Here is a 91,081-nt window from a genome sequence, read left to right on the forward strand (position 1 = left end):
TGGAAGCACTTTCCAAAAAGGGGCGAAAATCGGGGTGAAGTGTCGAACCCCGGGGAGCATGGCCATCGGCACATCCATGACGAACACCACCAGCACGAACACGACTTCGCCTGGAACAGTGACGATCCACATGAACATCGGCACCGCCACGAGGCGCTGGTCCACAAGCACCCGCACTTTCCGGACATCCACCATCGGCATTCACATTGATTGACCAGAACACCAATTTGGCGTCTCCAATATGTCATGCGAGGTGGCGGCTTCACTCGGTTACTTGCCGTTCGGACCACGAAGTGCCCGATGGCTGGATTGGGTCGGGTCCGGCTATAGCGTGAAGTGACAAGCAGTCATTGGCCGCCACAAGCAGGCGAGCGGCAGGTGACCGTCAGATTGCCGCCCGACGCCGACGTCAGGCCCAACGTCGGCATTGGCCGACAAGCCGTCTGCTGCCTTGCACCCGCATCACCGGACGGTCGAAACAGTCCTACCCGATCTCCGCCAGAAACCGCACCCGCGCGCTTTCCAGCGTCAGTCGTCCCGCATCGTCCGCAACCCGCAGCGCCGTGCGGTGATAGGCCTCGAAGGCGGCTTTCACCTTGGCCGCGTCGAGCGCTCCGGAGGTTTCGTCGGGCACCAAGGTTGGGGGGGCTTCGCCAGGGGTCGGCTGCAGGCTGGCGTGCTTGGGGATGAAATCCACGCCGCCGGATTCGGCAGCGGCGGTCATGGGGCCGACCTTGGTGTAGTTGCGGCCTTTCCACTGGAAGCGGGTGCCGTTCGGGAGTTGGTCGATCTTCATTGGTTGCCGCGGCAGTGTCGTCGGGGCCGACAGTCTATTTGAAGACTTCGGCGGGCGGCGCGCTCAGGTGCGTTGTGACAGCTTGATGGGGACGCGCAGGTGGTGGCTGAGGTCGCCGGTGAAGTCGAGCTGACGGTAGTCGCGTTCCACGAAGCACCATGGCCCGTCGATGCGCGCGAAGCGGTCGTGGTAGCGGCCACTGGCGATGATCTGCAGCGGGAAGTCGGCGGCGGATTGCAGCACGGTGAAGCAGGAGCTGACCTTTGCAGTGCCGGCGGTTTCGTCGATATCGAGGATGGGGTTGGTGACGAGGTGGCGGGTGCGAGGCGTGCCGCAGGGGTGGATGATCAGGATGCGGCGCCACAGGGCGAGCAGGCCGTCGGCGTCGAGCGGGCCGGCGGCACCGGTCTCGATGCGAGCATGGCGGAAGAGGGTGGCGGCGTCTTCCAGGCGGCCTTCGTCGATGGCCTCGGCGTAGCGGTAGAGGAGGTTGCAGATCGCGGTGGCGGCGGTGCTCATCGTGCGCTCCGTTGCTGCGCTTCGCGTGCGCGGCGGGCGAATGAAAAAAAGCCGGGCGGCGGTTTGCATACCGCACGCCCGGCCGAGGGAGGATCTGTGGAGTCGGTCAGGCCGACAGGCCGGCGAGCATGCCCGACTTGACGGCGCCTTCGATGTAGCCGATCTGCGCGCCGTCGCCCACCGAGCTGACCGGCACGCCAGCCGCTTCGAGCGCGCGCGCGAGGCTGTCGTCCGGGCGGGCGCCAACGGCGAGCACGACCGAATCGGCCGCCAGCGTGTGCTGGACGCCCTCGGCGTCGGCATAGCGCACCGCCTTCTTGTCGATCGACTCGATCTTCACCTTGGTGTGCAGCACCACGCCGTGCTCGCGCAGCGTATCGAGCACGCGCCAGCGGCGCACGATCGACAGCTCGCGGCCCAGGCTGGGGCCTTCTTCCAGCACCACGACCTCGCGGCCGCGATCGACCAGGAACTCGGCGAGCTCGATGCCGACCAGGCCGCCGCCGATGATCGCGACCTTCTTGCCGAGCGGCATCCACACCCGCGACAGGTTCTGGATGGCGTCGGTGCTGTCGGTGACGCCGACCAGGCTGCCGGCCTTCATCAGCGTGCGCTGGGTGAAGGACAGCTTGCGCTTGGCGATCTCCTCGGCGCGGTCGTCGGTCATCAGCCGGCGCAGCTCGTCGCCCGACCACACGTGGTCCATGTCGGCCCCCGGGATCGGCGGCGCATTGCGCTCGGCGCCGGTGGCGACGATCACCGCGGTGGCGCCGAGCTGGCGGACGAGCTCGGGGGTGGCGACGGTGTTGAGGCGCACGTCGATGTCGAGCTTCTTCATCTGCGTCGTCAGGTAATCGAGCAGGCCGCCGTTTTCGGCATAGGCCAGCGCGGCGAAGAACAGCGTGCCGCCCAGCCGGCTGCTGCGCTCGACCAGGGTGACCTTGTGGCCGCGCAGCGCAGCGGCACGCGCGGCCTCCATGCCGGCGGGGCCGCCGCCGACGACGAGCACGTGGCCGGGTTTCTCGGCCGGCACGAGGCGGATCTCGGCCTCGTGGCCGGTCATCGGGTTCACCGCGCACTTGACGCGCTGGTTGATGAAGATCTGGCTGACACAGGCGTAGCAGTAGATGCAGGGCCGGATGTCCTCGGGGCGGTTCTCGATGAGTTTCTTCGGCAGTTCCGGGTCGGCGAGCATCTTGCGCGCCATGGCGACGAAGTCGCACTGGCCGGCGGCGATGGCGTTGTCCGCGACCTCGGGCTCGAGGCGGCCGACGGCGATCACCGGGATCTTCACCGCCTCCTTGATCTCGGCCGCCCACAGCAGGAAGCCGGCCTTCTGCTGTACCAGCGGCGCCTCGGTGAAGGCCACGCCGGTGCTGGTGTTGGCGTAGGCCGAGACGCTGACCGCGTCGCAACCGGCGTCGGCGGCCATGCGCGCGAAGACCTTCGCGTCTTCCAGCGTGATGCCGCCCTCGGTGCGCAGTTCATAGGCGTCCAGGCGCAGCCACACCGGGTAGTCGGCACCGACGCGCGCGCGCACGGCGGCGATCACCTCGCGCATGAAGCGGCCACGGTTCTCGATCGAGCCGCCGTACTCGTCGTCGCGTCTGTTGTAGTAGCCCGACAGGAAGCCGGCAATGATGTAGTTGTGCGCGGCGTGCAGTTCGACGCCGTCGAAGCCGGCGCGCTGGGCGCGCTCGGCCGCGGCGGCGAACCATTCGATCATCTGCGCGATGTCGGCCTGCTCCATGACACGGATCTTCACGCCGGCCTTCTCGCGGCCCTTCGACGAGCTGATGAAGGCGCCGAGCTCCTCCTGCGTGAGCGCGGCGAACATGTCGGTCTTCACCGCCGGCGGCATCGACGGCACCCACAGCTCGCGGCCCTCGGCGAGGTCGCGCACCGAGTTCTTGCCGGCGTGCTGCAGCTGCGCGGCGATCTTGGCGCCGTGCTTGTGGACGCGGTCGACGATGCCCTTCAGGCCGGGGATGAACTTGTCGTCCGAGAGGCCCACCTGGTAGGGCTCGGCGGTGCCGTGCGGATAGGCGATGGCGACCACGCCCATGGTCAGCAGGCCGGCGCCGCCCGCGGCGCGCGCTTCGTAATAGGCCTGGATGCGTTCGCCGCAGGTGCCGTCGGCTTCGGCGAAGTTCGACCCCATCGGCGCCATCACGATGCGGTTGCGCACTTCCATCTTGCCGATGCGGCCAGGCTGCAGCAGGTTTTCGAAGGATCCCATGGCGTGGCTCACCCCTTGGTCAGAAAGTCGATGCAGCTGCGGTTGAAGAGGTCGCTGTGCTCGACCTGCACCCAATGCCCGCAGCGGTTGAGCAGGATCATGCGCGCGTTGGGCGCGTTCTCGATCACCTTCAGCGCGCCGGTATGGGGGTTGAACTTGTCGTCGGTGCCCCAGAAGCCGAAGATCGGCGCCTTGATCTCGTGCAGGCGGGTGGTCATGTTCGGGACCATCATGGTCGAGAACAGGTTGGCCGGCTGCGAGGGGGCGATCGCGGAGCGCTCGTTGATGATGGTGTCGTCGAGCATCGAGGGATCGAACACCTGCAGGCTCATCACATGGCGCATCTCGACCGGTCCCATCGGGCCCTTGGCGAAGGTCTCGACCATGCGCACGATGCCTTCCATCCTGAAGTAGGTCTCGCGCTCCTCGACGCCGCCCGGCGCCATCAGGATCAGCCGCTCCACCGTGTCCGGGTGGGCGAGCGCCTGGCCGAGCGCGATCGCGCCGCCGAGCGAGTTGCCGAGCAGGGTGCACTTCGTGACGCCGATCTTCTGCAGCAGGCCGTTCAGGCAGGCGACGAAGAAGTCGAGGTTGTACTGCACGTCGGCGGGCTTGTCCGAGCGCCCGAAGCCGGGCAGGTCGAGCACGATGTTGCGGAAACCGGCCGCGGCGAAGGCCGGGTAGTTGCCCTTGAAGTTGCTGTAGCCGCTGGCGCCCGGGCCGCTGCCGTGCAGCCACACAACCACCGGCCCGTGGCCGACGTCGAGATAGTGCAGGCGCAGCCCGTTGTCGAGTTCGGCGAACTGGTCGAGGGGGATGGGCAGGTCGGGTGAGGTCATGCGGTAGTCTCCAGTGACGTGGGCTGTTTATTGCCGGGGCGCTCAGGCGCTCGCCGGGGTCGCGTTTGCGGGCGCGGCAGCGCCGAGCAGTTGGCGGCGGTAGCGCGGCAGCGCGAAAATCAGGCAGAGCGCGGTCAGCGCATAGAGGACGACCGTGCTGGCGAGCGCATAGCGCAGGGCTTCCTGGCCGAGGCTGACGGCGAAGAAGTCGCTCAGGCCGCCGACGATGATCGGGCCGAGGCCGACGCCGAACAGCGTCATGCCCATCACGAAGATGGCGTTCGCCTGAGCCTGGCGGTTGGGCGGAAAGAGGTGGCTGATGGCACCGAAGCAGGGCACTGTCCACCAGGTGGCGGCGAAGCTGAAGGCCAGATAGAACAGGTAGGCCTGCGGAACGGCCATGCTGCCGAGGTGGAAGGCGGTGCCACTGGGCCACAGGTAGAAGGCGAACCCGAGCGGCACGCTGAGCAGGCAGGCGATGACCGGTACGCCGAGCTGCCAGCCCGGGTCGCGCGCCACCAGGCGGTCGGTGACGCTGCCGCAAAGCAGCGTGCCCACCGTCGCCGCGATGCCGCCGCCGAGGCCGACGAGCAGGCCGGCGTGCTGCATCGACAGACCATGCGAGCGGATCAGGAAGCTCGGGTTCCAGGTGCCGATCGCGTAACCCATGATCGCGGCCAGGGTGCCGGCGACGACGATCAGCAGGAAGCCAGGCATGGCGAACAGGCTCCCCAGCGTGCGCTTCCAGTTCTCCTGCGCGGCGTCGGCCGCCTCGCGCGTGGTGAGCGCCGCCGGGCGCGGGGCGCGGACGGTGAGCAGGAACGACAGGCCGAGCAGCACGCCCGGCGCACCGATGGCGATGAAGGCCGTGCGCCAGCCATAGGTCTGCGCGATCCAGCCGCCCAGCCCGAGACCCAGGATTGCGCCCAGGCTCGGCCCCATCAGGAACACCGACAGCGCGCGCGAGCGCTGCTTGGCGGGATAGAGGTCGGATACCATCGCCACCGAAGGCGCCGTGCCGCCGGCCTCGCCCACGGCGACCCCGATGCGGAACAGCAGCAGCATCGCAAAGCTCGTCGCCACCCCGCACAGCATGGTCATCGCGCTCCACGCGATGCAGGCGAGGGCGATCACCGGCTTGCGCCCGATGCGATCGGCGAGGCGACCGAAGGGCAGGCCGAAAACGGTGTAGAAGATCGCGAACGCGACCCCCGACAACAAGCCGATCTGGGTGTCCGAGATGCCGAATTCGAGCTTGATCGGTTCGATCAGGATCGAGATCACCAGGCGGTCGATGTAATTGAAGACGTAGATGATCGCCAGCATCGCCAGGGCGTAGTGGGAGTGCCAGGTGACGCGTTGCTCAATACCGGGGCTTGCGTTCACAGCCTGCCTCCATGCGGGGGTCGATGAATGGCGGACGCGGATCCGCCGACGTTGTGCCGCTATCGTCCGGCGCGCCCGCGGCGGCGGCATCGTCCATTCAGACGAAAGGCCCACCGCCGTCCGCCTCTTCCCGCCTGTGCAATGTCGTCCTCATTAGTCTTAGTGGACGATGTCCGCCTGTTCCATCCCGACAAAACTGCGCTCCATCGACTCGAGCGACGACTGCAACCGTGGTCGCCGACGCCCAAACGAGACAAGGAAGGAGACGACGGATGAGCTTTGCAGACAAGGTGGTGTTCGTGACCGGTGCCGGTCAGGGCATGGGGCGCGCGATTGTGCGCCACTTCGGTGCGGCCGGTGCGCGCGTGGTGGCGGCCGATATCAACGCCGACGCGGCGTCTGCCGCGGTGGCCGAGCTGGGCGCAAAGGGCCTGGCGCTGGCCTGCAACGTGGCCGATCCGGCCTCGGTGAAATCGGCTTTCGAGGCCGTCGCCGAGCGTTTCGGCCGGCTCGACGTGCTCATCAACAGCGCCGGCATCGGCTCGGTCGATGCCTTCCTCGATACCCCCGACGACAACTGGCTGCGCGTCATCGGCGTGAACCTCACCGGCACCTTCCTGTGCTGCCGCGAGGGCGCACGCCTGATGCAGAAGAGCGGCGCCAAGGGCGCCATCATCAACGTCTCCAGCACCGCCGCGATGTCGGGCGAGGGCCCCAGCCACTACTGCGCCTCCAAGGCCGGCGTGATGGGTCTCACGCGCAGCATCGCGCGCGAGCTCGCCGCCAGCGGCATCCGCGTGAACACCATCGTCCCGGGGCCGACCAACACCCCGATGATGGCCGGCATCCCCGACGAGTGGATGCAGTCGATGATCAAGGCCATCCCGCTCGGCCGCATGTGCGAGCCCGAGGAGATCGCGCGCGTCGCCGGCTTCCTCGCCAGCGACGACGCCAGCTTCATCACCGGGCAGAACATCGCCGTCAACGGCGGCATGGCCTTCATCTGAGCGGCGCCGGCATGACGACCTCCGCACCGCAGGCCGACCTGCTCGCCCGCATCGACCGTCTCGAGTCGACCGAGGCCATCCGCCAGCTGGTGGCCCGGTATGCGCTGTCGCTCGACATGCGCGACCTCGACGCCCATGTGAACCTGTTCGCGCCCGACATCCGCGTCGGCCGCGAGAAGGTGGGCCGCGCCCATCTCAAGGCCTGGGTCGACGACACCCTGCGCAACCAGTTCTCCGGCACCTCGCACCACCTGGGCCAGCACGTCATCGAGTTCACCGACCCCGACCATGCCGTCGGCGTCGTGTACTCGAAGAACGAGCACGAGACCGGCCCGGAATGGGTGATCATGCAGATGTTGTATTGGGACGATTACGAGAGAATCGACGGGCAGTGGTATTTCCGCCGCCGCCTGCCGTGCTACTGGTATGCGACCGACCTGAACAAGCCGCCGATCGGCGATCGCAAGATGCGCTGGCCGGGGCGTGAACCCTACGAGGGCAGCTTCCACGACCTGTTCCCGTCGTGGCGCGCGTTCTGGGCCGAACGTCCCGCCAAGGACCAGCTGCCCGAAGTGGCGGAACCCGCCGCGCTGGACCGCTTCCTCGCCACGCTGCGCCGTGGCGCTCCCGATCCCCGCATCCGCGTGCGCTGACGCGCGCGGTCGCTCTCCGAACAGCAACGCTCGAACACAACATGGAGAAGGGCGCATGTCCGATTCTGCCGTCGTTATGAATCCGCCCGCGGCCCGCAGCAAGGTGGTCCCGCGCGAAGAAACCCAGGCCAAGCTCGACGCGCGCTCGCGCGCGGCCAATCTGATCAAGCCGGCCGACCGCTACACCGTGGCCGACCGCCTCGAGGAGCAGGCCGCGCGCTTCGGCGAGCGCGACTTCCTGATCTACGGCGGGCGCCGCTTCAGCTATGCCGAGGTGGACGCACGCGCCAACCAGGTCGCCCATGCCCTGCATGCGCGCGGCCTGCGCTGCGGCGACGTGTGCGCGCTGGCGATGGAGAACCGGCCCGAGTTCTTCTTCTACTGGTTCGGTCTCGCCAAGCTGGGCGTGGTGGTCGCGGTCATCAACACCCAGGTCAGCGGCCGTCCGCTCGCTCACGCGCTGGAGTCGACGCACGCCCGCGCCGTCGTGCTCGGCGAGGAGTGCCTCGAGAACTTCGCGCTCACGCCCGAGCGTCCCGCGCAGCCCCTGTACCTCGTCGCCGACCCCGAGAAGCCCGCCACCGCCGAGCATCGCGCGCTGGCGAGTGCCGATCTGAGCGCCGAGGTCGAGGCCGCCGCGCGCAGCCCCTTCCCGCGCGAAGGCCGTGCCGAGGTGCGCGCCGAGGAGTCGATGCTGCTGATCTTCACCTCGGGCACCACCGGCCTGCCCAAGGCGGCGCGCTACAGCCACATGCGCTGGATGTCCTCGGGCGACGTCATGCAGGTGACCCTCGAGGTGACGCCCGATGACGTCTTCTACTGCTGCCTGCCGCTGTACCACGGCGCGGCGGCGACCTCGGTGACCTCCACCGCGCTGAAGTCGGGCAGCAGCATCGTGGTGCGGCGCAAGTTCAGCACGCGCGAGTTCTGGACCGACGTGCGCGCCAACGGCATCACCATCTTCCAGTACATCGGCGAGATCTGCCGCTACCTGCTCAACGCGCCCGCCCAGGCCAACGACCGCGACCACAGCCTGCGCGCCATGCTCGGCGCCGGCCTCACCGCGGAGACCTGGACGCGCTGGCTCGATCGCTTCGGCCCGATCCAGATCTTCGAGGGCTGGGGTTCGACCGAGGCCAACACGGCGGTGATCAACGTCGACAACCACGTCGGCTCCTGCGGTCGCATCCCCGACTGGAACAAGACCAACTTCCGCCTGGTGCGCTACGACGTCGAGACCGAATCGCATCCGCGCGACGAGAACGGGCACTACATCCTGTGCCAGCCGGGCGAGGTCGGCGAAGGCATCGCCTTCATCGTCAATCATCCCGAGATCGGCGGCGGGCGCTTCGAGGGCTACACCTCCGAAGAAGCCACCGAGAAGAAGATCGTGCGCAACGTCTTCACCGAAGGCGATGCGTACTGGAGTTCAGGCGACCTACTGCGCTACGACGAGGACGGCTACTTCTACTTCGTCGACCGCATCGGCGACACCTTCCGCTGGAAGAGCGAGAACGTCTCCACCGCCGAGGTCGCCGATGCCTTGTCGGACTGCGCCGGCGTGGAGCTGATCAACATCTACGGGGTGAAGGTGCCCGGCCACGAGGGGCGTGCGGGCATGGCGGCCATCGTGATGCAGCCTGGCCACGCCTTCGATCCGAAGGCCTTCTACGCGCTCACCGAGGCCCGCCTGCCGCGCTATGCGGCGCCGCAGTTCGTGCGCGTATCGAGCGCCGCCGACCTCACCACCACCTACAAGCTGCGCAAGGTGGACCTGCAGCGGCAGGGCTACGACGACAAGGCCTTCGACGACCCGCTGTACGTGCGCGACGAGGCGGGCGCCACCTACGTGCCGTACTCGGCCGAGGCGCTCGCACGTGCGGGCCTGCCCCCGTTCGCCTGAGGCGGGGCGGCAAACGATCGATCGGCGCTCTTCGGAGCGCCGTTTTTTTTGATTTAGTCCATTCGGACGATGTCGCGCTTGCGCGCCTTCGACAATCTACACACCGTGCAGGAGGAGACACCTGGGCGGCAGTCGCAGCGAAGCGGCGTCGCATCACGTTCCTGCAGGCGGCGTGCAGCGCGCACGCAAAACTGTAGCGCACGAAGGAGAAGCACATGATTACCAAGGCCCTGTTGTGCGGGTGCGTGTTTGGATGCCTCGCGGCCTTTGCGGCAATGCTCGATCGTGGCCATGCCCGGGTGCTCGACTCCCTGGTCCAGATCCCGGCCTGCGGCGCCAGCGAGACCGAGTGCCACACCACGGGTTCGCCCGCGAACGCCTCGACCGGCCGCTTCTTTGCGATGCTGGCGACGCACTGAAACATGCTCCGCGACCGCCGCTGCGGTCGCAACGAACGACGTGGCCCTGCCTTCGGAATCCGGAGGCAGGGCCATGTTGCATGGGGGCGCCCGATCCTGCGCCGGCAGCTGCGCACCATGACCTAGGGTCTCCCCCGCTTCGCCTAGTCGATTTGAACGATTGCCGGCCGCAGCGCCTGTGGCATCGTTGAGCGCACTACAGAGCGGGCGGTGCCCGCATCAGCGAGGTGAGGGAGCATGGGTCTCAAAGGAAACGCAGCAATTGTCGGCGCCGCGCAGTACCGGCCGGAGAAGTACGCGATCGCGCCACGGATGTTCCATCTCGAGCAGGTGGCCGACCTGGCCGGCCTTGCCCTGGCGGACGCCGGGCTCAAGGCCAGCGACATCGACGGCCTGGTGATCCACGGCCCGCAGTTCCACGAAGCGCAGGTCTTCGTGCCGGCGATGGCGGCGGAGTATCTCGGCCTGTCGCTCAACTTCGCCGAAGTCGTCGACCTGGGCGGCTGCTCGTCGGTGGCGGCGGTGTGGCGCGCGGCGATGGCGGTCGAGATGGGCCTGTGCCAGGCCGTGCTGTGCGTGATTCCCGCGCGCATGGCGCCCTTCGGGCCGGACGAGGACCCGAGCTGGATGGCGCGGGCGATGCGCTTCGGTGGCCACAGCACCGCCTTCGGCGCCCCCGAGGCCGAGTTCGACCTGCCCTACGGTCACATGGGCCAGAACACCGGCTACGCGATGATCGCCCAGCGTTACGCGGCCAAGTACGGCTACGACCCGGTGGCGATGGCCAAGATCGCGGTCGACCAGCGCACCAACGCGCTCGCCAACCCGGACGCCAGCTTCTTCGGCAAGCTGCTCTCCATCGAGGACGTGCTCGCCAGCAAGATGGTCGCCGAGCCGCTGCGCGTGCTCGAGATCGTGATGCCGGTCGCTGGCGGTGCCGCCGTGATCGTGGCCTCCAAGGAAGTGGCGGCGCGGGCGAAGAACCGCGGCGCCTGCATCACCGGCTTCGGCGAGCACCTGTACTTCAAGTCGCCGACCTACGCGACCGAGATGACCGACACCCCGATCGGCCCTGCGGCCGAGCGCGCCTTCGCGATGGCGGGCATCCAGCGCAGCGACATCCACGCCGCGCAGCTCTACGACTGCTACACCATCACCGTGCTGCTGACGCTGGAAGATGCCGGCTTCGCGCCCAAGGGCGAGGGTATGCGCTGGGTGCGCGAGCACGACCTGACCTACAAGGGCAACTTCCCGATGAACACCCACGGCGGGCAGCTGAGCTTCGGCCAGAGCGGCACCGCGGGCGGCATGTCGCAGGTCATCGAGGCCTTCCACCAGATTTCCGGCCGCGCCGGCGAGCGCCAGCTCAAGCGCTGCGACACCGTGTTCGTCTCGGGCACCGGTGGCGTGATGAGCGAGCAGGGCGCACTGATTCTCCAGGGAGCATGACGAGCATGTCGACCAACAAACCCCTGCCGACGGCCACCGAGATCTCGGCACCGTTCTGGAACGGCCTCAAGGCAGGCCGCCTCACGATCCCGCAATGCAAGTCCTGCGGTCACTGGGTCTTCTTCCCCCGCCGCCATTGCGACAAGTGCTGGTCGCAGGACCTGGCGTGGAAGGAGGTCAAGGGTACGGGCACGCTCTACACCTATACGCTGACCCGCGTCCCGACACTGCCCGACTTCGCCGACGAGATGCCGCAGAAGATGGCGGTGGTCGAGCTCGACGAAGGCGTGCGCATCAATACCACGCTGATCGGCGTGGATGAATCCGAGGTCAAGGTCGGCATGCGGGTCAAGCCTGTGTTCGACACGGTGAAATCCGATGGCACCGCGCTGCTGCGCTTCACCGCGGCGGACAAGGATCTCCCGTCCCGCATCGACAGCACGCCGACCGCGCTCGCCGCGGCCGCCGAGGCCCAGGCCAGCGCCGAGCCGGAGGCCGCGAAGCGCCAGGTGCGTTTCGACGACGAAGCGGCTATGAAGGCGCTGGTCAGCGAGACCTACTCGGCCTGGAGCAACCAGGTCGTGGTCGATCAGGCGCTGATCGACGAGTTCGCCAGGCTGTCGGGCGACGACTACTGGATCCACACCGATCCCGAGCGCGCGCGCAAGCAGAGCCCCTTCGGCGGCACCATCGCCCACGGCGCGCTGGTGCAGGTGCTGCAGTCGCGCCTGCGCATCCCGCTCGACTTCGAGGTGGTCGGCTTCAACAACATGGTCAATTACGGCTCGAACCGCCTGCGCTTCCCGGCGCCGGTGCCGGCAGGATCGCGCATCCACGCGCGCTCGCGGGTCAAGTCGGTGGAGAAGCTGCCCAAGGGCATGCAGATGACGATGGAGATCGTGACCCATATCGTCGGCAGCGAGCGGCCGTCCGTCATCAACGATCTCGTGATCCTTTACATGTGAGGCGCCGCCGTCCCGCGGTGCTCGATGTGCAGTTGTTCCTGTAGTGCGCAGTCGTAGTACCTGCAGTTTCGTTGCATGGTTGTCCTCCTCTCTTCCAGGCCGCCTCCCCGCAAGGGTTGGTGGCCGTTTTTTTGCTGCCTCGGCAGGAGAGGGCTAATTGGAGCCTTGGTTGTCCTCATCCGATCGGCGCTGGCCTTGCGCCTGTTGCCAAGCCGTGAATTCCGAGCGCCGCAGCCGGTAGCGGGCAATGTTGCCCTCATGCAGCTGGCGCAGGGCCGCCGTGAGCATTGCACGGAATGCCGCCAGGTCGGCTTCGATCGCGTGCGTACGTGCCTCCCTGGCGATGACGGTCTGGCTGGGGGGGCGCAAGCCCTTGACCACGGATTGCACTGCCTGGATCAGGGCTTCCCGGTACTTGATCTTGAGCGGATCGGGCTCGACCATCGTCTGCGTGATGGCCAGATACCGCTGGCAGGACCGCTCGTAGGCCCAGACGAATACATCGCGCAGCAGGTCAATCCGGTTCAGTTCATATACGCCCAGAGTCCCTTCGACGTAGGCGCGTTCCGGTACATCGATGAAGGAAAGCGGACAAAGGTTGTGCTTGAAGAGCGGGATGTTGGCGCCAACGCGCGAGACGCGTTTGTTCACGTCTTCAAACGGCTGCAGGTAGGGTAGCTGCACCATCAGGAAGAAGGCCTGCTCGAACGGGTCGGGAATGGCAGTCGCCTTGTCCAGAAGAAGTGAAAAGCAGTCTTCGATGAGTTGCGGCAGCGCCAGCGGGTGAAACACCGTTCCCGAGATGTCCACCGGCCGACGGCGCAGGCGGCCGCTGGCTTCTTCATCGGGCATCAGGTCTTGCGACAGGACCGCGTGCAGGTTCTTGAAGGTGAAGGCGTCAAGGCCCACCTCTTCCGCGCCCTCGATCAGCATCTCGATCGCCGCCTTGTGGTTCAGGATCATCTGCGTTTCGATGGCGTCCTTACCCTTGGCGACCTGACCAAACTCGATCAGATTCTGGGTGTCGAGCCGGCTATAGGTGTTGCCCTCCAGTCTCGATGAGGCCCAGGACAGATCGACCAGCAGGCGGCTCAGGATGTCCCGTGCATAGGTACCTGCGGGTCGCTCGCTGTCGGACGTGCGCCCCATCTCGTGCAACTGGTGGCGCAGCGTTTCAGGCAGGTAGAAGGTTTCGCCGGGGACGTAAGCCTCCAGAAAGTCACGCTGATAACCGACCGGGCGGCGATGCATCAGGGGTCGCCTCATCTGGTCGCGGATGGCGGCACCTTCCGGGGATAAGGGCACATACAGCGCCGTTTCGGTCGGTGCCGTGGTAGTCGGTGTCGCCGGACCAATGGCTTGCACCGCGCGATCGGAGGCCGGCTTGTAGACCAGGGCGACGCTTTCGCCCTCGGTGGTCAGGCGCCGCTCGACGACGAGCCTCTGCAGGCGGCGTTGCAATGTACGACGGTTGGGCTTGGTGCCTTGGCGCCGAGTCATTTCGAGTTCAATGTCGGCAATGCCGATTCCGACCGGATGTGCTCCGACGACGGATGCGATCAGCTCGAGTTCTTGTTGCAGCGTGGTGCGTGGCATCGCGAAAAGCTCCTCGGGGGATTCTGTCGCGCTTTGTCGCGCCTGAGCGACAAAGCGCGACAAGAGTGTGTCGCGCAAGTGGTCGCGCTTCAAGTTGAATCTTTCGCCTGCCGGCTCACCTGCAGCGAGCACGCTTGACACCTCGTGCGGAGGCTTGGGCAGGTCACCTTCGGGCAGGCGTTTTCGTAGTCTCAACGGACGATGATGGCGCCGCCGCCTCTTCGCACAATGCCCTCACGTATCCGACCAATCTCTTGGGGGCAGCAATGATCGACATCCGCGGTTTGGCCTACTTCGTCGCGCAGATCGACGACCTCGCCGAATGGAAGCATTACGCCGAGGAGGTGCTCGGCATGATGACCTCGACCGCGCCTGGCGGCGGTCTGTACATCAAGATGGACGAGCGCCCCTTCCGCATCCTGGTGGTGCAGGGCGCCGAGCGCCGCTATGTGGCGTCGGGCTGGGAGCTGGCGGGTGACGACGCCTTCAAGGCCGCGCTCGCCGAACTCGACGCCAAGGGCGTGGGCTACGAGCTCGCCGATGCCGCCACCGTCGCCCAGCGCGGCATGCAGGCGGTCGCGGTGGTGACCGACCCCTCGGGCAACCGCCACGAGCTGTGCTGGGGCCACCTGTCGGACTGCCAGCCCTTCGTGTCGCCGCAGGGCGTGCCGCGCTTCCTCACCGGCGACATGGGCCTGGGCCACACCGTGATGCCGGCCCCCAACTTCGACGCCACCGCGGCCTTCTTCCGCGACGTGCTCGGTTTCGGCCTGTCGGACATCTTCAATTTCCGTCCCGATCCCTCGGCGCCGCCGGTGCGCATCCACTTCCTGCACTGCAACAACGCCCGCCACCACAGCCTGGCGATCGCCGAGTACCCGGTGCCGAGCGGTTGCGTGCATGTGATGGTCGAGGTCGACTCGATGACCGAGGTCGGCCGCGCCCACGACCGCCGCATCGCGCACAAGGTGCCGCTGTCGGCCACCCTGGGCCAGCACCTCAACGACCGCATGATCTCCTTCTACATGAAGACCCCCTCGGGCTTCGACCTCGAGTACGGCTACGGTGGGCTGCAGTGCGACTGGGAGCGCCACAACGCCTTCGAATTCACCCGCGTCAGCATCTGGGGCCACGACTTCGGCGTGGGTCAGCAGGAACAGGCCGCCTGAGCGCGGCCGGCAACAGGAAAGAATCCATGAACAAACTGATGACGACGGCCGATGTCGTCGCCCAATTGCGCGATGGCATGACCATCGGTTTCGGTGGCTGGGGCCCGCGGCGCAAGCCGATGGCGATCGTGCGCGAGATCCTGCGCTCGGACGTGAAGGACCTCACCGTGGTGTCCTACGGCGGCCCGGACGTGGGCATGCTGTGCGCCGCCGGCAAGGTCAGGAAGCTGATCTTCGGCTTCGCCACGCTGGATGCCATTCCGCTCGAGCCCTGGTACCGCAAGGTGCGCGAGGCGGGCAAGCTCGAACTGCTCGAGCTCGACGAAGGCATGTGGCAGTGGGGCCTGCGTGCCGCCGGCATGCGTGTGCCCTTCCTGCCCACGCGCTGCGGTCTGGCCACCGATGTCACCAAGCTCAACCCCGAGCTCAAGACCATCCAGTCGCCGTATGACGACGGCGAGGTGCTGCTGGCGATGCCGGCCCTGAAGCTCGACGTCGCGCTGGTGCACGTCAATGTCGCCGACCAGCTCGGCAACACCCTGATCCAGGGCGGTGACCCGTATTTCGACCACCTCGTCGCACGTGCGGCAGACGCCTGCTACGTGTCGGCCGAGCGTGTCGAGGAGCGCCTGGCGCTCACCCCCGACCAGGCCCGCCTCAACACCTTCGAGCGCTACCTGGTGAAGGGCGTGGTACATGCGCCCTGCGGCGCCCACCCGACCACCTGCGCGCCCGAGTACGGCTGGGACATGAGCCACTTCAAGCGCTACGTCGCCAGCGCGGCGGAAGAGGGCGGCTGGCAGGCCTACATGGACGAGTTCGTCACCCCGGGCGAGGCCGCCTACCAGGACAAGAACGGCGGCATCGAGCGCATGGGCAAGCTGCCCCTGCCGGTGTTTTGAGGAGCGCGAGCGGCATGAGCAACAACACTGAATTCACCCTGGCCGAACTGATGATCGTCGCGGCCTCGGAAGCCTGGCGCGGCGACGGCGAGGTGCTGGCCTCGGGCATCGGCGTGATCCCGCGCCTGGGCGCCAGCCTGGCCAAGCTCACCTACGCCCCCGAGCTGCTGATGACCGACAGCGAATGCTTCCTGGTCGAGGAGCCGATTCCGCTCGGCCCGCGCGGCGACTATGTGCCGAAGTACTCCGGCTACATGTCCTTCGAACGCGTGTTCGAGTGCGTGTGGGGCGGCCGCCGTCACGCCATGATCGGCCCGACCCAGATCGACCGCTTCGGCCAGACCAACCTGTCGGTGGTGGGCGACTACAGGAAGCCCAAGGCCGCCATCCTCGGCGTGCGCGGCCTGCCGGGCAACAGCATCAACCACATCAACTCCTTCTTCGTGCCCAACCACAGCAAGCGCGTGTTCGTCGAAGGCGAGGTGGACATGGTGTCGGGCGTCGGCTTCAACCCGGCGCGCTGGGAACCCGGCATGAAGCAGGACTTCATGGACATCCGCCGCATCGTCACCGATCTCTGCGTGCTCGACTTCGAAGGTCCGGAGCACGCCATCCGCGTGCGCTCGCTGCACCCGGGCGTCAGCTTCGACGAGGTGCAGGAGAAGACCGGCTTCCCGCTGCTGAAGGCGCCTGAGCTGGGCGAAACCCCGCATCCGACCGCGGCGCAGCTGGAGACCATCCGCCGCCTCGATCCGCACGACCTGCGTGGCGCACAGATCAAGGGCAACCCGCCCGGCATCCGCACTGCAGCCTGAGGCCGCAAAGGAAGAAGCAGAGATGAGCGCCCCCGACCAGAACTTCGTCACCCGCCCCGACAACGCGGTGTACGAGACCGACAGCCCGGTGCACTACGCCGTGGCCGACGGCATCGCCACGGTGACGATGAGCCGTACCGAGTTCAACAACGCGCAGAACTCGCAGATGACCTATGCGCTGGACGCCGCCTTCCGCCGTGCGGTGGATGACGACGCGGTCAAGGTCATCGTGCTGCGCGGCGATGGCAAGCACTTTTCCGCCGGCCACGACATCGGTACGCCGGGGCGCGACATCAACAAGCCCTTCGACCGCGTGCACCTGTGGTGGGACCACACCAACAAACCCGGCGGCGAGTACCTCTACGTGCGCGAGCAGGAGGTCTACCTGAACATGTGCCGGCGCTGGCGCGACCTGCCCAAGCCGACCATCGCCATGGTGCAGGGCGCCTGCGTCGCCGGCGGGCTGATGCTGGCCTGGGTGTGCGACCTGATCGTCGCCAGCGACGACGCCTTCTTCCAGGACCCGGTCGTGCGCATGGGCATCCCCGGCGTGGAGTACTTCGCCCACCCCTACGAGCTCAACCCGCGCATCGCCAAGGAATTCCTCATGACCGGCGACCGCATGGGGGCCGAGCGCGCGTACCAGATGGGCATGGTCAACCGGGTGGTGGCGCGCGAACAGCTCGAGGCCGAGACCTACGCGCTCGCCGCGCGCATCGCCAAGCAGCCGCGCATGGGCCTGGCGCTGACCAAGCAGGCGATCAACCACGTCGAGGACCTGCAGGGCAAGCGCACCGCGATGGATGCGGTGTTCGCCTGGCATCACTTCGCCCACACCCACAACGAACTGCTGTCGGGCGACAAGCTCGGCGGCTATGACGCGAAAGCCATGGCCAGCGCCAACAAGCAGGCCGCCGGCGAGCGCAAGGCATGAGTCACTCCGCCATGAATCCCGATTTCTCCGCGCTGCTGCGCACGCCGCTCACCGAGCGCCTCGGTTGCCGCTACCCCATCATCCAGACCGCAATGGGCTGGGTGGCGGATGCGAACCTGGTGATCGCCACCACCAAGGCCGGCGGCTTCGGCTTCCTGGCCGGCGCCACCATCGACGCCGACAAGATCGAGGGCGAGATCCAGAAGGTCATCGCCGCCACCGGTGGCAGCAACTTCGGCCTCAACTTCCACATGTTCCAGGAGAACGCCGCGCAGTGCGTCGACCTGGCGATCCAGTACAAGCTGCGCGCGGTGAGCTACGGCCGCGGGCCGGACAAGAAGACCATCGCCCGCTTCAAGGAAGCCGGCGTGCTGTGCATCCCCACCGTGGGTGCGCTGAAGCACGCGGTGAAGGCGGTCGAGCTCGGCGCCGACATGATCACCATCCAGGGCGGCGAGGGCGGCGGCCACACCGGCGGCGTGCCCACCACCATCCTGCTGCCGCAGGTGCTGGCGGCGGTGAAGGTGCCGGTGATCGCCGCCGGTGGCTACTCCACCGGGCGCGGCCTGGCCGCGGCGCTGGCCGCTGGTGCGGCGGGCATCGCCATGGGCACGCGCTTCCTGATGACCACCGACTCGCCGACGCCGCCGGCCACGCTCGACCGTTACGTCAAGGTCGACGACCCGCAGAAGGTGCGGGTCACGCTCGCGGTCGATGGCATGCGCCACCGCATGATCGAGAACCCCTTCATCAACAAGCTCGAGGGCGCCAGCCCGATGGGCCGGCTGCTGATCGCGCTCAAGAGCGCCTGGCACTGGAAGCAGCAGACCGGCATGAGCCTCGGCCACATGCTCGGAGTGTTCCGCCAGGCGCTGAAGGAAGACCCGGGCGCCGTGTCGCAGACGGTGATGTCGGCCAACCAGCCGGTGCTGCTGCAGCGCTCGATGGTGGACGGCTTCCCCGACGAAGGCATCCTGCCCAGCGGCCAGGTGGCGGCGGCGATCGGCAAGCTCGAGAGCTGCGAGGACGTCATCCACGGCATCGCAGCCGAGGCCGAAACCTGCCTCGCCGCGCTGTACGCCCGCCTCGACGACGCGCGCGGCACCGAACCCTGCAAAGAGACCGCGGCCGTCGCCTGAGCGAGCAGCCCGAGCCCCACCGCAACCCCAGACCCGACAAGAGACCCAACGGAGCCCGATAACGTGAGCCAGGCCTTCCAGACAACGATCGACGGCGGCATTGCCGAACTCGTCATCAACAAACCGCCGGTCAATGCGCTCGACAGCAGCGAGTGGTACGCGCTGGCGCACCGCATCGACGAACTCGGCCACGACCCCGAGGTGCGCGTGATCGTGATCCGTGCCGAAGGGCGCGGTTTCTGCGCGGGCGTGGACATCAAGGAGCTCGACGCTCACCCCGAGCGCATCGTCGCGGTCAACGGCGGCAACTACGCCACCTTCAAGGCGGTGCACCGCAACCCGGTACCGGTCGTCGTCGCGGTGCACGGCTTCGTGCTCGGCGGTGGCATCGGCATCACCGGCGCGGCCGACATCGTGATCGCTTCCGACTGCGCCACCTTCGCGCTCCCCGAGGTCGATCGCGGCGCGATGGGTGGCGGCGCCCACCTGCAGCGCCTGTTCCCGGTGCAGAAGGTGCGCTACCTGTTCTTCACCGGCGAGAAGATCGGCGCGCGCGAGGCCGAGCGCTACGGCTTCATCGAGCGCATCGTGACCAAGGCCGAGCTGCGCGGCGCGGCGCTCGAGATTGCCCGCAAGATCGCCGAGAAGAGCCCGGCCATGATCCGCATCGCCAAGGAGGCGCTGAACGGCATCGAGGACGGCAACCTGGAAGACAAGTACCGCTGGGAGCAGGGCTTCACGCTGCAGGCCTACACCAGCCCCGACTCGGCGGAAACCCGCCGCGCCTTTATCGAGAAACGCGAAGCCAAGTTCTGAGGACACCATGGATCTCGCCTACACCCCCCGCCAGAAAGCCTTCCGCGAGGAAGTGCGCGCCTGGCTCGCGGCCAACCTGCCGCGCGAGCCCCTGGCCAGCTACGACACCCGCGAGGGCTTCGAGCAGCACCGCGAATGGGAGCGCAAGCTGTTCGATGCGCGCCTGTCGATGGTGATCTGGCCCGAAGCCCTCGGCGGACGTGGCTGCGACCTCATCGAATGGCTGATCTTCGAGGAGGAGTACTACGGCGCCGGTGCCCCGATGCGGGTGAACCAGAACGGCCAGCTGCTGCTCGGCCCGACGCTGATCGAATTCGGCACCGAGGAACAGAAGGCGCGCTTCCTGCCGCGCATGTCCTCGAGCGAGGACATGTGGGCGCAGGGCTGGTCCGAGCCCAACGCCGGTTCCGACATGGCGGCGATCACCAGCAAGGCCATCCTGTCGGCCGACGGCACGCACTACGTGGTCAATGGCCAGAAGACCTGGTCGACGCGGGCGAGCTTCGCCGACTGGCTGTTCGGCCTGTTCCGCAGCGACCCGGGCTCGAGCCGCCACCACGGCCTGTCCTACCTCGCGGTGCCGCTGGACGCGCCGGGCGTGACCATCCGCCCGATCCAGGCGCTCAACGGCAAGCAAGCCTTCGCCGAGATCTTCTTCGACGACGTCAAGGTGCCGGTCGACAACCGCATCGGTGACGAGGGCCAGGGCTGGCACGTGGCGATGGCCACGGCCGGCTTCGAGCGCGGCCTGCTGCTGCGCTCGCCGGCGCGCTTCCAGTACACCGCGCGCAGGCTGGTCGAGCTCTACAAGGCGAACCGCGAGGTCGCCGACCGCGACCCGAGCATCCGCGACGCGGTCATCGAGGCCTGGACCGGCACCGAGGCCTACGCGCTGTCGGCCTACCACACCGTCGGCCGCCTGGCGAAGGGCGCCCGCATCGGCGCCGAGGCCAGCACCAACAAGATCTACTGGTCCGAGCTCGACCTGAAGATGCACGAGACCGCGATGCGCATCCTCGGCCCGCTCGGCGAGCTCACCGGCGACGCGCCGGCCGCAGTCGACGCAGCGCGCTGGCTGGACGGCTTCCTGTTCGCCCAGGCCGGGCCGATCTACGCCGGCACCAACGAGATCCAGCGCAACATCATCGCCGAGCGCATGCTCGGCCTGCCGAAATAAGGAAGGGGCCGCCATGGACTTCACCTTCACCGACGACCAGCTCACCTTCCGCGAGGCGGTGAGCCGCTTCCTGATGACCGAGGCCGCCCCCGAGCGGCTGCGCGAGATCTGGGACACCGACACCGGGCGCTCGCCCGAGCTGCGCAAGAACATCGCCGAGCAGGGCCTGACCGCGCTGTCGGTGCCCGAGGACTGCGGCGGCCTGGGCATGGACGACGTCGCCTGGGCGCTGATGACGCAGGAGCTCGGCTACTACGCCCTGCCGGATTCGCTCGCCGATGCCGCCTACGTCGCCGCCGGCCTCGTCACCGCGCTGCCTGCCGGCACCGCGTCGCGCGAGGAATGGCTCGCCCGCATTGCCGAGGGCAGCATCCGCATCGCGGTCGGCCATCCGGTCAACCCGCTGGTGGCCGACGCCAACCCGGCCAACCTGCTGCTGCTCGCCGACGGCGACGCGGTGCATGCCGTGCCGCGCGAGCAGGTCGAGGTCGAGGCCAACCCCAGCATCGACCTGTCGCGCCGCCTGGCGCGCGTGCGCTGGACGCCGGCCGCCGCCACCCTGATCGCCGACGGCGAGAGCGGGCGCGCGCTGTGGGCGCAGACGCTCAACCGCGGCGTGCTGTCGGCCGCCGGCCAGCTGCTCGGCCTGGCGCAGCGCATGCTGGACCTGTCGGTCGACTACGTCGCCCAGCGCAAGCAGTTCGGCAAGCCGATCGGCAGCTTCCAGGCGGTCAAGCACCACCTCGCCGACGTCGCGACGAAGATCGAATTCGCCAAGCCGGTGCTGTACCGCGCCGCCTACGCGCTCGCGCACGGCGAGGCCGGTGCCGATGCGCGTGTCTCGCACGCCAAGCTCGCCTGCGGCGAAGCCGCCTGGCTGGCCGCGCGCCATGGCATCCAGGTGCACGGCGCGATGGGCTACACCTGGGAAGTCGATCTGCAGATGTTCATGAAGCGCGCCTGGGCGCTCGATGCGTCCTGGGGCGACCGCGGCTTCCACAAGGCGCGGGTCGCCGATGCGATCCTGGTCGAGGGCGCCGTCCTCGGTCCCGGCCACACTTTCGAGGAATGAAGATGCGGGAAGCTTCCAATCAAGCCTACATTGTCGATGCCCTGCGCAGCCCCACCGGCAAGCGCAAGGGCGGTCTGTCCCACGTGCATGCGATCGACCTCGGTGCGCATGTCCTCAAGGCGCTGGTCGAGCGCAACGCCATTCCCGCCGACGAGTACGACGACGTGATCTTCGGCTGCGTCGACACCATCGGCTCGCAGGCGGGCGACATCGCGCGCACCGCGTGGCTGGCCGCCGGCCTGCCGCTGAACGTGCCCGGCACCACGGTGGACCGTCAGTGCGGCTCCTCGCAGCAGGCGGTGCACTTCGCCGCCCAGGCGGTGATGAGCGGCACCCAGGACGTGGTGGCGGTCGGCGGCGTGCAGACCATGACGCAGATCCCGATCTCGTCGGCCATGCTCGCCGGGCAGCCGCTCGGCTTTCCCGACCCGTTCTCGGGCAGCAAGGGCTGGAAGGCGCGCTTCGGCGACCAGCCGGTGAACCAGTTCTATTCCGCGCAGCGCATCGCCGACCACTGGCAGTGCAGCCGCCGCGACATGGAGGTCTATGCGCTCGAGAGCCACCGCCGCGCGCTGGCAGCGATCGCCGAGGGTCGTTTCGAGCGCGAAATCGTCGGCCTGGAGGGCGTGACGAGGGACGAGACGCCGCGCGTGTCCACGCTCGAGAAGATGGCCGAGTTGGAACCGGTCGGCCCCGAGTACCCGTCGATCACCGCCGCGGTGTCGAGCCAGACCTGCGACGCCTCCGCTGCGCTGCTGGTGGTGTCCGAGGCCGCGCTCAAGCGCTACAACCTGACCCCGCGCGCGCGCATCCACCACCTGTCGGTGATGGGCGACGACCCGATCTGGCACCTCACCGCGCCGATCCCCGCCACCCGCGCCGCGCTCAAGAAGGCCGGCATGCGCATGAGCGACATCGACGTGGTCGAGATCAACGAGGCCTTCGCCTCGGTGGTCATGGCCTGGCAGAAGGAACTCGACTACGACCCCGCGCGCATGAACCCCAACGGCGGCGCCATCGCCCTGGGCCACCCGCTCGGCGCCACCGGCGCCCGCCTGATGACCGCGCTGCTGCACGAGCTCGAGCGCAGTGGCGGCCGTTATGGCCTGCAGACCATGTGCGAAGGTGGCGGCCAGGCCAACGTGACCATCATTGAACGCTTGTAAGAGAAGGGATCGACATGGGTATTTGTGAAGGACGCACCGTCATCATCACCGGCGCCGGCGGCGGCCTGGGCCGCGCCTATGCGCTGGCCTTCGCGGCCGAGGGCGCCAACGTGGTGGTCAACGACATCCGCAAGGAAGCCGCCGACGCCGTCGTGGCCGAGATCACCGCGGCAGGCGGCAAGGCGATCGCCAACGCCGACGACATCACCCGCATCGACACCGCGCAGCAGATCGTCGACGCCGCCGTGGCGGCCTTCGGCGAGGTGCACGTCGTCGTCAACAACGCCGGCATCCTGCGCGACCGCATGTTCATCAGCCTGTCCGAGGACGACTGGGACCAGGTCATGCGGGTGCACCTGAAGGGCCACTTCTGCCTCGCCAACATCCTCGGGAAGCGCTGGCGCGACCAGGCCAAGGCCGGCAACAGGATCGCCGCGCGCATCATCAACACCAGCTCCGGCGCCGGCCTGCAGGGCTCGGTCGGGCAGTCCAACTATGCAGCGGCCAAGGGCGGCATCGCCGCGCTCACCCTGGTGCAGGCTGCCGAGCTGGCGCGCTACGGCGTCACCGCCAACGCGCTCGCCCCGGCCGCGCGCACCTCGATGACCGAGAGCGCGATGCCCGACGTGGTCAAGGCGCCCGAGAGCGGCTTCGACGCCTGGGCGGCGGAGAACGTGGCCCCGCTGGTGGTGTGGCTGGGCAGCGGACAGTCCTCGCACGTCACCGGCCAGGTGTTCGAGAGCCAGGGCGGTCGCATCTCGGTGTGCGACGGCTGGCGCACCGGTCCGCAGAAGGACAAGGGCGCGCGGCTGACGGTGCAGGAAGCCGGGGCCATGGTCGATGAACTGATGAAGCAGGCCGTGCCTGCGCAGAAGGTATGGGGAACCTGACATGAGCGAGCAGGCGGTGGAGCAGGGGCGTCGTGATTTCCTGAAGGCGGGTGCAGCGCTCGGTGGCGCGGCGGCTGTGGGTCTGAGTGGGGCCAAAGCGGCTGGTGCTGCGGGTACGGCTGCGGCGGCCACGCCTGCGGCTCTGCCACTGCCCGAGTACGAGCAGTGGGACGCGACCGAGATCGCGCTGCGCATCCGCCGCGGCGACGTCAAGCCGAGCGAGGTGCTCGAGGCGGCGATCGCCCGCGCCGAGGCCTACGCGGCGATCAACGCGGTCACCGTGCCGCACTTCGATCTCGCTCGCGAGGCTGCTCGCGCGCTCGACGCGGCCGGGCAGGCTGAGCGCGCGGCGCGCCCGGCCTTGTCCGGCGTGCCGTTCGCGCTCAAGGACCTCGGCATCGCCCTCAAGGGCACGGTCACCACCAACGGCTGCGCCTTCTTCCAGGACGCCGTCGCCGACCACGATTCCACCCTGGTGCAGCGCTACCAGGCGGCGGGCCTCAACATCTTCGCCAAGCTCGCCTCGCCCGAGTTCGGCCAGACCGCCTCCACCGAATCGCGCCTGTTCGGCGCCACCCGCAACCCCTGGGATCTGGAGCGCAGCTCCGGCGGTTCCTCGGGCGGCGCCTCGGCGGCGGTGGCCGCGGGCGTGCTGCCGGCGGCGCATGCGAGCGACGGCGGCGGCTCGATCCGCATCCCGGCCTCGCACTGCGGCCTGTTCGGCCTCAAGCCCAGCCGCGGCCTCATCCCGATGGGCCCGAAGTCACTCGAAGGCTGGCTCGGCCTGTCCGCGCACAACGTGATCAGCCGCAGCGTGCGCGATACCGCGCTGCTGATGCAGCTCAGCCAGGGCGCCGAGCCCGGCGCGCGCACCCTGCCGCCCACCGCAGACCTGCTCGCGGCGCTCGAGCAGGCACCGCGCGGACTCAGGATCGGCCTGTTCCAGGCCAACCTGTTCGGCGCCGGCGTGCACGCGGAGTGCATCGAGGCGTCCAACAAGGCGGCCACGCTGTGCACCAGCCTCGGCCACCACGTCGAGCCGATCGACCTGTCGGCACTGCCCTTCCTCGAGATGGCGGGCAGCATGGGCGTCGTCACCGCCAGCGGCATGCTCTACACCGTACAGGCGCGCGAGAAGGCCATCGGCCGCGAGGCGCGCGAGGACGAGTTCGAGCCGATCGACTGGCAAAGCATGCAGAAGGCGAAGACCTACACCGCGCAGCAGGTCTTTGCCGCGCGCACGGTGTTCGATCGGGGTGGCCGCGTGTTCGATGAGCTGTTCTCGCGCTACGACCTGATCCTGTCGCCGACCACGGCCGCGCTGCCGCCCAAGCTCGGCGAGCTCTCGCTCGACCAGCCCTTCGAGAACTTCGCGCGCCGGGCGGTGCTGGCCTCGGCCTTCACCTCGATGTTCAACATGACCGGCCTGCCGGCGATGTCGGTGCCGCTGCACTGGAGCGCGGAAGGCCTGCCGATCGGCGTGCAGTTCGCCGCGCCCTATGGTGGCGAGGCGCGCCTGATCGCACTGGCCGCGCAGCTCGAGAAGGCCGCGCCGTGGGCAGACCGCCGGCCGCCGGCGCTGGCTTGATTGATCGCAGTCAGAGGTGGCGGCCGGTGTCCATGCGCTCATGCAGTACGCGCATCACAACGGTCACCCCCTGATCGATGCAGAAATAGACCCAGTGGTGTTCTACCCGCCAGCGCCGGTAGCCCTTGCGGATATGTTCGCAAGCCGGCGCGGAGAGGGGCTCCCGGGCAAACTGTTCGAAGGCTGCGTTGAGGAGATCGAGGTATCGCTCTGCCTGCGCAGCGCTCCATCGCCGCGCTGTGTAGCGCCAGATGTCTTCCAGATCTCGAACCGCGGCTGGCGAGAGTTGGAACTCAGCGATGCTCGGCGTTCATGCGTGCTTTGAAGGCCTCAAGATCAAAGGGCTGTGCGGGTCCGCTGTTCTCGCCCTCGATCAGAGCAGCACGGATCGCTTCGGTTTGCGCCGTGCCCGCCTGCTCGCGACGAATCAGGTCGCGGATGTACTCGCTGTCGTTGGTGTAATGCCCCGCCTCGATCTGCGCTTTGATCCAGCGATCCTGCTGGTCGGTCAAGGTGATGGTCTTGCGTACGACGGACATGATGATCTCCTGGAGAAAGCGACTTTAATCATACTATCGGTGCAGAGCTTGTCTATATTGATGTTGGGTTGCTTGTCACCACGGTGTACCCAAGTGGCGGACTCGACTATTCCGAGCTGGCGGCAGAGCAGGTTGGATATACTCGTTTTGTCGCGTATATCTTATTGAGGTGCAACCATGCATGTCGCCAAATGGGGCAATTCGCTCGCCGTCCGCCTGCCTGCGGCGGTGGTTCAGGCCCTGGATCTGAAGGAAGGGGAAGAGATCGAGCTGCATGTCGCTGGCGAGCGCTCTCTCGAGGTCGCGCGCAAGACGCCGCCACAGGAACTGGTGGCCCGCCTGCGCCGCCTTCGTGGCAGGCTTCCTGCGGACTTCCGCTTCGACCGCCTCGAGGCCAACGATGCCGACCGCGAGCGCTGAACCAACCCGCCGGGTATTTCTCGACACCAACGTTGTGCTCTACCTGCTGTCCGCCGACGAGCGCAAGGCGAACATGGCCGAAGCGCTGCTGGCACAGGGTGGCCTGGTCAGCGTGCAGGTACTGACCGAGGCCGCGTCGGTCTGCCTGCGCAAGCTCAACCTGCCCTGGCCCGAGGTCCGCGAACTGCTCGACGCAGTGAAAGCCTGCTGCGAGGTGCTCCCGCTCACGCTTCCCGTCCATGAACGCGCGCTGTATCTCGCGGAGCGGTATCGGCTATCGCTTTACGACGCGCTGATCTGCGCGGCGGCTCAGAGCGCCGGTGCCGAAGTGCTTTACACCGAGGACTTGCAGGACGGTCTGGTGCTCGATGGCCTGACCGTCCGCAATCCTTGCAATGGTTGATGCCCTGTTGCCTGATTCTTTGCGGAGACCTTCCTGGCTCTGCGCGGGCGGATCGCCTATTCGGCAGTCTGCTCATCGAAGCGGATGATGTGGGCCTGGCTGGGCCTCTCCGCGGATGACAAACCGAAGCAGCGGCGTTGAAGTGGAGCAATCAGTGCACTACACTCCGATGCATGCCGATCCTGCAACGCTTCAACGACGTACGTGTTCTGATGTACCTGAGCGACCATCCCCCGCCCCATGTGCACGTGAAGCTGCGTGACGGCAGGGAGTGCACCGTTGATATCGACGACGGCGTAATCAAGGGCCGGGTGTCCGAACGCGAAATACGTGAAGCGCTGGCCTGGATCGAAACGAACCGGGATTTCCTGTTCGACGAATGGCGGAGGAACAACCCGTGAGCGATTACTTTTTCCCGAAGCTGACAGCCGTTGTGGCGCTGGCACCCTACCGCCTGCGCACCACCTGGAGCACGGGTGAAGTGCTGGAGGTCGATGTGGGCGAAATCCTGCGCGAGGTCCCAGCGCTCGCACCCATCCTCGAACCCGAGGTGTTTGCGCGTGCGCATATCGCCGAGTGGGGCGGCGGCATCGAGTGGTTCGATACCGAGTTTGGCGAGGACAACGTCTATGCGTGGGCCAAGGAGCAGGCCGGTGAAGTCAGTCATGAAATGTTCGGCGACTGGATGCACCGTAACGATCTGTCGCTGACCACGGCGGCCGAGGCGCTCGGCATCAGCCGCCGCATGGTGAGCTACTACCGCACCGCGCACAAAGCCATTCCGCGTTCCATCTGGCTGGCCTGCCTCGGTTGGGAAGTCACTCGACCGACGACGAAGACACTGCCGCGTACCTTGCCGACGGTACGCGAGTACGCTGCCGCGCGTGCTTGAGCCTGAAGGCCTCATCGCCTGATCTGGACGCGAACGGTGGTCAGTCTTCGATATCTCGAACCGCTGCTGGAGAGCGTTCAAACTCAGTCGTGCTCCGCCTTCATGCGTGCTTTGAAGGCTGCCAGGTCAAAGGGCTGCTGCGGTCCGCTGTTCTCGCCCTCGCGCAGCGCAGCGCCGATCGGGGTCGTCACTTCGGCGATCAGGGCCTCAGCCAGATGCGCCTGCTTGGTCTGGGCTGCGGTGAGGCGGGCCTTGAGGCTGGCGGTCATTGCCTGCAGCTTTTCGACCTGGGCGACGATGCGGGATTGTTCGGCGAGCGGGGGAAGCGCAAAGCGATATGAGAAGAGCTTCTCTGACTCCAGTTTGCACGTCCCATGCGTTGATCGATCGACCAATGCCAGGATGTCGGACTTGAAACCCCGCATTGCCAAAGCGAGATAGCTGCTTAGCGATTCCGCATAGGGCGTGAGCGATTTCATGTCCTGATTGATGGTTACCTCCGTCTGCGTAACGCCAACAGGAAACGAGTGCGCAAGAATCATCCCGCGTACAACGACCAATATGCTGTTTGGTGGAACCAGCGGAAGGCGCGTTTCCTCTAGCGCAGCAGGCGACACGTGGTCAATCGCATCGGCGATCAGGGCAACCTTCATGTCCTTTGGACTCACCCACGGAATCGAACCGTCCCAGTAGCGACCTATGTTCTTGCTGGGTGTTGAACCCCCGCCGATCTGGCATAGCTCCGGAATCGTGACCCACACCCATCCCTCCGGCAGCTCATAGGGCTTTTCGTCGTCGCTGACCGGCAGCAATTGCTTGTCGCGCTTGATCCTCCCTTCCTTGATCAGTCGGTCCTTCTCGGCGCGGATCTTCTTGAGCAGCTCGCTGGCGGGCTCGTCGTTCGGGTCTTGCGGGACGAGTTTGCCGCGCACGGCGAGCTGGAGCAGGGTGGCGTCGAGGCGGTCGATGGATTCGGGCGTGGTGAAAAGGGTGTCGAAATGCGCGGCGAGGTGCTGCCAGTGGCGGCGGAATTCGTCGGCGTCGGCGGATTCGGCGAGTTGGTCGAGCGCGGCCTCGACCCAGTGCCCCTGCACCCGCGCGGCGTGGCCTTGCTCGGCTTCGAGCCGGTCGCACAGGGCCATGAGTTCCTCGACCTTGGCGACGATGCGGGATTGTTCGGCAAGTGGGGGGAGAGGCGCGAGCGTCTTCTCCATGCTGTCCTTCGTCATGTGCAACATGGAGACGCCATGCCCGCCAGCTTTCAGCTCTTGCGTTCTCTCATGCAAGAACGTGTAGAGATACTGCTTGTTCAGGTCTGCCGGACTGTGAAGGTTCAGCTTCCAGATGTGGTAGTGGTAAATCGCTTTCGGACCAGACCAGATGAAGGGGCCGAACGAGGCAGACCAGGCGAACAGCAGATCACCCTCCTCGCAATATTTGTCGTCTTCAAGTGTCAGGTCGGAGTAGTACCAATGGGATGACGTAAACAAATTCCCCACGCGGAGAACGGGGGTGCCAGCTTCGAGTAGTTCGTGCTGTTTGTAGGCTCGTCCATTCAGCACGGTAACGAGGTCGGCAAGGCGCACCCACTCCCAACCCACGGGGAGTTGGTAGGGTTTTTCATCCTCAAAAATGTCGGGTAGCGGCTTGTTCCGCTTGATCCTCCCTTCCTTGATCAGCCGATCTTTCTCCGCACGAATCCGCTTCAGCAGCTCGCCCGCCGGCTCGTCGTTTGGGTCCTGCGGCATCAGGCTGCCACGCACGGCGAGGCTCAGGATCAGTTCGCGCAGCCTGGCGACACCGCCCGCGCTGGTGGCGAGCAGGTCGAAGTTCTCCAGCAGCGCTGCGCTCATGCCTGCCCCTCGAGCGCGGCGGCGAGGATGGCCTTGAGTTCGTCGCGCGTGGTCTGGATCTGGGCCTGCAGCGCGGTGTACTGCGCAAGCAGTTCCTGCGGGTCGTGGCTGTCTTCCTCGGGGTGGTGCGGGTTCTTGATGTCGAGGTTGAAGTTGCGCGCGCGCAGCTCGTCGATGCTGACCTTCCAGGCGAACTCGGTCTCGACGCGGGCGGCGAAGCCATCTTCTTCCGTGCCCCACCAGGCTTTCTCGGCAGCGAATTCCTCGATGCGGATGGGCTTGGTCTTGGAGTAGCTCTTGTAGCCGGCGGGGTAGGGGTGCTCGTAGTACCAGACGTGCTCGGTGGGCCGGCCCTTGGTGAAGAACAGCAGGTTGGTCTTGATGCCGGTGTAGGGCGCGAACACGCCGTTGGGCAGGCGCACGATGGTGTGCAGGTTGCACTCGGTGAGCAGGCGCTCCTTGATGCGGGTCTTCACGCCTTCGCCGAACAAGGTACCGTCGGGCAGCACCACCGCCGCGCGGCCGCCGTCCTTGAGCAGGTGCATGATCAGCACCAGGAAGAGGTCGGCGGTTTCCTTGGTGCGGATGTCGGCGGGGAAGTTGGCCTCGATGCCGGGTTCCTCGGTGCCACCGAAGGGCGGGTTGGTGAGGATGACGTCGACGCGGTCGGCCGGGCGGTAGTCGCGCAGCGGGCGCGACAGGGTGTTGTCGTGGCGGATCTGGCTGGGCACTTCGATGCCGTGCAGTAGCATGTTGGTGACGCACAGCAGGTGCGGGAGCTGCTTCTTCTCGACGCCCGACACCGCGCGTTGCCAGGTGTGGCGATCCTCGACCGTGCGGATCTGGTCGCGCAGGTGCTCGAGCGTGCAGGCGAGGAAGCCGCCGGTGCCGCAGGCGGGGTCGAGCATGCGCTCGCCGAGTCGGGGATTGACCTGGTCGACCATGAACTGGGTGACCGCGCGCGGGGTGTAGAACTCGCCCGCGTTGCCAGCGCTCTGCAGGTCCTTGAGGATCTTTTCGTAGAGGTCGTTGAAGAGGTGGCGCTCGGCCTGGTCGTTGAAGTCGATCTCGTTGATCTTGTTGATGACCTGGCGCAGCAGCTGGCCGGACTTCATGTAGTTGTAGGCGTCCTCGAACACCGACTGCACGACGTAGCCGCGCGGGTTGCGCGCGGGGTCGGCGGCGAGGCCTTTCATGCCGGGGAAGAGTTCGGTGTTGATGAAATCCTGCAGATCGTCGCCGGTGATGCCTTCGGCGTCCGCCGCCCAGTTGCGCCAGCGCAGCGGCTCGGGGATGGGCGAGCGGTAGCGGTCGTGCATCAGCTCGAGCTCGGTCTCCTGGTCGTCGAAGATCTTGAGGAAGAGCAGCCAGCTGAGCTGCGACAGGCGTTGGGCGTCGCCGTCGACGCCGGCGTCTTGCCGCATGATGTCCTGGATGGATTTGATGAGGGTGGTGCTGATTGCCATGGTGCCTTTGGTTGCTTGAGGTGCTGCGGCGGGTCGTCCGCGTCCTTTGCCGGCGATTTTGCCGGTTTTCTTGCCGGCTACGTCACTTCCGGAAGCCTTGTCCGTACTGGGATGCCGGCACGATCTGACGTCTGAACTCCCGATTTCTTGCCGGTTGTTCTGCCGGTTAGTTTGCCGGCTGCTGGTACAGCCCGCGCTCTAGCTCGCGGATGGCGCCGAGGTAAGCGGGCTTGCCGCCGAAGGCCTTGATGATCTGGGAGACGGAGCCGAGCGCATCGAAGGGCTGGAGCTGCAGCACTTCCATGCTTTCCACCTCGGTGATGCCGGCGTCGGCGTACTTGTCGAGCAGCAGCTCCAGCACCTTGCGCGCGGTGCCTTCGTAGCGGGTGAAGTAATCGCGCTTGCGGACGTTGTCGGCGCGCTCGCGGCGGGTGAGTGGCTTGCGGCCGAAGGCGATGTGGCAGACGAGGTCGAAGGGGTCGAGCGCCTTGCCGGTCTCCTTGGCAAGCTCCTCGAAGAGGATGCCCTGGTTTTCCAGTTCGGCGATGACGGCAGCCTTGCGGTCGGCGTCGTTCCAGGTCTTGAGGAAATCGTCGAGCGAGGCGAAGCGCTTGCCGATCTGGATGCGGGTGTAGTCGCGCAGCGATTCGGTGATGAGGCGGCCGTCGGTGCCGTAGTACTGCACGCGCTCGTTCACCACATAGACCGGCACGTCCTTGATGACGTACTTGATGCGTTCGCCGCCAGTCGTGGGAGCTTCGGGAAGCTCGCCGGGCTGGCCCCGAGTCTCCTGGTCCGGTGGCGGCGGGTCCTCCGGCGGCACAACGGGCTCATCGCCACTCGGGTTGTAGATGACCGCCGGCTCGCCATCGAAGGCCGGGTCGGCAAACAGTTCGGTCGCGCGCTTGAAGTCGAGGATGGAGAACCAGAGCTTGCCGTACTCCTCGTCGATGCGGGTGCCGCGGCCGATGATCTGCTTGAACTCGGTCATCGAGTTGATGGTGCGATCGAGCACGACGAGCTTGCAGGTCTTGGCGTCGACGCCGGTGGTCATGAGCCGGCTGGTGGTGGCGATGACCGGGTACGGCTTTTCGGGGTCGATGAAGTTGTCGAGCTCGAGCTTGCCCTCGAGGTTGTCGCCGGTGATCTGCATCACGTACTTGGGGTTGCGGCTGGCGAGGTCGGCGTTGGCGTTGATCAGCGCCTGGCGCATGCGCGCGGCGTGGTCGATGTCCTCGCAGAACACGACGGTCTTGGCCATGCGGTCCGTGCCGCGGAGGAATTCGCTGATGCGCCGGGCGACGGCCTCGTCGCGCTGGGTGAGCACCAGCGTGCGGTTCATGTCGCCCTGGTTGTAGATGCGGTCCTCGACGAGCTGGCCCCTGGAATCGAGCTTGCCGGCCTGCGGTCGCCAGCCGAGGTCCTTGTCGAGATCGACGCGGATGACCTTGTAGGGGGCGAGAAAGCCGTCCTCGATGCCCTGCTTGAGCGAGTAGGTGTAGACCGGCTCGCCGAAGTAGCTGATGTTGGAGACCTCTTCGGTTTCCTTGGGCGTGGCGGTGAGCCCGAGATGCACGGCGCCGCTGAAGTAGTCGAGCACCGCGCGCCAGGCGGAGTCCTCGGCCGCGCTGCCGCGGTGGCATTCGTCGATGACGACGAGGTCGAAGAAATCCGGGCTGAACTGGCGGTAGATGTTCTTCTCTTCCTCGCTGCCGGTGACGGCCTGATAGAGCGAGAGGTAGATCTCGTAGGACTTGTCGATCGAGCGGTTCTCGATCTTGGTCATCGCGCCGCCGAAGGGCTTGAAGTCGTTGCTCTTGGTCTGGTCGACGAGGATGTTGCGGTCGGCGAGGAAGAGGATGCGGCTGTTGGGGTGCGACTTCCAGAACCGCCAGATGATCTGGAAGGCGGTGTACGTCTTGCCGGTGCCGGTCGCCATGACGAGCAGGACGCGGTCCTGCCCCTTGGCGATGGCCTCGATGGCGCGGTTGACCGCTGTCGTCTGGTAGTAGCGCGGCTGCTTGCCGGTGTTGTGGTAGTCCTGCGCGTAGACCGGGGCGATATCGGCGCCGATGCCTTTCCAGGCCAGATAGCGCTGCCACAGCACCTCGGGAGACGGGAAGTCGCTCAGCGCGATCTCGGTTTCGAGGGCGCCATCGGTGCGCGTCCTGTCGTGGAAGACGAAGCCGTCACCGTTGCTGGAGAAGGCGAAGGGCACGTCGAGCATCGTCGCGTAGTCCAGCGCCTGCTGGATGCCGTCGCGCATCGAGTGGTTGTTGTCCTTGGCTTCAACGACGGCGAGCGGCAGACCCGGCTTGTAGTAGAGGACGTAGTCCGCGCGCCGGATGCTGTTCTTGTCGCGCCTCCCGGTCTGCCCGCGCACAACGACGCGGCCGTCGGTGAGCCGGACTTCCTCGCGCACCTGCAGCTCGGTGTTCCACTGCGCCGCAGCGATCGCCGGGGTGATGTACTGGGTGCAGATGTCGCGTTCGGACAGCGTCTTCTTGGTCATGAGCCCGGAATGATCTGGCGTTGAGCTTGGCGGGGATGATGACAGCAACAAGCGCGCAGAGGCAAAGGTGACGGGGGCGTTGCAGGGATGGCGGGTGTAACCCGCCTTCGTTCGTCCGCTTACTGCGGGGACGCGGGGCTGTCGCCCTCGCGCGAGGCGGGTGCGCTCAGCTTGCGGAGCGTCAGCGCGCAGCGTTGTTCGATCAAGGCGACGATTCTTTCAACGACGCCGTTCCCGGCAAAACCATTCGCGCGGTCGGACTGGAGCGCACGCGCGGCGCGGGGCAGCGAGTTCGTCAGTTCCAGGATGCGCCGCCGCGCCTGTGCCTTGGCAAGACCGGCGCCCTCGGCGAACTGGTCCCAGTGCCGGGCCTCGACTTCGCTGAACTTGTACTTGCTGCCGATCTTCATCGCCATCTTGGGCGTCAAGGTCGGATAGACGGCGGTGGAGAGCGCGTCGTAGAGCGGGGCCAGGACCGGTGCCCTGCCGGAGTAGAGCAGGGAGAAGTTCTTGGCGTGCGCGTCGTGATTGCCGATGAGCGCGTTGAAGATGACGTAATCGAACAGGCGCAGCACCTGTGGCGCGCTCGGGCGCGTCGCACGGCGTACCAGATCGAAGCATTGCGCCAGATCCGGCCCGCCCTCGTTCTGGTACTTCATCTCGGGCACCACGCCGAGTGCCTGGCAGAAGTCTTCCTGGTGGAGGCGTCGCCGGCGCCCCTGTGGATCCAGCACACGGTCGTAGCGTTCGACCAGCAGGAAGGGGCGATGCAATACGGCATGGACGCTCGCCTTCGCCGGCTCGAGCTGCAGGGCCTCTGCCAGCGCCATGCAGAATCCTTCGTTGACCACGCTGTCCTCGACGGCGGGGATGGCCGGTTTGAGGATGTGCGAGCTCGGGCTACCGTTGAGGGGGAGGCCGAGGCGAGTGCCGTCGAAGACCACCGGCAGCTTGTCCTGGGCGCCCGCCAGCGAGAGCCGCAAGCCGTCCTTGCCCGCCAGCATCGGGCGACGAGGCAGCTCGTCCAGTACGGCGACGACTTCCTCCTCACTCAGCCATTGAACGTCGTCGGCCTGCGCGGGCGCCGGGAGACTCTGCCCGGGTGCCAGGAAGGTCACGGCGCCGGCACATTCGCCGCCGATGTGGTCGAGCAGGGCGAAGTCGTTCTGGCCCGAGACCTGGAACTGCCGCGCGATCAGGCGACGCATCTGTCCTTCCGGCAGCAGGCCGGCAAAGAAGGGGCGCGTCGCACGATCGTCGAACGGCTCGGCCCGCAGGGGCAGCGAGTGCGACAGGGCGACAGCGGTTGACCGCGACAGCCAGCCGGGGGCGTAGCAAAAGCCGAGGCGCCCATCGACCAGCGCGAGCGTGCCGACGTGGTCGGAGAACAGCCAGACCTCCAGCTCATGCGTCATGGCCGCTGCCCTCGGTGGCGTGATCGGCTTCTAATGCGGGCAAACCGTCCAATTGGAGCTCTCCCCCCAGCGCATCGATCACCCGCAGGACGTTCTCCAGCCTTACGGTCGGCTTGCCCGCTTCGAGGTCGACGATGAAGCGCACGCCCACGCCCGCGGCCAGCGCCAGCTGAGGCTGGGTCAGGCCGAGTTGCTTGCGGGCGGCACGCAGGGCGTCGCCGAGTTGCTGGGGGGAGCGGATGGATGTCATGGCTTTCCTCGGATTTCCCGTTCGGGAAATTATGGACTGGGCTTCTGCTTTGCGCCAGCGATATTTCCCGATCGGGAAACATAGGCTCAGAGAGCCGCATCAGGAGGGAGAGATTTACCGATCGGGAATCCGCCACTGCTGTGGCCCCGTCCGTTTTGACGATGCCGGGCTAGCCCGACCCCCCTATAAATGACGGCGTATCCACCCTTCGAGGTTCACGCCGTGAGAGAAGCGCCTTCCTATGTCCCCGGTCACCAGCTGCTCGCTGGCAAGTCCGTCCTGATCACCGCCGCCGCCGGAGCCGGCATCGGCTTTGCCGCCGCGCGCAAGTGCGCCGAAGAAGGCTGCCGCGCGCTGATGATCTCCGACATCCATCCGCGCCGCCTGGAAGAGGCGGTCGCCAAGCTCAAGGCCGACACCGGGCTGCAGCACGTCTGGGGCCAGCTGTGCAACGTCACCAATGAAGAAGGGGTGCAGGCCCTGGTCGCCGCGGCCGAGGACAAGCTCGGCGGCGTCGACGTGCTGATCAACAACGCCGGCCTGGGTGGCGAGAAGCGCGTCACCGAGATGACGGATGACGAGTGGAGCCGGGTGCTCGACATCACGCTCACCGGCACCTTCCGCATGACGCGCGCGATGCTCCCGCACATGGAAAAGCGCGGTCGCGGCGCGATTGTGAACAACGCCTCGGTGCTGGGCTGGCGCGCGCAGAAGGGCCAGGCCCACTACGCCGCCGCCAAGGCCGGCGTGATGGCGCTGACGCGCTGCTCGGCGGTCGAGGCGGCCGAGCACGGCGTGCGCATCAACGCGGTGTCGCCGTCGATCGCGCTGCACGAGTTCCTGAAGAAGGCCTCGAGCGAGGAGCTGCTCGCCCAACTCGCCAGCCGCGAGGCCTTCGGCCGTGCCGCCGAGGTGTGGGAAGTGGCCAACGTGATGGTCTTCCTCGCCAGCGACTACGCCTCGTACATGACGGGCGAAGTGCTCTCCGTCAGCTCGCAGCACGCTTGAGGGCGCGGCGATGACCATGGTTTTCTCCAGCGCCGAGCAGCTGGTCGCGGCCGAGGGCCAGGACCTGGGCACGACCGACTGGGTCGCGCTCGACCAGGACCGCATCAACCAGTTTGCGGATGCCACCGACGACCACCAGTGGATCCACGTCGACCCTGTGCGCGCCAAGGACGGCCCGTTCGGCGCCTGCATCGCGCACGGCTACCTGACGCTGGCGCTCGCCAGCCTGTTCCTGCCGCAGCTGATCCGCGCCGACAAGCTGAAGATGGGCGTGAACGTCGGCTGCGACCGCGTGCGCTTTCCGGCGCCGGTCAAGGCCGGCGCGCGCATCCGCGGCCGCGGCGAGATCCTCAAGGTCGAGCGCGTTAAGGACGCGGTGCAATCCACCGTGCGCGTGACCATCGAGATCGAGGGCAGCGAGCGCCCGGGCTGCGTGGTCGACACCATCAGCCGCTACACCTTCAACGATTGAATTCCCGAGAGAGAGCATCGCCATGACCGAAGCCGTCATCGTTTCCACCGCCCGTACCGCGCTCACCAAGTCCTTCCGCGGCTCCTTCAACGATACCGAGGCGCCGGTGCTGGGCGGCCATGTGGTGCGCGCCGTCGTCGAGCGTGCCGGCATCGAGCCCGCCGCGGTCGAGGACGTGATCATGGGCGCCGCCGTGCAGCAGGGCACCCAGGCCTACAACATCGGCCGCCTGTGCGCCTACACCGGCGGCCTGCCGGACACCGTGCCGGGCATGGCGCTCGACCGCATGTGCGCCTCGGGTCTGATGACGATTGGTGTCGCCGCCAAGAACATCCTGGCCGGCGAGATGAAGATCGCGGTGGCCGGCGGCGTCGAGTCGCTGTCGCTGACCCAGACTAAGCACAAGAACACCTACCGCGCGCAGTCCGAGGCGGTGAAGGCGATCGTGCCCGCGGCCTACATCCCGATGCTGGAGACGGCCGAGATCGTGTCGGCGCGCTACGGCATCTCGCGTGCGGCGCAAGACGAATTCTCGCTGCAGAGCCAGCAGCGCACTGCCGCCGCTCAGGCCGCCGGCCTGTTCGACGCCGAGATCGTGCCGCTGGCGGCGCGCAAGATCGTGTTCGACAAGGAAGGCAAGCCCGCCGGCTTTGAAGACGTGATCGCCACCCGCGACGAGTGCAACCGCGCCTCGACCACGCTGGCGGATCTCGCCAAGCTGAATCCGGTGGTCAAGGACGGCCAGTGGGTGAAGCAGGGCGAATTCGTCACCGCCGGCAACGCCTCGCAGCTGTCGGATGGCGCCTCGGCTGCGCTGCTGATGAGCCGCGACGAGGCCGAGCGCCGTGGCATCGCGCCGCTGGGCGTGTATCGCGGCATCGCGGTGGCCGGCTGCGCGCCGGAGGAGATGGGTATCGGCCCGGTGTTCGCCATCCCCAAGCTGCTCGAGCGCTTCAACCTCAAGGTCAGCGACATCGGCCTGTGGGAGATCAACGAGGCCTTCGCCTGCCAGGTGCTGTACAGCCGCGACAAGCTCGGCATCCCCAACGACCGCCTCAACGTCAACGGCGGCGCGATCGCCATCGGCCACCCCTTCGGCATGTCGGGCGCGCGTATGGTCGGCCACGCGCTGCTCGAGGGTCGTCGCCGGGGCGTGCGCTACGTGGTGGTGTCGATGTGCATCGGCGGCGGCATGGGCGCGGCGGGCCTGTTCGAGGTGCTGTGATGAACCTCTCCGACGAGCAACGTGCGCTGCAGGAGACGGCGGCCGACTTTCTCGCCGCCCATACCAATGCGCGCAAGGAAGCGGATGCCGACGCCGAGCTGTGGTCGCGCATCGTCGAACTCGGCTGGGCGGCGGTACAGGTGCCGGAAGAGCTCGACGGCCTCGGCCTGGGGCCGGTCGAGCTCGCGCTGCTGATGGAGGAGATGGGCTGGCGCCTGGCACGCACGCCCTTCCTGGCCAACGTGGTGCTGGCGCAGACCGCGCTGCTGCAGGCCGGCACGGCCGAGGCGCAGCAACGCGCGCTGGCCGCGCTGGCCTATGGCGAGCGCACCGCCACGCTGATCCTCGGTCCGGGCCTGGACGCCGCGTCGGCGTCGTTGACCGTCAAGGCGCGTCGCGACGGCGAGGGCTGGGTGCTGGCCGGCGAGGCCGCGCAGGTGCTCGACGACGGGCTGCTGACCCACGCCTACGTGGCGGCTCGCATCGAGGAGGCGCCGGGCGTGGCGCTGTTCGAGCTGGCGGTGGACGCCGCCGGCCTATCGCGCACGCCGCTGGAGGTGTGGGACCTGACCCGTCCGCAGGCGCGCTGGCGCTTCGATGAAGTCCGGCTGACGGCCGATGCGCGCGTCGATGACCCGACGCGGGTGCTGGCCGGCCTTGCGCGCACGCGCGTGCTGGCGGCGCTGCAGGTGGCGGCCGAGCAGGTCGGCGGTGCGGCGCAGTGCCTGCAGCTCGCGGTCGATTACACCAAGGAGCGCGTGCAGTTCGGCAAGGCGGTGGCGAGCTTCCAGGCGGTCAAGCACCGCGCGGCCGAGATGATGGTGCGCATGGAAACCGCGCGCTCCACCGTGCTCGGCGTGGCGGCCCGGGTTACGCAGGGCGCGCAGGGGAACGGACTCGACGACGCCGCGCTGGCCGCCGAGGTCGCCGCCGCGCGCGTGCAGGCCACCGAGGCCTATCGCTACTGCGCGCAGGAAGCCATCCAGCTCCACGGCGGAGTCGGCTTCACCTGGGAATACGATCCGCAGATGCACTTCAAGCGCGCGCAGTGGGCGAGCCAGTGGTTCGGCCCCACCCGCGACTGGCGCGAGGCGCTTGCCGCCCATCTGCTCGACGCCGCCTGACAGGACCGACAAGGACCGATGAGCATGAACGAACAGCAATTTCGCCAGGAGGTCGCCGACTGGATGGCGACCCACCTGGTTGGCCGCTTCGCCTGCCTGAAGCACCGCGGCGGCCCGGGCGACGAGGAAGCCTTCCCGGCGCTGCGCAAGGAATGGGAACAGGAACTGGCCGCCGGCGGCTGGGTCGGCCTGGGCTGGCCCAAGGCGCACGGCGGGCGCGACCTGCCGCTGGCGCTGCAGCTCGCCTTCCACGAGGAATACGTGCGCGCCGGTGGTCCGGGCCGCATCGGCCACATCGGCGAGACGCTGATGGCGCCGACGCTGATCGCGCTCGGCACCCCCGCACAGCAGGCGCGCTTCCTGCCGGGCATCCGTGAAGGGCGTGAGTACTGGGCGCAGGGCTACTCCGAGCCGGGCGCCGGCTCCGACCTCGCTGCCATCACCACCCGCTGCTGGCAGGACGAGGACGGCCGCTGGCGACTGCAGGGGCAGAAGGTGTGGACCTCGCTCGCGCACGAATCCGAATGGATCTTCGTGGTCGCGCGCAGCACGCCGGGCTCGGTGGGGCGCGAGGGGCTGTCCTTCCTGCTGGTGCCGCTCGACCAGCCGGGCATCGAGATCCACCCGATCCGCCAGATGACCGGCGAGGCCGAGTTCAACTCGGTGTTCTTCGACGGCGCGGTGACCGAGGCCGACTGCATCGTCGGCAAGCCGGGCGAGGGCTGGAAGGTGGCGATGGCGCTGCTCGGCTTCGAGCGCGGCGTGTCCACACTCGGCCAGCAGATGCACTTCATCCACGAGCTGCAGCTGGTGATCGACGTGGCGCGCGCCAACGGCGCCGCGCGCGACCCGGCGATCCGCCAGCGCATCGCCGACGCCTGGGTGGGCCTGCAGGGCCTGCGCTACAACGGCCTGCGCATGCTGGAAGAAGACACCGGCTCGACCAAGGTCCGGCCCGAGGCGCTGATCTACAAGTACGCGTGGTCGAACTGGCACCGCGAACTGGGCCAGCTGGCGATGGACGTGATCGGCGTGGCGGGCGATGTGCGCTCGGACGACGACGCGCTGCGCCGCCTGCAGCAGGTGTTCTTTTTCTCGCGCGCCGACACCATCTACGCCGGCACCAACGAGATCCAGCTCAACATCATCGCCGAGCGCGGGCTGGGCATGCCGCGCGGCTGAGCCGGCCGCGCCGGGCGGCGCTCGCGCTGCCCGGCCTTTCCATGGAGGTGAGGGGATGCCCATTCCCGAGATGTTTCGCGGGCGGCTCGCGCTGCCGCTGATCGGCTCGCCGATGTTCCTCGCCAGCGGCCAGGAGTTGGTGCTGGCGCAGTGCAGGGCGGGTGTCGCGGGCAGCTTCCCGACGCTCAACGCGCGCACGCCCGAGCTGCTCGATCAGTGGCTGACGCGCATCGCGGCCGAACTTGCGCAGTGGGACCTCGAGCATCCGGATCGTCCGGCGGCGCCCTTCGGTGCCAACCTGATCCTGCACAGATCCAACCGGCGGCGCGAGGCCGACCTCGAGTGCGTGGTCAGGCACCGCGTGCCCTTCGTGATCACCTCGGTGGGCCGCCCCGATGCGGTGGTCGAGCGCGTGCACGACTACGGCGGGCTGGTGTTCCACGACGTCATCAACGTCGAGCACGCGCGCAAGGCCGCGGCCAGCGGCGTCGACGGACTGATCCTGGTGTGCGCCGGGGCGGGCGGCCACGGCGGCACGCTGTCGCCCTTCGCCCTGGTGGCCGAGGTGCGCGCGTTCTGGGACGGCCCGCTGGTGCTCGCCGGCGCCTTGTCCAGCGGGCGCGCGCTGCGCGCGGCCGAGGTCATGGGTGCCGACCTGGGCTACATGGGTACGCGCTTCATCGCCACCCGCGAGGCTGCGGCCGACGCCGGCCACAAGGACATGATCGTGCGCGACGGCGCGGCAGACATCGTCTACACCCCGGTGTTCAGCGGCATCTGGGCCAACTACCTGAAGAACAGCGTGCGCGCGGCGGGGATCGACCCCGACGGGCTAGCGGGCAGCCAGGACGGCGGCAAGGACGACCTTTTTGCCAGTCTCGACAGCAAGCCCAAGGCCTGGAAGGAGGTGTGGTCGGCCGGACAGGGCATCGGCAGCATCCACGACGTGCCCTCGGTGGCGGAGCTGGTGGCGCGCATGAAGCGCGAATACACCGAGGCCGCCGCGCAACCGGCCGCATTTGCCGAATCCGCCGGGATATCGGCAGCAGCGTCGGCCGGAGCCTCGGCATGACCATGCAGTGGAAGATGATCTACCTCGCACGGCGTAATCCCGCGCTGGCGCCCGAGGAATTCCCCCTGGCCTGGCGCGAGCACTCGGCGCTTGGCCGCGAATGCCGCAACGTGCAGGACAAGGTCAAGGCGGTGCGCCAGTGCTCGCGCGTGCTCGACCGCCCTGGTGTGCCGAACGGCGCCAGCCTCGACTACGACGGCGTCAACCTGCTGTCGCTGCGCGACCGCCAGGCTGCCGACGACATCTGGAACGACGAGGAGACGCTGCGCATCATGCGGCCCGACGAGCCGCGGGTGTTCTCGACCTACGTGCGCGACTTCACCCTGGTCGCACGCGAGCAGGTGCTGGTCGACGGCGCCGAGACCGGCGTGTGTCTGGTGCTGTTTCTGCGCGCGCGGCCGGGACAGCGCTTGCAGGCGCGTGATCTCGCCGGCGCCCCCGCCGCGCCGTGGTCGGCTGCGACGCGCTTGGTCTGGAACGAGGTGGCGGGCGAGCGACCGCCTGGCTACGACTACGACGCGATCGTCGAGGCCTGGTATGAATCGGTCGATGCCGTGGCCGCAGCGTTTGCCGGCCCGCCGGTTTGGCACTGGCTGCCGCCGGCCTTGGCGGACGCCGTCGACACCGCCAGATCGGTGTGCATGCTGACGCGGATCACGCACCGGCGGCCCTGAGCGCAGGTCCGCCAAAGGGGCCGCGGACCGCGCGGCACGGGCATCATTGTTTCCCGCGCGGGTCCAGGTAGCGCAGGATGTGTGAGGCCACCGCTTCGGGCTGCTCCGGCAGCAGGGCGTGGCCGGCGTTGGCGATGACATGGCGGGTCGCCCGCGCGCCGAGCTGCGCCGCAAGCTTCTCCGAGTCCGCGGGCGCGGCGGCGGTGTCGTCGGCCGGCTGCAGGATCAGCATCGGAGCCGAGCCACCGTGGCTCCAGCTCGAATAGGCTTGCGCGGTGGTCGCGCGTGTCTGGTGCAGTGCCGCGAGCGGATACCAGCCGGTGACCCAGGACGCGGGCACCGTCTCGCCCGCGAAGAAGGCGAGCGCGATCGCCGCCTCCCGCGCCTCGCCATCGAAACCGAACACGGCCTTGCGGATCGCCGCGTTGATCTCGGGCGGTGGCGGCTTTCCGCCCCCCGCGGCCAGCAGGACGAGCTTGCGCACTCGTTCCGGGTGGTGGACGGCAAACACCCGGGCCACCCGGTTCCCGTACGCGTGGCCGATCACCGCGCGCGCAGTGGCGACGCCCTCGGCGTCGAGCACGGCGGCGACGTCGGCGGCGTAGTCGGCCAGGCTCACGTCCAGGATGCCGAACGCCGACCCCTCGATGCCCCGCGGCTGAACCGCCAGGCTGCGATAGCCGGCATCCGCCAGTGCCTGGGCCAGGCGGTTGAAGTCGGCGGCCGAGCGGGCGAAGCTGGGCAACAGCACCACCGCGTCCCCCTGCCCGAGGCGGTGATAGACCAGGTCGCCACCCGGGCCGGTGATCACGACCCGCTCGCCGGCGGCGGGTTCCGCCGAGCGGTCCTGCAGGATCGCCCCCAGGCCTGCAAGCAGCAGCATCAGGATGACGAGGGTGAAGATCGCGCTACGTTTCAGGAGAAGCTTGGTATTCATCATGCGGACGCCTGGGATTCCATTTTCGAGGGGAGGGATGGCGAGGGGACGGGCCTTGCGCAGGCTGCCCGCGCAGGCGTGCGAAGGCAGCGTGCGCGGCGTCGCTCATTGCCCTCCCATCCGCAGGGAACCTCCCTTCTGCCGCGGCGGGCATGCCTGGAAGCTGGCCATGTGGGCGCCGGCGGCGTCCGCGACCTGGCCGCCGAAACCGATGCCCATCTTCATGGCGAGATCGTTGCTCTTCTGTCCGCCATGCCGCTCGTAGGGATCCATGCGCAGGTTGAACACCAGCGAGCTCGGCGTGTGGCTGTCGAAGAAGCCCTCGCGGGTCTGGAAGTGGCTCTTCCACGCGCCGATGCGGATCGCCGTGTACTTGCTCTCGTCGTAGTAGTGGACCACGTTGCGCGCCGAGGGGGCGTCGCCCGTCCAGTGCGTCAGGTTGTCGACACCGTCGATGCAGACGCCGTCACGCTCCTTGAGCTTGGCCGCGACCTTGTCATGGCCGGCGGCGCTGGCCAGCGTGGTGAACATGTCCTCATGGGTCTGGATGCCGTTCGAGACCTTGCCGGCGGGGATCTTCGCCGGCCAGCGCACCAGCATCGGCACGCGCACGCCGCCTTCCCAGGTCGTGGCCTTTTCGCCGCGGAAGGGCGTTGCGCCGGCGTCGGGCCACCAGGCGACCATCGCGCCGTTGTCGGTGGTGTAGACCACGATCGTGTCGTCGGCGATCTTCAGCGTGTCGAGCAGGTCGAGCAGCTGGCCGACGTGGCCGTCATGCTCGATGAGCCCGCTGCCGTAGATGTCGAACTCGCTGGAGAGGTCGCTGGCGAGGTGACGCGACTCGGGCTTCAGGTGCGTGTAGATGTGCATCCGGGTCGTGTTCAGCCAGGCGAAGAAGGGCTCGCCCGCCTGCGTGGATTGGGTGATGAAGCGCTTGGTGCGCTCCAGGAACTCTTCGTCCACGGTTTCCATGCGCTCGGTGGTGAGCGGGCCGGTGTCGCGCACCTTCTGCTTGCCGACCTTGCCGAAACGGGGATCGACGGTCGCGTCGTCCTCCTTGCTCGCCACGCTGTCGATCACGCCGCGCGGCCGGTAGCGGGCATTGAAGCCGGGATCCTTGCCCCACATGCGCAGTTCCGGCTCTTCCTCGGCATTGAGGTGGTAGAGGTTGCCGTAGAACTCGTCGAAACCGTGCACCGTGGGCAGGTGCTCGTTGCGGTCGCCGAGGTGGTTCTTGCCGAACTGCCCGGTGCGATAGCCCAGCTCCTTGAGCAGCTCGGCCAGCGTCGGATCGCGCGCGTCGAGCCCGATCGGCGAGCCGGGGAGGCCGACCGTGGTCAGGCCGGTGCGGATCGGCAGCTGGCCGGTGATGAAGGCGGCGCGCCCGGCGGTCGAGCTCGGGTGGGCGTAATGATCGGTGAACAGGATGCCTTCGCGCCCGATGCGATCGATGTTGGGGGTGGGCACCATCATCCCGTGGCTATAGAGGCCGACGTTCGAGTAGCCGATGTCGTCGCCCATGATCACGAGGATGTTCGGCCGCTTGGGCGCCTGCGATTGTGCCTGCGCCTGCGCGGCGCCGAAGCCGGCGATGGCGGCGGCGAGGGCCAGGCGTTGCCAGCGGCGTTGGGGGTGTTTCATGAGGTCTCCTCTCTCGGGTTGGGGTCCTGGGGGCTTACCGACCAAGGCGGCGCCGGATGGCGGGAATGTCCCTGCGGACCTGTTGATAGAAGTGGGCGAGGCCTTCGCACAGGTAGTTGAGGCCGGTCTCGCCGTCGGGCGCACGCAGCAGCCGGTTCTTCGGGCATTCGCCCCAGCACAGCTGCAGGTGCAGGCAGCGCCGGCAGTGGCCGGGCAGGCTGTCATGCTTGGCGAGGCCGAAGCGGACCTGCTTGTCGGCGAAGGCGAGGTCGCCCTGGTGGACCTCGCGGATGTTGCCGAGACGGTATTCCGGGTAGACGAAGTGGTCGCAGGCATAGAGCTCGCCGTCGTGCTCCAGCGCCATGGCCTTGCCGCACACCGGCGCGCTGGTGCACATCTGAGCGGGCAGGCCGAGCGACTGCGCCACCGCGGTCTCGAACACGTTGATGTGCAGGCGGCCGAAGTCCTGCGCCAGCCATTCCGCCCACACGGCACACAGGAAGTCGCCATAGTCGCGGGCATCGACCGACCATTCGGTGACGATGGACAGCGGGTGATCGGGTCGCGTGCGCGGGGTGCCGAGCAGCGGCATGTCGGCCGGCCTGGCGAGGCCGGGCGCACGTAGCTTGAAGTCGCGCGTCTCGACGCAGGGCGTGAACTGGATGCGGAAGCTACCCGGGATCGCGCGCAGGTTGCGATAGACCTCGAGCGGTGCCCGTGCCACGTCGCGATTCACCACGCACAGCAGGGAGAAGGGCACCTCGGCCGCCGCCAGCCGGGCGGCGGCGGCGAGCACGCGCGCGTAGGTGGGTTCGCCGCCCTTGGTCGGGCGATAGCGGTCGTGCAGTTCGGGCGTGCCGTCCACGCTGAGGCCGACGACGAAGCCGTGCGCCTTCAGGAAGGCGACCCACTCGTCGTCGAGCAGCAGGCCGTTGGTCTGCAGGTCGTTCTCGATACGCTGGCCGGGCTTGCGATGGCGCGCCTGAAGTTCGACCACGCGGCGGAAGAAGTCCAGCCCCATCACCGTGGGCTCGCCGCCCTGCCAGGAGAACACCACCTCGTCCCCGGTCTGGGCCTCGATGTACTGGCGGATGTGGGCTTCCAGCAGCCCCTCGTCCATGCGCGCGTTGCGGCCGTGCTGCAGCAGGTCGGTCTTGTGCAGGTAGAAGCAGTACGGACAGTCGAGGTTGCACAGCGCGCCGGCCGGCTTGACCATCACGTGGTAGCGGTAGTGGCGCCCGGGTGGCAGGGGCGGCAGCGTGCAGCGCGGCGTGGCGGTCATGGGGTCGGCGTGGCTCACATCTCCCTCCATCCTTGTTAGAGTGCCCTTTTCGTCCGGCCCGCCGATGCGGGACGTGGCGGCACATGGGATGCAGTATAGGTAGGGGGAGCGGAGGTCGGAATTCGCATTCCCCGTCGCCGCTCCATATTGATAAATAGCTGTTTAAAAAAGGACTTTAGCCTCTTGCATGGCTGAGTCCGGAACCGTCTTCGTATTGCATATGGCACCTGGAAAGCCCGTCCACCCCGATCACTCACGCAAGGGGCGCGTCCCCGCACCGCGCAAGCTGCCTTCCCAGTCGCGCTCGCGCTCGCTCGTCTCGGCGCTGATCGAGGCCTGCATACGCGTGCTGGAGGAGGAGGGCAGCGAGGCGCTTACGGTCAACCGTCTGGCCGAGGTGTCGGGCGTCGCGGTCGGCTCCTTCTATCAGTACTTCCCGAATATCGAGGCCCTGCTCGGCCAGACCTTCGAGCATGTGCTGCGCGAGGAGGCCGCCGTGTCGGTGCCCGCGCTGCGCGCCTCGGTCGCCGGCCTGCCGCTCGAAGGGGCGCTGCGCGAGATCCTGCAGAACATGGTCAGAACCGAACTGCGCCTGCACCGGCTGCACGCCGAGTTCCACCTCAAGTACCACCCGGAGCTGCAGATGGGCATGCGTATCGGGCCTTATGCGAGCTCGCGCGAGTTCGTTGACGACGCCTGGCGGCCCTTCGTCACGCTCTACGCGCCCGAGCTCGAACCCGAACGCGCCGACATGGCGGCCTACATGCTGTGCATGGCGATGCGCTCGGTCATCCGGGCTGCATTGGAGGATGCGCCCGAGCGCGTCGGCCAGGCTGCCTTCCTCGATTGCCTGCTCGCCATGGCGCTCGGGATGCTCGACCCCCGCCTGCCCACCCGCGAACAACAGGACAGGGCTGGCGAAACGTGACAGACGGGCCTGCCGAGCGCCGCGTACGCTTTTTTCTTTCGCCTTTTCAATAGCTTGCTATCCATGTTCGGTTCCGCTTAATGCGAATCGGGATGGCGGGAGGGGCTCCCTATACTTGAGGCGTCCCGGCGACAGCGTGTGCGCCGGATGTAATAGGAGCTGCGTCCCGTGAGCAAGGTCTTGACCCGAATCGACGGCCATGTGCTGACCGTCACCATCAACCGGCCAGAGGCGATGAACGCGCTCGACCCGGAAACCCAGGCGCTGATGTCCGAGGCCTTCGATGCCTTCGCGGCCGATGACGAACTCTGGATCGCCGTCGTGCGTGGCGCGGGCGGGCGGGCGTTCTCGGCCGGCGGCGACATCCGTGCGATGCGCACCGCGCTCGAAGGCGGCGCCCCCTACACGATCCCCGCCACCGGCTACGGCGGCCTCACCAGCCGTTTCGACCTCGACAAGCCGGTCATCGCCGCGGTCGAGGGCATCGCCATGGGCGGTGGCTTCGAGGTGGCGATGGCTTGCGACCTGGTGCTCGCTACCCGCAGTTCGAGCTTCGCGCTGCCCGAGCCGCGCATCGGCGCCGTCGCCTACGCCGGCGGCATGCACCGCCTGCCGCGCCAGATCGGCATGAAGCGGGCGATGGAGCTGCTGCTGACGGCGCGCAGCATCGACGCTGCGCAGGCGGCAGAGTGGGGGCTGGTGAACGAGGTGGTGGACGACGGCACCCTGGACGCCGCCATCGCGCGCTGGTGCGAGCTGCTGTGCGCCAACGCGCCGCTGGCGCTGCGCGCGACCAAGGCCGCGGTGCGCGACGGCCTGGCGCTGCCGCTCGACGAGGCGATCCGCCGCCAGGATGCAGGCGGCTACCCGGCCATCGAGGCGATGCGGGGCAGCCGCGACGTGGTCGAGGGCATCATGGCCTTCAACCAGAAGCGCGCAGCGGTGTGGGAAGGGCGCTGAGGCGGCGGACCGCCCAGCGCGCCCCCTGCGGTGGCCCCTCAGGCCGATCCTTCGGCATCAACCCGGATGAACCTTTCCATGCAACAGACTGATACCGATCTCGCTGCGGCCTTCGCCGACATCGTCGCGCGTCGCGCCTCGACCCGTGCCTTTCTCGCCGAGCCGTTGCTGCGCGCCGACATCGAGCGCGCCCTCGCGCTCGCCTGCCGTGCGCCTTCGAACTGCAACACGCAGCCGTGGACGATCGCGGTGGCCTCCGGCGCCGCCCGCGATCGGCTGGCGGCCGCCATCTCCGCCGACATGATGCGCGGCCACATGGCGCCGGACCTGCCCTATGACGGCCGCTACGCCGGCATCTACCGCGAGCGCCAGGTCGCCGCCGCCGAGGCCCTCTACGGGGCGGCCGGCATCGCGCGCGAGGACAAGATGGGGCGGCAGGCGCAGTTCATGCGCAACTACGCCTTCTTCGGCGCGCCGCACGTCGCCTTCTTCTTCCTGCCCCCGGGCTTCGGCATCCGCGAGGCTGCCGACCTGGGCATGTGCGCGCAGACCTTCATGCTGGCGCTGACGAGCATGGGCCATGCGAGCTGCCCGCAGACCGCGCTCAGCTTCCACCCCGAGCGGGTACGCGCCGAGTTCGACATCGCGCCCGGCGCCCAGCTCCTGTTCGGCGTGTCCTTCGGCCGCCCCGACCCCGCCGCGCCGGTCAATGACGCGCGCGTCGGGCGCGACGTGACCGCCTGCACCCTGATCCGTGAGGATTGAGATGGACAGCTTCGACTACATCGTGGTGGGCGCGGGCAGCGCCGGCTGCGCAGTCGCCGCGCGCCTGTCGGAAGACCCCGGCTGCAGCGTGCTGCTGCTCGAGGCCGGCGGGCGCGACGACAAGCTGCTGATCGACATGCCCGCCGGCTGGGGCAAGACGCAGGATCCGGCCAGCCCCTTCAACTGGGCCTTCGAGACCGAGGCCGAGCCCGGTCTCGAGGGCCGCCGCGTGCCCTTGCCGCGCGGCAAGGTGCTGGGCGGCAGCTCGGCGATTAACGGCCTGATCTACATCCGCGGCCAGCACGAGGACTACGACGACTGGGTCGCCGCCGGGGCGCCCGGCTGGGGCTGGGCCGAACTGGCGCCGTACTTCCGCCGCATGGAGCGCAACCTGGGCATTGCCGATGAGCATCACGGCCAGGACGGCCCGATCGCGGTGTCCGACCTGGTCGACCCGACGCCGCTGGCCGAGGTCATGATCCGGGCCGCCGAGCAGGCGGGCGTTCCCCGCACCCGCGACTTCAACGGCGCGCGCCAGGAGGGCGTCGGCCCCTACCAGGCGACGATCGCCCGCGCGCGCCGCTGTTCGGCGGCGCATGGCTACCTGCGCCCGGCAGGCGCACGCCACAACCTGGCGGTGCACACCGGGGCGCTGGTCGCCGGCGTGGTGCTCGAGGGCGGGCGCGCGACCGGCGTGCGCTACCAGCTCGGCGGGCAGGAGCGGGTGGCCGCAGCGCGCGCCGAGGTGATCCTGTGCGCCGGCGCCATCGGCTCGCCGCAGATCCTGATGCTGTCTGGGATCGGGCCGGGCGCGGAGCTCGTACGCCATGGCATCCCGGTGCGCGTCGATGCGCCTGCGGTGGGCGCGGACCTGCAGGATCATCTGGTGGTGCCGCTGATGTGGCGGCTGCGCGACGGCCAGCCTTCGATGAACCCCCGCCTGGGCGGGGCGCGCGTGCTGCTCGAAGTGCTGAACTACCTCGTGCGCAAGCGCGGTGCGATGACCATGCCGGCGGCCGAGGTCGGCATCTTCCTGCGCAGCCGCGCCGATCTCGTGCGCCCCGACCTGCAGTTCCACGTGCTACCGCTCTCGGGCGACCTCGACGGCGAGCACAAGAAGCTGCATGCCTTCCCTGGCTATACGCTGGCGCCCAACGTCTGCCGGCCGACCTCGCGCGGTGTCGTGAGCCTGGCCTCGGCCGATCCCGCGGCGCGGCCCCGCCTGCGCATGAACTACCTGAGCACCGACCACGACGTCGAGCTCACGCTCGCCGGCATGGCGTGGGCGCGGCGCATCGCCGCCGCCCCGGCGCTGGCGCAGATCACCGCGGACGAGGTGTATCCCGGTACCGCCGCGACCACGCGCGAACAGCTGCTGGACTACGCCCGCCGTGCCGGCACCACCGGACATCATCCGGTGGGCACCTGCCGCATGGGCAATGACGCCGCCGCCGTGGTCGATACCACGCTGGCGGTGCGCGGCGTGACGGGGCTGCGCGTGGCCGACGCCTCGGTGATGCCGCGGCTGATCTCGGGTAACACCAACGCCACCGCGATCGTGATCGGCGAACGCGCGGCCGAGTTCGCGCGCGCCGCGCGGGGCTGAGGCCGGCGATCAGGATGAAGCGAGGAATGCGATGAAGATGAACAGCGATGAGATGGCGCGGCTGCAAAGCGCGGACGAGACGACGCTGCGCGCCTGCCTCGAGGCGATGAAGGCAGCGCACGCGCGTGACGGTCTGGCGGATGCGGCCCTGCGCACCGATCGCCTCACGCGGCTGATGGTTCTGCTGCGCGAGCGGGCGGACGAGTTCTGCGCCGCGCTCGACGCGGATTTTGGCGGGCGGCCGCGCGAGACCTCGCTGATGAGCGACGTGATGGCGACCTTCAACACGGTCAATTACGCACGCGGGCGGGTCCGACGCTGGATGAAGCCCGACCGGCGCGACGGCGTCGTCCCCTTCAACCTGTTCGGGGCCCGGGTCGAGGTGCAGCGCATGCCCAAGGGGGTGGTGGGCATCCTTGGGCCGTGGAACGTACCGCTGTTCACCACCCTGGCGCCGCTGGCCTTTGCGCTCGCTGCCGGCAACCGCGCGATGCTGAAGCCGTCGGAGTTCGTGCCGCGCACGTCGGCCTTGTTGCAGGCGGCGGTCGCGGACCGGTTCGCTGCGGACGAGGTCGCCGTGTTCACCGGTGATGCGGCGGTGGCGGGGGCCTTCAGTGCCTTGCCCTTCGATCACCTGGTGTTTACCGGCAGCACGACGACCGGCATCCGGGTGATGCGGGCAGCGGCGGAGAACCTGGTCCCCGTCACCCTGGAACTGGGTGGCAAGTCGCCGGTGATCGTCGGTCGAAGCGCGGATGTGGCGCTGGCCGCCGAGCGCATCGTGAGCGCAAAGGTCATGAACGGCGGCCAGGTCTGCGTCAGTCCGGACACGGTTCACGTCGCGGACGCGCTCGTCGAGCCCTTCATTGCGGCGTGCGAGGCGGTTCATCGGCGCCTGTTCCCCACGGTCGCCGGTGATGCCGCGCTGACCTCGATCATCGACGCGCGCCACTTCGCCCGCATCCACGGCTACCTGGACGAAGTTCGCTCGGCAGGCGGACGGATCGTCGACTGCGGTGGGGGCCTGGTCGCCAGCGGGCGCAAGCTGTCGCTCCATCTGGTCGTCGATGCGCCTGTCGGCAGCCGGATTGCGCGCGAGGAGATCTTCGGCCCCTTGCTCCAGGTCGAGCGCTACGCGGACATCGCCGCGGTCATCGAGCGCATCAACGCCGCTCCGCGTCCGCTCGCGCTGTATTACTTTGGCACCGACCGTGCGGAGGAGCGCCGGGTACTCGAGCACACCCTGTCCGGTGGCGTCGCGATCAATGACGTGATGCTGCAGGTCGCCGCGCACGATGCGCCCTTTGGTGGCGTGGGCGCCTCGGGCATGGGGGTGTATCACGGGCGCGAAGGATTCAACGAATTCTGTCATCCGCGCACGGTGTATCGCAGCGGCTGGTGGGATCCGCGCAAGGCCCTCGGCTTGCTGCCGCCCTATTCGAAGAAACTCTATGGGCGCTTGTTGGCGACGCTGAAGGTGTGACGCATCGCGGCCCCGTGCAGACGGGGCCGCGATGTTTCAGGCGATCGCGCGGAGCGCGAAGGGGAGGCCGGCCATGCCCGCCCAGCCTAGGCGCCCCCAGAACGCGAGCGTCGGGGACTGGTGGTTCCACAGACCGAGCGCCCCGAAGGCGCCCATGGCGCCGGCGCCCTCGATCCAGATGCCGGCGAGCCCAGCCAGGCCGAGCAGGCCCAGCATGCGGATGGCCGCGCCGGAGCGCGCGGGGAGGACCGGGCGCCGGAGGCCGGCGAGCCCGGCGAGGCCGATGAGACCGATCAGTCCGACCCAGGGTGCGAACGATGCAATGGCCATGTCTGGCGTCCTTTTCTGCAGTGGAGGGAAAAACGGCCTGTCGGGGAGACAGGCCGTGCGGGCGTCGTGGATGTCCGGCGCTCAGGCTGCAACCGGGGTCTCGGTGTAGGGCGGGATGCCCTTCGGCACGTAGTGGCCCTCACACTGCTCGAGGTACTCCTGCTTCTTCGCGCGCGGGTTGAAGAACTGCTTGTACCAGATGCGCGCCTTCATGAAGGGGCCATCGCTGGGGATGAAGAGCCCGTTCAGGCAGGGTGCCTTGTTGGTCCACACCTCGAAATCCTGCGCGAAGGCGAGGCGGCTGGATTCCTGGAACTGGCGGGCGGCGATCATGTCGGTGTGCGTCGCGACCGCGCTGTTGCTCGGCGACTTGACCAGCAGCGCATGCCAGACCTTGAGCGAGCCGTCCTCGACCGGGGTGTGAGTGATCATCAGCACCGCGTCGTAGAGGCCGGTCAGGTGGGAGATCAGCACGCCGGGGCCGTGGTAGATGGTGATGGTGTGCAGGATCGGGCTGACGCCGTTCGGGCCGACCAGGGTGCGGTGCGGGCCGCACTGGCGCTGGATGGCGTGGTGGGCCTTGAACTCGTTCTCGTAGCGCTGCACGGTCGAGCCGTGGATCGGGCTCAGGTGGCCGTAGTCGCAGATGTTGTCGATGACTTCCTGCGGGTGCTGCTGGAGCATGCCGAGGTGGTCGAACTTCCAGTGCACCCAGGCCGGATCGTCCCACTCCTTCAGGCTAGGGTGGTCCCACTCGGGCTCGCCGCCCTCGGGGTCGTGCCACACCCAGATTGCGCCCAGGCTCTCGACCACCGGCCACGACTTGACCTTCGCGGCGGCGGGAATCGGCCCCTCGTGATAGGGAATGTCGTTGCACTTGCCGTCGGTGCCGAAGCGCCAGCCATGGTAGGGACAGCGGATGCCGTCACCCTCGACGTTGGAGCCGCCGCCGTCGATGACGACGTAGGAGGTGTTGTTCGGTGCCGCCAGGTGCGTCTTCATGTGCGGGCAGTAGGCGTCGAGCAGCACGACCTTGCCGGTTTCACGGCCGCGGTAGAGCGCGAAGTCCTGGCCGAAGAAGCGCACCGACAAGGGCTTGTGGGTGTCGAGCTCGGAAGCCTCCGCGATCATGAACCAGCCGCGCGGGAAGGTGAACTCACCAAGGCGATAGTCTTTCGTTGTGGCCATGCGGGCCTCCTCTTCGTTGTGAACCAGTGTGCAATTCATCGGGCTGGCACCAGATCCCGGCCTGAAACCCCGACCCTGGCTGATTGTCAGGGCCGGTGCCGGGGCGCGCATCCCCTGTTTGGACGATGGTCGGCGTGCGCGGGGCAGGGCGGCGTGATGACGGGCTTATCGTCCTTTTGGACGTGTTCGCGCCCTGCGCTCCCGCCTAAGGTTAGGCTCGGACAACAATCACAAGGACGGAGACTCCATGGTCCACACCGCGCATTCCCCTGCAGAAGTGGCATGCGACGCCCCCGAGCGGATCGCATTTCCGTTCGATCCGCCGCAGCCCGACGGCGAGGTGGTCACGCTCGCCCCCGGTGTGCTGTGGGCGCGCATGCCGATGCCGATGCAGCTCGACCACATCAACGTCTATCTGCTTCGCGATCACGACGGCTGGTTCATCGTCGACACCGGCCTCAACCTGCCGACCTCGCGCACGCTGTGGGAGACGATCGTCGAGCGCCATTTCGACGGCCTGCCGTTGAAGGGCCTGATCTGCACGCACTTCCACTACGACCACGCCGGCCTGTCGGCGTGGCTGACCGAACGCTTCGATGCGCCGCTGTACATGACGCATGGCGAGTACTTCACCATGCGCACGCTCGCCGGCCCGCCGCCCGAGCCGCTGCCCGATTCCATGCTCACGTTCTACCTGCGCGCGGGCATGCCGCGCGAGCGCGTCGAGGAGATGTTCGCCAAGCTGCGCCGCGACCCCTTCATGCCGCCGCAGCCGCGCGCGTTTACCCGGCTGCGCGAAGGGCAGGTGCTGCACATCGGCGGTCGTGACTGGCGGGTGGTGATCGGCGAGGGCCATTCGCCCGAGCATGCCTGCCTGTATTGCGGTTCGGACCGCCTGCTGATCGCGGGCGACCAGCTGCTGCCGCGCATCACCTCCAACGTGCTGGTCTCCGACATCGAGCCCGAGGCCAACCCGCTCAAGCTCTGGCTCGACTCGCTCGACCGCCTGGCCCAGCTTGCCCCCGACACCCTGGTGCTGCCCTCGCACGAGCGCGTGTTCCGCGGCCTGCTGCCGCGGGTGGCGGAGCTGCATGCCCACCACGCCCTGCAGTTCGACATCGTGCGCGGCCACCTGCGCGAGACCGGCAGCGCGACCGCCTTCGAGACCAAGAGCAAACTATTTCCGCGCGTGCTCAGCGCCGTCGAAGACATGATGGCGCTGGGCGAAACGATCGCCCATCTGTCCTGCCTGCGCTACGCGGGCGAGGTCCGCCGCGTGCTGGACGACGACGGGCTTTACCGCTTCAGCCTTGCAAACTGATCTTCAGGAGTTATCGATGTCCCCGCTTTCCGAACTGGCCCACAAGGTTCGAGCCCAGCTGACCGCGCCTGGCGCGCCCTTCGAGACCGTGGAGGCCGAGGTCGACGGGCGCACCGTGCGCGTCTACCGCAACGCCTTCCCCAACCTGCCGGCGCTGATCTCGAGCGCACGCGCGCACGGCGCCAAGCCGTTCATCCGCTTCCAGGGCGAGACCTGGACCTTCGACCGTTTCTTCGCCGAGGCGGACGCGGTTGCCGCGCAGCTGCGCGCCTGGGGCGTGCAGCCCGGCGACCGGGTCGCGATCGCGATGCGCAACCGGCCCGAGTGGGCGGTGGTGTTCGCGGCCGCGGCGCTGATCGGCGCGGTGCCGGCGCCGCTCAACAGCTTCGGCCTCGGCGAGGAGCTGCGTGCGGCGCTCGACGACGTCGAGCCGCGCGTCTTCGCCTGCGACGCCGAGCGCCTGGCACGCATCGAGGGCGACACCCGCGTGCCCGGCTGCCGCATCCTGTGCGTGGGCGAAGCCGAGCTGCCTGCAGGCATCACCGACTATCGGGCGATGACCAGCCAGGCGGCCGAACCAACGGTCTCGCCCGCGCTCGCCCCGGATGACGCGGCGCTGATCCTGTTCACCTCGGGCGCGACCAGCCGGGCCAAGGGGGTGCTGTCGTCCCAGCGCGCGGTCTGCCAGGCCTTGTTCAACATCGACTTCATCGGCGCCCTGTCGGGCATGACCTCGCCCGAGGCGGTCGCGGCGCTGATGGCGAAGGGCCTGCCGCCGACCACGCTCACCGCGGTTCCGCTGTTCCACGTCAGCGGCCTGCATGCGCAGCTGCTCAGCGCACTGCGCAACGGCCGCCAGCTGGTGTTCGTCAGCCGCTGGGATCCCGCGCAGGCGATCGACGTCATCCGCGAGGAACACGTCACCCAGTTCAACGGCGCGCCGTCCATGGTGATGCAGCTCCTCGCGCAGCCGGGCTTCGACGATCCGGCCCAGACCGGCACGCTGGCCGGCCTTGGCTTCGGTGGAGCAGGGCTGCCGCAGCGCCTGATCGACGAGGTCATGCGCCGCCGGCCCAACTCGTTGTCGGGCATCGGTTTCGGCCTGACCGAGACCAACGGCGTCGGTGCCGCCGCGTCGGGCGCGCTGTTCGCCTACAAGCCGCGCAGCTCGGGCCTGACCTCGCCGATCGTCGACGTCCGCATCGCCGACCTCGACGGCCAGGCGCTGCCACCCTGCGAGTCGGGAGAGATCTGGCTGCGCGGCGTGACCGTGATGCAGGGCTACTGGCGCAACCCGGAGGCCACCGCTGCGGCGATGCACGAAGGCTGGTTCCGCACCGGCGACGTCGGCTACGTGGACGAGGAGGGCTTCCTGTTCGTCGTCGACCGGATCAAGGACGTCATCAACCGTTGCGGCGAGAAGATCGCCGCAGCCGAGGTCGAGTCCTGCCTGCTGCAGCAGCCCGAGGTGCTAGAGGCCGCCGTGTTCGCGGTGCCCGACGAGGAGACCGGCGAGGCGATCGCTGCGGTGGTGTCGGTCCGCGAGGGCAGTGGCCTGGATGCGCAGGCCTTGCGCGCCCACGTCGGCGCCCACCTCGCCGCCTACAAGGTGCCGGCCGTCGTCCACGTGCTCACCGACGCCTTGCCGCGCAATCCGGCCGGCAAGCTGCTGAAGGCGCAGCTGCGCAGCGCCTTCATCGGCGCATCGCCAGGCTGACTATTTCGGCCGAACGCCCCGATTTAGTCCCATCGGACGATGTAGTGGGTGACCCGAAAGCCAAACAATGGGAACACGGATGCAAGAGCGGCGCGACAGACCGAGAAGCCCTCCGCATCCGGTTCGCTGGATCAATCGGGACACTTGATACGCCCACCAGGAAGGAGACTTAAATGAACAAAACCCGTGTTTGGGTGCCGGTCATGACCACGATCGCGTTGTCGATGGCTGCCGGTAATGCGATGGCCAAAGTGACCGAAGCCGAAGCTGCCAAGCTTGGCAAGGAACTTACTTGTGTCGGTGCCGAGGCCGGCCCGAACGCGGACGGCAGCATCCCTGCCTTCTCCGGAAAGTGGCTGGGCAAGCCGCCTCACGTCGAGTACTCGCCGCACGTCGGCCAGCATCCGGTGGACGTGTATCCGGAAGACAAGCCGTTGTTCGAGATCACCGCGGCGAACATGGACCAGTATGCGGACAAGCTGAGCGAAGGCCAGAAGGCCATGCTCAAGCGCTTCCCTGAGACCTTCCGCATGCCGGTGTATCAGAGCCGCCGCGATTTCCGCTATCCGGACATCATCTGCGAGCTGGCAAAGAAGAACGCGCTGGAGGCGGAGCTGATCGACGGCGGGCTCGGCTACACGGGCTACAAGGGGCCGGTCGGGTTTCCGATCCCCAAGGAGCCGATGGAAGTCCTGGCCAACATGAACTTCCCCTACCGCGCATTCACCGAGCACATCGTCCGTGATACCGCAGACGTCTCGTCGGACGGCAGCATCACCTGGGGTCGCCAGGTCAACAAGAACCTGAACGTGGTCACGACGCCCGATGAGCTGGGCAAGCCGATGGAAGGCCTGATGGCCTACTCGATCTCCGGCACCTTGCTCCCCGAGCGCGACCGCGGCAGCTACACCGCCTCGCAGGAGCCGGTGAACTTCGCGCGGGCCAAGCGCCTGGCCTGGCAGTACGACCCGGGCACCCGTCGCGTGCGCCAGCTGCCGACCTACGGCTTCGACTCGCCGATGGGTGGTACCGGCGGCAAGATGACCATCGACCAGGACCGCCTGATGAACGGCGACCCCAGCCGCTATGAGTGGACGCTGCACGGCAAGAAGGAGATGTACATCCCGGCGAACGCCTACCGCATCCACTCCAAGGACGTGAAATACGCCGACCTGCTGACCAAGGGTCACGCCAACCCCAAGTTCATGCGCTATGAACTGCGCCGGGTGTGGGTGCTCGAGGGCAAGCTCAAGGAGGGCTATCGCCACGCCTTCGGCAAGCGCGTGATGTTCATCGACGAGGACAACTGGCAGGCCTCGGTGGGCGATTACTACGACACCCGCGGCGAGTTGTGGCAGCACGCCTTCATCAACCACTACTACGCCTTCGACCTGAACGCCTGGCAGGCCGGCACCGCCTTCTACCACGACCTCAACTCGGGCGCCTATGTCGGCTTCAACCTGGTCCAGGAGCGCGACAAGGCGTGGGTCCTCAATGCCGGCGACCTGACCCCCGACATGTACACCCCTGCCGCGCTGCGTGCAATGGGCCAGTGAGCGAATAGAGCGAACCATAGGGAGCACGCAGCATGAAACTGCACAGGAAGATGAAGCCGGTTGCGCTCGCCGTGATCGGGATGGGAATGGTCGCGCCAGCGATGGCCTTCGAGGCGATCGAGTTCGAGAATGGGGCGGTGCTGGAATCGCGACTGACCACGACCTATACCTTGTCGACCCGTCTTGAGGAGCGTGATCGTCTGCTCGCCAACAACCCGGGCGGCAATGACGGCAACAACAACTTCGACAAGGGCGCGCTGACCTCGAACCGGGTGAGCCTGCTGCTCGACACGCACTTCAAGAAGGGCCGTTCGGGTTTCATTCTGTCGGCGAGCACCTTCTACGACGACGTCTATCATAGTGCGAACGACAACGACGGCACCTCGTTCCCGAACAAGATCGGGGGACCGGCGAATCGTTTCACCAGTGACGCGAAGCGCTACCACGGCGGTTACAGCCGTCTGCTTGACGCCTACGGCTACACCTCGTTCGATGTCGGCCAGGAAGGGCGTGCAACGGTTCGCCTTGGCAAGCACGTGGTGTCCTGGGGCGAGACCCTGTTCATCCCAGGCATCTCGGCTGCTCAGGGGCCTGCGGATGGAACCAAGGCCGGCATTCCGGGTACCGAGGTCAAGGATCAGCTCCTTCCGGAGGACCAGATCTCGGCCCTGTTCGAGGTCAACGAGAGGCTGTCGCTGATGGCCCACGCGCAATATGGCTGGCACAAGACGCTGGTCAATGCGCCGGGCTCATTCATGAGCACTTCTGATGTCGTTGGGCCCGGCGCTGTCTGCCTGACCCCTGGGCCGATGTGTGGTGTTCCGCGTAGTGCCGACGACAAGCCTGGCAAGACGGGGCAGTGGGGTATCGGTGCCAAGTACCGGGTGACAGACGAAACTGAGGTCGGCCTGATCTATCTCAATTACCACGATCGGGCGCCGATGGTGGATATTGACTACGTCGGAGCTAACCTGGGTGGCGGGAGTATTGGGTTCAACCACCGCTATTTCGAGGACATCAAGATGCTCGGTGCGACGTTCAGCACCAGCTTCGGTATCGCGACCCTTGGTGGTGAAATCTCGTATCGGAAGGACGCGCCCGCTCTTGTCAGCACCCGGTTTGGTCCGGCAGTGATCCCAACCGCCACCACGGCCGACGTGTTGCAGACCAACCTCAACACTTTCATCAACCTGGGGCGTACCTTCCTGGCTCCGCAGGGTAACTTCCTCGCCGAAGTCGCTTACACGGACGTCCGCAACCCGGACGCGCGTCGTGTGCCCGGGGCGACCGCCACCTCCAACCAGTTCGGGCTGACCCCCGAGTCCGACTCGCTGAACTTCGGCAGCTACGGCCTCGCCTTCGCCTCGACGCTCAGCCTGACCTACCCGGGCATCATCGAGAACTGGGAGTTGGGTGTGCCGATCAGCTACTCGCGCCAGCTCAAGGGCCGCACGCTGCAGGGCAACCTCGGCATGGGCGAGGGTGATCACCGTATGAGCGTGGGTGCGACGATGACCTATCGCCGCAACCTGCAGATCGGCCTGACCTACCTGGGCTACTTCGGCGATGCCAGCCTGGATCCGGTGAAGAACCGTCAGCTCACCGACCGCGACCAGCTCTCCCTGGTGGTGAAGTACACCTTCTGATCCGCTCCTGAAGCGCTTCCTGAAGCCCGCCGGCCTCCGTGCCGAGCGGGCTTCTTCTCGTCCGTCTTCCGCGCGGGAAAAACGAGAACGCCACTGGCTCGACGAGTCAGTGGCGTTCTTCAGGCTCTTCACGGAATGGGCGTGCTGCGCGGCGGGGTCGATCCCTTGGCCGGCCCCGCTTCCCGCTCACCCGGCATATTCCGCCGAGGCCACTGCGTTCTGCGCCACTTCCTTCGCCCACACGTAGTTCGCCTTGCCGGCGGCCGAGCGCAGCACCTCCGGTACGGTCACGATCTCCTTCGGGACCTTGTAGCCGGCCAGATGCGCATGGCAGAGGGTGCGCAGCGCCGCGTGGTCTAGCGCCACCCCCGGTCGCACCGAGACCACCGCGCTGACCTTCTGTCCCCAGCGCGGATCAGGCAGGCCGACGACGACGGCGTCGAGGATCTGCGGGCTCATGCGGAGGACCTCCTCGACCTCCTCCGGGAACACCTTCTCGCCGCCGGTGTTGATGCAGTTGTTGCCGCGGCCGAAGATCACGATCGAGCCGTCCTCGTCGCGCCGAGCGGCGTCGCCGGTGATCGCGTAGCGCGTGCCGTCGATGGTGACGAAGGCCTCGGCGGTCTTGGCGGGATCGCCGTAGTAGCCGAGCGGCAGGTAGCCGCTGCGGGCGAGGATGCCGGACTCGCCCGGCGCGGCGATGCGCTTGCCCTCGACCACGACGGCGAGGTCCGGGCGCGCCGCGATCTTGATCATGCCGCCTTCGACCGGCTTGGCACCCATGCCGAGGGCGCCCCCTTCGGACGAGCCCATGCCGTCGCTGAAATAGACGTTCGCCGGCAGGAAGGGCTTGAGGGCCTCCTTGACGTGGGCCGACATCACGGCGCCGCCGTTGCCGAACAGGAACAGCGCGGACAGGTCCCAGCGCCCCGGGTGGGCCTTCAGGGCATCGAGGATAGGCAGCGCCATCGCGTCGCCGACGAGGGTGATGCCGTTCAACTTCTCGGCCACGGCGATGTCGAGCACGTGCTCGGCGTTGAAGTGGTGCTGGTCGTTGAGCACCACGGTGTGGCCGGCGAACAGCGACACCATGGTGGCCCAGTGTGCAGCGCCATGCATCAGCGGTGCGACCGGCATGAAGCGCAGCGGATGCGCCTTGCGGATGCGGTCGGCGAGCTGTTGCGGGGTCGTCACCGGACCGTCGGCCGGGGCGTAGAAACCGCCGCCGCCGAGGCAGCCGAAGAAGAGGTCCTTGTGCGGCCACATCACGCCCTTGGGCTTGCCGGTGGTGCCGCCGGTGTAGAGCAGGGAGAGGTCATCGTCGCTGCAGCGGACGTCTTGCAGGGCGCGGACGTCGTCCATCCGCGCGTCCTCGTACGCGGTGGCGCCGGCCAGCGCGGGGGCGCCGCCGCCGGTGCGCACCTTCACCTTCAGATCCGGGGCGGCGTCGAGCACCTCGGCGACGGCGGGCTCGAGCTCGGCGCTGTAGAACAGCGCCTTGATGCCGGCGTTGTCGTAGATGTAGCGCAGCTCGTCGGCGACGTAGCGGTAGTTGATGTTGGCCGGCACCGCGCGCACGCGGCAAGCGGCGAGGAAGGCCTCGAGGTATTCGGCCGAGTTGTACATCTGCAGGCCGACGACGTCGCCCTGGCCGATGCCCTGGGCGTGCAGCCAGGCGGCGAGGCTGTCGACGCGCTCGGCCATCTGGCGGTAGCTGCGGCGGGTGTCGCCGATGACCAGCGCATCGCGCTCGGGTACGGTCTCGGCGGTGATCGCGAACAGGTCCGCGAGGCTGAAGGTGCGTGGGTTCATGATGTCTCCGTCGTGTGGTTGTCGTGTGGTCGTCCCGATCGGCGCCAGCGCGCCCGGGACGGCAGCGGCGTGGTCAGATCGCGCCGGCGGCCTTGAGCGCCGCGATGGCGTCATCGCCGTGGCCGAGCGCGCGCAGCACCGCTTCGTTGTGCTCGCCGGCCGCAGGCGGCGGACGGTCGAGGCTGAAGGCGTAGTCGCTCATCTTCACCGGGAAGGCGAAGTAGGGCGCGCTGCCGCCGTCGGGCAGCGGCGTGTCCACCGTCATGCCGCGCGCGCGGGTGAGCGGGTGGGCGAGCACCTCGTCGATACGCAGCACCGGGCTCACGCAGGCGTCCACGCCGGCGAGCACAGTGGTCCATTCCGCCAGGCTGCGCGCCTTGATGATGTCCGCGACCTGGGCCTTGACCGCGGCGCCGGCCTTGCCGGCCGCCCAGCCGCTCTTGCTCAGCTCGGGACAACCGGCGGCGGCGCAGAAGGCCTGCCAGAACTTGGGCTCCAGCGCCCCGACCGCCAGATGGCGACCATCGGCGGTCTCGTAGGTGCCGTAGCAGGGCAGACCGCCCGACAAGGTGTCGTGGCCGGCGGGCACCGGCTGCTTCCAGCTGTGCAGGCTGGCGAGCGGCTGAACGTTGAGCGCCATGGCGCAGTCGGTCATCGACACGTCGATGAAGCGCCCCTGGCCGCTGCGCTGCGCGTCGAACAGCGCGGCGAGGATCGCCATCGCCGCCGACAGCGCGCCGCCGGCCAGATCGGCGATCGGGAAGTTGCCCGGATGCGGCTTGCCTCCGGGCGCCGCGCTCTGCTCGAGGATGCCGGCGTAGCTCTGGTAGTTGATGTCGTGGCCGCCGAGCTCGGCAAGCGGGCCGTCCTGGCCGTAGCCGCTGATCGCGCAATACACCAGCTTCGGGTTGATCGCCTTGAGGTCGTCAAAACCGATGCCGAGCCGGCTCATCACGCCGGGGCGGAAGCCCTCGACGACGATGTCGGCGTCCTTGGCCAGGGCGTGGATGATGTCGCGGGCGCCGGACGCGCGCAGGTTGATCGCCAGCGAGCGCTTGTTGCGGTTCACCGCGAGAAAGAAGTGCGAGATCGGCGTGCCGGCCGGGCCGCGCGCGGCTTCGCCGCCGGGCGGCTCGATCTTGATCACGTCCGCGCCCATATCGGCCAGGTGCAGGGTACACATCGGCCCGGGCAGGAGCTGGGTGAAGTCGAGCACCTTGACGCCGCTCAGGGGTTTGCTTGCCATCGTCTTGTCTCCTCCGTGCACTGCGTCAGCTGCGTTCGAGGTCGCGGAACGGGACCTTGCGGTCGCTGCGGATCTCGCCGGGCAGGCCGAGCACGCGCTCGGCGATCACGTTCTTCAGGATCTCGTCGGTGCCGCCGCCCATGCGCGCGCCGGGCGAGCCCAGCCACAGCCGCTGCATATAGCGCCAGTCGCCACCCAGGGCCTCGTGGCCGATCATGCCCTCGGGGCCGGCGAGCTCGAGTGCGAAGGCCGCGATGTCCTGCATGGCCTTGCCGGCGACCAGTTTGGTGATCGACATCTCGGGGCCGGGCGCCTTGCCCTTCGAGATCGCCGTGAGGCCGCGGGCGATCACGAGCTCGACGCCTTTCTGCTGCAGGTAGGCGTCGGCGATGCGGGCGCGCACGCGATCGTCCTCGATCGCCGGACGATCATCCCATGCGCATTTCTGCGCCAGCGCAATGAGATGTTCGTGCAGGTCGGTGGGCAGGTTGCCGCCGACCGACAGGCGCTCCTGCATCAGCGTGCTCAGCATCACCTTCCAGCCGCCGCATTCGGGGCCGAGGCGGTAGGTGTCGGGGATGCGCACGTCGGTGAAGAAGACCTCGTTGAACTCCGAGTCGCCCGACATCTGGTGGATCGGACGGACCTCGACGCCGGGGGCCTTCATGTCAACGATGAACATCGTCAGGCCTTCCTGCTTGGGCTTGTCCCAGTCGGTGCGGGTGAGCAGGATGCCGTAGTCGCAGAAGTGCGCACCCGAGGTCCATACCTTCTGGCCGTTGACGATCCAGTCGTCGCCTTCGCGCACCGCGCGCGTGCGCACGCCACCGGTGTCCGACCCGGCGCCGGGCTCGGAGAAGAGCTGGCACCAGATCTCCTCGCCGGCAAGGCCGGGGCGCAGGAAGCGGGCCTTGAGCTCGGGCGCGGCCCAGGTCATCACCGTGGGCAGGCCCATGCCGATGCTGATCTCGAAGATCATGCCCGGCACCACGAAGGCGGCTTCCTCCTGCTGGTAGATCACCTGCTGCATGGCGGTGCCGCCGCGGCCGCCGGCCGCCTTCGGCCAGGTGATGGCGGCATAGCCGGCTGCGGCCTTCTTCGCCTGCCAGGCCTTGGCGGCGGCGAGCCGCGCGGCGTCGTCCAGGCCTTCGCCGAAGACCTCGTCGGGGCGGCTGCGTTTCTGGCCGTTGGCTTCCAGCCAGGCGCGCACTTCGGCGCGGAAGGCGGCTTCTTCGGGGGTGTCTCTGAAGTCCATGTGGGCGTGTTCCGCTTACGCGGCCTCCTTGATGAGTTCGTCCGCCAGGCATGCGCGCCAGGCGTGTTCGCTGCCGATGAGCTGGCCGAGGTGGCGGGCGCGGCGGTAGTGGAGATGGCAGTCCATCTCCCAGGTGAAGCCGATGCCGCCGTGCAGCTCGATGCCTTCCTCGGCGGCGACCACGTAGGCGCGGGTGGCGGACACGCGCGCGGCGGCGGCGGCCTTGGGCAGTTCGGGCGCGTCGGAGGACAGCGCCCAGGCGCCGTAGTAGGCGTGCACCCGGGCCAGCTCGATCGCGGTGTAGATCTCGGCCATCCTGTGCTTGAGGGCCTGGAAGCTGCCGATCTGGCGGCCGAAGGCCTTGCGCTCGAGCGAGTAGTCGCGGGTCGCCTCCAGGATGCGGGCGGCACCGCCAACCTGCTCGAAGGCGAGCAGCACGGCGGCGCCGTCGAGCACGCGGGCGGCCACGGTGGCAGCATTGGTGGCAGCGTCGGCGGCCGGCAGGCGTTCGGCAGGCGTGCGATCGAAGTGGAGCGCGGCGAGCGGGCGGGTGGGGTCGAGCGTGGGCACGGGCCTGCGGCTCACGCCGGCGCCGGCGAGATCGACCAGGACCAGCTCGTCGGCCACCCGCAGCACAGCCAGCCCGGCGATGCCGCCGTCGACCAGCGCCGGGCTGGTGCCGGTGAGCGTCGCGCCGTCGAAGGCGAGCGGGGCAGGGGTGCGATAGCGCTCGCGGCTGCCCAGCGCGGCGGTGGCGACCAGCTCGCCGCCGGCGATCTTCGGCAGCCAGCGCTGCTTCTGCGCATCGCTGCCGGCGCGCAGGATGGCCTCGGCCGCCAGGTAGAAGCTGGACGAGAGGGGCACGGCGGCAAGGTGGCGGCCGGCTTCCTCGGCAACCAGGCACAGTTCCAGGTAGCCCAGTCCGGCGCCGCCGTATTGCTCGGGGATGGCGGCGGCGGCCGCGCCCATCTCGATCAGGTTGAGCCAGACGGCTTCGGAATGGCTCGCCCGCCCCTCGAGCACCTCGCGCACCGCCTGCGAGGTGCTGGTGTCGGCGAGCATGGTGCGCACTGCGTCCTGCAGCAGGCGCTGATCGTCGGAAAAATCGAAGTTCACGCTTTACTCCTTGGCAAGCCGCCGCCGGCTCCCTGGAGAGGCGGCGGCGGATGCGGGTTTCGTGGGGTGGGGCCGGTCAGCGCACGGCGGCCGGCGGGGTGACGCGGTTGGCGCCGTAGAAGCGCTGCCCGCGGGCCGCCATGTCACGCAGCAGCTGCGGTGCGGCGTACTGCTCGCCGTAGCGCGCGGCCAGGCGGTCGCACTCGGCCACCACCTTGTCGAGCCCGATCGTGTCCATCATCGAGAATGGGCCGCCGAGGTAGGCCGGGAAGCCGACGCCGAGGATGGAGCCCACGTCGCCGTCGGCAGGGTCGATCACCACGCCCTCGGCCATCGCCTTGGCGGCATCGACGAGCTGGGCATAGAGCATGCGCGCCTTCACCTCCTCCACGCCGGGCTGCTCGGCGAGCGGCGGGAACAGTTCGGCCAGGCCGGACCACAGCTTCTTGCTGCCGTCTGCGGCGTATTCGAAGAAGCCCTTGCCGTTCTTGCGGCCGTGGCGGCCGAGCTCGCCGACGAGCTTTTCCACCAGGCGGAAGGTGGGCGTCGGCTTGAAGGCCTCGCCCTCGTCCTTCTTGCGCTGCTGGCTGGCGTGGTAGGCGGTGTCGAGGCCGATTTCGTCGGACACGGTGAGCGGGCCGACCGGGATGCCGGCCATCTTCGCTGCGTTCTCGATCAGCGCCGGATTCACGCCTTCGGTGACCATGGCCAGGCTCTCGTTGATGTAGGCGCCGATGAAGCGGCTGGTGAAGAAGCCCGGACCGTCGTTGACCACGATCGGCGTCTTCTTCATCGCCTGCACCAGGTCGAGCGCGCGCGCCAGGGTCTCGGGCGAGGTCTTGCGGCCGCGGATGACCTCGACTAGCGGCATGCGCTCCACCGGCGAGAAGAAGTGCATGCCGATGAAGTTCTCCGGGTGGGCGCCGGCCTCGGCCAGCTCGCTGATCGGCAGCGCCGATGTGTTGGAGGCGATCACCGCATGCGGCGGCAGTACGGCGTCGAGCTTGCACGTGATCTCGGCCTTGAGGCCGCGGTCCTCGAACACCGCCTCCACCACCAGCTCGACGTCGGCCAGGCCGGCGTAGTCGGTGGTGGGGTGGATGCGGGCGAGGATGGCGTCGGCCTTGTCCTGCGTCATGCGGCCCTTGGCGATGTCCTTCTCCAGGCGCTTGCTGGAATAGGCCTTGCCCTTGTCGGCGGCGGCCTGGTCGCGGTCGATCAGCACCGTCTCGATGCCGAGCCTGGCGCAGTGGTAGGCGATGCCCGCGCCCATCAGGCCGGCGCCGACGACGCCGATCTTACGGAAAGTCGTCTTCGGCACGCCTTCGGGGCGGTGCATCAGCTTGTCCGCCTTGCCCTTGTTGATGAAGAGCGTGCGGATCATGTTGCGCGACACCGGGTCGAGCTGGAGCAGGGTGAAGTACTTGGCCTCGACCTCGAGCGCCTTGTCCATCGGCAGCTGCGGGCCCTCGTACAGGCAGGACAGGATGGCCTTGGGGGCAGGCAGGTTGTGGAAGGTCTTGGCCTGCAGCATGGCGTTGCTGACCACCAGCATCTGCGCGACCGCAGGGGCTGACGGGCCGGCGCCGCCGGGCACCTTGAAACCCTTCTTGTCCCAGGGCTGCACCGGGTCGCCTTGCTCGAGCAGCCAGCGCTTCGCCTCGGCGAGCAGCTCGCCGGCGGGCACGACCTTGTGCACCAGCCCCATCTTCAGCGCCTTCTCGGCGGACAGGGCCTGGCCTTCCATCACCACCGGCATCGCCGCCTGGATGCCGATCAGGCGCGATACGCGCTGGGTGCCGCCGCCGCCGGGCAGCAGGCCGACCTGCACTTCAGGCAGGCCGAGCTGGATGCCGCGGGCGTCGGAGACCACGCGGTAGTGGCAGGCGAGCGCGATCTCGGTGCCGCCGCCCAGCGCCGTGCCGTTGATGGCGCAGGCCACCGGCTTGCCGCAGGTCTCCATGCGGCGCAGCAGCTTCGACAGCGAGGCGTTCATCTGCAGGCGCTTGGCCACCGGGATTTCGTCCGCCTTGTCGAGGTTGGCCTCCATCTCCTTGAGGTCGGCGCCGGCGGCGAACACCGGCTTGCCCGAGGTGAAGATGGCGCCCTTGATGGCGTCGTCGGTGGCGAGGCGCTCGATCGCGGCCTCGATCTCGGCCATGAACTTCGTGTCCATGGTGTTCATCGCGCTGTCGCTGCGATCGAAGAGCAGGGTGGCGATGCCGTCGGCGTCCACCGTGATGTGGATGACTTCAGTCATGTCGGTCGATTCCTTGATGTGGTCCGGTGGCGCTCAGACGAGCTCGATGATGGTGGCGGTGCCCATGCCGGCGGCCTCGCACAGCGTGACCAGGCCGGTGCCGACCTGGCGGCGCTCCATCTCGTCGAGCAGGGTGCCGAGGATCATGGCGCCGGTCGCGCCCAGCGGGTGGCCCATGGCGATGGCGCCACCATTGACGTTGATGCGGTCGTGAGGGACCTTGAGGCGCTCCATCAGGCACAGCACGACCGAGGAGAAGGCTTCGTTGAGCTCCCACAGGCCGATGTCGGAGGCGGTCATGCCGGCCTTCTTCAGCGCCTTCTGCGCGGCGTAGCTGGGGGCGTCGAGCATCAGCGTCGGCTCGGAGCCGACGGTGGCGACCGAGCGGATGCGCGCGCGCGGCTTGAGGCCGGCGCGCTTGCCGGCTTCGGCATTGCCCACCAGCACGGCGGCGGCGCCATCGACGATGCCCGAGCTGTTGCCGGCGTGGTGCATGTGGGTAATCGCTTCGAGCTGCGGGTACTTGAGCAGCGCGACGCCGTCGAAGCCGTACTGCGTGCCCATCTCGAGGAAGGCGGGCTTGAGCGCGGCGAGCGATTCCAGCGTGGTCTCGGGGCGGATCGCCTCGTCCTTCGCCAGCACCGGCAGGCCGAGCACGTCCTTGACCGCCACCACCGAGCGGTCGAACCAGCCATTGGCCCAGGCCTGGGCGGCACGGCGCTGGCTCTCCACCGCATAGGCGTCGCACTGTTCGCGGGTGAAGCCATGCAGCGTGGCGAGCAGGTCGGCGCTGACGCCCTGCATGGTGAAATACATCTTGAACGCGACCTGCGGGTCGAGTGCCATGGCGCCGCCATCGCTGCCCATCGGCACGCGCGACATGCTCTCCACGCCGCCGCCGATCACCATGTCGACCTGGCCCGAGCCTACCTTGGCGGCGGCGAAATTCACCGCCTCCAGGCCCGAGCCGCAGTAGCGGTTGAGCTGCATGCCGGGCACGCCGTGGTCGAAACCGGCCACCAGCGCGGTGACGCGGGCGATGTTGCCGCCCTGTTCGCCCACCGGCACCACGCAGCCAAGGAGCACGTCCTCGATCAGTCGGCTGTCGAGCTGGTTGCGGTCGCGCACCGCCTGCAGCATCTGGGCGGCGAGTTGAACCGGGGTGATCTCGGCGAGGGCGCCGTCGGCCTTGCCTTTGCCGCGCGGGCTGCGCACGTGGTCGTAGATGAAGACGTCGGTCATGACTGTCCTTGGATGATTGCGATGATCGGGGCCGCCCGTCGTGCTGCGGACATGGGCCGCAGGGCGGCGCCGGGGCGCCGTTGGGCGGATTGGCAAAAGCAATCCTAGGGGAAGCGCGGCGCACCCGAGCAAAGATGAGCAGGAAACCGAACGGCGTCGGTTTATGATGTCTATCTCGCTGAAAGGAAAACTGTTTTTTGCATTGCACGAAACCGAACAAAATCCGGTTTTGGGCGGGCTCCCGGTGCACTGGCGCGGGGACCCACAGGAGCTCGAATGGACAAGGAAGCACCCAAGGACGCCCGGGCTCCCCGCCAGGGCAAGGCCCGCGCAGCGGGCAGGGCGGGCACGCGCGCGCCGCGCGCGGGCGAACCGGCGCGCGCCCGGCCCACGCAGGCGCGCGCGCGATTCACGCTCGAGGCGATCGTCGGTGCGGCGGACGAACTGCTGCGCACGCAAGGTGTCGAGGCGGTCACCACACGCAACGTGGCCGCGCGCGCCGGCGTCTCGGTGGGGGCGCTGTACCAGTACTTCCCGAACAAGGAAGCGATCCTGATCGAGATCAGCAAGCGGATCATGGACGAGGCCTCGGTGGCCGCCTCGCCCGAGCTCTTCCGCCTGCACCGGCAGTCGCTGGACGAGCTGCTGCAGGCGCTGTTTCGCCGCACGGTGCACACCGAGAAGCGGCTGTTCTCGCTTGGCAAGGACTTCTATCGGCGCTATGCCCGCCAGATGCAGTTCGGTCGGGCGCAGGGGCTCGGACGCGGGGACTGCACCTCCGAGCAGCTGGTCGCCAACATGGCGCGGCTGCTGCGCCAGCATGCGGAGGAGGTCGGCGAGGCCGACACCGAGCTCGCGGCCTTCATGCTCGTGCGCGGCATGCGCATCCTGCTCGCGACGCTGGTCGAGGAGCGCCCCGAGCTGCTCGATTCGCCCTCGCTGGTGCAGATGTTGGTGCGTATCGCGCGCGCGATGACCGATGCCAGGCTGGAGGAGGGGGCGGGGCAGGACGACGGAGTCACGGCCAGCCCCTGATGGTCAAGTGAGCCTGCTGGACGGCACCCAGCGTGCTGGAGCCAGATCACTCCTCCGTGAGGGGGCGCCCCAGCTGGTGCTTCCCCTCAATGGTGGTGCGGTTGATGACGCGACGCACGCCGGGCTTGGTACCTGTCGCGCAATGCATCGCCCGCCAGTTGTCCCAGAGCACCATGTCGCCCTGACGCCACTGGTGGTAGTAGACGAACTCCGGTTTCTTCGTGTGGGCCACCAGCCGTTCCAGCAGTTCAATGGATTCGTCATTCGAGAGGCCGAAGCGTTGTGGCGTGATGACGCGATCCAGGAATTGCTCGACGATGTTCAGGACCTTGCGGCCACTCACTGGATGGGTGAGCACCGCGGGGTACACCGCGTCCGGGAAGTCGGGGAATTTCATGTCCGAAGGCTTCCTTGGGCTGAACGGGCCCGGCTCGTAGCCCTCGAGGTCCACAAAGCGCATGTGGCGGCGCTGCATGCTGAAGCTGTAGGCAACCTCGAGCTTGGCGAGCAGGGCCTTCGTGTCCTCGTCCAGTGCGTCGTAGGCCTTGGCCAGATCGCCGAATCCAGTCAGTCCGTCTTCCTTCGCGACCTCGACGGCGGTCAGCACTGCGCCGTGATTCGGACAGCCGGTGTAGTGGAGGTCGATATGCCAGTCGAGACGGCCGACGATGGTCTCGCCCTTGTAGCTCGCGGTGACGTACTTGTCCTTGTCGCTGTTGTTGATGAGCTCGAACAGTTCGGGGTGCTTCTCCGAACGCGTCGCCTTCAGGGGATGCAGGGCCAGCGTGCCGAAGATGCGGCTGAAACGGATCTGGCTGTCGGGCGTGATGTGCTGGCCGCGGAATAGCAGGATGCCGTGTTCGTACCACAACGATTTGAGCTCCTCCTTGAGTTCGGGGCTGTAAGGTTCATTGATGTCGAAGCCGGAAACTTCGACGCCAACGTTTTCGAGGGGTTTTGTGATCAGTGCCATGGCGTTACTTGTGCGGATTCGTGGGCTGTCATTCCAGGATGGAGGGGTCGGCGCGGAGCTCGCGGCGCGCCATGGCTTCCCAGCAGAACGGAAAACCGTTTGCATCGGTGATGCTCAGGCGTTCGACGACTTCGTCCGGCAAGGCGGGCGCACCGCCGGCCAGCTTTACCTCGTAGGCGCGCTTGCAGCGCCATTCGAGCGTGATCACCCTCAGGTGCGCCTGCCTCAGATCCTTGCCCACCACCAGGGCGCCGTGGTTTGCGAGGAGCGCCCACTTCGCGTCGCCCAGTGCCATGGCGGCTGACTGGCTCAGGTCGGTCTTCTCGAAGGTTCCTGCATATTCGTCGTACAGCGGCAGATGCACGCCGCAGTAGGCGCCAGCCTGGTCATGCAGCGGGGGGACCTGCTTCAGGTTCGCCCAGATGCCGCTCCAGTGAGCATGGTTGTGGATGACCACGTTGATCTCGGGGCGGAGCTTGTGGAGCTGCAGGTGCAGGCCGATGGCGGGCGTCGTGTTCCACTGGCTGTCGAGGACCTTGCCGTCCTCGTCGATCGTCACAATGTCGCTGGCGCGCAGCTCGTCCCAGGCGAGCTCCCAGGGGTTCGTGAGCACGGTACCGTCGGGCTGACGCACCGTGATGTGCCCGGCGATATGTTCGTTCCAGCCCTCGCGGCTGAGCATGCGGCACATCAGCGCAACCTGCGCCTTCGGGCTCAAGGGGGGAAGCAGTGGGCGCTCGCCCGGGTTGACGGCGAACTTCTCGAATAACAGGCGGTTCACGCCATCGGTTTTCAGCATTCGGGGTCTCCTTGTTGGGCTGTCTGGCCTCGCTCAATGTTAAGGAGACGGTGTCCGGCTGCTCTGGCTGAAGCGGACGGGAAACTGTCCGAAGCGGCCATGATGGAGTGGCGTGGCTATACTTCCTCCGCCCTGTGAATGGCGCCAGGCGTGCCGAGCGCTTGCTCTGGCGCGTACACATGGGCCGTGGCGTGAGAGGTGGCGACCCGGTCGGTTGATGGCCGTTAAGGACAGGTATTGGCCCGCTGTGTCCTGTTGCCCTCACCCGACTCGGCACATGATGCGCGTTCCCTCGCCCACCGCGGCCATTCACGAGTTCATGATCATGCGACTAGCCCTGAATCTTGATGCACCCGGTATCGTCCAGCTGCTGCGGGAGAATGCTCCGGAGCTGGAGATCGTTCATTCGAGCGCGCCGCGTGCGCAGCTGCAGGAGGTCGAGGTGCTGCTGACGCCCGCCGCAGGCGCCTCGAACCTGTCCGAGCTGCTCTCGGCATGTCCCCGCCTCGAGTGGATCCACATCCTGGGCACGGGCGCAGACGATTTCCCGCTCGAGCTCGTGGGCGATCAGCGTGTCACCTGTTCGCGGGGGGCCACTGCGTCGCCCATTGCCGAGTGGGTGATGGCAATGGTTCTGTGCTTTGAAAAGAAGTTGCCGGACAGTTGGATCGTTGAACCGCCGCAGAGTTGGTATGTGGCGAACCTGGGCGGCCTCGAGGGCAAGACGCTGGGGCTGCTGGGGTTTGGCGCCATCGGACAGGCCGTTGCACGTCGTGCGCTGGCGTTCGACATGCGCGTCCTTGCCAAGGTGCGCCAGCATCGGGAAAGCCCGCTGCACGGTGTGGAGTTCATCGAGAACCTCGACCACCTCCTGCCCCAGGTCGATCATCTCGTGCTGGCGCTGCCTGCCACCGCAGAGAGCAGTGGCCTGATCGGCAAGGCCCAGCTGCTGCAGACCAAACCCGGCGTCCATCTGATCAACGTGGCGCGGGCGAGCTTGCTTGACCAGGCGTCGCTGCGGCCCTTTCTCGACAGCGGGCACGTGGCCGCCGCATCGCTCGATGTGGTCGAGCCCGAGCCCTTGCCTGCCGGCCATTGGCTTTACGAGCATCCGCGCGTGCGCCTGAGTCCGCATATCTCGTGGAGCTCGGTCGGCATCGTGAGCAGGATGCTGGGCGTCTTCCTCAGGAATGTCAGGGCCTATCGGCATGGCGCGCCCCTGGAGGGCCTCGTGGATCGCAGCGCAGGGTATTAGGCCGGTTCGCCGGGGAGGGCGTCATGATTTCGATGAGTTATCTGGCCTGGGTCTGCGAGTTCATGAAGTCCTATGAGGTCGGCAGGGAGCGACTTCTGCTCGGGACAGGTCTCGAGGACAGCGATCCGGCCGACCTCGCTGGCGAAATGACCGACGCGCAGCATCTGCTGCTCGTCCGCAACGCCATGCGACTCAGCGGCGACCCCGGCCTGGGCCTGGCGATGGGCTTCAATCGTCACATCTCCACCTTGCAAAGCTACGGATTCGCCGTCATGTGCTGCGAGACCTACGGCGAGGCGATCCGGGTCGGCTGTGAATATCAGGGCACGCTCGGTCGCTTCAGTGGGCGCTTTCTCCAGTTGTCCATGCACCAGGAGGGCAGTGAGGCGGTCATGGATATCGAGACCCGAGCGGGCCTGGACGAACTGACGACCTTTGCCGTCGAAGAGATGCTGGGCAGCATTGTCGCGAGCACCCACTGGGTGACCGGCAAGGCGCTCCCGCTTCGGGAGATCCGTTGCGCGTATCCGCCCCCGGGCTACCAGGATGCCTACGCGCGGTATTTTTCCTGCCCGGTCCGCTTCAATGCACCCCACACACAGGTGCGCTTTGATGCCGCGTTCCTTCACACGCGCCTTCCGATGGCGAACGCCAGCGCAGCGCGTGTTCATCTCGAGCACTGCAAGCGGCGGGCAGAGGATGTCCACGGCATCCAGGATGGCCTGGTCGCCAGGGTCCGCACCCAGATCGTCGGCGCCGTCTCGACCGGTCTTGGGCTGGAGGCGTGTGCGAACAAGCTGGCGATCAGTCCGCGGACCTTGCGGCGCAAACTGCAGCAGCGAGGGCTCACCTACCAGGCGTTGGTCAATGACGTCCGCCTTGGGCTCGCCTGCAGCTATCTCGAGAAGACGGAACTCCCGGTGGAACTGATTGCAGAGCGCGTCGGGTTCAAGGAGCCGACGAGCTTTTCCCGCGCCTTCAAGCGCAGCTTTGGGTGTTCGCCACGGAGCTTCAGGCAGAACAGGTGAGTCGGCAGCCCAAGGGGCGCCAGGCTGAGGTGAACGTAAAGAAGAGGGCGCCGACGGCATCGTCGGCGCCCTCTTCACGTACGGGGACGGGTCAGGAGCGCTGGGGCTGAACCGCCGCTGCGGGTTCGGCGCTGCGCTTCATGCCGGTGTGCGGGGCATTCCCGCCCGGCGCGATCCGCTTCGCTGCGTCGGCGGGCTTCTCCCGTCCGACCCCCAGCCAGCAAGCCAGTGCCGGCAGCAGGAAGATCGCGCCGAGCACGTTCACCAGGAACATGAAGGCGAGCAGGATGCCCATGTCGGCCTGGAACTTGAGCGCCGAGAAGGCCCAGGTGCCGACACCGATCGACATCGTCACCGCGGTGAACACCGCCGCGGTACCGCGCTGGCGCATGGCCTCGTAGAAGGCTTCGCGCAGGCCATAGCCGTGCTCGGCCATCTCGTGCTGCAGGCGCTCGTAGATGTAGATGCCGTAGTCGACGCCCACGCCCACGCCCAGCGCGATAACCGGCAGCGTCGCCACCTTGAGGCCGATGCCGAGCAGCGCCATCAGTGCGTTGCACATGATGGTCACCAGCATCAGCGGCACGATCACGCAAACAACCGCGCGCCACGAGCGGAAAGTGAGCCAGCACAGCAGCGAGATCGACGCGAAGATCGAGGCCAGCATCTGCACCTCGGCCTTCTCGACCGCCTCGTTGGTGGCGATGGCGACGCCCGCGTTGCCGCCCGCCAGGCGGAAGGTGGCGTTGGCGGTCTTGTCCTCGGCGATGAACTTCCGCACTTCGTCGACCACGTGCTTGAGGGTCGGGCCCTGGTGGTCGGTGAGGTAGATGGCGATGTGGATGGTCTTGCAGCCGTGGGAGTTGAGGCCGTTCTCCGGGTTGGCGGCACGGCCGCCGGTGCGCAGCGCGGCCTCGCTGCGCTGCAGGGCCGCCCAGCGCGGGTTGGCTTCGTTGTTGCCGGCGGCGTACAGCTTGGCCATGCCCGCGACCGTGCTCACCGACTGCACACCATCGACCCCGCGCATGCGGAAGTCGAAGCGCTCCACCGCGTTCATGACCTCCCAGTTCAGGCAGGCCTCGTCCAGGTTGCGGGTCTCGACATACACCGACAGCACGTCCATGCCGATGGAGTAGTTGCTGATGATCCTGTCGTTGTCCTTGTTGTAGCGCGAGTCGGCGTGCAGCTCGGGGACGCCGCTGCCGATGTCGCCGGTCTGCAGCTGGCGCGAGTAATAGGTGGCGGCGGCCAGCAGCGCCAGCATGACGGCGAAGGTGACGAGCGCCGGGCGCGGCTCGGACAGGGCCGAGACCTTCCACCAGGTGGGGTGCTTGTCCTTGTTGTCGACCGGCTGGTTCAGGGCCATGCGCTCGAGGTGCAGGTGCGACAGGATGATCGGCATGAACATCTTGTTGGTCATGATCATCAACGCCACGCCGAGGCAGGCGGTGAGGCCCAGCTCATGCACGATCGGGATGTCGATCACCATGATCACCAGGAAACCGAGCGCGTTGGCGAGCAGGGCCATGATGCCTGGGATGGCGAGCTTGCGGAACGCGCCCTCGGCGGCCTCCATCGCGGTCTCGCCGGCGAGCACGTCCTGCTTCCAGGCGTTGGTCATCTGCACCGCGTGGGAGACGCCGATCGAGAAGATCAGGAAGGGCACCAGCACCGACATCGGGTCGATGCCGTAGCCGATCAGCGGCAGGATGCCGAGCAGCCAGATAACCGGCAGCAGGGCTACCGCGATCGCGAGCACGGTGAGCTTGAGCGAGCGCGAGTACATCCACAGCAGTAGCGAGGTGATGACAAAGGCAACGACGAAGAACATCACCACGGTGAACAGGCCTTCCATGACGTCGCCCATGACCTTGGCGAAGCCGACGATCTGGATGTCGATCTTGTCATTGGCGAACTCGGCGCGGATGGCCTCGAGGCGCTTGGCGACCTCGGCGTAGTCGAGCTTCTCGCCGGTCTCGGGGCTGACCTCGAGCAGGTCGGCCTGCACCAGCGCGGACTTCAGGTCGTTGGCGACGAGGCGGCCGACCACGCCCGACTTGGCGACGTTGGCACGCACCTGGTTGAGGCCGGCCTCGGTGGTCTCGAAGCGCGCGGGGATGACCACGTCGCCGTTGAAGCCCTCCTCGGTCACCTCGATGTAGCGCACGTTCGGAGTGAAGATCGAGCGCACGCTGGCGCGGTTGACGCCAGGGGTAAAGAACACCTCGTCGTTCACCTTGCGCAGCACGGGCAGGAAATCGGCGTTGTAGATATCGCCTTCGCCCTTCCATTCCACGCTGAGCAGGATCCGGTTGGCGCCCGAGAAGGTGCTCGAGTGCTCGAGGAAGGCCGCCATGTAGGGGTGCTTGAGCGGGATCAGCTTGTTGAAGCCGGGGTCGAGGCGGGTGTTGAGCGCCGAATAACCGAGCCCGAGCGTGAGCAGGAGGAAGAACAGGCCAAGCGGCTTGCGCCACTTGATCAGCATGCGGGCGAGGACGGCCACGAGGGCGTCGGTGCGGGTCATGGTGTGGGCTGCATTCATCAGGCGGCTCCGTCGTTCTGGGTGGGTTTGGCGGACGCGGCGGGGCGGATCTGCAGTCCACCGTCGCTCGACAGCATCCAGCGGCCGTCGGCGTCGACGACGATGTCGGTGAGGCTGGCCCGGCCCTCGCGGCGCACGATGCTGAGCGTCTTGCCGCCATCCTTGCTCGACAGCACGATGCCGCCCTGGCCGACCAGCAGCAGCTCGCCGTCGGGGAGCAGGGCATGGCCGTAGATCGAGATCGGGGCGGGGACCCTGGCCTCCTGCCAGGTCGCGCCGTGGTCGGCGCTGACGAAGGCGTTGCCGCGCATGCCGTAGGCTACCCAGCGGTCGCCGCCGAGGTGGGCCGCACCGTAGAGCGAGCCGTTGTAGAACGGCTCGACGAGCTGCCAGCTCTGGCCGCCGTCGGCGGAGGACAGCGCCGTGCCGGCCTCGCCGACGATCATCCAGTGCTGCCCGTCGGCGGACGAGGCAATGTCGTTGAGGTGCCAGTCGGTCAGGCCGGGCAGGCTGTCGGCCTGCCAGCTCTGGCCGTCGTCGGTCGAGCGCAGCACCCGTCCGAAGGCGCCGACCGCCAGCCAGTCGCCCGAGGGCAACTGGCGCGCCGACATCAGCGGCTCGCCGTTGGCATCGTCGAAATTCACTTCCTTCCAGCTGAGCCCGCCGTCCTCGGTGCGCAGGATCCAGCCTTCATGACCGAGCGCCAGACCGCGCGACTCGTCATCGAAGACGATGCGGGTGATCAATGCCTGGCGGTCGTGCGAGAGCGCGGCCTGCTGCCAGCTGCGGCCGTCGTCCGCCGAAACCAGGATCGAACCCAACTCGCCGGCAATGACGAGGCCGGCCTTGCTGCGCTCGATCGTGGTGAGCTGCATGCGGTCAACGGGGATGCGCGTTTCCTGCAGCGGCGTCACGTGCCTGGGTGAAAACGAATAGATGCTGGCCGCTGTGACAATCAATGCCATGGCCATGCCTACGGGGGCGAGCATGGGGCGTCTCCTTTGTTGTTCCGGATGCCGTCCGACAGGGTGGGCGGCAGGGTGCATCCATTATTGGCGCATGGCGGCTCGGGGCATCGTCCAAAAGGGTTACGGCCTCGCGCCCCGGAGCAGCGATGGGACGGAGCGGGTCCGGCTCGCCCCCTATCGCCCCCACGGCCTTGCGCATCAAGAGAAAGAGTCGTTATCGGTCAGCCATTTACGTTAGTCCATTCAGACGATGATGGCCCGGGTGCGGTGTGGAACATTTCGATCATCGCAGTAGGGGTATCACCCGAAAAACGCCTTGGTTGGCGATCACGGAGGACATGGAGATGGGCGCGATGGACAAGGATCAGATTCTCGGCATTCTGGCCGAAGACTACATGACGCCGGAGGCGATCGAGCTGGTGGCGCGGGCGAGGGCAATGGCGCCGCGGCTGGCCGAACGCGCTCGCGACGCCGAGGCGGCGGGCATGGTGCCGGTCGAGACCGTGCAGGAGATGAAGGAGGCGGGCCTGTTCCGCGTGCTGCAGCCCAAGCGCTTCGGCGGCTACGAGCTCGACCCGCGCGTGTTCTACCGCGTGCAGATGGCGCTCGCCGAAGGGTGCATGTCCACCGCCTGGATCTACGGCGTGATCGGCGTGCACAACTGGCAGCTGCCGCTGTTCCCCGAGCAGGCGCAGCAGGACGTCTGGGCCAAGGACACCGGCGTGCTGATCGCCTCCACCTACATGCCTACCGGCAAGGCCGAGGCGGTCGATGGCGGCTACCGTTTCTCCGGGCGCTGGGGCTTCTCGAGCGGCGTGGAGCACTGCGAGTGGATCTTCCTCGGCGGCCTGCTGCCGAAGAAGGACGGTTCCGGCGCGCTCGAACACGCGACCTTCCTGCTGCCGAAGTCGGACTTCCGCGTCGAGAAGAACTGGGACGTGCTCGGCCTGCGCGCCACCGGCAGCCATGACATCGTGGTCGACGGCTGCTTCGTGCCCGCGCACCGCACCCACCGCACCAACGATCACAGCGACGCCGGCTGCCCCGGTCGCGAGAGCAATCCGGGCTGGGTCTACAAGATTCCCTTCACCCAGGTGTTCCAGCGTGCGGTGTCGTCGGCCTGCATCGGCGCGCTCGACGGTGCGATCGCGCATTTCCGCGAACGCGCTGCGGCCCACGTCGGCAAGCACGGCGCGAAGACGGCCGAGGACGTCAATGCCCAGCAGGCGGTGTCCGAGGCGATGATGACCACCGACCAGCTCAAGCTGGTGCTGTTCCGCAACTACGCCCGCATCGTCGAGTGCGCCCGCACCGGCGAGCGCATGCCGGTGGAGGAGCGCCTGATGCAGCGTGCCCAGGCCTCGCAGGTGCCCAAGCAGTGCGCGACCGCGGCCAGCGAGCTGATGCGTGCGTGCGCGGCGTCGGGTACCTACAAGAGCAATCCGATCGAGCGCGTGTTCCGCGACATCCACCAGGCGCGCGGCCACATCGCCAACAACACCGACACGTACGCCCGGGCGCACGGCGCGGTCATGCTCGGCCTGCCGAACGCCGATCCGTACATCTGATCGACTGGCCGCCCAGGGAGAGCCGCGCACGATGACAACCCAGCGCTACCACGCCCTCAAGGTGAGGGCGGTGACCGAGGAGACGCACGACGCCAGGTCGGTCGTGTTCGAGGTGCCGCCCGAGCTGGGCGAGACCTTCAAGTACCGCCCCGGCCAGTTCCTGACCCTGCGCCTGCCGGTGCTGGGGCGTCATCTGCCGCGCTGCTATTCGATGTCGAGCGCACCGACGCTCGACGCGCACCTGCGGGTGACGGTGAAGCGGGTGAAGGAGGGTCGCGGCTCGAACTGGGTGTGCGACCACGTGCGCGCGGGCGACATGCTCGAGGTCATGGCGCCGGCGGGGGTGTTCACCCCCGCCTCGCTGCAGGGTGACTTCCTGCTGTGCGCGGGCGGCAGCGGCATCACGCCGGTGTTCTCCATCCTGCGCTCGGCGCTAGCGCATGGGCAGGGGCGGATCCGGCTGCTGTATGCCAACCGCGACGAGCGCTCGGTGATCTTCCGTGACGAGCTGAATGCGCTCGCCGCCGCGCACCCGGGCCGGCTGCAGGTGATCCACTGGCTCGATTCGGTCCAGGGCGTGCCCTCGGTCGCGCAACTGGCGGAACTTGCCCGGCCGTGGGCGCAGGCGCAGGCCTTCATCTGCGGCCCCGGCCTGTTCATGGATGCCATGGTGTCGGCGCTCGAGAAGGCCGGCATGGCGGGCGAGCAGGTCCACGTCGAGCGTTTCGTGTCGCTGCCCGACGAGGAGGACGTCGCCGCCATCAATGCGGCAGCGCCCGCGCCGGCTGCGACGGTCGAGCGCGCCACCGTCGAGATGGAGCTCGACGGCGAGGTCTACACGCTCGAAGTCGGCGGCACCGAGACCCTGCTCGATGCGGCGCTCAAGGCCGGCATCAACGCGCCGCATTCCTGCCAGGCCGGCATGTGCGCCTCGTGCATGTGCCAGGTCGTCGAGGGCGAGGTCCATCTGCGCCACAACGAAGTGCTGGACGCCAAGGACCTCGGCAAGCGCTGGACGCTGAGCTGCCAGGCGCTGCCGACCACCGAGCGGGTCAAGGTGCGCTTCCCAGGCTGATCCGGAAGGGTCAGGAGGCCTGGAAGACCGGGTGCCCGGCCGGGATCCCCTGCGTCAATGCTCGTCGCGCAATCCGAATGGTCGATGCTCCGTGCATGTCACGCGGGCAGCTTCCGTAGTGCCCGTGCGCGCCGCGCCACGGGCTGCAGTTTCCATCCGGAATAAAATTCTAAGAAAGGAGCAAGGGAATGAGACTTTCGACACCTGTCCGCGAGAGGGCGGGTCCGCTGCAGGGTCTGGCGTTTCGAGCGCTTCCGCTCGCGATCGCCCTCATCGGCAGTGGCGCCCACGCGGCAGAGACCGTCTATCTGGGCGAGGACACGACACTCGACTCGTCGTTGACGCTTTCCTATACGGCGTCGGCGCGTACCTCGCGGCCGTCCGGCGAATACCTCAACGACCTCAACAGCGATGATGCGACGCGCAACTTCAAGCGCGGGGCGCTGGTGAACAACCGCGCCAGCGCCTTGGGCGAGCTTCGTCTGAAGCACGACAACGTCGGCGCCATGTTGCGTGGCAACATCTTTTACGACGCCGTTTATCGCAGCAGCAATGACAACGACTCGCCGACGACGGTCAACAAGATCGGTCCCGCGAACGAATTCGTCGCCAAAACTCGCGAGCGCAGCGGCCAGGATGCCCAGCTGCTGGATGCCTTCGTCTACGGCAACTGGGTTGTCGGCAACGACCAGTACCTGTCGCTGAAGCTGGGCCGTCACGTCGTGGCCTGGGGCGAGAGCCTTTTCTGGCCCAACATCAGCCAGGGTCAGCTGCCGGTGGATGCGACCAAGTTCAATGTGCCCGGCACCGAGGCCAAGGAGTCCTACCTCCCGGTCGGCCAGCTGTCGGCGAGCCTGACCCTGACGGATGCGCTGAGCCTGACCGGCTACTACCAGTACAAGTGGGAAGAGACCCGCCTCAACCCGGTGGGGGACTTCTTTGGCAGTGATTTCTTCGGACCGGGTGCGGAGTTCATGCGCCTTGCGCCGGGCGTGATCTCCAGTCTTCCGGACAACAGCTTCCGGGTTGCGAACTTCGCCGGCGAGATCAAACCCAGGGATTCCGGTCAGTGGGGTCTCGGCCTGCGCTACCAACTCAGCGACGCCGTGGAGGTCGGGCTGTTCCATTACCGCTACCACGATCGCGTCGGTGCGCTCCTGTTCGACTTCACCGGCACGACGAGCTACTCCTCGTTCTCGCGCTTCGGGAGCGAGGCATCGCCCGCCAGCACGCCTTACTTCAAGCTCGGCTACTTCGACGACATCAAGCTGACCGGGATCAGCCTCAGCAGCAAGATCGGTGACTCCGTGCAGGTCGGTGGCGACCTCAGCTATCGCGACGGCGCACCCGTCTATCTGGACAACGGCGCCCCGGCGCGCGGCAGCTACCTGCAGGGCAACGCGAACGCGATCTACATCCTCGGTCCGAGCAAACTCGCGCACCAGACCACACTGATGGGCGAGGTCGTGCACCAGCGCATCACCGGCGTCGATGAGCTGACGGTCAGCGGTGGTCTTCCGGGTCAGAACGGCACCTTCTCCAACTACGAGTACGACGGCCAGACCCGCGGCTCGACGCTGGTCGGCCTCGGCGCGATCTTCGACTACCCGAGCATCTTCAGCGGCTGGGACCTGAGCATGCGCGCGATATGGACGCAGAACATCCAGGGCAGCGCCTATTCGGGCATGGGGCGTGACGAGAAGCGGCTCACGCTCGGCGCCGATTTCAAGTACCTCGGAAACCTGTCCCTCGGCCTGACCTGGGTGAACTACCTCGGTTCGCCCAGCCTTGCGCAACAGCGCATGATGGCCGACCGCGACTACGTTTCCTTCAATGCCAAATACACCTTCTGAGCATCAGGAGTCGAACACGATGAATGGAAAGACAAGCGCACTGGTACTCGCCGTCACGGCGGTGTCGATGCTGCATGCGCCGGCGCTGCAGGCCAAGGCCACGGCCGAAGAGATCGCCCGCCTGGGCAAGGACCTGACCTGCGTCGGTGCCGAGCGTGCCGGAAACGCCGACGGCACGATTCCCGAGTGGAGCGGGAAATGGCTGGGCAAGCCGCCGCACGTCGATTTCAAGGGCACCGGCGGCCATCCGGTCGACCCCTACGCCGAAGACAAGCCGCTGTTCGTGATCACGGCCGCGAACATGGCGCAGTACGCGAATCGCCTGTCCGACGGGCAGAAGGCCCTGTTCCAGAAGTATCCGGAAACCTTCCGCATGCCGGTCTATCAGAGCCGGCGCGATTTCCGCTTCCCGGATGCGGTATGCGCGGTCACCCGCGAGAATGCCGAGAAGGCCGAGCTCGTCGACGACGGCGAGGGCGTCATCGCGACGACCGGGGGCATCTTGTTCCCCTTCCCGAAGACCGGCCTCGAGCTGCTGTGGACTTCGTCCATCTTCACCTATCGTCCTTACACCGAGGAGCTGATCTCGGACAACGCCTACGTGCTCGCGGACGGCAAGGTGAACTGGGGACGGGTCAAGTCGCGCAACTTCGCGCCCCACCTCGAACCCGGCAAGCGCACCAGCACCACCGAGGGTCGCCAGTCGTCCTTCTACCTGAACGAGACCCTGCTCCCCGAACGCGACAAGGGTGAGATCAACACCGGCATGGAGTTCTGGAATCACAAGGCCCAGCCGCGCCAGAGCTGGCGCTACGACCCGGGCACCCGTCGTGTGCGCCAGTCGCCCGGCTACGGTTTCGACATGTCCTTCCCGGGCAGCGGCGGCTCGATCACGGTGGACGAGGTCCGGCTGTTCAACGGCACCCCTGAGCGCTACGACTGGAAGATCGTCGGCAAGCGCGAGCTCTACATCCCTTACAACGCCTACCGGCTGCACTCGCCGGACGTGAAGTACGCGGACCTGATCAAGCCCGGCCACGTCAATCCCGAGCACATGCGCTACGAGCTGCACCGCGTGTGGGTGTTGGAGGGCAATCTCAAGGACGGCTATCGCCACCTGTACGGCAAGCGCGTCATGTACATCGACGAGGACAGCTGGCTGATGAAGATGGCGGAGAACTACGATGCCCGCGGCGGCCTGTGGCGGACCTCGATGATGAACTACTTCTACGCCTATGAAGCCAACACCTGGCAGGCGGGCGTGGGCCTCTACCATGACCTGCAGACCGGCACCTACCTGGCCTTCAACTTGGTGAACGAGCAACGCGGTGGATACACGCTGAACACCGGCAAGCTCGGCGACAAGGACTTCGGTCCGGAAGCTGCGCGTCGCGCCGGACTCTGATCGGGACGGCAGGCGCTGGAGGGGCGGCGGGCTCGCAAGGCCTGCCGCCCTTGTTGCGTCAACGGCACGGTCTCCGCGCCGAGGGCTCGTCCATTACCGCTAGTCCCATCGGACGATGGCGCCGCGGGGCGGTTTTCCTACCCTTGGTTCAGCAGCTTGCCGGATCGGGCGGGCTGGCCTGCCGACGAGGTGGGCCGAGCGATGACAACTCACGCGCCGCGCCATGCGCGGCGCCAGCCACGAGGAGACAGGACATGGCAGGTCGTATGCAGGGGAAGGTGGCGTTCGTGACGGGCGGTGGCAGCGGGATCGGTGCGGCGACCGCGCAGCGGCTGGCGCAGGAAGGCGCGACCGTCGTGGTCTGCGGCCGGCGGCGCGAACCGCTGGACGAGGTCGTCGCGGGCATCGTCGCCGCCGGCGGCAAGGCCGAGGCGGTGGTGGCGGACGTCAGCGACGAGGCTGGCTTCACCGCCGCGCTCGAGGCGACGGCGCAGCGCCACGGCAGGCTGGACGTGCTGGTGAATAACGCCATGGCCTACACCTGGGGCAGCATCGAGGAGATGAGCACCGCGGACTGGCACGCCAACTTCGCCACCTCGGTCGATGGCACCTTCTGGGGTACGCGCACCGCGATGCGCCTGATGAAGGGCAAGGGCGGCGCGATCGTCAATGTGTCGTCGATCTGCGGCCAGCTCGGCACACCGTGGATGGCGGGTTACTCGGCGGCCAAGGCGGCGGTCGACAATTTCTCGCGCGCGGCCGCGGCCGAAGGTGCGCCGCACGGCATCCGTGTAAATGTGGTGATCCCGGCCGTCGTCGAGACGCCGGCCACGGCGGGCATGCTGGCCGATGAAACCGCACGCAGGAACACCGAGAAGCTGATCCCGATGGGCCGGGTGGGTCAGCCCGAGGAGCTCGCCAACGCGATCCTGTTCCTCGCCAGCGACGAGGCGTCCTACATCACCGGCGCCAGCCTGCCGGTCGATGGCGGCCGCTCGTCGGTGCTGGTCACTGCGCTGTGAGCGCCGCCATGGCAGCGCTTTCCCGCCTCTTCAGCCCGACGCGGATGGGCGAGCTCGAACTCGCCAACCGCATCGTGATGGCGCCGATGACGCGCAACCGCGCCGACGCGCAGGGCGTGCCCGGCGAGCTGATGGTCGAGTACTACGCACAGCGCGCCGAGGCCGGCCTGATCGTCGCCGAGGGTACTTGGCCGAGCGCTGAAGGCCAGGCCTACTGCCGCCAGCCCGGCATTGCCACGGCGGCGCAGATCGCCGGCTGGCGCAAGGTGACCGACGCCGTGCATGCGCGTGGCGGGTGCATCGTGCTGCAGGTCATGCACGCCGGCCGCATCGGCAGCCACCACATCAAGGGTGAGGGCGTGGCCACGGTCGCCCCGTCGGCAATCCGTGCCGCCGGCGAGGTGTTCACCGACAGCGCCGGCATGCAGCCCTACGACACGCCGCGTGCGCTCTCCACCGACGAGGTGCGCGCCGTGGTGGCCGAGCATGCGCAGGCCGCGATCAATGCCCGCGAGGCCGGCTTCGACGGTGTCGAGCTGCACTGCACCAGCGGCTACCTGCCGATGCAGTTCATGTGCTCGGGCACCAACCAGCGCACCGACGCCTATGGCGGCAGCGTCGCCAACCGCGTGCGCTTCGTGGCCGAATGCCTGCAGGCGATGGCCGCGGCGATCGGCGCCGGGCGCGTGGGCCTGCGCTTCCGCGTCGGCAACAGCTACAACGACATCCAGGACGAGGACACGGTCGCCACCCACGCCGAGCTGCTGCGCCAGGTGAAGGACATGGGCCTGGCCTACGCGCACGTGATGCGCGCCGAGACGCCCGACGTCGACGCCTTCGCGCTCGCCCGCGCGGGCTTCGACGGCAACCTGATCCTCAACGACGGCTTCGACGCCGCTGCGGCCGAGGCGGCGCTCCAGGCCGGGCAGGGCGAGGCGGTGTCCTTTGCGCGCGACTTCATCGGCAACCCCGATCTCGTACGCCGTCTGCGCGACGGGCTGGCACTCGCCCGCTTCGACCGCAAGACCCTGTACACGCCGGGCGCCGCGGGCTACTCGGACTACCCCGTCGCCGAGGGAGTGAGCGCATGATCTACTGGGAAGACGTCGTCCTCGACGAGCCGCGCGAGTCGTCCGAGCGCTACCTGCTCACCGCCGAGAACATCAAGGCCTTCGCCGCCGAGTGGGATCCGTTCGCGCCGCATGTGGACGAAGCCGCGGCGGCGAAATCGCCGATCGGCCAGCTGTTCGCGGCCGGCGTGCACCTGCTGTCGGTGACCATCCGCCTGAGCCATACCATCCCCAGCGGCGAGACGGCCTCGATCGCCGGCCGCGGCTGGGACAAGCTGCGCTTTCATCGCCCGGGCGTGGCGGGCGACGAGCTGCGCGCCCGGGTCACCCACGTCGAGCGCGGTCCGGGCAGCCGGCCCGAGCGCGGCGTGCTCGTTTCACGCTTCGAACTGCTCAACCAGCGCGACGAGCTGGTGATCAGCTTCGATGCGCATGTCGTGATGCTGCGCCGCGCGCCGCTCGCGGCCTGAACCAATGTCCAGATTCCGAAAATTCCCAAGGAGAACACCTTGAAGATTCTTGTCCCGGTGAAGCGGGTCGTCGATTACAACGTGAAGGTGCGGGTCAAGTCGGACCAGAGCGGTGTCGAACTGGCCGGCGTGAAGATGTCGATCAACCCCTTCGACGAGATTGCCGTCGAGGAAGCAGTGCGCCTGAAGGAAGCTGGCGTGGCCACCGAGGTGGTCGCCGTGAGCTGCGGCACGACGGCCTGCCAGGAGACGCTGCGCAACGCGCTGGCGATGGGCGCGGACCGCGCCATCCTGGTCGAGAGCGACGCCGAGCTGCAGCCGCTGGCGGTGGCCAAGCTGCTGAAGGCGGTGGCCGAGCGCGAGCAGCCGCAGATGGTGATCTGCGGCAAGCAGGCGATCGACGATGATGCCAACCAGACCGGGCAGATGCTGGCGGCCCTGATGGGCTGGGCGCAGGCGACCTTCGCATCGAAGGTAGCGGTGGGCGAGGGCGTGGTGGCCGTGACGCGCGAGATCGACGGCGGCCTGGAGACGGTCGAGCTGAAGCTGCCGGCGCTCGTCACCGCCGACCTGCGCCTGAACGAGCCGCGCTATGCCACGCTGCCGAACATCATGAAGGCGAAGAAGAAGCCGCTGGACGTGATCCCTGCCGCCGGGCTGGGTGTGGACATCACACCGCGCCTGCGCCACGTCCGTCACGCCGAACCGGCGGCGCGCAAGGGGGGCGTCAAGGTGGCCGATGTGGCCGAGCTGGTGAACAAGCTTCGTAACGAAGCGAAGGTGATCTGAGGCAGAAGATGAAGACGCTGGTCATTGCTGAACACGACAACGGCCGCCTGGTGGCGGCGACCCTGAACACGGTGACGGCGGCAACGCGCTTCGGCGGCGAGGTCGACGTCCTGGTCGCCGGCCGCGGCTGCGCCGCGGTTGCCGCCGAGGCCGCAAGCTTGGCGGATGTGAGCGAAGTGCTGCTGGTGGAGGCCGACCACTACGCCGAGCCGCTGGCGGAGAACCTCGCCGCGCTGGTGCAGCGCCTGGCGGGCGCAGGCGCTTACCGAGCCGTGCTTGCCCCGGCCACGAGTTTCGGCAAGAATCTCGCCCCTCGCGCGGCAGCCCTGCTCGATGTGGCGGCCGTGTCCGACGTGGTGGCGATCGAGGTGCCAGGCCGTTATCTGCGCCCCATCTACGCCGGGAACGTCATGGTGGGGGTGGAGTCTGATCAGGCGCTGGACGTGCTGACGGTGCGCAGCACAGCCTTCGAACCGGCCACCGCGGGCGGCACTGCGGCGGTGAGTACGCTGGAAGCGGGCCCGGATCTGGCACTGTCGCGCGTCCTCGGGCGTGCGCTGAGCAAGTCCGAGCGCCCCGAGCTGGCCGCTGCAGCGATCGTGGTCTCCGGTGGTCGGGGCTTGGGCAGTGGCGAGAACTATCACCGCCTGCTCGATCCCCTGGCTGATAAGCTGGGCGCAGCGCTCGGGGCTTCGCGCGCGGCGGTTGATGCGGGCTTCGTCCCCAACGACTACCAGGTTGGCCAGACAGGCAAGATCGTCGCGCCAGGGCTTTACATCGCCGTCGGTATCTCCGGTGCGATCCAGCACCTGGCGGGCATGAAGGACTCCAAGGTGATCGTGGCGATCAACAAGGACCCGGATGCACCGATCTTCCAGGTTGCGGACTACGGGCTGGTGGCGGATCTTTTCGAGGCGGTGCCGGCCTTGACGTCCGGGATCGCACAGGCTTAGCGGCGCGTCCAGCGGCTGCGTCGACGAGGGATAGGGCTTTGACCAACATTGAACTGGATCTGGCGGCATACGACCGCATCGTCTCGGCACTTTACGACGCGTCGCTCGAGAGCCGTGGCTGGGCGAATGCGCTCGAGATGCTGCGCGCGCTGTTCCAGGCGAATTACGTGACGCTGATCCTGCGCAGCCCCGACGAGGGCAATCTCGGCTTGATGATCGCGGTTGGCGTCGAGGGCGGTGACAGGGTGACCTATCTGCCTTACGGTCACGACAGCACGCCTTTTGTCAATCAGCCGGTAGACAAGGTGTTCACCGTCGACGACCTGATGACCCAGGCAGAGTGGCGGCGAATGCCTTACTTCCAGCACTGGTGCGCGCCCAAGGACGTGTTCCACGTCATGGGCGCGGACATTTCGACGCCCGATGGCGGCAAGCTGCGCTTTCGTATCACGCGCGGCGAGGCCGCTCAGAACTTCGATGCGGTCGACCGCGCGCGCTGCGAGATGTTGCTGCCGCACCTGCGCCGTGCCCTGCACGTGCACAACCTGCTCGATCGCAGCGAATCGATGGGGGCGATGTACTCGGACGCCATCGGCCGCCTGTCGGTGGGCACCATCGTGCTCGACGAGGGCGGCAAGGTACTCGAGCAGAACCTGATCGCGCGCGAGCTGCTGTCGTCCAATGATGGCCTGAAGCTGGTCGGTGGCCGCCTCGAGGCCTCGTACCCCAGCGACAACCGGGAGTTGCAGCAGCTCATCCGTAACGCCTTCGTGCGCCATGCCGGGACGCCGCCCACGCTGGCGCAGGCCATGTCGGTGTCGCGCCCTTCGGGGCAGGTGAGCCTGGGGGTGGTGATCGAACCGGTGCCGTCGCAGGAGTGGGCCGAGGGCAAGGGGCAGCCGGCAACGATCGTCTACATCCGCGATGCCGCGGGCAAGTCGCTCGCCAGCACGGCGGCCGCCAAGCAACTCTTCAACCTGACGCCGGCGGAGACTGCGCTGGCGATGGAGCTGGCCAACGGCCTGTCGCTCGAGGAGGCGGCCGAGGCGCTCAACATCCGCCGCAACACCGCGCGCGCCCATCTGCGCTCGATCTTCTCCAAGACCGGCGTACGGCGACAGACCGAACTGGTTCGCATCATGCTGAACAGTGTGGCCGCGCTCAGCCGTGTGAGCTGACGCAGGCGCCCCGGTCGGTCGGTCGAACGCGTTCGCCCGACCGGCCGGGGGCTCGCGCGTGCGACCGTGCGGCGTCAGCGCGGTGCGCCGGTGAAGGCGCCGGCCCCGAACAGGTAGCCATCGACGCGGACGACGTGGCTACGCTTGTGCTCCACCTTCTGGGTCAGCGGATTGCGCCAGCTGTACTCGATCTCGCCTTCGCCGCGCTCGCGTGCGAGCGCGATCATGTCGCGGATGAAGGACTTGCCGCTGGCATCCTTGAGGTCGCCGCCCTTGCGGCCGACGTAGCGCGGGTGGCCGCCGTTGGCGTAGACGATCTCGTCATCCAGGCCGATCACGAACACGTAGAGGTCGTCCTGCACGAAGCCGCCGTTGAGGCTGTTGAAGCGGGCGAAGGCGGCGTCGCCCTGGGTCTTGTACTGATGCACCGCGCGCCACAGCAGCGACTTCGCCAGTTCCAGGCTGGCAAAGGGGGTGTAGTAGCCGACGACGAGGATGCGCTCGCCGACCTTGCGGAAGGTGGCGATCTTCGGTTCGTTGCGGCCGGTGCTCGGGTTGCGCCACCGATACTCGACCCGGCCTGCGCCCTGAGCGTGGGCGCCGTCGAGGATCTCGCGCATGAAGGCGCGGCCCTCGCTGTCCTGCAGATCCGTGACGTTGCGCCCGATCAGTGTGATCGAACTGCCGCCGCTGGCCAGGAAGTTGCCCTGGGTGTCGAGCACGTAGACATAGAGCTCGCCCTCGACGAACTCGCCAGCGCGGCTGAAGCTGGCGAGCGCCTCGTCACCCTTGTCGAGCAGGTGGCGTTCGGCACGGTCGAGCAAGGCGTGTGCGCGCACTCCGCCTTCGGCGGCTTGCTGAGTCCTCTGCCCACCGGCGGCGGCGTCGGCGGCGTAGGCCGGTAGCGTCGATGCGGCAAGACCGATCGTTAGCGCGAGGATCAGATGCTTCGGGGTTTTCATGGCGAGCTTCCTGAATGGGCGGGCGACCTGCGGGATTCTAGACCGGGCACGCGGGGGCCTGCTTAGTCCGCGCGGACGATGCCGGACCGCCGGTGCGCTGGCGATACTTCAGATTCAACACGTTGCGCCCACGAGGGCAAAGGGAGATCCACATGAGCGTCACCGTCGTCACCGGTTCCGCCTCCGGCATTGGCGCCGCCATCCGCGCGCAGCTCGTCGAAGCAGGGCAGCGGGTCATCGGCATCGATCGGCAGGGCGCCGACATCGTCGCCGACCTCGCCACCTCAGCAGGGCGCAAGGCCGCGGTCCAGGCGGCGCTCGAGGCCTGCGGCGGCACGCTGGATGGCCTGATCTGCTGCGCCGGCCTGGGGCCGACCGCGCCCTCGAGCAGCCTGATCGTGAGCGTGAACTACTTTGGCATGAGCGAGCTGGTCGAGGGCCTGGTGCCTGCGCTCGAGCGTGGATCCAAGCCGGCGGTGCTGCTGATCGGTTCGGTGGCTTCGGTGCACCCGGGCATGGACAAACTGCCGATGGTCGGCGCCATGCTCGCCAGTGACGAAGCCGCGGCACGCAGCCAGGCCGACGCCATGGCGATGCCGCAGGCCGCCTACGCCGGCTCGAAGTACGCGATCACGGTGTATGCGCGCAGAAAGGCCGTCGAGCTCGGGCCGAAGGGGATTCGCCTCAACGTCCTCGCGCCCGGCGCCGTCGAGACGCCGCTGCTGGATGCCTCGCGCGCCGACGCCCGCTATGGCGAGGCGATCCGCAACTTCGTCGCGCCGATCGGACGCAACAGCGCACCGGCAGAGATCGCCAGCGTCGCGACCTTCCTGCAGTCTGCGCAGGCGAGCTTCGTGCACGGTACCGTCGTCTTCGTCGATGGCGGCATGGATGCAATGACGCGTCCCGAGCGCTTCTGAACCCAGCGGGGAGGGCATCGGACCATGAGCAAGGTGGCATTCATCACCGGCGCGAGCCGCGGAATAGGGCGCGAGACCGCGCTCGCCTTCGCCCGTGCGGGCTTCGACCTGGCGATCAGCGCACGCACGCTGGAAGAGGGCGAGACACACGCGCATGCGCTCACCGCTGCGGACGGCCGCCCCCTCGCCGGCAGCCTGGCTTCGACCGCGGCCGCCGTGCGCGCGCTCGGTCGCCAGGCCCTCGTGCTGCGCATGGACCTGTTGGACGAAGATTCGGTGCGCGCTGCGGCGGCGGCTGTGCTCGACCACTATGGCCAGGTCGACGTCCTGGTCAATAACGCCATCTACCAGGGGCGCGACCTCAATCTGCCCTTCATGGAGCTCGGCGGCGATACCCTGCAGCGCGTGTTCCAGGGCTACGTGATGGCGCCGGTCGTGCTCACCCAGTGCCTGCTGCCGGCGATGCTCGCTCGCGGCAGCGGCACGGTGATCAACGTCAGCTCCGGTGCCGGGGAGAGCGACCCTCCGGTGGCGGCGGGCGAGGGCGGCTGGGGCTATGCCTACGGGGCGGGCAAGGCGGCCGTATCGCGGCTGGCGGGGGTGCTCGCCGCCGAGTTCGGCAAGCGCGGCATCCGCGCGTTCACCCTCAATCCAGGCGTGGTCAGCACCGAGGCCCTGCGGGCCACCATCGGCGACAAGGGCGTGCTGGCGATGCGCAAGGGCGTCGCGCCGCCCGAGGTGCCGGCCGCGGTGATGTGCTGGCTGGCGACCCACCCCGAGGCCGACCGCTTCCAGCGCCGCACCGTGCAGGCGCAGGCCTGCGCGCTCGAGCACGGCATCGTGCCCGACTGGCGCACCGAATGACGACGGCCACCCTTGGCGTCGCAGGGTGACTTTCCACAGGAAGGATGTTTCATGAGCATCGAACGCGAATCGATGGAATTCGACGTGCTGATCGTCGGCGGCGGCCCCGCGGGGC

The 91,081-nt window shown here is 67.7% G+C and carries 82 protein-coding genes; 52 read left to right on the forward strand and 30 right to left on the reverse strand.

From position 1 onward, the window contains the following. From PLC66_RS08490 to PLC66_RS08515, 6 genes are all read right to left on the reverse strand, one after another. Positions 1 to 201, reverse strand: a 201-nt coding sequence (locus PLC66_RS08490; protein ID WP_324539334.1) for a hypothetical protein, incomplete at its 3' end; no start/stop codon positions are given. Between the two features lie 283 nt (positions 202 to 484). Next, entirely contained in the window at positions 485 to 796 is a 312-nt protein-coding gene (locus PLC66_RS08495; RefSeq protein ID WP_324539336.1) for a hypothetical protein, read from the reverse strand. A gap of 63 nt (positions 797 to 859) precedes the next feature. Beyond that, the gene (locus PLC66_RS08500; protein ID WP_324539338.1) at positions 860 to 1,315 is read right to left on the reverse strand and encodes a nuclear transport factor 2 family protein; all 456 of its coding nucleotides are present in this window, start codon (positions 1,313 to 1,315) and stop codon (positions 860 to 862) included. Positions 1,316 to 1,421: 106 nt separating this feature from the next. Then, positions 1,422 to 3,554 carry an oxidoreductase gene (locus PLC66_RS08505; RefSeq protein ID WP_324539340.1) on the reverse strand — a complete coding sequence of 711 codons (2,133 nt, stop codon included), beginning with the start codon at positions 3,552 to 3,554 and terminating at the stop codon, positions 1,422 to 1,424. 8 nt (positions 3,555 to 3,562) lie between these two features. Then, positions 3,563 to 4,393 carry an alpha/beta fold hydrolase gene (locus PLC66_RS08510; protein WP_324539342.1) on the reverse strand — a complete coding sequence of 277 codons (831 nt, stop codon included), beginning with the start codon at positions 4,391 to 4,393 and terminating at the stop codon, positions 3,563 to 3,565. A gap of 42 nt (positions 4,394 to 4,435) precedes the next feature. After that, positions 4,436 to 5,779: a spinster family MFS transporter gene (locus PLC66_RS08515; RefSeq protein ID WP_324539344.1), complete on the reverse strand. Its 1,344-nt coding sequence runs from the start codon at positions 5,777 to 5,779 to the stop codon at positions 4,436 to 4,438. 272 nt (positions 5,780 to 6,051) lie between these two features. Between PLC66_RS08515 and PLC66_RS08520 the strand changes: the two genes are divergently transcribed. The 6 genes from PLC66_RS08520 to PLC66_RS08545 all read left to right on the forward strand — a co-directional run bounded on the left by PLC66_RS08520 (position 6,052) and on the right by PLC66_RS08545 (position 12,175). After that, positions 6,052 to 6,786 (forward strand): SDR family NAD(P)-dependent oxidoreductase, encoded by a 735-nt coding sequence (locus tag PLC66_RS08520; protein ID WP_324539345.1) that lies wholly within the window; start codon positions 6,052 to 6,054, stop codon positions 6,784 to 6,786. 11 nt (positions 6,787 to 6,797) lie between these two features. After that, entirely contained in the window at positions 6,798 to 7,439 is a 642-nt protein-coding gene (locus PLC66_RS08525) for a nuclear transport factor 2 family protein (protein WP_324525336.1), read from the forward strand. 55 nt (positions 7,440 to 7,494) lie between these two features. Continuing rightward, complete coding sequence (locus PLC66_RS08530) at positions 7,495 to 9,342, forward strand: long-chain-acyl-CoA synthetase (protein WP_324539347.1); 1,848 nt, start codon at positions 7,495 to 7,497, stop codon at positions 9,340 to 9,342. A gap of 215 nt (positions 9,343 to 9,557) precedes the next feature. After that, entirely contained in the window at positions 9,558 to 9,761 is a 204-nt protein-coding gene (locus PLC66_RS08535; protein ID WP_324539349.1) for a hypothetical protein, read from the forward strand. A 237-nt stretch (positions 9,762 to 9,998) separates the two neighbouring features. After that, the gene (locus PLC66_RS08540) at positions 9,999 to 11,210 is read left to right on the forward strand and encodes a thiolase family protein (protein ID WP_324539351.1); all 1,212 of its coding nucleotides are present in this window, start codon (positions 9,999 to 10,001) and stop codon (positions 11,208 to 11,210) included. A gap of 5 nt (positions 11,211 to 11,215) precedes the next feature. After that, on the forward strand, positions 11,216 to 12,175 hold the full coding sequence (locus tag PLC66_RS08545; protein WP_324539353.1) for a bifunctional OB-fold nucleic acid binding domain-containing protein/MaoC family dehydratase: 960 nt from the start codon (positions 11,216 to 11,218) through the stop codon (positions 12,173 to 12,175). 153 nt (positions 12,176 to 12,328) lie between these two features. Here PLC66_RS08545 and PLC66_RS08550 read toward each other — a convergent pair whose 3' ends face one another. Continuing rightward, positions 12,329 to 13,864, reverse strand: coding sequence for a Fic family protein (locus PLC66_RS08550; RefSeq protein WP_324539355.1), 1,536 nt, complete (start codon positions 13,862 to 13,864; stop codon positions 12,329 to 12,331). Positions 13,865 to 14,037: 173 nt separating this feature from the next. Here PLC66_RS08550 and PLC66_RS08555 point away from each other — a divergent pair, with 173 nt between their 5' ends. The 11 genes from PLC66_RS08555 (at position 14,038) to PLC66_RS08605 (ending at position 25,439) form a co-directional block, all read left to right on the forward strand. After that, entirely contained in the window at positions 14,038 to 14,940 is a 903-nt protein-coding gene (locus PLC66_RS08555) for a VOC family protein (RefSeq protein ID WP_324539357.1), read from the forward strand. 26 nt (positions 14,941 to 14,966) lie between these two features. After that, complete coding sequence (locus PLC66_RS08560; protein ID WP_324539359.1) at positions 14,967 to 15,842, forward strand: CoA transferase subunit A; 876 nt, start codon at positions 14,967 to 14,969, stop codon at positions 15,840 to 15,842. Positions 15,843 to 15,856: 14 nt separating this feature from the next. Then, entirely contained in the window at positions 15,857 to 16,657 is an 801-nt protein-coding gene (locus tag PLC66_RS08565; protein WP_324539361.1) for a CoA-transferase subunit beta, read from the forward strand. Positions 16,658 to 16,679: 22 nt separating this feature from the next. Beyond that, positions 16,680 to 17,591 (forward strand): enoyl-CoA hydratase, encoded by a 912-nt coding sequence (locus PLC66_RS08570; protein WP_324539363.1) that lies wholly within the window; start codon positions 16,680 to 16,682, stop codon positions 17,589 to 17,591. Continuing rightward, complete coding sequence (locus PLC66_RS08575; protein ID WP_324539365.1) at positions 17,588 to 18,730, forward strand: NAD(P)H-dependent flavin oxidoreductase; 1,143 nt, start codon at positions 17,588 to 17,590, stop codon at positions 18,728 to 18,730. Before PLC66_RS08570 ends, PLC66_RS08575 begins: the two co-directional genes overlap by 4 nt. 63 nt (positions 18,731 to 18,793) lie before the next feature. Beyond that, complete coding sequence (locus PLC66_RS08580) at positions 18,794 to 19,546, forward strand: enoyl-CoA hydratase family protein (protein ID WP_324539367.1); 753 nt, start codon at positions 18,794 to 18,796, stop codon at positions 19,544 to 19,546. Positions 19,547 to 19,553: 7 nt separating this feature from the next. Further along, complete coding sequence (locus tag PLC66_RS08585; RefSeq protein WP_324539369.1) at positions 19,554 to 20,723, forward strand: acyl-CoA dehydrogenase family protein; 1,170 nt, start codon at positions 19,554 to 19,556, stop codon at positions 20,721 to 20,723. Positions 20,724 to 20,736: 13 nt separating this feature from the next. After that, on the forward strand, positions 20,737 to 21,795 hold the full coding sequence (locus PLC66_RS08590) for an acyl-CoA dehydrogenase family protein (protein ID WP_324539371.1): 1,059 nt from the start codon (positions 20,737 to 20,739) through the stop codon (positions 21,793 to 21,795). Between the two features lie 2 nt (positions 21,796 to 21,797). Continuing rightward, positions 21,798 to 22,961 carry an acetyl-CoA C-acetyltransferase gene (locus PLC66_RS08595; protein WP_324539373.1) on the forward strand — a complete coding sequence of 388 codons (1,164 nt, stop codon included), beginning with the start codon at positions 21,798 to 21,800 and terminating at the stop codon, positions 22,959 to 22,961. Positions 22,962 to 22,975: 14 nt separating this feature from the next. Next, on the forward strand, positions 22,976 to 23,851 hold the full coding sequence (locus PLC66_RS08600; protein ID WP_324539375.1) for an SDR family oxidoreductase: 876 nt from the start codon (positions 22,976 to 22,978) through the stop codon (positions 23,849 to 23,851). A gap of 1 nt (position 23,852) precedes the next feature. Next, a complete protein-coding gene (locus PLC66_RS08605) occupies positions 23,853 to 25,439 on the forward strand; it encodes an amidase (RefSeq protein ID WP_324539377.1) in 1,587 nt (528 codons plus the stop codon). 10 nt (positions 25,440 to 25,449) lie between these two features. Here PLC66_RS08605 and PLC66_RS08610 read toward each other — a convergent pair whose 3' ends face one another. Next, positions 25,450 to 25,740, reverse strand: coding sequence for a type II toxin-antitoxin system RelE/ParE family toxin (locus tag PLC66_RS08610; RefSeq protein ID WP_324539487.1), 291 nt, complete (start codon positions 25,738 to 25,740; stop codon positions 25,450 to 25,452). Further along, complete coding sequence (locus PLC66_RS08615; RefSeq protein WP_324539378.1) at positions 25,733 to 25,978, reverse strand: type II toxin-antitoxin system ParD family antitoxin; 246 nt, start codon at positions 25,976 to 25,978, stop codon at positions 25,733 to 25,735. Before PLC66_RS08615 ends, PLC66_RS08610 begins: the two co-directional genes overlap by 8 nt. Before the next feature lie 177 nt (positions 25,979 to 26,155). Here PLC66_RS08615 and PLC66_RS08620 point away from each other — a divergent pair, with 177 nt between their 5' ends. From PLC66_RS08620 to PLC66_RS08635, 4 genes are all read left to right on the forward strand, one after another. After that, positions 26,156 to 26,398, forward strand: a complete 243-nt coding sequence (locus PLC66_RS08620; protein ID WP_324539380.1) for an AbrB/MazE/SpoVT family DNA-binding domain-containing protein — start codon at positions 26,156 to 26,158, stop codon at positions 26,396 to 26,398. Then, positions 26,379 to 26,801 carry a PIN domain-containing protein gene (locus PLC66_RS08625; RefSeq protein ID WP_324539382.1) on the forward strand — a complete coding sequence of 141 codons (423 nt, stop codon included), beginning with the start codon at positions 26,379 to 26,381 and terminating at the stop codon, positions 26,799 to 26,801. Before PLC66_RS08620 ends, PLC66_RS08625 begins: the two co-directional genes overlap by 20 nt. Before the next feature lie 173 nt (positions 26,802 to 26,974). After that, complete coding sequence (locus PLC66_RS08630) at positions 26,975 to 27,202, forward strand: DUF4160 domain-containing protein (protein WP_324539384.1); 228 nt, start codon at positions 26,975 to 26,977, stop codon at positions 27,200 to 27,202. Continuing rightward, positions 27,199 to 27,693 carry a DUF2442 domain-containing protein gene (locus tag PLC66_RS08635; RefSeq protein WP_324539386.1) on the forward strand — a complete coding sequence of 165 codons (495 nt, stop codon included), beginning with the start codon at positions 27,199 to 27,201 and terminating at the stop codon, positions 27,691 to 27,693. The genes PLC66_RS08630 and PLC66_RS08635 overlap by 4 nt, the downstream gene beginning before the upstream one ends. Positions 27,694 to 27,776: 83 nt before the next feature. Here the strand turns inward: PLC66_RS08635 and PLC66_RS08640 are convergent, their stop codons facing one another. The 5 genes from PLC66_RS08640 to PLC66_RS08660 form a co-directional block, all read right to left on the reverse strand. Further along, positions 27,777 to 29,546 (reverse strand): restriction endonuclease subunit S, encoded by a 1,770-nt coding sequence (locus PLC66_RS08640; RefSeq protein WP_324539388.1) that lies wholly within the window; start codon positions 29,544 to 29,546, stop codon positions 27,777 to 27,779. After that, entirely contained in the window at positions 29,543 to 31,012 is a 1,470-nt protein-coding gene (locus PLC66_RS08645) for a type I restriction-modification system subunit M (RefSeq protein WP_324539389.1), read from the reverse strand. The genes PLC66_RS08640 and PLC66_RS08645 overlap by 4 nt, the downstream gene beginning before the upstream one ends. Positions 31,013 to 31,178: 166 nt before the next feature. Next, positions 31,179 to 33,524, reverse strand: a complete 2,346-nt coding sequence (gene hsdR, locus PLC66_RS08650; protein ID WP_324539391.1) for an EcoAI/FtnUII family type I restriction enzme subunit R — start codon at positions 33,522 to 33,524, stop codon at positions 31,179 to 31,181. A 119-nt stretch (positions 33,525 to 33,643) separates the two neighbouring features. Continuing rightward, on the reverse strand, positions 33,644 to 34,939 hold the full coding sequence (locus PLC66_RS08655) for a type II toxin-antitoxin system HipA family toxin (RefSeq protein WP_324539393.1): 1,296 nt from the start codon (positions 34,937 to 34,939) through the stop codon (positions 33,644 to 33,646). Then, positions 34,929 to 35,189, reverse strand: coding sequence for a helix-turn-helix transcriptional regulator (locus PLC66_RS08660; protein ID WP_324539395.1), 261 nt, complete (start codon positions 35,187 to 35,189; stop codon positions 34,929 to 34,931). The genes PLC66_RS08655 and PLC66_RS08660 overlap by 11 nt, the downstream gene beginning before the upstream one ends. Before the next feature lie 222 nt (positions 35,190 to 35,411). On the opposite strand from PLC66_RS08660, the gene PLC66_RS08665 reads away from it, so the two are divergent. Genes PLC66_RS08665 through PLC66_RS08695 form a run of 7 tightly spaced genes read left to right on the forward strand, consistent with a single transcriptional unit; the run spans position 35,412 to position 41,946 of the window. After that, complete coding sequence (locus PLC66_RS08665) at positions 35,412 to 36,197, forward strand: SDR family oxidoreductase (RefSeq protein WP_324539397.1); 786 nt, start codon at positions 35,412 to 35,414, stop codon at positions 36,195 to 36,197. 16 nt (positions 36,198 to 36,213) lie between these two features. Continuing rightward, positions 36,214 to 36,669, forward strand: a complete 456-nt coding sequence (locus PLC66_RS08670; protein WP_324539399.1) for a MaoC family dehydratase — start codon at positions 36,214 to 36,216, stop codon at positions 36,667 to 36,669. 22 nt (positions 36,670 to 36,691) lie between these two features. Then, positions 36,692 to 37,894, forward strand: a complete 1,203-nt coding sequence (locus tag PLC66_RS08675) for an acetyl-CoA C-acyltransferase (protein WP_324539401.1) — start codon at positions 36,692 to 36,694, stop codon at positions 37,892 to 37,894. Continuing rightward, positions 37,894 to 39,018: an acyl-CoA dehydrogenase family protein gene (locus PLC66_RS08680; RefSeq protein ID WP_324539403.1), complete on the forward strand. Its 1,125-nt coding sequence runs from the start codon at positions 37,894 to 37,896 to the stop codon at positions 39,016 to 39,018. The genes PLC66_RS08675 and PLC66_RS08680 overlap by 1 nt, the downstream gene beginning before the upstream one ends. A gap of 24 nt (positions 39,019 to 39,042) precedes the next feature. Continuing rightward, positions 39,043 to 40,200, forward strand: a complete 1,158-nt coding sequence (locus tag PLC66_RS08685; RefSeq protein ID WP_324539405.1) for an acyl-CoA dehydrogenase family protein — start codon at positions 39,043 to 39,045, stop codon at positions 40,198 to 40,200. Positions 40,201 to 40,255: 55 nt separating this feature from the next. Continuing rightward, complete coding sequence (locus tag PLC66_RS08690; protein ID WP_324539407.1) at positions 40,256 to 41,272, forward strand: NAD(P)H-dependent flavin oxidoreductase; 1,017 nt, start codon at positions 40,256 to 40,258, stop codon at positions 41,270 to 41,272. Next, a complete protein-coding gene (locus PLC66_RS08695; protein WP_324539409.1) occupies positions 41,269 to 41,946 on the forward strand; it encodes an EthD domain-containing protein in 678 nt (225 codons plus the stop codon). The genes PLC66_RS08690 and PLC66_RS08695 overlap by 4 nt, the downstream gene beginning before the upstream one ends. A 43-nt stretch (positions 41,947 to 41,989) precedes the next feature. Here the strand turns inward: PLC66_RS08695 and PLC66_RS08700 are convergent, their stop codons facing one another. From PLC66_RS08700 to PLC66_RS08710, 3 genes are all read right to left on the reverse strand, one after another. Further along, the gene (locus PLC66_RS08700) at positions 41,990 to 42,883 is read right to left on the reverse strand and encodes an alpha/beta fold hydrolase (protein WP_324539411.1); all 894 of its coding nucleotides are present in this window, start codon (positions 42,881 to 42,883) and stop codon (positions 41,990 to 41,992) included. Positions 42,884 to 42,988: 105 nt separating this feature from the next. Then, positions 42,989 to 44,524, reverse strand: a complete 1,536-nt coding sequence (locus PLC66_RS08705) for an arylsulfatase (protein ID WP_324539413.1) — start codon at positions 44,522 to 44,524, stop codon at positions 42,989 to 42,991. Between the two features lie 34 nt (positions 44,525 to 44,558). Then, on the reverse strand, positions 44,559 to 45,824 hold the full coding sequence (locus PLC66_RS08710; RefSeq protein WP_324539415.1) for an anaerobic sulfatase maturase: 1,266 nt from the start codon (positions 45,822 to 45,824) through the stop codon (positions 44,559 to 44,561). A gap of 202 nt (positions 45,825 to 46,026) precedes the next feature. Between PLC66_RS08710 and PLC66_RS08715 the strand changes: the two genes are divergently transcribed. The 5 genes from PLC66_RS08715 to PLC66_RS08735 all read left to right on the forward strand — a co-directional run bounded on the left by PLC66_RS08715 (position 46,027) and on the right by PLC66_RS08735 (position 51,548). Continuing rightward, on the forward strand, positions 46,027 to 46,734 hold the full coding sequence (locus PLC66_RS08715) for a TetR/AcrR family transcriptional regulator (protein ID WP_324539417.1): 708 nt from the start codon (positions 46,027 to 46,029) through the stop codon (positions 46,732 to 46,734). 168 nt (positions 46,735 to 46,902) lie between these two features. Next, positions 46,903 to 47,694, forward strand: a complete 792-nt coding sequence (locus PLC66_RS08720) for an enoyl-CoA hydratase-related protein (protein ID WP_324539419.1) — start codon at positions 46,903 to 46,905, stop codon at positions 47,692 to 47,694. A 78-nt stretch (positions 47,695 to 47,772) separates the two neighbouring features. Next, positions 47,773 to 48,459: a nitroreductase gene (locus PLC66_RS08725; RefSeq protein ID WP_324539421.1), complete on the forward strand. Its 687-nt coding sequence runs from the start codon at positions 47,773 to 47,775 to the stop codon at positions 48,457 to 48,459. Between the two features lies 1 nt (position 48,460). Further along, a complete protein-coding gene (locus tag PLC66_RS08730) occupies positions 48,461 to 50,065 on the forward strand; it encodes a GMC family oxidoreductase (RefSeq protein ID WP_324539423.1) in 1,605 nt (534 codons plus the stop codon). A 37-nt stretch (positions 50,066 to 50,102) separates the two neighbouring features. Further along, a complete protein-coding gene (locus PLC66_RS08735) occupies positions 50,103 to 51,548 on the forward strand; it encodes an aldehyde dehydrogenase family protein (RefSeq protein WP_324539425.1) in 1,446 nt (481 codons plus the stop codon). 36 nt (positions 51,549 to 51,584) lie between these two features. Here PLC66_RS08735 and PLC66_RS08740 read toward each other — a convergent pair whose 3' ends face one another. Continuing rightward, entirely contained in the window at positions 51,585 to 51,878 is a 294-nt protein-coding gene (locus PLC66_RS08740; protein WP_324539426.1) for a WGxxGxxG-CTERM domain-containing protein, read from the reverse strand. A gap of 81 nt (positions 51,879 to 51,959) precedes the next feature. Beyond that, the gene (locus tag PLC66_RS08745) at positions 51,960 to 53,066 is read right to left on the reverse strand and encodes an aromatic ring-hydroxylating dioxygenase subunit alpha (protein ID WP_324539427.1); all 1,107 of its coding nucleotides are present in this window, start codon (positions 53,064 to 53,066) and stop codon (positions 51,960 to 51,962) included. 247 nt (positions 53,067 to 53,313) lie between these two features. Here PLC66_RS08745 and PLC66_RS08750 point away from each other — a divergent pair, with 247 nt between their 5' ends. The 4 genes from PLC66_RS08750 (at position 53,314) to PLC66_RS08765 (ending at position 59,306) form a co-directional block, all read left to right on the forward strand. Next, entirely contained in the window at positions 53,314 to 54,387 is a 1,074-nt protein-coding gene (locus PLC66_RS08750; RefSeq protein WP_324539429.1) for an MBL fold metallo-hydrolase, read from the forward strand. 16 nt (positions 54,388 to 54,403) lie between these two features. Then, positions 54,404 to 56,104, forward strand: coding sequence for a class I adenylate-forming enzyme family protein (locus PLC66_RS08755; RefSeq protein ID WP_324539431.1), 1,701 nt, complete (start codon positions 54,404 to 54,406; stop codon positions 56,102 to 56,104). A gap of 173 nt (positions 56,105 to 56,277) precedes the next feature. Next, on the forward strand, positions 56,278 to 57,660 hold the full coding sequence (locus PLC66_RS08760; RefSeq protein WP_324539433.1) for a DUF1329 domain-containing protein: 1,383 nt from the start codon (positions 56,278 to 56,280) through the stop codon (positions 57,658 to 57,660). 32 nt (positions 57,661 to 57,692) lie between these two features. After that, entirely contained in the window at positions 57,693 to 59,306 is a 1,614-nt protein-coding gene (locus tag PLC66_RS08765; RefSeq protein ID WP_324539435.1) for a DUF1302 domain-containing protein, read from the forward strand. A 186-nt stretch (positions 59,307 to 59,492) separates the two neighbouring features. Here the strand turns inward: PLC66_RS08765 and PLC66_RS08770 are convergent, their stop codons facing one another. The 6 genes from PLC66_RS08770 to PLC66_RS08795 all read right to left on the reverse strand — a co-directional run bounded on the left by PLC66_RS08770 (position 59,493) and on the right by PLC66_RS08795 (position 68,237). After that, positions 59,493 to 61,118: an AMP-binding protein gene (locus tag PLC66_RS08770; protein ID WP_324539436.1), complete on the reverse strand. Its 1,626-nt coding sequence runs from the start codon at positions 61,116 to 61,118 to the stop codon at positions 59,493 to 59,495. A 73-nt stretch (positions 61,119 to 61,191) separates the two neighbouring features. Next, positions 61,192 to 62,364, reverse strand: a complete 1,173-nt coding sequence (locus PLC66_RS08775) for a CaiB/BaiF CoA transferase family protein (RefSeq protein WP_324539438.1) — start codon at positions 62,362 to 62,364, stop codon at positions 61,192 to 61,194. A 25-nt stretch (positions 62,365 to 62,389) separates the two neighbouring features. Next, a complete protein-coding gene (locus tag PLC66_RS08780) occupies positions 62,390 to 63,619 on the reverse strand; it encodes an acyl-CoA dehydrogenase family protein (RefSeq protein ID WP_324539439.1) in 1,230 nt (409 codons plus the stop codon). 15 nt (positions 63,620 to 63,634) lie between these two features. Then, entirely contained in the window at positions 63,635 to 64,735 is a 1,101-nt protein-coding gene (locus tag PLC66_RS08785) for an acyl-CoA dehydrogenase family protein (protein WP_324539441.1), read from the reverse strand. Positions 64,736 to 64,811: 76 nt separating this feature from the next. Beyond that, positions 64,812 to 66,995, reverse strand: a complete 2,184-nt coding sequence (locus tag PLC66_RS08790; RefSeq protein ID WP_324539443.1) for a 3-hydroxyacyl-CoA dehydrogenase NAD-binding domain-containing protein — start codon at positions 66,993 to 66,995, stop codon at positions 64,812 to 64,814. Between the two features lie 33 nt (positions 66,996 to 67,028). After that, entirely contained in the window at positions 67,029 to 68,237 is a 1,209-nt protein-coding gene (locus PLC66_RS08795) for an acetyl-CoA C-acetyltransferase (RefSeq protein WP_324539445.1), read from the reverse strand. A 276-nt stretch (positions 68,238 to 68,513) separates the two neighbouring features. On the opposite strand from PLC66_RS08795, the gene PLC66_RS08800 reads away from it, so the two are divergent. Beyond that, positions 68,514 to 69,272, forward strand: coding sequence for a TetR/AcrR family transcriptional regulator (locus PLC66_RS08800; RefSeq protein ID WP_324539447.1), 759 nt, complete (start codon positions 68,514 to 68,516; stop codon positions 69,270 to 69,272). Positions 69,273 to 69,318: 46 nt separating this feature from the next. Here PLC66_RS08800 and PLC66_RS08805 read toward each other — a convergent pair whose 3' ends face one another. After that, on the reverse strand, positions 69,319 to 70,245 hold the full coding sequence (locus PLC66_RS08805) for a TauD/TfdA dioxygenase family protein (RefSeq protein ID WP_324539449.1): 927 nt from the start codon (positions 70,243 to 70,245) through the stop codon (positions 69,319 to 69,321). 28 nt (positions 70,246 to 70,273) lie between these two features. Further along, positions 70,274 to 71,044, reverse strand: a complete 771-nt coding sequence (locus PLC66_RS08810; RefSeq protein WP_324539451.1) for a class II aldolase/adducin family protein — start codon at positions 71,042 to 71,044, stop codon at positions 70,274 to 70,276. Between the two features lie 277 nt (positions 71,045 to 71,321). On the opposite strand from PLC66_RS08810, the gene PLC66_RS08815 reads away from it, so the two are divergent. Next, complete coding sequence (locus PLC66_RS08815; RefSeq protein ID WP_324539453.1) at positions 71,322 to 72,299, forward strand: NAD(P)-dependent oxidoreductase; 978 nt, start codon at positions 71,322 to 71,324, stop codon at positions 72,297 to 72,299. Between the two features lie 23 nt (positions 72,300 to 72,322). After that, on the forward strand, positions 72,323 to 73,327 hold the full coding sequence (locus PLC66_RS08820; RefSeq protein WP_324539455.1) for an AraC family transcriptional regulator: 1,005 nt from the start codon (positions 72,323 to 72,325) through the stop codon (positions 73,325 to 73,327). Positions 73,328 to 73,418: 91 nt separating this feature from the next. Here the strand turns inward: PLC66_RS08820 and PLC66_RS08825 are convergent, their stop codons facing one another. Continuing rightward, positions 73,419 to 75,869, reverse strand: coding sequence for an efflux RND transporter permease subunit (locus tag PLC66_RS08825; RefSeq protein ID WP_324539457.1), 2,451 nt, complete (start codon positions 75,867 to 75,869; stop codon positions 73,419 to 73,421). Continuing rightward, positions 75,869 to 76,858 carry a WD40/YVTN/BNR-like repeat-containing protein gene (locus PLC66_RS08830; RefSeq protein WP_324539459.1) on the reverse strand — a complete coding sequence of 330 codons (990 nt, stop codon included), beginning with the start codon at positions 76,856 to 76,858 and terminating at the stop codon, positions 75,869 to 75,871. Before PLC66_RS08830 ends, PLC66_RS08825 begins: the two co-directional genes overlap by 1 nt. 332 nt (positions 76,859 to 77,190) lie before the next feature. On the opposite strand from PLC66_RS08830, the gene PLC66_RS08835 reads away from it, so the two are divergent. From PLC66_RS08835 to PLC66_RS08880, 10 genes are all read left to right on the forward strand, one after another. Continuing rightward, positions 77,191 to 78,405: an acyl-CoA dehydrogenase family protein gene (locus PLC66_RS08835; RefSeq protein WP_324539461.1), complete on the forward strand. Its 1,215-nt coding sequence runs from the start codon at positions 77,191 to 77,193 to the stop codon at positions 78,403 to 78,405. 31 nt (positions 78,406 to 78,436) lie between these two features. Then, positions 78,437 to 79,480 carry a 2Fe-2S iron-sulfur cluster-binding protein gene (locus PLC66_RS08840; RefSeq protein WP_324539463.1) on the forward strand — a complete coding sequence of 348 codons (1,044 nt, stop codon included), beginning with the start codon at positions 78,437 to 78,439 and terminating at the stop codon, positions 79,478 to 79,480. Positions 79,481 to 79,668: 188 nt separating this feature from the next. Continuing rightward, positions 79,669 to 81,333, forward strand: coding sequence for a DUF1302 domain-containing protein (locus tag PLC66_RS08845; protein WP_324539465.1), 1,665 nt, complete (start codon positions 79,669 to 79,671; stop codon positions 81,331 to 81,333). Between the two features lie 19 nt (positions 81,334 to 81,352). Next, on the forward strand, positions 81,353 to 82,738 hold the full coding sequence (locus tag PLC66_RS08850; RefSeq protein WP_324539467.1) for a DUF1329 domain-containing protein: 1,386 nt from the start codon (positions 81,353 to 81,355) through the stop codon (positions 82,736 to 82,738). A 254-nt stretch (positions 82,739 to 82,992) separates the two neighbouring features. Beyond that, positions 82,993 to 83,760, forward strand: a complete 768-nt coding sequence (locus PLC66_RS08855; protein WP_324539469.1) for an SDR family NAD(P)-dependent oxidoreductase — start codon at positions 82,993 to 82,995, stop codon at positions 83,758 to 83,760. 8 nt (positions 83,761 to 83,768) lie between these two features. Next, the gene (locus PLC66_RS08860) at positions 83,769 to 84,851 is read left to right on the forward strand and encodes an alkene reductase (RefSeq protein WP_324539471.1); all 1,083 of its coding nucleotides are present in this window, start codon (positions 83,769 to 83,771) and stop codon (positions 84,849 to 84,851) included. Further along, positions 84,848 to 85,300, forward strand: a complete 453-nt coding sequence (locus PLC66_RS08865) for a MaoC/PaaZ C-terminal domain-containing protein (RefSeq protein WP_324539473.1) — start codon at positions 84,848 to 84,850, stop codon at positions 85,298 to 85,300. The genes PLC66_RS08860 and PLC66_RS08865 overlap by 4 nt, the downstream gene beginning before the upstream one ends. 39 nt (positions 85,301 to 85,339) lie before the next feature. Beyond that, the gene (locus PLC66_RS08870) at positions 85,340 to 86,089 is read left to right on the forward strand and encodes an electron transfer flavoprotein subunit beta/FixA family protein (RefSeq protein ID WP_324539475.1); all 750 of its coding nucleotides are present in this window, start codon (positions 85,340 to 85,342) and stop codon (positions 86,087 to 86,089) included. A gap of 8 nt (positions 86,090 to 86,097) precedes the next feature. Beyond that, positions 86,098 to 87,042, forward strand: coding sequence for an electron transfer flavoprotein subunit alpha/FixB family protein (locus PLC66_RS08875; protein WP_324539477.1), 945 nt, complete (start codon positions 86,098 to 86,100; stop codon positions 87,040 to 87,042). Between the two features lie 38 nt (positions 87,043 to 87,080). Continuing rightward, positions 87,081 to 88,220, forward strand: a complete 1,140-nt coding sequence (locus tag PLC66_RS08880) for a helix-turn-helix transcriptional regulator (RefSeq protein WP_324539479.1) — start codon at positions 87,081 to 87,083, stop codon at positions 88,218 to 88,220. 74 nt (positions 88,221 to 88,294) lie between these two features. On the opposite strand, the gene PLC66_RS08885 is transcribed toward PLC66_RS08880, so the two are convergent. Continuing rightward, the gene (locus PLC66_RS08885; RefSeq protein WP_324539481.1) at positions 88,295 to 89,182 is read right to left on the reverse strand and encodes a cache domain-containing protein; all 888 of its coding nucleotides are present in this window, start codon (positions 89,180 to 89,182) and stop codon (positions 88,295 to 88,297) included. A gap of 152 nt (positions 89,183 to 89,334) precedes the next feature. On the opposite strand from PLC66_RS08885, the gene PLC66_RS08890 reads away from it, so the two are divergent. Together PLC66_RS08890 and PLC66_RS08895 are read left to right on the forward strand one after the other, a co-directional pair. Next, on the forward strand, positions 89,335 to 90,102 hold the full coding sequence (locus PLC66_RS08890) for an SDR family oxidoreductase (RefSeq protein WP_324539483.1): 768 nt from the start codon (positions 89,335 to 89,337) through the stop codon (positions 90,100 to 90,102). Positions 90,103 to 90,126: 24 nt separating this feature from the next. Further along, entirely contained in the window at positions 90,127 to 90,966 is an 840-nt protein-coding gene (locus PLC66_RS08895) for an SDR family NAD(P)-dependent oxidoreductase (protein WP_324539485.1), read from the forward strand. The last annotated feature ends 115 nt before the right edge of the window (positions 90,967 to 91,081 follow it).

Source organism: Thauera sp., from assembly GCF_035444905.1.
Lineage (GTDB): Bacteria > Pseudomonadota > Gammaproteobacteria > Burkholderiales > Rhodocyclaceae > Thauera.

What these genes read in the sequence shown, in the direction of transcription:
- PLC66_RS08495 (WP_324539336.1), bottom strand. Translation starts at nt 796, where the DNA reads ATGAAGATCGACCAACTCCCGAACGGCACCCGCTTCCAGTGGAAAGGC.
- PLC66_RS08500 (WP_324539338.1), bottom strand. Translation starts at nt 1,315, where the DNA reads ATGAGCACCGCCGCCACCGCGATCTGCAACCTCCTCTACCGCTACGCC.
- PLC66_RS08505 (WP_324539340.1), bottom strand. Translation starts at nt 3,554, where the DNA reads ATGGGATCCTTCGAAAACCTGCTGCAGCCTGGCCGCATCGGCAAGATG.
- PLC66_RS08510 (WP_324539342.1), bottom strand. Translation starts at nt 4,393, where the DNA reads ATGACCTCACCCGACCTGCCCATCCCCCTCGACCAGTTCGCCGAACTC.
- PLC66_RS08520 (WP_324539345.1), top strand. Translation starts at nt 6,052, where the DNA reads ATGAGCTTTGCAGACAAGGTGGTGTTCGTGACCGGTGCCGGTCAGGGC.
- PLC66_RS08525 (WP_324525336.1), top strand. Translation starts at nt 6,798, where the DNA reads ATGACGACCTCCGCACCGCAGGCCGACCTGCTCGCCCGCATCGACCGT.
- PLC66_RS08530 (WP_324539347.1), top strand. Translation starts at nt 7,495, where the DNA reads ATGTCCGATTCTGCCGTCGTTATGAATCCGCCCGCGGCCCGCAGCAAG.
- PLC66_RS08535 (WP_324539349.1), top strand. Translation starts at nt 9,558, where the DNA reads ATGATTACCAAGGCCCTGTTGTGCGGGTGCGTGTTTGGATGCCTCGCG.
- PLC66_RS08540 (WP_324539351.1), top strand. Translation starts at nt 9,999, where the DNA reads ATGGGTCTCAAAGGAAACGCAGCAATTGTCGGCGCCGCGCAGTACCGG.
- PLC66_RS08545 (WP_324539353.1), top strand. Translation starts at nt 11,216, where the DNA reads ATGTCGACCAACAAACCCCTGCCGACGGCCACCGAGATCTCGGCACCG.
- PLC66_RS08555 (WP_324539357.1), top strand. Translation starts at nt 14,038, where the DNA reads ATGATCGACATCCGCGGTTTGGCCTACTTCGTCGCGCAGATCGACGAC.
- PLC66_RS08560 (WP_324539359.1), top strand. Translation starts at nt 14,967, where the DNA reads ATGAACAAACTGATGACGACGGCCGATGTCGTCGCCCAATTGCGCGAT.
- PLC66_RS08565 (WP_324539361.1), top strand. Translation starts at nt 15,857, where the DNA reads ATGAGCAACAACACTGAATTCACCCTGGCCGAACTGATGATCGTCGCG.
- PLC66_RS08570 (WP_324539363.1), top strand. Translation starts at nt 16,680, where the DNA reads ATGAGCGCCCCCGACCAGAACTTCGTCACCCGCCCCGACAACGCGGTG.
- PLC66_RS08575 (WP_324539365.1), top strand. Translation starts at nt 17,588, where the DNA reads ATGAGTCACTCCGCCATGAATCCCGATTTCTCCGCGCTGCTGCGCACG.
- PLC66_RS08585 (WP_324539369.1), top strand. Translation starts at nt 19,554, where the DNA reads ATGGATCTCGCCTACACCCCCCGCCAGAAAGCCTTCCGCGAGGAAGTG.
- PLC66_RS08590 (WP_324539371.1), top strand. Translation starts at nt 20,737, where the DNA reads ATGGACTTCACCTTCACCGACGACCAGCTCACCTTCCGCGAGGCGGTG.
- PLC66_RS08595 (WP_324539373.1), top strand. Translation starts at nt 21,798, where the DNA reads ATGCGGGAAGCTTCCAATCAAGCCTACATTGTCGATGCCCTGCGCAGC.
- PLC66_RS08600 (WP_324539375.1), top strand. Translation starts at nt 22,976, where the DNA reads ATGGGTATTTGTGAAGGACGCACCGTCATCATCACCGGCGCCGGCGGC.
- PLC66_RS08605 (WP_324539377.1), top strand. Translation starts at nt 23,853, where the DNA reads ATGAGCGAGCAGGCGGTGGAGCAGGGGCGTCGTGATTTCCTGAAGGCG.
- PLC66_RS08615 (WP_324539378.1), bottom strand. Translation starts at nt 25,978, where the DNA reads ATGTCCGTCGTACGCAAGACCATCACCTTGACCGACCAGCAGGATCGC.
- PLC66_RS08620 (WP_324539380.1), top strand. Translation starts at nt 26,156, where the DNA reads ATGCATGTCGCCAAATGGGGCAATTCGCTCGCCGTCCGCCTGCCTGCG.
- PLC66_RS08625 (WP_324539382.1), top strand. Translation starts at nt 26,379, where the DNA reads ATGCCGACCGCGAGCGCTGAACCAACCCGCCGGGTATTTCTCGACACC.
- PLC66_RS08630 (WP_324539384.1), top strand. Translation starts at nt 26,975, where the DNA reads ATGCCGATCCTGCAACGCTTCAACGACGTACGTGTTCTGATGTACCTG.
- PLC66_RS08640 (WP_324539388.1), bottom strand. Translation starts at nt 29,546, where the DNA reads ATGAGCGCAGCGCTGCTGGAGAACTTCGACCTGCTCGCCACCAGCGCG.
- PLC66_RS08645 (WP_324539389.1), bottom strand. Translation starts at nt 31,012, where the DNA reads ATGGCAATCAGCACCACCCTCATCAAATCCATCCAGGACATCATGCGG.
- hsdR (WP_324539391.1), bottom strand. Translation starts at nt 33,524, where the DNA reads ATGACCAAGAAGACGCTGTCCGAACGCGACATCTGCACCCAGTACATC.
- PLC66_RS08655 (WP_324539393.1), bottom strand. Translation starts at nt 34,939, where the DNA reads ATGACGCATGAGCTGGAGGTCTGGCTGTTCTCCGACCACGTCGGCACG.
- PLC66_RS08660 (WP_324539395.1), bottom strand. Translation starts at nt 35,189, where the DNA reads ATGACATCCATCCGCTCCCCCCAGCAACTCGGCGACGCCCTGCGTGCC.
- PLC66_RS08670 (WP_324539399.1), top strand. Translation starts at nt 36,214, where the DNA reads ATGGTTTTCTCCAGCGCCGAGCAGCTGGTCGCGGCCGAGGGCCAGGAC.
- PLC66_RS08675 (WP_324539401.1), top strand. Translation starts at nt 36,692, where the DNA reads ATGACCGAAGCCGTCATCGTTTCCACCGCCCGTACCGCGCTCACCAAG.
- PLC66_RS08680 (WP_324539403.1), top strand. Translation starts at nt 37,894, where the DNA reads ATGAACCTCTCCGACGAGCAACGTGCGCTGCAGGAGACGGCGGCCGAC.
- PLC66_RS08685 (WP_324539405.1), top strand. Translation starts at nt 39,043, where the DNA reads ATGAACGAACAGCAATTTCGCCAGGAGGTCGCCGACTGGATGGCGACC.
- PLC66_RS08690 (WP_324539407.1), top strand. Translation starts at nt 40,256, where the DNA reads ATGCCCATTCCCGAGATGTTTCGCGGGCGGCTCGCGCTGCCGCTGATC.
- PLC66_RS08695 (WP_324539409.1), top strand. Translation starts at nt 41,269, where the DNA reads ATGACCATGCAGTGGAAGATGATCTACCTCGCACGGCGTAATCCCGCG.
- PLC66_RS08700 (WP_324539411.1), bottom strand. Translation starts at nt 42,883, where the DNA reads ATGAATACCAAGCTTCTCCTGAAACGTAGCGCGATCTTCACCCTCGTC.
- PLC66_RS08705 (WP_324539413.1), bottom strand. Translation starts at nt 44,524, where the DNA reads ATGAAACACCCCCAACGCCGCTGGCAACGCCTGGCCCTCGCCGCCGCC.
- PLC66_RS08715 (WP_324539417.1), top strand. Translation starts at nt 46,027, where the DNA reads ATGGCACCTGGAAAGCCCGTCCACCCCGATCACTCACGCAAGGGGCGC.
- PLC66_RS08725 (WP_324539421.1), top strand. Translation starts at nt 47,773, where the DNA reads ATGCAACAGACTGATACCGATCTCGCTGCGGCCTTCGCCGACATCGTC.
- PLC66_RS08730 (WP_324539423.1), top strand. Translation starts at nt 48,461, where the DNA reads ATGGACAGCTTCGACTACATCGTGGTGGGCGCGGGCAGCGCCGGCTGC.
- PLC66_RS08735 (WP_324539425.1), top strand. Translation starts at nt 50,103, where the DNA reads ATGAACAGCGATGAGATGGCGCGGCTGCAAAGCGCGGACGAGACGACG.
- PLC66_RS08740 (WP_324539426.1), bottom strand. Translation starts at nt 51,878, where the DNA reads ATGGCCATTGCATCGTTCGCACCCTGGGTCGGACTGATCGGTCTCATC.
- PLC66_RS08745 (WP_324539427.1), bottom strand. Translation starts at nt 53,066, where the DNA reads ATGGCCACAACGAAAGACTATCGCCTTGGTGAGTTCACCTTCCCGCGC.
- PLC66_RS08750 (WP_324539429.1), top strand. Translation starts at nt 53,314, where the DNA reads ATGGTCCACACCGCGCATTCCCCTGCAGAAGTGGCATGCGACGCCCCC.
- PLC66_RS08755 (WP_324539431.1), top strand. Translation starts at nt 54,404, where the DNA reads ATGTCCCCGCTTTCCGAACTGGCCCACAAGGTTCGAGCCCAGCTGACC.
- PLC66_RS08760 (WP_324539433.1), top strand. Translation starts at nt 56,278, where the DNA reads ATGAACAAAACCCGTGTTTGGGTGCCGGTCATGACCACGATCGCGTTG.
- PLC66_RS08765 (WP_324539435.1), top strand. Translation starts at nt 57,693, where the DNA reads ATGAAACTGCACAGGAAGATGAAGCCGGTTGCGCTCGCCGTGATCGGG.
- PLC66_RS08770 (WP_324539436.1), bottom strand. Translation starts at nt 61,118, where the DNA reads ATGAACCCACGCACCTTCAGCCTCGCGGACCTGTTCGCGATCACCGCC.
- PLC66_RS08775 (WP_324539438.1), bottom strand. Translation starts at nt 62,364, where the DNA reads ATGGCAAGCAAACCCCTGAGCGGCGTCAAGGTGCTCGACTTCACCCAG.
- PLC66_RS08780 (WP_324539439.1), bottom strand. Translation starts at nt 63,619, where the DNA reads ATGGACTTCAGAGACACCCCCGAAGAAGCCGCCTTCCGCGCCGAAGTG.
- PLC66_RS08790 (WP_324539443.1), bottom strand. Translation starts at nt 66,995, where the DNA reads ATGACTGAAGTCATCCACATCACGGTGGACGCCGACGGCATCGCCACC.
- PLC66_RS08795 (WP_324539445.1), bottom strand. Translation starts at nt 68,237, where the DNA reads ATGACCGACGTCTTCATCTACGACCACGTGCGCAGCCCGCGCGGCAAA.
- PLC66_RS08800 (WP_324539447.1), top strand. Translation starts at nt 68,514, where the DNA reads ATGGACAAGGAAGCACCCAAGGACGCCCGGGCTCCCCGCCAGGGCAAG.
- PLC66_RS08805 (WP_324539449.1), bottom strand. Translation starts at nt 70,245, where the DNA reads ATGGCACTGATCACAAAACCCCTCGAAAACGTTGGCGTCGAAGTTTCC.
- PLC66_RS08810 (WP_324539451.1), bottom strand. Translation starts at nt 71,044, where the DNA reads ATGCTGAAAACCGATGGCGTGAACCGCCTGTTATTCGAGAAGTTCGCC.
- PLC66_RS08815 (WP_324539453.1), top strand. Translation starts at nt 71,322, where the DNA reads ATGATGCGCGTTCCCTCGCCCACCGCGGCCATTCACGAGTTCATGATC.
- PLC66_RS08820 (WP_324539455.1), top strand. Translation starts at nt 72,323, where the DNA reads ATGATTTCGATGAGTTATCTGGCCTGGGTCTGCGAGTTCATGAAGTCC.
- PLC66_RS08825 (WP_324539457.1), bottom strand. Translation starts at nt 75,869, where the DNA reads ATGAATGCAGCCCACACCATGACCCGCACCGACGCCCTCGTGGCCGTC.
- PLC66_RS08830 (WP_324539459.1), bottom strand. Translation starts at nt 76,858, where the DNA reads ATGCTCGCCCCCGTAGGCATGGCCATGGCATTGATTGTCACAGCGGCC.
- PLC66_RS08835 (WP_324539461.1), top strand. Translation starts at nt 77,191, where the DNA reads ATGGACAAGGATCAGATTCTCGGCATTCTGGCCGAAGACTACATGACG.
- PLC66_RS08840 (WP_324539463.1), top strand. Translation starts at nt 78,437, where the DNA reads ATGACAACCCAGCGCTACCACGCCCTCAAGGTGAGGGCGGTGACCGAG.
- PLC66_RS08845 (WP_324539465.1), top strand. Translation starts at nt 79,669, where the DNA reads ATGAGACTTTCGACACCTGTCCGCGAGAGGGCGGGTCCGCTGCAGGGT.
- PLC66_RS08850 (WP_324539467.1), top strand. Translation starts at nt 81,353, where the DNA reads ATGAATGGAAAGACAAGCGCACTGGTACTCGCCGTCACGGCGGTGTCG.
- PLC66_RS08855 (WP_324539469.1), top strand. Translation starts at nt 82,993, where the DNA reads ATGGCAGGTCGTATGCAGGGGAAGGTGGCGTTCGTGACGGGCGGTGGC.
- PLC66_RS08860 (WP_324539471.1), top strand. Translation starts at nt 83,769, where the DNA reads ATGGCAGCGCTTTCCCGCCTCTTCAGCCCGACGCGGATGGGCGAGCTC.
- PLC66_RS08865 (WP_324539473.1), top strand. Translation starts at nt 84,848, where the DNA reads ATGATCTACTGGGAAGACGTCGTCCTCGACGAGCCGCGCGAGTCGTCC.
- PLC66_RS08875 (WP_324539477.1), top strand. Translation starts at nt 86,098, where the DNA reads ATGAAGACGCTGGTCATTGCTGAACACGACAACGGCCGCCTGGTGGCG.
- PLC66_RS08885 (WP_324539481.1), bottom strand. Translation starts at nt 89,182, where the DNA reads ATGAAAACCCCGAAGCATCTGATCCTCGCGCTAACGATCGGTCTTGCC.
- PLC66_RS08890 (WP_324539483.1), top strand. Translation starts at nt 89,335, where the DNA reads ATGAGCGTCACCGTCGTCACCGGTTCCGCCTCCGGCATTGGCGCCGCC.
- PLC66_RS08895 (WP_324539485.1), top strand. Translation starts at nt 90,127, where the DNA reads ATGAGCAAGGTGGCATTCATCACCGGCGCGAGCCGCGGAATAGGGCGC.